Below are 98,241 nucleotides of genomic sequence, written 5' to 3'. Positions count from 1 at the left end.
AGAAGCTTCATATAAAGTAGTACATGATACGGTGCGTTATCAAATGAAAGCGAAGCTGAAAGTGCCGCGTGCAGTAGGTATAAAACACCAGCCCGAAGCGGAAGAGGAGTTAAAAAAAAAACTCCCACAATACCTAGAAGTAATTAAGAAATATGTCATACCACCAATAGATAGACAAAGAAAAATTAGATATTGGTGTGAGGATGAAAGCCGTGTGGGGTTGAAAACTGAAGCTGGTAGATTAATTACAACAAAAGGTACAAAGCCTATCGGTATCATGCAATGGCAACGAGAGAATTTTTATTTATATGGATTAGTAGAACCGTTAACGGGTGAGTATTTTATCTGGGAATTCTCTGATTTAAATGCAGCTTGTTTTAGCGTATTTCTAGAAAAATTTTCTGCCACTTATGCCCAAGATATCTATATTATTCAATTAGACAATGGTGCTTTTCATTTTAGTCAGCATCTTCAAATACCAGAGAATGTCATTTGATTATTTCAACCTCCACACACACGTGAAGTCTGCCGGGTAGAGTATCTACCCGGCGAGCTTCACCGCAAGTTAATCCAATTGAGCGATTATGGCAGGAAGTTAAAAGACATTTAACTTGGGAAAGCTTTGGAACTTTGGATGAGTTAAGACAATTTATCTGGAAGCGTTTGGAGAAATTAAACACATCAATCGTTGCCTCTATTACAGGTTGGGATTTTATTCTTGATGCTTTATTTAAATCAGATTTTTCGTGAATTGGTATGAGTAACTAGGCACAAATAAATTAAAGTTTGTAGTCGGGATTTTAGTCCTGATAATCCTTGTTTTGAGCGATAAATCACTCACTACGAACTAGGATTTTATTTTATGTTTAATTATTAATTGCACCCCTAACCAAAATTACTGTACTATCCACGCCAGAGGCGATCGCTTCAGGAATATTACCTTGAATCGCATGTTGTAATAATCCCTCACGAGAAGCTCCTAAAACTACAACATCGTAACCTTCTGTTTTCACTAGGCGAATCACACCTTCGGTAACTGAATCAGCTTGGACTGGAACAGCAACTACAGTATTGGACAAATTGCGACGACGCATTAACTGACGAATGGCTTGTTCTAAAACTGTCATGTCTGGCTTTAACTCAGATGGTTTAAACACCTGTGTCAAACGAATCTGTGGATTATTTCCCAATGTCACCAAAGCAGGTAACAATTTAATCGCCACCCGTGCATTGGGGCCACCAGCCATCGGTACTAGCCAGCGGTTAAAGGAGTGCTGAGTCCTAAGTGCTGAGTGGGGAGTGCTGTTAGCGGTAGCGGGGCCTTCAGCCCGTACTGTTAGCGGTAGCGGGGCGTTTAGCCCGTGCTGAGTGAGGATTGAGGAAGATGAGGGAGAATTTTCCCCCTTCTCCCCTTGTCCCAACTTCACCAATACGACATCACAAGTGGCTTGGCGAATTATGGTGTCTACAACATTGCCAAAAATCCGCCCAGGAGTGGAAGTATTGCCTTTCCACCCCATTAAAATCAAGTCGATGTGTTGTTCGTTGATTGTCTCTAAAATTGCCTGCGCGACATCGTGAGTCACTCGAATCTGCGTATGTAAGGGAATTCGCCATTTTTTCGCTAAAACTTCGGCTTGTCGTAGCAAACGGCGACTTTTAGCAGTCCTTACCTGTGTTTCGGATGGGGAACTGTGGCGCGACACCAGCATTACTTGCACGCACTCTATTTCATAATGGCGATCGCGGGCAATAGCTGCTGCCATTTGTAAAAGGATACCTGCTGTTTCTGGATTAGCTACTGGTACTAATAATCTGCCTCTGCCAATGCTAGGCGATCGCGTTTGGTAAACTACATAAGAAGGTTCTGGCCGCGGTCCAGGAATCCCGTTTTCACCATTGAGATGGTCTGCTTCCGCTCGAATAATATCGCCACGGGTAATAATCCCAATGAGTTTCCGCCCTTGGAGCACTGGTAAACGACTGACTTGATAACGATCTAGTAAATACAGTACATTACTCAAGGTATGGATTGGTGTTACCGTCATCGGAGCAGGCGTCATGATTTCCTTTAAGGGAATATCATTAGCTAAGTTGCGATCGCGTATTTTCATTAAATCTGATTGGGTAACAATTCCTACCAGCTTACTATCCTCTACTACCGGGAAACCACGATGGTGAGAACGGGCAAACGCCTGCATTGCTTCTTCTAAAGTCATATCTGCATCTAGAGTTTCTACCCGTTCCTGCATCACATCTCTTGCTGTTAACTTTGTCAATGTCCCTTCTATGGGAGCCTCTTTGACGAGAGTAATGCCGTTCAACTCTAAAAGTTTCTCGTAAAGCGAACCAGGCACTACCTTTTCCGCAACCAGGTAAGCCGTTACAGAAACAATCATCAAAGGTAGCACCAGATTGAAATCTGTAGTCATCTCAAACACAATCACAATTGCTGTGATTGGCACTTTAGAAACGGCGCTAAAAAATCCACCCATACCCGCTAGAGCGTAGGTAGTAAGGGAACCTGCTCCCAAAAGGTAAAACTCGGACACACCGACTAAGTGCCCTAAACAAGAACCTAAAATCAGACTAGGAGCGAATAAACCCCCAGGCGCTCCTGAACCAAATGCTACCAGGGTAAGGATGAACTGAGCCGCAAAAGCGATCGCCGCAAAGGAAGGATTAGCACTACCAGTAATCACATACTCTCGTAATCCAGTATTATCCCGGAAATAACTGGGTAGCATTGCCACAACCACACCAGAAATAAATCCAGCTAAAGCCACCCGCAACGGTAAGCTAATGTGTAAATTTCGATATAATTTAATACTAAATACTAGCCCACGATTAAATAATGCACCCAGCAACCCTGCCAAGATGCCCAATAGTATGAAAAAGGGAATCTCTGGAATGGAGAATTGGCTGGAGGATTGGGTTAATTGCAGATTCAGATCCAAACTACCCCCACCCAATAGCCGAGAGATTACCCCACCAATGAACGAGGCGATAATCGCGGTTCCTAGGGTGATTCCTGATAAATCCTGAAGTAACTCCTCGACAATAAATAACACGCCCGCAATTGGCGCATTGAAAGCAGCTGCCAAACCCGCACCTGCACCAGCAGCAATCATTTGCCGTCGATGTTCTGGGGAAGTGGGAACCCAGCGACTCATACCCCCTGCCAAACCTGCTCCGACTTGCACAGTGGGGCCTTGCCGTCCTAGGGTTATCCCAGAGCCTATGGCGATCATGGCACTGAGTAACTTTACCCCTGCCACACGCCAAGATAAATTAACTGGCACATTGGCAAGCGAGGCTTTAACTTGCGGGATACCGCTACCCGCAGCCTCCGGTGCTAATCTCTGCACCAAAAAACCAGCCAGAAAACCAAAGCCAAGACCAATTGCTGGTAGGGCAAGCCAGGCTGGTAAAATGTGAGCACTATAAACTCGCCATGTTCCTAGCCATCCCGATCCGACTTTCAAGAACACCGCAGATAGAGCAGCAACTAGACCGATAACAGAAGCTTCTGCGATCGCTAAACCTCTTCTAGGCTGCCACCAAGTGCGAAAGCGCTGAGTCAGAACAGGAAGCGACATAGGGGATTGGGGATTGGGGATTGGGGCATTAATAAAAAGGAAAGGGGGAAGGGGGAAAGGGAAAAACCAACCCCTTACCCTTTAACCTTTTACCTTTCCCCCTCTTAAGAGTTCCCATCACTAACAGTTAAATTTCTAATTGCTTCTCCCAGTCGTGGATAGTCCTTCTACTATCAAAGATGGAGTATAACAAGAACCATTCCAATCGGCATCACTGCCTAGTGTAACCACTTGTTTAAGGGCTGTATAGACGTTGCCAGCAACCATCGTATCTTTAACGCGCCCAATTACTTGACCATTTTGAACACGGTAGCCTAAATCAATATTGATTGAAAAGTCTCCAGAAATACCGCTGCCACTACCCAGCATTTGATCCACAATCAAGCCATCATCCATTTGTTGAATCAAGTCTTGGAGGGATGCAGAACCGGGCTGGATAAGAAAATTAAATAAACCAGGGGTAGGGTAGCTACCTAAACCAGGACGAAAACCGTTCCCAGTCGTGCCAATGCCCAGTTGATTTCCGGTAGTGCGATCGCCATAGAAATGCTGTAAAATCCCGTTTTGAATAAACACTAAAGACTGAGTGGGAGTACCTTCATCATCAAAAGGACAACTATAAGGGCCTGCTTCTGGATCTTGGTAGAGAGTGAGACTGGACGCAATTACTGGTTTTCCTAGGCGTTCTGCCCAAGGGGAAGCTACCTCTAGAACTCGTTTGCCGTTCAAAGCCGCTTGCACAGTACCCCATAACATATCAGCAGCTTTAGAAGTAAACAAAACTGGGATGCGGCCAGTAGGCGGGGGAACATTTTCTCTAGCCCAAATTAGCCGCTGTAAAATTTGGTTAGCTAATTTTTCGGGTTGCAGTTCACCCCGCTGGGTTTGCCCATCAGAAACACTCAAAAAATCATCACCACGTACCCATTCTGCTGACATATAACAGCTGAGGGTAGTATCGGTGTAGTGACAATCTAAACCTTTGGTATTGACAAGTCTGGTAGTTTCAACATCACATTCCCAGTCGCTATTGCATACCACCTCTGGATAGGCGTCGCGGATGAGTGCGATCGCTTCTTTGCCCCAGTTTACCAAAACCTCTATAGGCACATTTTCCCCTAAGTCTGGGTAAGATGGCTGAAAATTACTGCCTAATTCCACTGGTTCCGGTTGATTTAGTTGACTCAAGGCAAGAGCTCGTTCTACCATTACTTGCGCTTGGACATAACCGTAAGCCACGGTGAGTCCTGGACACCCATTTCGCCAAAGCCTTAGTGCTGTGCCTTCAGATTGGTTAGTTTCTAGCTGCTTGAGTCGGTTTGCCTCAAAAAAAACTGGTCGAGAAAGCGATCGCGACTGATACACTTCAGCAGCTTCTGCTCCAGATTTTATAGCTAGTTCCAGCAGATGTTCTGCTAGTGTATCTTCTTGTGACAAATTTTCAGAACCCATGACCCTTTGTGAATTGTGGATTGTGGATTTTGAATCGCAGATGTAGACTCCCTGAGAACGGTGAGTCCAGCGCTGTACCCCTACGAGAAGGCAGCTAGCTACTAGCTACGCACAGTCTCCTTTAGTTTCCCAACCTAGACGACTGGTCTTAGTGACGCTCTTGAGCCTCACTCAAAAGGCTTGCCGCAGGGTAGGCTGATACACACTAAATAATTGCTAAAAATTATCGGTGTATTTCAGCAGTTGCGATTTGGAACCACACTCTGGGAAAGTTCTGATGGTCGCCTGAAGTTTCGATGATCGAAAACCAACCTTCGGACTTTTCGGATCAGATCAGACCTTCCGCAAATCAACGCTGTTTTTATTTTGGAAAGTTATGTTCATCGAATCGGCTTTCGGCGCTCAAACTTTCCGCTAATGGACGCAGATAATTATCCCAAATCATTGGCACGTCTAAACCTATTTCAGCGGTTTTAATTTGGAACCACACTCTTAGAAAGTTCTGATCACCGCCCGTTCGCGTTTTATCCCTTACCCTAAAGACCAGGGGATGAAAGGCTTTAGCTAAGTTTTTGGTAATTATTCCAAATCATTGCTATATCTCAACCTATCTTGGCTGATACTATTTTGGATTATTAGTCAATAGGCACTCATAAACTTTTGTTCATGACGGAGGATAAAATTTTTACTTTCTTCTTCCCAATGCCATACTTTTATAGGATATTGACCTCTTGTAACAGCCAAAAGCCAGTAAAAGATTGGGCTTTGGGATCAGACTGTACACCTATAAAATGTACTCCATTAGCTTTTTGCTTGGCTTCTTCAAAACCTTTGGCTTCTGCTAAAGTTTGAGCATTTTTAATATTTGCCACAATCCAGCTTTCTGTAACACCAGTCTCTAAAAGCAATCTTGCCCCTTCACTTGTGTCAAATCTCATGAAAGCCAACTCTAAACCAGACATCCAGGCAGCCAAGGGCAACGCTCTAGATGAGAAAATCAAAATGCCAGGAACGCGAGTTTCGGGTGGTATTTGGGCCAACTCTAAAGGGAAAGCTTCACCAAAGCCGATTTCCCACTCTGGCATCTCTCCAAGATCCGCAGCTGGTAAGCTAACAAATATCCATTGCTGTCCTTCCAAAGCATCTGGTAAACGTTGAGGTAAGGGTTTTTCTAAGCGTACTGAAGGATTAGTTCCTGCTTGATACCCTGGCTCTTGAGGATACACTTGCTCCATCCGCTGTTCTAGCCACTGATTAAGAACCAAAGTACGGCGACTAGGCTGGGCGGGAATACCCAAGTCTTGGCAAGCTTTAGTAATCATGTTGTTCATTTGGCGGCGGAAGAAGCGAATTTTAATCGGCGTTTCTCCTGCTTTAGTAATTGCCTCTTGTAGCGCTGTCCGCAACCAGCCAGAATTTACCTGGGTATTGGGGCAATATTGAGCATAGCGAAACAAAGAATCTGTTTTTGTACTGATATCCGCAGGACTCTCGCAGACTAAAACTTCCCAAATTTTTTTCTGATTTGCGTCCAGAAGTGGACGAGAGTAAAAATCGATTTCCCAAATATTGCCCATATTTTGCGGTAAAAATCTGGCTATTATATTTTCCTGATATCTTGATCATACGAGTGTTAGGGCAGCATGAAGAAATGGAGTAGATAGGAGGGAGGAAGAGAGCGATCGCTCTTGAAGAGGTCTGTTGTCTCCATAATATAAATACAAGTGAGAATCAGAGGTTTTATGTCCCTGACGCTTCAAGACTTAGAAAAAATACAGCAGCAGTACCCCGACTATCGTCTGGAACTAGTCAAGGGTAATATTATTGTCATGAGTCCATCAGGATACGAATCAGATGAAGTTGCGGCTGAAATGGTAGCCCAGTTACGTAACTGGGTTAAACCTCGCAAGCTAGGACGAATAACAGCTTCCAGCGCTGGTTTCAGGTTGCCCAACTCAGATTTACGCGCACCGGATGCCTCATTTGTCTTAGCCGAACGCTTGCGTCGCAGTCCCAAATCTTTTGCTCAATTGGCTCCTGATTTGACTGTAGAAGTGAAGTCCCCTAGCGATAATTTAGAGGATCTCAGAGCTAAGATTCAAGAATTTTTGACTTTGGGAACTAAAGTAGGAATTTTGCTCAATCCCGACGAGCGGATCGTGGAAGTTTACAATTTTGGACAAGATGCAATAATACTTCACGATGAAGATGTTCTAACTGTTCCCGAATTGCTTCCTGGGTGGGAAGTGCCAGTTGCAGATTTGTGGCCTTTAGAGTTTGACTAAGATAGTCGTAAAAGGCTCTACAGAGGTATATACATGCAACTAGAAAATTATTTTGAGTTTTTAGCTCCAGATGACATCCGTATCAAAGGGCATCGTATTGGTATTCGCTATCTGGAATTATCTCAACGACTACTAGTTACAGACAATCGCAAAAGTATGCCTGGACATCTGAAAGAACACTGGGAAAATGGAGGACATATTTGGGGACTAGTTTGGTTGCGTTCCAGTGGTAATCTCAGTAGTTGTTTGCCAGTAGGAGATTAGAGCTTAATCACTTGTTCATTTTTATAAAAAGTTCATTTATTTTATAAGTGTTTTACTAAAAACGAATTTGCTATTTGCGATTTGCGAATATAGAATAAGTCTATATTCGCCGTTCACGAATAAGAGTGATGTTGCAATGTTAAAACCTCAAGATATTGTTGTTGTGCTTAAAGTGCATAACTTACGGGATTTGGAGTGGACTTACAATGAACTTGCCAACAGCTTACACATGAGTCCTTCTGAGGTTCACGCCGCTCTAAGAAGATGTGATGCTAGTGGTCTGTATGATTGTTCTTCTAGAAAGGTTAAAAAGCGTTGTTTGCTCGAATTTCTCATACATGGGATTAAATACGTGTTTCCTGAGAAACCTGGTGCTTTGAGTCGGGGTATTCCAACCGGACACTCTGCCGAGCCTTTAAGAAATTTACTTAACGTTGATCCTGCTGATGCTTACGTATGGAGTGACCCAAGTGGAACTGTTAGAGGGCAAAGTATTACTCCGTTATATCGATCCGTTCCAGAAGCCGTTAAAGATGACCCAAAACTTCATGAATTGCTTAGTTTGATTGACGCAATTCGAGTTGGTCGTGTGCGTGAACAAAATCTTGCTAGTCAAGAGCTTGAACAGAGACTAACAGTTTAATGAATGAGCAAGTACAAATGCTGGAAAAGGCTGCAAGTAACTTTGCAGCCTTAGACGAAAAAATAGTTTTTATAGGTGGTGCAACAATCTTTCATTTACGGCTAAAAATGCTGGACGGGAGCAATTACTTTTCTCCTTAATTGAAAGGTTAGCTCAATAAGTATGACTATTAAAAGTAAGAAAATTTGATGTTTGAAAATAAAGATGAATAAAATTAGGCTTTTAAAAAAATCACTTGTTATAAATCGCTGATCTTACTCAGCAGTTTCAATGCTTTAACAATCATATCTTCAGCATTTTCATATTTACATATAGCAATTCAGGCTCATATTAATTGCTCGTATTCCGCTTGAAGTCGGATGAATATTCCGGGTGCGGAATGTAGAATCTAGCTGAATTGAGACAGTGAATTCCCAATAGCGATCGCAAATCCGAAAGCACGATAAACTATCAATATTTGGCAATTGCCGTAATTATTTAGGCTCTGCATCAACAGAGGGACGGTAAAATAGTCCTTACTTTCGTAGCTTCAAAAGACGAACCATGACAATGCATCCTACTCTCCAACGTGCATTTACTAGCCGCCGCGTTCTAAAAGTGATCAGCGGTTTGAATAACTTTGATGGCGATCGCGTCGCTGCTATTATCAAAGCTGCTGAACTTGGCGGTGCTACTTTTGTCGATATTGCCGCCGATCCTGCCTTAGTTCAACTAGCTAAGAACTTGATAAATTTACCAATTTGTGTATCAGCAGTAGAACCAGAAAAATTTGTCCAAGCTGTAGCCGCTGGCGCTGATTTGCTCGAAATTGGGAATTTCGATACTTTCTATGCTCAAGGACGCCGCTTTGAGGCAGAGGAAGTATTAGCGCTAACTCGCCAAACTCGTGCTCTGCTTCCAGAAATCACCCTATCTGTCACCGTTCCCCACATCCTGGAACTAGACAAACAAGTACAGCTAGCCGAGGAACTAGTAAAAGCTGGAGCAGATATTATCCAAACCGAAGGCGGAACCAGCAGCAACCCATCTCACCCCGGTACTTTGGGATTAATCGAAAAAGCTGCCCCCACCTTGGCAGCAGCTTATGAAATATCCCGTGCAGTGTCAGTACCAGTATTGTGTGCTTCAGGCATTTCTAACGTCACAGCATCGCTAGCGATCGCCTCTGGTGCTGCTGGTGTTGGTGTTGGTTCTGCCATCAACCAACTCAATAGCGAAGTGGCAATGATTGCAGCTGTACGTGGCTTAGTAGAAGCCTTAGAGACTGCTAGCAGCCGCGCGATCGCCTAAAAGAGGCAGAGGGGCAGGGGGCAGAGGGAGTAGGGGAGCAAGAGAATAATTCTTTCCCTTTTCCCTTTTCCCCATTCCCTCTTACCCCAAACAATCCTTCAACGCATAAATCACCTGGTCTTGCTGTTGATCTGTTAGTTCTGGGAACATGGGCAAAGACATGACCTCATGGCACGCTTGCTCTGCTACTGGTAATTCACCTGGTTGATAGCCCAAACTTTGATAAACTGGCTGCAAGTGTAAAGGGTGGGGGTAATAAACCATTGAACTTACGCCCTGCTCTTGCAATTGATTACGCACCCAATCCCGATATTTGGCGCTTGAACCATTCCGCCCCTCGCCTGATATCCGAATGGTGTATTGATTCCATACCCCAACACCGCCAGCTAATTCTTGAGGGGTGATGATACCGGGAACTTGATTGAGAAATTGGTGGTAATAAGCAGCGATCGCTCGCCGTCGTTCATTCCATATATCTAAATAACGTAGCTTAATCTGCAAAATAGCCGCTTGGAGAGCATCCAAGCGGCTATTTACACCTACTTCCTCGTGGATATATTTAACTTTACTACCATGATCCCGTAGTATCCGCAGCTTAGTAGCGATCGCTGGGTCGTTAGTCGTGATTGCTCCGCCATCACCGCAACCACCAAGATTTTTAGTGGGGTAAAAACTAAAGCAACCAATATGTCCAATACTACCGACTTTTTGCTCGCCCCAAATTGCTCCGGTAGACTGAGCGCAATCTTCAATGACTGACAAATTGTGAGACTGAGCGATCGCCATTAGCGCTGTCATATCCACAGGCTGTCCAAACAAATGTACTGGGATAATTGCTTTGGTTTTAGGTGTAATCGCCGCTGCTATTTGCTCTAAATCTAAATTAAACGTAGTAGCGTCAATATCAACGAAAACTGGCTTTGCACCCACGGCGCTGATCACTTCAGATGTAGCAATAAAAGTGAAAGGCGTTGTAATTACTTCATCGCCTGCACCAATTTCCAAGACTCGTAGTGCTAAGTAGAGTGCATCAGTCCCAGAGTTACAAGCCACACATTCAGTTACACCATGATAAGCGGCAAACTGTTGCTCAAAGCCTTCGACTAGGGGGCCGCCGATATAACGGCCAGAAGCCAGAACCTCTAAGACAGCTGCACTGACTTCTGCTTCGATGGTGGTGTATTGTTGCTTGATATCAAAGGCAGGGATGGGATTTACGCTTTGGATCATGAGTTCTCATTTTATCGGAAGATACAAAGGATGCACTTCGACAGTCAATTGTTGCTGATTGATATTATTAATCAAAGAAAGCTACTAAAAGACCGTCGCCCAGGATACGCATCAATAAAGGGTTTTGCTGAGATTTTATAACTGTAAGGCTACCATTTACTGGCAAAAAAGGTGATATATATCAACCAAGATCTAACACCTCAAATCAAAGTTCCAGATGTTTAGGTTGTTTTAAGAAAAAAATACCAGGAGATAAAGAACCCATGCAGGATCTAATCAAGCTGGATGTAGTAGATTTGGCTATTGCTGTAGGATTGATGGCGATCGCCATTGGTTTATCTGCGTGGGAAAAAATTGGACTAGAGTTGAACTTAGCCCTCGCTACTGGCAGAACTATCCTACAACTACTTGTATTGGGATACATTTTAGATTTCATTTTTGCTTTGGACAATGCTTGGGCAGTTTTGGCAATTTTAGTAGTAATGCTGACGATTACGGCGATTGTCGCACGAAATCGGATCAGCCAAAAAATTCCTCATGTGTTGCCTTTAGTATGGGGTGCAATTCTAGTCAGTACCGCTTTGACGCTGCTTTACACCAACTTCTTGATCATTCAACCAGACAGATGGTATGAACCACAATATGTGATTCCCCTAGCAGGGATAATCTTAGGTAATGCTATGAACGCAGCTGCGATCGCTGGGGAACGTCTTGTCAGCACTATTAACGCCTTTACAGTAGAAATAGAAACCCATTTAAGCTTAGGCGCAACACCTCAGCAAGCAGTTAGCCAGTACCGCAAAGAAGCAATTAGAGCCGGATTGATTCCCACTCTCAATCAAATGATACTCATAGGTATGGTCGCATTACCAGGAATTACCACCGGACAGCTGTTGGCTGGAGTCAAACCCTTGGATGCTGTATCTTACGAAATTTTGATTATATTCATGGTTGCTTTCGCTAACTTGCTGACAACACTTTTAATTACTAAAGGGCTGTGTCGTCAATTTTTTAATTCCGCCGCGCAGTTGGTGAGGTGAGTGGGAGATTGGGGACTGGGGATTGGATTTGAGGACACTAACTGTTAATTCATGTCGTCATTCAGCTTACGAATCAGACGGGATAACTCACGAATAATATTCACAGCAATTTCGGGAGTTTCTTCAATGGCATCATAAAGTTGCTCTTGCGTCAGTTCTAGACATTCACAAGGTTCCAAAGTCGTGGCGGTAGCGGAACGAGGTTGAGTATCAAATACAGCCATCTCACCAAAGTATTTTCCTTGCTCTACCTCTGCCAGTGATTTATCCCCAATGTGAACTTTAACTCGACCTGACACAATAATATAGAGCGATCGCCCTTCTTCTCCCTGTCGAAAAATGGTGTAATTAGCTGGAAATGACAGCTCGTTCATCACTGAGGTGAGCCGCACAATAAAATCATCCCGCAATTCCTTAAATATCGGAACTCGCCGGACGAATAGTAAACGGTCAACACTGGTTAGCATAATTACAAATTAAACAATACTGAAAGTCTCAAAACTGAAGTTAGGGCGCGATTAGCCATATTATCCGATGTTTATCGCTAGTCGCCAAGAATACTCCAGGTTTAAGGGAGTGGGAGAGTCAGTTTTAACCGACAAGAGTATGAAGTTAGGGGTCAAAGAATGTTTTGGAAATGGTGCTTTAGACTACTAATAGTATTCCTGGGACTTTGGCTACTCTTGACTCTGGGTTCCCGCATAGGAGCGGAGATTTTTTGGTTTCAGGAAGTCGGCTACCTCCAAGTATTTCTGCTGAGGCTAGTAACTAGGGGTGCTTTATGGGTATTCGTAGCTGGCGTCAGTGCTACCTATTTATTGGGAAACTTTGTCATCGCACAACGGCTGAAGTATCCCCAGTCTTTGAAGATTGAGCAAGTTAGGCGCGAAGAAGCAAAATTCAGTAGTGAGCTAAAAAACTTTCTCAGTCCTCAGTATCCAAGACGTGATCAAATTCGGACGCCTGATACACGAAGCTTTAAACCATTAAGATTACGCTGGCTGTTGCCTCTAGCCTTGGTATTAAGCTTTTTGCTAGGGTTAATGCTAGCTCACTATGGTCAAATAGCTCTTTCATACTGGCATTCTCCCATTAACAGGGCTAATTTACCAGTACCCGTCTTATTCCGGCCAGAGATAATCTGGCAACTGGTAAGGCAAATTCTATCCCAAGTTTGGTATCTTGGCTTAGTTGCGGGAGTAGTGATCGCTATTTTAATTTATCCCCGATTGTTGTTCTGGGCGATCGCAATCATCTTCAGTATTGGCTTAGGGTGGATGCTGTCCCAACATTGGGCAAAAGTCCTGCAATACTTCCACCCGACTGCTTTCAATGGCACTGAGCCTTTATTTAATCGAGATATCAGCTTCTATATATTTTCTCTGCCTGTCGGTGAACTGCTGGAATTCTGGCTGATGGGATTATTTTTATATGGCTTCGTCGCCGTTACCCTCACTTATCTCTTGTCAGCAGATAGTCTGAGTCAGGGAATTTTTCCCGGTTTTTCACCACAGCAGCAGCGTCACTTATATGGTATGGGTGGCTTGTTAATGCTGGTGGTTGCCTTGAGTTATTGGCTAAGTCGTTATGAACTTGTATATTCCAGCCGTGGGGTGAGTTATGGCGCTAGCTATACCGATGTTACAGCCCAGTTGCCAGCCTACACTGTTTTGTTTGTCTTGGCAGTGGCGATCGCAATTTATCTACTTTGGCAAACGTTTTTCTGGCGACCAAAATCCAAATATCGCCCATTGGTTTTTTCCGGCTTGGGGATTTATCTAGCAATGGTTGTAGTGGGCGGTTTTATCCTGCCTAGTGCTGTGCAGTATTTAGTTGTCGAGCCTAATGAATTGCAACGTGAGCAACCCTATATTCAGCGTACTATCGCCTTGACTCGGCAGGCATTTGACCTTGAGGCGATCGATGCTAGAACCTTCAACCCGCAAGGAGAACTGACTGAAGCTGATATTAAAGCTAATGCCCTAACGATTCGCAATATTCGCCTTTGGGATGAGCGACCACTATTAGAAACCAACCGCCAACTGCAACAAATTCGTCCCTACTATCGGTTTCCTGACGCTGATATTGATCGGTACACCCTACAAACAAATGTAACTACACGCCGACCAGCTGCCCCTCAAAAGCCATCAGTACTTGAGCAGGAACTAGTTGAAGCAACAGAACGGCGTCAGGTGCTAATTTCGGCACGAGAATTAGATTACAATGCCGTCCCGCAACAGGCCCAGACATGGGTTAACCGCAATCTAATTTATACTCATGGTTTTGGATTTACTCTTAGCCCGGTTAATACAGTTGGGCCGGGTGGGCTACCAGAATATTTTGTTAAAGATATTAGCGGTGATAGTAATGCCCTCAGTACTTCCAGCGAGGGTATTCGTGACAGTGTTCCGATTGGGCAACCCCGAATTTATTACGGTGAGATTACTAATACTTATGTCATGACTGGCACAAGAGTTAGAGAGCTAGACTATCCGAGTGGCAGTGAGAATATTTACAACAAATACGATGGGCAAGGTGGTATTAAAATCGGTTCGGCGTGGCGACGGTGGCTATTTGCCATGTATTTGAAGGACTGGCAAATGGTATTGACACGGGACTTTTTGCCTGAGACGAAGGTATTATTTCGGCGAAATATTAACCAAAGAATTCGAGCGATCGCACCTTTTTTAAAATTTGATAGTGACCCCTATTTAGTCGCTGCTGATGCCAATCTTGAGAAGAATAATCAAGATTTCCCAACCAATCAAAGTTATCTTTATTGGATGATTGATGCCTACACGACAAGCGATCGCTATCCTTACTCAGATATAGATAAAGATGGTATCAGTTACATTCGTAACTCGGTCAAAGTAGTGATTGATGCCTATCATGGCACTGTTAACTTTTATATTGCCGATACCAGCGATCCGATAATTGCTACTTGGTCAGCGATATTCCCCAACCTATTCAAACCGCTCAATGCAATGCCAGTCAGCCTCCGCAGCCATATCCGCTATCCAGTGGATTTCTTCAAAATTCAATCTGAGCGGTTGTTGACGTACCACATGACCGATCCCCAAGTATTTTACAACAGAGAAGACCAGTGGCAAATTCCTAACGAAATTTACGGCAGCGAAGCCCGTCCAGTAGAACCGTATTATTTAATTACCAATCTACCCACCGTACCCTTTGTTGGCGCAGCCTCTCGTAGAGAAGAATTTATCTTGCTTCTGCCCTACACTCCTAGACAGCGGACTAATTTGATTGCTTGGTTAGCAGCGCGATCGGATGGGGAAAACTACGGTAAATTGCTTTTGTATGTCTTTCCCAAAGAACGTTTAGTCTACGGGACAGAACAAATCGAGGCGCGGATTAATCAAGACCCAGTAATTTCTCAGCAAATTTCTTTGTGGAATCGGCAAGGTTCGAGAGCAATTCAAGGTAATTTGTTAGTAATTCCGATTGAGCAATCCCTACTGTACGTTGAGCCAATCTATCTAGAAGCGACACAAAATAGCTTACCAACTCTGGTGCGGGTAGTGGTAGCTTACGAAAACCGGATTGTCATGGCACAAACCCTAGAACAGGCATTGCAGGCAATCTTTCAACCAGAAGTTACACCAGCCCCGGCGATTATCCGTCCTGTTGAGGAAGCAGCCCCGTCTAGTTAGCAATCATACACTACGGCGACAAAGAGGAGTTTCTACCTTGTCTTCCCAATCCCCAGCCCCCAATCCCTTTTACCATTTCTGGATGTAAACGACTGATGAACCCTGATGAACGTCGATATGAAGATAGACAAGCTTTTACAATATTAGAAGTTCAAAAGCTTAATGTTAATTATGGCGGTATTCAAGCTCTCAAAAATATTAATTTAACTATTCAAAAAGGTGAAGTAGTTACTCTAATTGGTGCTAATGGTGCTGGCAAAACTACTACACTTCGCGCTATATCAAAAATAGTGAATCCTAAGAGTGGTGAAATTATTTATAGTGGACGTAACATTACACATCGCCAAGCTCATGAAGTTGTCAAACTTGGTATTGCCCATTGTCCAGAAGGACGTAGAGTATTAGCACGGCAAACAGTTTTAGATAATTTATTATTGGGTGCTTATATTCGCACCAATCAAATAGAAGTAAAAGCAGATATTCAACGCCAGTTTGATTTATTTCCGCGATTGGCACAAAGACGTAATCAACTAGCAGGAACTCTCAGCGGTGGTGAGCAACAAATGTTAGCGATCGCTCGTGCTGTAATGAGTAAACCAAAACTATTACTCTTAGACGAACCTAGTCTAGGTTTAGCACCTGCGATCGTCCGAGAAATCTTCTCTATTATTCAAAATCTTCGAGCTACAGGCGTTACTATTTTGTTAGTTGAACAAAACGCCAACCTAGCTTTACAAATTGCCGATCGCGGCTACGTTCTTGATGCTGGTTCTATTACTTTAACAGGTGCAGCGTCAGAATTAATGAGTGATGAACGAGTTAGAAAAGCTTATTTGGGGTAATTAATTAAACGAAAACTTGGGAGGTGTAAGCACATGGTAAAGTCACCAACTAAACCCTTAACTTTAGAGGAGTTTTTAAAACTACCAGAAACAAAGCCTAGTTCAGAGTACATCAATGGTCAAATTATTCAAAAGCCCATGCCTCAAGGAAAACATAGTATCACTCAAGGTGAGCTAGTCAGCGCTATCAATGCTGTGGTAAAGCCTCAAAAAATTGCCCTTGCTTTTCCAGAATTACGATGTACTTTTGGCGGGCGTTCAATTGTACCAGATATAGCTGTGTTTGCTTGGGAGCGAATTCCCATAGATGAACGTGGAGATGTAGCAAATGTCTTTAAAGCCCATCCAGACTGGACAATTGAAATTCTCTCACCAGACCAAAGCCAAATGAAAGTAACCGGAAATATCTTACACTGCTTAAAACATGGTACTCGTTTAGGTTGGCTAATTGATCCAGAGGAGCGATCAGTTTTGGTTTACCCACCAAAGCAGCAGCCAGAACTTTTACAAGAGGAAGAGGAAATAATCCCAGTTCCCGATTTAGTTAGTGAACTTCAGTTGACTGTAGGACAACTATTTGGATGGTTGAAGTTATAGAGGCATATTATTAATGGGTTTTAAACTTGAAAACGTCATTCCTTGGGGACGTTCGATGCAGGAATACATCAAGATGTTTAACTTAACTTTTGATGAATATAAGTTAAATATTCTCGATTGTGCTGGTGGCCCTGCTAGTTTCAACGCAGAAATGACACGTCAAGGCTACAAAGTTGTCTCTTGCGATCCAGTTTATCAATTCACAGTAGATGAAATTTCCCAGAGAATTCAAGACACTTATGAAACAGTAATACAAGGTGTCAAAGCTAATCAAGAGTTTTACGTTTGGCAAAATATTCAGTCACCTGAACAAATGGGTGAAATTCGGATGGCGGCGATGCGTCAGTTTTTGGCAGATTTCCCTTTGGGAATTACAGAAGGGCGTTATCTCACAAATGAGTTACCTGCCTTACCGTTTGAAACAAATCAGTTTGATTTGGCTTTGTGTTCTCACTTATTATTTACTTATTCTGATCAGCTTTCAGAAGAATTTCATATCTCATCAATTTTAGAAATGTGTCGAGTTGCCAAAGAAGTACGGATTTTTCCACTATTAAAAATATCTGGTGAACCATCTCCCTGGTTGCAACCAATTATAGATGAACTACAACAACAGAGACATTCAGTGGAAATTAAACAAGTAGCTTATGAATTTCAAAAGAATGGCAACCAAATCTTGGTTGTGTGCGGCGGATTGAAGATTTTATGAGAGAAAACGATGTTTTATGTTTAATTAATACCGATTCAATTAATGATTGCAACAAATTCTTTGGTAGAGACCAGGACTTACGCACTCAGATCCCCCAACCCCCTTAAAAAGGGGGGAACTTCTAAAGCCCCCTTTTTAAGAGGAGCCAGCGCGGTCTTCTCCCTTCGCGTAGCGTCTCGTAGAGAAGGGGAGACGCAATCATGCGATGGGGTCTCCCCAAGTGGAGCGACTGGCGTGGGCTAGGGGGGAGCTAGGTTTCAGGCTTCAGTGCGTAAGTCCTAGAGACGTTGCAATGCAACGTCTCTACATGGTCTATATGTCACATTCTTTTTTTAAATTGGTATAAGTTGACCGTTGACAATTTTAGATTTTGGATTATTTTTCGGTTCAAGCCCCGCCCCGCTTCGATTTTAGGTTTTGCATTAAGTGGGAAAAGGAGAAAAACCGAGCCTTAAAAAGTATTTTAATCTAAAATTGCAAATCTAAAATCCAAAATTGTTTGACCTACTTAACTCAGTTAATCATGTTGAGAAATCCTTCAGTCCAAATTCAACAAGTCGCCAATATTTTGACCGAATCTTTTCTTGATGACCCTAGTTTCTCTTTTGTTTTTGGCGAGAATTCCTATCAAGTGAGTGCTTTAAATGCTTTCTTTGAGATATTTGTCACTGATGCGATGCAGCGAGGTGAAATCATGATAGCACCAGATGAACAAGGTGCTTGTATTTGGTATCCGGCAGAAGTCGAAATTTTTAATGAGCAATTTGAAGATACCGTGGGCAAAATCATTTATGCCATCTCAGAAATAGCTGGTAAAGAATCAGGTAAACGCTTTGAACAGCTAATTGAAAAAGTCGGTCAAAATGAACCAACACAGAAACATTGCGAAGTATTTTTTATTGGTTTGAAACCATCCGCACGGAGAAAAGGAATAGGTAAGAGTTTGTTAAAACCTGTTCTCGATTACGCTGATACAAATCAAGTTGGTTGTTACCTTGTTTCTTCCAATCCACGCAATATCTCATTTTACGAGCGACATGGCTTTCAAAAATATTGCCCAATTGAAATTAGTAATTCCTATTCGATGACTGGAATGTGGCGCAATTTCGTTAATTAGTGAATATCTTCTCCAAAAAAAGCTCTCAAATTTTTGGAGAAACTGCATAACTAGTTCTGATTTATACAGGATTTTTCTTCTGAATAGGTTTTTGCAACACAACCATCTGTCATATATTGGATTTCAGCCCACTTTGTGGGTGTTTGTCGTAGATGCGAACTCTAATCGCCTGAATATTTAAACCAATGAGTCAAATAGTCTGGATTGCAAGACATGCCAACCGCTTAGACTTTGTTAACCCCGATTGGTTTCTCACCGCAGAACGACGCTACGATCCACCTTTGTCTGATGATGGTGTCGTGCAGGCCCAGCAGTTGGCTAATCGTTTGAAAGGCGAAGATATTGCTCATATTTTTGCTTCTCCTTTCTTGCGAACTGTACAAACAGCCAACCAAGTTGCAGAAGTTCTCAATCTGTCTATTAAATTAGAAACAGGCTTGAGCGAATGGCTAAATCCCGCTTGGATGACAGAAGAACCAGAAAAACTCTCAACTACAACTTTAGTAGAATTATTTCCCAGAATTGACATTGGTTACACTTCGCGCATTGCAGCAAAGTATCCTGAAACTCATGAAAAAGTGCGGGAACGTTCAGGGCAAACTGCTAGATGTCTGGCTAACGAATTTTTTCCAAAAAATATCTTGCTGGTAGCGCATGGCGCTTCTGTACTGGGGGGAGCAATGGGGCTAGTGGGGGAAATTGCCAAAACGGAGGTTAAAGCTTCCTTATGTTCTTTAGTGAAAGTTGTACGTCAAGATTCACAATGGTTATTAGAACTAAAAGGCGATATCTCTCATTTAAGCTTGGTAGAGAAAGTAATTCGATTTAACTGAATGTAACTAATATGACACTATTATTAGCAGGAGACATTGGCGGCACAAAAACTATTTTGCAAGTGGTTGAGGTATCAGAGTCGCTGGAGTTACGTACTATTGCTCAGGAAAGCTATCGCAGTAGTGATTTTCCTGATTTAGTACCGATAGTGCAACAGTTTTTGGTTAAAGCTGACACGCCAATCCCACAAAAGGCTTGTTTTGCGATCGCAGGCCCAGTAATCAAAAATACTGCCAAGCTGACTAATCTAGTGTGGTTCCTCGAAACCGAACGACTAGAACAAGAATTAGGCATCACGCACATTTCCTTAATCAACGACTTCGCCGCAGTTGGTTACGGTGTTTTAGGTTTACAAAAACAAGACTTGCTGACTTTGCAAGCTGGTAAGTTCCAAGCTGAAGCCCCCATTGGGATTATTGGTGCTGGTACTGGCTTAGGACAAGGATTTTTAATTAAGCAAGGGCCCTACTATCAAGTTTTTCCCTCAGAAGGTGGACACGCTGACTTTGCCCCCCGTAATGAGTTAGAGTTTCAACTGTTGAAATACTTGCTAGATAAACATGATATCCAGCGTGTTTCTGTGGAACGAGTGGTTTCTGGCCAGGGAATTGTCGCAATTTACCAATTCTTGCGCGATCGCAAAATTGCCCCGGAATCACCAGATGTCGCTCAAATCGTCCGAACCTGGGAACAAGAAGCGGGACAGCCGGAGAAAAGTGTTGATCCTGGTGCTGCTATTGGTATAGCTGCATTACAAAGACGCGATCGCCTTTCGGAACAAACCTTACAACTATTTATAGAAGCTTACGGTGCAGAAGCCGGCAATCTTGCTCTCAAACTCCTACCTCACGGCGGCTTATACATTGCGGGTGGTATTGCTCCGAAAATACTCCCCTTAATGCAAAACAGTAATTTCCTCTTAAGTTTCACCCAAAAAGGCAGGATGCGCTCCATCCTCGAAGAAATACCTGTATACATTATTCTCAATCAACAAGTAGGGCTACTTGGTGCTGCTTTGTGTGCTGCTAGGTTATAACAACTAACATCCTCAGTGATGTCAGCACTACCAAAGCAAAAACTATGACAATCAGATGTTTGTTGCCATTCATCGCAGCTACTTTTTTATGCAGTGGCTCTGTGTCAGTAGCGCGTCAACCCAAACGTCCAGTTTCTCAACCTAAACCGACTGCTACCCAACCAGTACAGCCACAATGGAAGTTATTTACTGCTCCAGATGGGCGCTTTACTATTTTGATGCCCGGAATGCCTCAAAGGGAAACTCAAACCCAAAAAACCTACATGGGGGTAATTAACTTAGAAATATTTGTCGCTCAGCCACCAAAGCAACAAGTAGCATATTTAGTGACTTACAATGACTTTCCTCACAGTTATGGTCAAATGGCTAACCCCCAAGAAATACTGAATAAAGCACAGCTTATGGCTTTAAAAACTACGAAAAGTAATTTAGTCCGTCAACGCAATATTCGTAGTTCAAATGGTCATCCGGGGAAAGAAATTGAGTACGTTAACTCTGGAGGCAAAATCACTAAAAATAGGATGTATGTTGCTGAGGGACGGTTGTATCAGGTAATGGCTATAACTACGAGAAAGCAACACAAGACTTTAGCTAGAACTATTACAGGTTATTTAAATTCTTTTACTGTAGTTTTGAAAAAGTGAAATAATTTACTAGCCTTGGACTTAAATCCAAGGCTAATAGCCTGAATGTTCCCTTTTATGGTGGATATTGCGATTATTCTAGCAAACACGTATTATGAATCACGCTGGGAGTTATATGCAACATTCCTAGTCCTTAGTATTGATGGGTACAACGCCCAAAGCCTACAGAAAGATAAGTGAAAATCTAGTGAGCAAATATTCATGAGATATAAACTGTTGGGCAAAAGCGGGTTAAGAGTCTCAGAACTCAGTTTGGGAACCATGACCTTTGGTGAAGACTGGGGTTGGGGTGCATCTAAAGACGAAAGTCATAAAATATTTGATACGTATGTGGAAGCTGGGGGCAATTTCATCGATACCGCCAACGGTTACACTGATGGCAGCAGTGAAAAAATTGTTGGTGAATTAATCGCTAAAGACCGAGAACGCTTTGTAGTTGCCACTAAATATTCTTTTCCCTTGAAGATGAACGACAAGCAAGGCAATCATCCTAATGGCAGTGGTAATCATCGCAAGAATTTAATCCAATCTTTAGAAGGTAGTCTGAAACGGCTAAATACTGATTACATTGACTTATTTTGGTTGCACGCTTGGGATTTCACAACGCCCATTGAAGAAGTATTGCGATCGCTTGATGATGTCATCCGTCAAGGTAAAGTACTCTACATTGGTATTTCTGATACACCCGCTTGGATCATTTCTCAAGCAAACACTATTGCCCATTATCAAGGATGGACACAGTTTGTTGCTCTGCAAATTGAGTATAGTTTAATTCAGCGGACACCAGAACGAGACTTGATTCCGATGGCTAAAGCCTTCGATTTAGCAATAACCCCGTGGTCACCCTTGGGTGGTGGTGTATTAACAGGTAAGTACAACAAGCCTAGTCAAGAAGGCGGCGAACAGGGACGCTTAGCAAGTTTTGGAGGAATTGCTGAGAATAATTTAGCAGTTGCCGATGCTGTCAGCCAAGTCGCCTCAGAAATCGGTCATACAGCCTCACAGGTAGCACTAGCTTGGTTACGCGCTCAAAGCAACTCAATTATCCCCATCATTGGCGCACGTAAACTGACTCAGTTTCAAGATAATTTAGCTTGCCTTGATCTGCGCTTATCACCAGAACATCTGCAACGCTTAAATGAAGTTAGTCAAATTGAACTGGGTTTCCCCCATGACTTCTTAGAAAATGATCTAATTCGCGATCGCCTTTTCGGTGGCACATTTAGCACCATAGACAACCATCGCAGTTAACCCAATAGTCATTTACAGTAACACATTCAGCCGTTAATTCAATCTATCGTCAGAGAGTTTCGCATAGCTAACAACTATCTGTAAAGTTAGATGTAAAAGGCATTAACGTATAACCATGAGCGACAACACCCTTTCATCACGTTTGTATCCCACCCGCATCGATCTTCCCGCAGCAGCAAGAGTGCAAATTGTGGTGATTCTCAACCAAACTTTAGCGGCTACTTTAGATCTGAAAACCCAGGCAAAACAAGCGCACTGGAACGTTAAAGGCACTGACTTCTACCAGCTGCACGAATTGTTTGACGAACTGGCTGGTGAATTAGAAGAGTACGTCGATATGGTTGCTGAACGTGTTACAGCTTTAGGCGGATACGCTTTAGGAACAGCTCGCGCCGCAGCTAGTAATTCGATTTTGCCAGAATATCCCTTTGATATTTTGGATGGCAAAGAGCATGTGACAGCATTGGCAGATCGCTTTGCACCCTATGCTAAACATATTCGGGAAGCGATCGACAAAACCAATGAATTAGGCGATGCTGATACCGCTGACCTTTACACTGAAATTTCTCGCACCATTGACAAGCGACTCTGGTTCTTGGAAGCTCATCTGCAAGTATCAGAAATCAAGGGAGATAATGGCACAGCAGGTGCTACTACAAAAATTCCCCAAAAAGCTGGTGTAAGATAAACACTTTCCTAAATCCAGTAGTATCTTTTTGGTAAGTACGTTACTTTTTAGTGCGTACTTTTCTTTTTATATGTATATACTTTATTATTTAAATAGTTCAAAAGTAGGTATAGAAAGTTCAAAAAACTCTTGGAATTGTAGCAAAGCGATGCAGCCGAGTTTTATAGAAGATCATTACTAAAGGTACTCAATACTTCTTTGAATCAGCATTCTTCACCTCTGACGCGGACTAAGCAAAGGTTAAGAACAAAAGTAATGAATTTAAACCCTTATGTTTCACCGAAAAGTATTGCAAAGATACTTTATTTATTGACCTTAAAAACTCATTAACAGCGAGGTATTATGTCTCAAAATACTATTAACCACTTAATTCATGATCGGAACGCACGCGGTCGTGCTCAGATGGGTTGGCTCGATAGTTACCACACATTTTCATTCGGGAGTTTTTACGATCCGAATCGGATGGGATTCCGCTCTCTAAGAGTGATTAATGATGATCGCATCGCCCCTGGTGCAGGATTTCCTACCCACAGCCATCGAGATATGGAAATCCTCACTTATGTTTTAGAAGGTGCAGTAGAGCATAAAGACAGTTTGGGTACAGGGTCGGTAATTCGTCCCGGTGACGCCCAAATCATGAGTGCTGGTACTGGTATCGCCCACAGCGAATTTAATCCCTCACCAACTGAACCACTCCACTTGCTACAAATCTGGATTCTTCCTGATCGGCAAGGCTTAGCACCAAGATATGAACAAAAAGCTTTTTCTCTAGAAGAAAAGCGCGGCAAACTACGTTTAATTGCTGCTAAAGATGGGCGCGATGGTGCTGTCACAATTCACCAAGATGTTGATTTATACACATCCGTTTTGGAGGAAGGTGATGTTATTAATTATCATGTCCAACCCCACCGTTATGCTTGGTTACAAATGGCTAAAGGGATAGCAAACTTAAATGGTGAAGAACTCAGAGCAGGCGATGGTGTGCAAATTAACGGTGAAGAACAGCTAGAAATTAGCACCAACATTGGTGCAGAAATATTACTTTTTGATTTGGGGTGATATCTAGTTCTACCAAACTGAGATTTTACACCAATCTTAATTAATAGCCTTACCAGCCCAGAATTCAATTTCTGGGCTAATAGCCCAACTTCATGCTTAGTGGACTAAAATTCAGTACAGTTCAGTTAAGCCTAAAAAATTCAATCCAATCTCTCTGTGTTTCCTTTGAGCACTCTCCATACAAGGCGTCTAGCATTACACCTGAGTTAGCTCTCCGGGCAAAAAAAGGCAATACATGCTAGAATTGTATCAAAATATAGCAATTATTCAAGAGAAAATTAGAGTAATTTTGCGCTTTGTCGAGTATAAAGGCTAAAATCTGAGATTTTTGGAGATTTTTAGGTTATGACATTCTCACAGGAGAGGATTATCCCGACAGACTTGCGGAACGAAATGTCGCAGTCTTATCTGGAATACGCCATGAGCGTGATAGTGGGTCGGGCGCTGCCAGATGCCAGGGATGGTCTAAAACCTGTGCATCGTCGCATTCTTTATGCAATGCACGAGCTAGGTCTGCTCCACGATCGCCCTTTCAAGAAATGCGCTCGTGTGGTGGGGGAAGTACTTGGTAAATATCACCCCCACGGTGACACAGCAGTATATGATGCCTTGGTGCGGATGGCGCAAGATTTTTCCATGCGATCGCCCTTAGTTAACGGGCATGGTAACTTTGGTTCGGTAGACAACGATCCGCCAGCGGCAATGCGATACACAGAATGCCGCTTGCAAGCTCTGACTAGTGCTGGTCTACTGCACGACATTGAATCAGAAACCGTAGACTTTGCCGATAACTTCGACGGTTCCCAGCAAGAACCGACAGTTTTACCCGCACGAATCCCCCAGTTGCTACTCAATGGTTCTTCTGGGATTGCCGTGGGTATGGCAACCAACATTCCGCCCCATAACTTGGGCGAATTGATTGATGGCTTGGTGGCGCTAATTCACGATCCAGAAATCACCGATCTCCAGTTAATGCAATATATCCACGGCCCAGACTTTCCAACTGGGGCGCAGATTTTGGGGACTGCGGCGATTCGGGAAGCTTACACCACAGGGCGTGGTTCCATCACCATGCGTGGTGTCGCTAACATTGAAACCGTCGAACAGCGGGGGCGTCCAGACAGGGAAGCAATTATCATCACCGAATTGCCCTACCAAACCAACAAAGCGGCGCTGATTGAAAAAATCGCCGAAATGGTGAACGAAAAGCGTCTGGAGGGGATTGCAGATATCCGGGATGAAAGCGATCGCGACGGGATGCGGATTGTCATCGAACTCAAGCGTGATGCCTATCCCCGCGTTGTCCTCAACAACCTCTACAAGCAAACGCCACTCCAAGCCAACTTTGGCGCAAATATGCTGGCGTTAGTAAATAGCGAACCCCAGATCCTCACCCTCAAGGAGTTTTTAAGCGTCTTTTTGGATTTCCGCATTGAATCCATTGCGAGACGCACCCGCTACGAACTGCGAAAAGCTGAAGAACGCGACCATATCTTACAAGGGTTATTGATTGCTTTATCCCAATTAGATGCAATTATTAACTTGATTCGCCATGCTCCTGATGCGCCCACAGCCAAAGGTGAGTTAATCACAACCTACGGTCTTTCGGAAATGCAAGCAGATGCAATTTTGCAGATGCAATTGCGGCGTTTGACTGCCTTAGAAGCAGATAAAATTCGCCAAGAACACGAGGATTTACAAGCGCAGATTACCGACTTGCAGGATATCTTGGCTCGGCGGGAAAGAGTCCTGGAAATCATTGAAACTGAAGTTATACAACTAAAAACCAGCTTCGCCACACCTCGCCGTACGGTGATTTTACCAGGTGAAGGAGAATTAGATGATCGTGACCTCATTGCCAATGAAAAAGCAATAATTTTAGTCACCGAGCAAGGTTACATTAAACGGATGCCGGTCAACACCTTTGAGGCGCAAAGCCGCGCGACTAGAGGCAAAGCCGCAGCCAAAGTCAAAGATGATGATACCGTTGAGCATTTCTTGACTTGCTGCGATCACGACAGTATTTTATTCTTTAGCGAGCGTGGTGTCGTTTACTGCCTGAGAGCGTATCAAATACCAGTAGGTTCGCGCACGAGTCGCGGTACACCAATTGTCCAAATGCTCCCCATTCCCCGCGAGGAGAAAATCACCTCGATTGTACCCGTTGACGAGTTTACCAGCGAAGAATATCTGGTAATGCTCACCAAAGGCGGCAATATCAAGAAAACTGAATTGGCGGCGTTTAGCCATATTCGAGCCAATGGACTGATTGCCATTTCTTTAGAGGAAGGTGATCAACTACGCTGGGTACGACGCGCTAAAGTAGAAGACAGCATCATCATTGGTTCTCGTCAGGGTATGGCGATTCACTTCCGATGCACCCATGAGCAATTGCGTCCTCTTAGTAGGGCAACTCGTGGAGTGAAAGCGATGAAACTGAAGAATAATAACGATGAACTGGTGGGAATGGATATTCTTCCTGCGGCAATTCTGGAAACTTTGAATACAGATGTCGCCGACGTAGTTGAAGATATCGAAACTATCGAAACTGAAGATATCGAAATTAATGAAGAATCCGCAGAAGTACCTAGCAACGGCAGTATCGGCCCTTGGGTGTTGGTAATCACAATGGGAGGATATGGCAAGCGTGTACCAGTTGCCCAATTCCGCCTGCAAAATCGTGCCGGTCAGGGTTTAATGGCAACCAAATTTAAAAACCGCAAAACCAAAGACAAATTGGCAACTCTCCGCATTGTCAACAATGACGATGATGAAATTATGATGGTCACTAATCGCGGTATTATTATTCGTCAGGCAGTGAATGCGATTTCTATACAATCGCGATCGGCAACCGGGGTAAGAGTGCAGCGCCTAGATGAAGACGATGCCATTACCGGAGTGGCAATAGTTCCTCCCGATACAGGTGATGCGGAAGAAGCAGAATAAAAAACAGGGGGAGCAGGGGAAGAGGTTAACCTCTTCACTCCCTTACTTGATTGCCTTAACTAGCGGCATTTTAATGGGGCTAACCGTCGCCCCTGTCGGCGCATGGTTCCTAGCCTGGGTTGCCTTAGCCCCCCTCTGGGTCTTGGTTGTTACTTCTGCACAACGGAAAAACCAATTTCCCCCTGCTTTGCTCTGGGGTATCGCTTATCACGGTATCGCCCTATCTTGGATTACGGGAATTCATCCCATGACATGGCTGGGTGTTCCGTGGTTGCCAAGTTTGGCAATCACTCTTTTTTGTTGGGGATTCATCAGTGTCTTAGGTGGAGTATTTGTCACTATTTGGGCGGCTGTACTGGTTCGCCTGGGCGATCGCAAATCGTGGCTACGTGTACTGATTGGTACAGCGGTCTGGTGCGGTTTAGAGAGTTTGTGGAGTGCCGGGCCGCTGTGGTGGAGTTCTCTTGCTTACACACAAAGTCCGTACAATCTCGTAATTTTGCATTTAGGTCAACTCTCTGGGCCGAATACTGTGACAGCGGCGATAGTTGCTATTAATGGTTTGATTGCTGAGGGATGGACGAACCGCCAAAACGCCTTCTCTGCGAGAGGCTCCGCCAACGCGAAGCGTCTCGAAGAGAAGGACGCCAAGATTTCTGCTGCGCCTTGGTGGTTTGTTAATCAATACTTAGCGATTGCTACGGGACTATTAATTACCTTACATCTCATTGGTTTAATCTTATACATCCGTCCTATCGCCCAAGTGCCAGAAGCAGCATTGAAGATAGGGATTATTCAGGGTAATATCCCTAACCGACTTTTGCTTGGTTCTGAAGGGTTTCGTCGCGCCCAAGAAAACTACACTAATGGGTATATTACTTTAGCAGATCAAGGTGTAGATGGAGTTCTGACACCAGAGGGGGCTTTACCTATTTTCCAGCGTAACTTGATGGGAACTGCTTTAGTCTCAGCAGTGCGGGAAAAAGGCGTAGTTGCTTGGATTGGGGCTTTTGGAGAACGGGGACGCAGTTACACAATTAGCTTGTTTACTTTTAATGGTAATGGTGAAATTGTCAGCCGTTACGACAAAGCCAAATTAGTACCTTTGGGGGAGTATATTCCCTTTGAAGGGATTTTAGGCGGGATAATTCAGCGCTTATCGCCTTTGCATGCACACCAAATTCCCGGTTCAGCAAATCAGCTAGTTGACACCCCTTTTGGTCGGGCTATTGTCGGTATTTGTTACGAATCTGCATTTTCAGAGCAATTTCGCCGTCAAGCTGCTGCGGGTGGGCAATTTATCCTCAGTTCTTCTAACGATGCTCATTACAGCGCTCACATGCCATTCCAGCACCATGCACAAGATATCATGCGGGCAATTGAAACTGATAGATGGGCTGTGCGGGCAACTAATACCGGATATTCAGCTTTTGTAGATCCTCACGGCAAAACTTTGTGGATATCTGGATATAATACCTACGAAACTCATGCTGCAACGATTTATCGCCGACAGACGCAGACTTTATATGTTCGTTGGGGTGATTGGTTGACACCGTTGTTATTGGGGTTGAGTGTTGTCGGGTGGTTTGTGGAGAAAGGCAATGAAGACCACTATGAGCAAGTTATTAAATAATCGCCTATAGGTGGCATAGATTTTTTTTGAAAAGTAGCAATTGTTGCTAATTCAACTAGACGCTTGCGATAAGATTCCAATAATTTCTAACTCGGATTAGACACCTAAATATTTATTTTTTAGGAAAATTTTCTAGTAGCCATAGTGTAGGCGATCGCATAAGTCGCCTAACAACTGAATATACATATTTTTAACACTTCTTATCCTAGAAAATTTTCAATTCCTGTTAGTAGTACTCTTGATAAATTTCTTGTAGCTATAGCTCGTTTCTTGGTAAAAGTAGCAATAATTCCACTAACGGTATAGACAAAATCATAAAACTGTTTTTAAATTATACGCAAAGAACGAATGACTAATTTAAATAACTTCCAAAAACTAATAGCGCTGGCAAATGAACACGGGATTATTTGCCAACCAGCACAAGAAGAATGCTTGATTGCATGCTTACCTGGATACGATAATTTTTTATTAGCTTTTACTTGGTCTGGTGCTATTGAGGGAGAGCCGCCAGAGCATGAATTAATCGCAATTAGCGTACAGGATATGGCTAAAGAAGTTACGGTTGCAGCTTGGCAGATTCCTGCTTATTTATTTGGCAATGTTTTGAGGCAAGCACAAATGCTTGTAGCTGCCCATAAAGATTTTATTAGTTAACGGACAACAAGCGCGGTTGTATATTCCCTAAATAATTTCACTGCTTGATCGCACAGTGTGATCGTCAGCGCTGCTGCTATTGTCTGAACCTGCTTCCAGAACGTCCAGTTGGTCAGGTATCTAGCTCATAGGTTCGCGTCTTCAATGCTATCCGGTTTGGCGATCGCCAGCGCATTGTTCAGTGGCACATTGAAGGCGATCGTCACCAAAACGCTACCAATGAGATAGTCAATAAAGGAACACTTCTACACTCATTTTTAAGTTAGTACTGAGCGAGATCGCCATGAGGAATTGAGATGTCAGTGCAAAAAGTGCCAGTTATTGATTATCGCCAAGCAAATGCCGCCAATTCACTCTTGCCGAAACCCTCTATCCTCTCAAGTTCTGGCTGGAGTCATCTGCATCTGGAAGTTTATCAACAGCCAAAATTTGAAATCGCCGAGCATCAACATACTATGCATGTCATCGCTTGTGGGCTTCCTGACTCACCCGAAGAAGTAGGGGATAACAAAATTGCATTAGGAGAGCGATGGTTAGATGGAAAGCTGGAGCGGGAAAGGCGGAGAACGGGAGATATTGCAGTAATTCCTGCGGGTATTTCCCATCGCTGTAACTGGACTACCTGCGTTGAGTTCATGGTCTTGGCAATTGAACCTGCATTGCTCCGACAAGTGGGTCAGGATTTTGTCAATCCTGATCGCATTGAACTCATACCTCGGTTTATGAGTCAGCAAGATGTGTTAATTCAAGGGATTTTCTCGACTTTGAGAGAAGAACTAGAATCTGACAAAATTGGCGGTGATTTGCTGATTGACAGCTTCAAAACAACCATAGCGATTCACCTTTTACGAAACTATTGCACTACACAACCGAAGCTTTCTAGTTATTCAGATGGACTATCTCAAGCCATTTTGAAACAAGTGGCAGAGTATATTCATGAGCATCTCCATCAAGACTTGAAGCTAGTTGAGTTGAGTGCGATCGCCCAACTCAGTCCCTACCATTTTCTACGTCTGTTTAAGCAAAGGATGGGAATCACACCCCACCAATACATTCTGCAACGTCGAATTGAAAAGGCAAAACATTTATTAAAGCACACCGACCTAAGCATTGCAGAAATTGCGATGCGAACAGGTTTTTGCGATCAAAGCCATTTGACAAGATGCTTTAAACGCATGGTTGGCATGACTCCAAAACAACTGTTGCAAGACTGACCGCAAGAACTTCCAAAAATTCCGCAACTTTCTTCTAGAGTCCTGAATAGAAACTTTTCTACAGTATCAACAGGTTCTACTCAAGACTATGATTGACACAAACACGAAAATTGAACAAATAGCGGTATTCATTTCTACACCCAATGGACAGATGCCTGCTTTCTTGTTTACCCATCCTGAAGATGGTCAAAAACCAGCCGTTCTCTTGTTAATGGAGGCATTTGGTTTAACGCCCTATATCCAAGACGTAGCAACTCGAATTGCCAGCGAAGGTTATGTTGTTCTCACGCCCGATTTATACTATCGAGAGTTGCCCAACAACAAGTTTGCATACCACGAAGTTGACCAGGCAATGACAATGATGTGGCGTTTGGATTTTGGCAAACCTATTGAGGAAGACATTCAAGCAGCGTTGGCTGATCTAAAGTCTCGATCAGATGTGTATCCCGATCGCGTTGGCGTGACTGGATTTTGTCTGGGAGGTGGATTGACCTTTCTGACTGCCTGCAAGTTCTCGACTGAAATTGCGGCAGCAGCACCCTTTTACGGTATGGTTGCAGATGAATGGATTGAAGCTGTGAAAGACGTTACAGTCCCGGTTTACTTGTTCTTTGGGGGTGTCGATCCCTTCATTGGGCGCGATCGCATTCAACAAATTGAGTCCCGGTTTCAACAACTTGGCAAAGACTACAGGCTAAAGCTTTACCCAGATGCAGGTCATGGTTTTTTCTGTCATGAACGGTCTGACTATAACCACTTGGCGGCAGCGGATGCTTGGCATGAACTGATACGATTCTTTGATAAACATCTGCGAGAAGGAACCTAGACTTCAAATTTTTTGGACACAATGGCTCTATATAACAAATTTTGTGTTTTGGTCCCACTCAACTGCTCAGGTCTTTGAAAGAATAAATACGGTTATCCTATCTCGCAGGTTAAGTTTTAGCTTCAACTTAGCTTTTAATCAGTACAGTTTATACCCCAATGAGTAAGCGATCGCGTTCACAAACAAAATTAAAAACGAGATTTAATTAAGAATAATATCACTGAAGTTAATGGTATAAAAAAACACATTTTTATTATCGTAATCAAGACGATTAGATACACCTCTAAAGGTAGATACTATCTACTTTAAGAAAGGTTACGTTTGTAACAGAATGTAAATTAGTTTTAGGTAGAACACATGGCTGACATTGTTGATACCGCTGTGAATGCTGGGTCTTTCAATACATTAGTTGCTGCAATCAAAGCTGCAAATTTGGTAGATACTCTGAAAGGTGCTGGCCCATTTACTGTATTTGCACCTACTGACGAGGCATTTGCTAAGCTTCCAGCAGGTACAGTAGATGCACTGCTCAAAGATATTCCAAAACTCAAGAAAATCCTGACTTATCATGTTGTTTCAGGTAAGGTACTTTCATCCGATGTAGTTAAGCTGAAGTCAGCTACTACTGTTGAAGGTTCTGATGTGAAAATTGACGCTTCTAATGGAGTCAAAATAAATAATGCCACTGTTGCAACACCAGATGTTGCCGCTGATAACGGTGTCATTCACGTCATCGATACAGTTTTAATTCCTGCATAAGCAAGCAATTACTTAAATTTGTAGCTCAAAGAAAGTTTAAACTTTCTTTGAGCTACAAATTCTATCTAGGTATATTGCTCTAGTTGAAAAGTCCTTTCAGCATGAAATCAGCAAATGCGGACTTAATTTCTTGTAGTCGCAATTTTAATCGTTTTGAGTCATCGAACACTCAACGAAGTGATTGTTACTTACCCCATCAGTCTATACACAATCACTTTTCCTTTCCAATCTTCTTCCACAAACACTAAGTACTCACCATTTGAACGCCGAAAAGCGCGGATACCGTAGGGTATATCAATCCAGCCGCTTTCATTTCCAACTTCTGGGCCAGGTTTTAACTGTTGTACTTGCGTTCCCGTTGCTGCGTTGTAGACATATACCTCTGCGGTTTTTACTGTCACGGCGAATACATATTCTCCAGCCACACTCATCGCAGCAGTGGACACTTCACGCTTGCCAGTGGTGTCGTATGGAATCACAATCCGATAACGAGGAGTGCGATTTCCTCGACTCCAATTGTCAAAACGTGCAATCTCAGAACCAACGACTCCATTATCGTCACCGATCGCAGGATGCTCTCCTGTGAAGCCTGACAAATACATAGTATCTGTTTCTGGGAAATATTCGATCCGCCGCAAATCTGTAAATATCTTCGGAGTGGTTTGCTTTTGCATCAAACTATAGGAATAAATGGGGTTCCCCTTTGCATCTATTCCCTGTAAAGGATAATGCCTAATACCATTACCATCGTGGGAACGCAAGGCTTTCCAAACATCTCCTTTGCTATCTACCCACCATCCGCCGATAAAGGGGTAGTCTTTACTGCTATCATACTCATTCTTTTCAAACGCCCCATTACCGTTACTATCTCGCCATATCCACTCGCCTTTTTCCGGTTGCTGCGGTGGCCAAGTTCCTGAGATGGATTTTTTATCTCCGCCATTACTACCTACAAACATCCCCGCTGGAATAGCAATTTTGCCATCTGTAGCTGGATTGAAACGATATATTTGCAGAAAGCTGCCATACATATTTGTGAGGAACAAGAAAGGCTTACCTTTGATGCGACGAACAAAGGTTCCATCTGGCGATGTATGCAAGCGTGGATCTTGAGGATATTTGACAGCGTTTAAAGTATAGCTTTTATAAGTCCACTGTTTGCCAGCCGGCTGACTGTAATCCATCAAATAGTGTTCGTGCTTGGTAAATACGTCTATACCATTAGTTTTGGGATCAGCATCCGCATTATCGACAAATATCAATCCAAGTAATTGCCACAACTGTTTTCCCGATGGTGAGAATTTGCGTAAATCCGTTCCTGATTTGTTGAAACCATTACTATTAATATAGATATTACCTGCGCTATCTGTACCGACTCCGGTAAGACCATAAAGTTTCAAATCTTGGACTTCCCCCGGAATACCTGCGTAAACACCACCTTTGCAACCGAAACTACTCACCTGTACTGGTTTATCTTTGATGTCATAAGTCAACATTTGCTGACGCGGCCCATTTTCTGCCACTAACAGCCTACCTTGATGATCAATTGCGATCGCTGTTGGTTCGACAACATCTGCAATCTGTTGAGGCAATTGCTTTCCAGTCTGGGAATAATGCAGAATTTTAGCAGGGTTGCTACCATTTTTGCTTTGAATAATCCACAGATTTTCTTGTTTATCAAGGGTTATTGCTCCCGGACGAGCAACGCTAAAGCTGCGAAGTTCTTTCATTGTGTCAGTATTGTAGACACGAATGCGATCGCTAGCAAAATCACTCACATACAACTCGCTTCCCGCAGTTGCTAATCCAGTAACTTCACTTTTGGTGCTGGTGATTAACATACTTTTATCCCAGCCACGTCCTTCAGGAAATGGTGCAGGTTTTCCAGATAAGTCGTAACGTCTGACGCAATACCAAGTTGTTCCTTCTGAGGGATAATCTTCTTTTGCCTTATCCATTGCACCTTGGCTCATGGCAATGTAAATATATTTACTATTTACAGCCACAGCTTTGCCACCGCTACGACTCCAGCCGTGAGTATCACCAATAGCACTAATTACTTTGCCATCTTTGTATATTTGTGCTTCTGCTCCAGCTTCATCCCAATGGCTGTTAGTATAAACTTTGCCATCGGCAGCAACATACATGGCCTCTATATTGTTTTGTACCCGCAGGTTTCCACTGCCGAAAGTATTACCTATCCAAGATGTTTTGTATGTCAGTGCAGGCGTTCCAGTTGTAGCCCAATCTGTTGTAATTCCAACGGAAGTAACAATTACTCCGACAGTTAGACTGAGTAAAAAGTTGAAAGTTTTATTTTTGTGCCAACGTCTAGTTTGAGATAGCTTCTTGATACGCTGATGGAGATGTTGACAGAATTTTTCTAACTTTAGTAGTAATTTGTTTTTCATAAAATTCCTAAGCTTGTAATTCCTTTTAAATGCTCATTTTTTCTGGAATTCCAAAAAAAACATAGTTACACTTGACTGTATATACATCACAGCATACAGACCAGTAATTAACAGCTAAATATCACAACTTGAATACATCGTATTCTGCTATACCTGCATTTTGAGATGTATACAGACTGACTATGTAGATTATTAAGTATACTGCTGCAAATAAATATTAATTGTTAACATCCAAAACCCTGATAATATCGACGTTTAGGTATAGAATATTGACTATTTTGTGCAGTTGTATTTATTTGCGTTTGTTTACTTAAAACTATCTAAGCCCAGAAAATAATTGATACTTAATTGCTGAGATTGCGTTTAGCAGTACATATATATAAATAACAAAGAATTGATATTAATGATTTAGCATTTACTAAAGCTTTATGAAAATAATATCAATATTTCAAATTTAAATTAATAGTTTTAACCGGAATCATTCAAAGTATTAATATTTACTTTTAAACAATATATTAAGTAAATATTAATACAAAATTATTGATGATCTAATTACTTTTATTCATATAAAATTGTTGCTTTTGATAGAATGAGCACTGATCAACATGATGAAAAAATTAGATATACAATTATTATGCAAGTATCATATCTATCATAGATAGTGTTATTTATTTAACAGAATATGTGTTTCATTTTTATTGTTGACATAAAGATATAAATAGTTTATAAATTAGTGTCCTTACAAAAAATAAACTCTTATTTATAATGTGTATGCAGTTGTTGACTTTAATAACTTAGGTTTTTAAATAATCCCAAATTAAAATCAGATTTGTATGCAAAGCTACTTGAAAAGTGCGGATAATGCATAGAATGGCAGGATATAAGTACTAGCATCAGCAATTGGCTGCTGAATTCAAAATAGGCGGTTGAGCTTGGTGTAATTAATAAACTCATGCTCAATACATTATGGGAGACACATTTTTGAAAAGTCACAAAGAAAATTTTGATTCAACATCTGCGTCAATTCTCACTCTAGGATTAGGATGGTTTCCCAAAACACCCGGAGGTTTAGAAAGATATATTTATGAACTAACTCATAAATTAGCAGCAAATCAAGACCAGGTTGAATTATGTGGAGTTGGTCTACCAGAAGGTAAACAAAATTTGCCAATTAAGCTAACTAACTTGGCTTCTCCAGATAGTGCCATTTGGCAAAGACTATGGTCAATTCGCATGAACTTTAAGAAAACTAGAGTTAGCAAACCAGATGCAATTAATCTGCATTTTGCATTATACAGTTTTCCTATTTTAGATATTTTACCGAAGGGAGTACCAATTACTTTTAACTTTCATGGCCCTTGGGCTTCGGAGAGTCAGCAGGAAGTTGTTAATAAAAAACTGAGTATTTTTCTTAAGCATTGGCTGATAGAACAAAGTACTTATAACCGCTGCGATCGCTTTATTGTTCTTAGCAAAGCATTTGGCAATATTCTACATCAAAAATATCAAATTCCCTGGAGTAAAATTCATGTTATCCCCGGTGGAGTGGATATTACCAAATTTCAAACAAATTTATCACCTCAAGAGGCTCGAACAAAGTTAGGCTGGCCCACTAATCGCCGTATTTTATTTACATCCCGTCGTTTAGTACATCGAGTAGGGCTTGATAAATTATTGCAAGCTGTGGCGACAATTAAACCGAAAATTCCAGATATTTGGCTGGCGATCGCAGGTCGTGGACACATACAAGCTACACTACAACAACAAGCAACAGAATTGGGGCTAGATGACAATGTTAAGTTTTTAGGTTTTATACCTGATGAACAGTTACCTATAGCTTACCAAGCTGCTGATTTAACCGTCATGCCTAGTCAATCTTTTGAAGGATTTGGATTAGCGATAGTCGAATCTTTAGCCTGTGGTACTCCAGTTATGTGTACTCCAGTTGGTGGAATGCCGGAAATTTTAGAGAACTTTTCACCCAATTTAATTACTACTTCTATTGAAGCTTCTAGTATTACTGAAAAACTAGAAAATGTGTTTTTGGAAAACATATCTATGCCTTCACGAGAAGCCTGTCGTCAGTACGCCACTACACACTACGACTGGAGTAAAATTGCTCAGCAAGTACGCAATATTCTATTAGCTTAAAGAAATTTAATTTAACTACTCTTTATAGACAGAAATTCGAGGATGGGGTATTACAAGGAGATTATATGAAAATTCTTTTTTTAGACCAAAGTGGTAAACCAGGTGGTGCAGAATTATGTTTAATAGATATTGCTAAACCATATCGCGATCGCGCTCTTGTAGGACTATTTGCAGATGGATCATTTAAAAATTTACTACAGCAAAATAGTATCCCGGTAGAAGTTCTCGCTACGCAAACAATTCAAGTTCGCAAAGAAAGCAGTTTGACTCAAGGATTAAAAAGTCTGGGACAAATTATCCCGCTGATTACTAAAGTAGTCAAAAGAGCTAGTGAATACGATTTAATTTATGCAAACACCCAAAAAGCATTAGTTGTTGGGGCATTAGCTAGTTTATTCAGCCGTCGCCCTCTGGTCTATCATTTGCACGATATTCTTTCTCAAGAACATTTCAGCCAAACAAACCTTCGTATTGCGATAAACCTTGCTAATCGTTTGGCATCATTAGTAATTGCCAATTCTCAAGCTAGTAAAACAGCCTTTGTGCAAGCGGGAGGTAACCCAGATATTATCAAAGTTGTTTATAACGGCTTTGAACCAAAAATCTATCAAACTAGCGAATCTGATATTAAGCAATTAAAACAAAAGTTAGGACTAGAAGGGCAATTTGTAGTCGGACACTTTAGCCGTCTTGCACCTTGGAAAGGGCAGCATATTTTAATTACTGCGCTTGCTGAGTGTCCGCCACAGGTGACAGCACTTTTAGTTGGTGATGCACTATTTGGCGAACAAGATTATGTGCAACAGTTACATCAACAAGTTGCTGAAATGGGGTTAGAAAACCGTGTTAAATTTTTAGGATTTCGTTCAGATATTCCCCAGTTAATGGCTGCTTGTGAAGTGGTAGCACATACCTCCACTTCCCCAGAACCATTTGGTAGAGTGATTGTTGAGGCAATGCTATGCGGACGCCCTGTGGTAGCAGCAAAAGCTGGGGGTGCAATAGAGTTAGTAGAACATGGGATCAATGGTTTTCTAGTGACGCCAGGAAAACCCCAGGAACTTGCACAAGTGATTACCACCTGTCTTCAGGAGGCACAAACAACTGCAACTATAGCTCATAATGCTCAGGCGATCGCTAGTCAGCGTTTTGATGTGACAACTATTAATCAGCAAATTGCTCAACTGTTGTCCCAATACGCTTCAGATCAGCCTACAGGCTAAATCCCTTGTTATTTTCACATCACCAGCCCTGCAAGGTATAGCGTTCAACTTTTAATATTCTTTGTGCCCTAGTGCCTCTGTGGTGATAATTAATTAACCACTCTCCGGGTTCACCAGTAGCCTAGGTTGGGAAACCCGCCGGAGAGCGCTGGTTCACAAAGACACAAAGTTTAATCGTACAGATAAAGTTTTAGTGAGCTTACCAGTTGCGCCACCCGCCCTTGGGTGAGATTTCATCTGTATACTTTGTTCCTTGACCTTGCAATAAAGATTGATACTCTGTGCTACTTGCCCAGCGGTCAATTTCTCGTGCTCGCAGTACTGGTACTGGATGGGTTAATTGGGCTGTGCGGGCGGCTTTGACCATTTCACCTAGTTCAGTCTTACTGATATCATCGTAAGCACGAGCTTGGTCAACAAAAGCATCGAGATTAAGCTGTGGAGCCAAGATTGGGGAACCACCAGCCAACTTCATCAATACTGACATGACAACTTTAGGGTCTTGGGTTGCTAACAAAGCGGCGCGATCGCAGGTAAACTCAGCACAGCGTACCCATTCTAAAAGTTGTGCCTGTATCGCTTGAGCCAAGAAGGTTCCGACATTGGGGACAACTGCTGCCGCTAATATTAATAAATTTACAGGCGTCAAGTAAACGCTGTGGTCACATTTGAGATGCCCCAATTCATGGGCAATTACTGCCTGTATTTCTTCTGGTGTCAGAATATCAATCAACGAGGTGTGCAGCACAATAAAAGGTTGCTTACCCCTAACAGCAAAAGTATAGGCGTTGGGAGCCGGATGTTGCCGAACGTATAACTGGGGAGGCTCTATATCCAGGATTTTACAGGCGTCTAACAACAGCTTGTGTAAATCCGGCAGTTGTTTTTCACCTACCAAAATGCTAGAGGCAATATTTTCCACATAAAAAACCTGCTCTGCCATTGGCCCAAGCCAGTTTCGTACCATCATGTCTATGCCTGGTATCTGCTTGAGAGTTTTGGTAGCTTCCAGATCTAATGGGTGACGAAATGAGTCAGCTTTTAAACCAATCAGCGGAGTTTTAAAAAAGGACATGGTGCAGCAAGCTATAAAAAACGCAACTGTGGAATCTGGCTGTTTATCTAAACAGCTTCCCACAGCTAGTATAGCGATTTAAGTAGGGTGGGCATTGCCCACCTAACTACTAAGTCGAAATCGATGCTGGGGGAGTACTGCTACTGGCAGCTAATTCTGCATCAGCTGGTACATCTCCCACGCGTAAGATTCTAGCTCCCAAGTGCTGCAACTTCATATCGAATCGATCATAGCCGCGATCAAGGTGGTGCAATCCCTGAATTGTGGTTTGTCCTTCGGCTGCTAGTCCTGCTAAGACTAACGCTGCTGATGCCCGTAAGTCTGTGCCTAATACTGGCGCACCAGATAACATCGGCACTCCTCGAACAAAGGCCGCATTGCCTTTGACGCGAATATCTGCCCCTAAACGATTTAACTCTGAGGCATGACGCAAGCGGTTTTCAAATACAGATTCGTTAATTAGGCTGTCACCTTCCGCTAATGTCAGCAAAGCCATAAATGGCGCTTGCATATCTGTGGGAAAGCCTGGATGGGGCAAGGTTTCAATGTCGGTTGCCTTGAAAGTTTCCGCAGGTAAAATGCGTAAACAGTTAGGCGATTCCTCAAGTATTGTCACTCCAATTTCCCGCAGCTTGGCAATTACGGGAATCAAATGATCTGGTAGCACTGGCGAAAGGGTAAGTTCTGAGCGAGTGATAGCACCAGCAACCAAAAAGGTTCCGATTTCAATGCGATCAGGAATAATTGTGTACTCTACAGAATGCAACTTGGGGACGCCAACAATTGTAATCGTACTTGTCCCTGCACCCTGAATCTTCGCTCCCATCGCATTACAGAAATTCGCCAGATCTACTACCTCTGGTTCCCGTGCGGCATTTTCGATGATCGTTTCGCCATCTGCTAAAGTAGCCGCCATCATCAAAGTCTCTGTAGCTCCCACGCTGGGAGTGTCCAGATAAATCTTGGCTCCTTTTAACCTGCCACTGCTACCAGGAACATAGGCATTACAAATACCATGTTCAATCTGGACTTCGGCTCCCATTGCTTGCAGCCCCCGGACATGCAAATCAACTGGTCTGGCCCCAATTGCACAACCGCCTGGTAAAGGCATCTGCGCTACTCCTAATCGTGCAAGAATCGGCCCAATGGCGAAAAAACTTGCCCGCAATTGGGTGACTAGTTCGTAGGGAGCTTTTGATGTTGTAATTTCGCTGGCATTAATATCTAAGATATCGCCGTGTCGTGTTAAGCGAATACCCAAAGCTGATAAAACCTGCCCCATCCGATCTACATCAGCTAATAAGGGAACATTGCGGATGCGACAATCTCCTGAACATAGCAAAGTTCCAGCCATGATCACCAGTGCTGAATTTTTTGCTCCACTAATTTTTACGTGACCTCGCAAAGGATGCCCACCCCAAATTTGCAAGACTGAGGAGTCTGCTTCTGGAGTAAATTTGGCATCTGGTAAGCTGCTAGAAGGATTAATAAACCTACCTCCAAAAAAATAAATACATAATTGTCAAGGTTTGAAGTTGGTTTTGATTCTACAGTAAAGATTCAATTTGTCCACTATTTTGAAACCACATCTTGTATTGCTCAATAGTGTCTTAAGTGTAAACTGACGGCTGAAAACACGTAGCATTCAGTCTTATGGGCATTCAAAAATTCCACGTCAACTGAGTGTATAACCTTTTGTTTGAGCAAAATTAAATACTCAGTAAAAAGAACGCAATCTTATCTTTGGTAGTCTGGCAATTAATGTGATAAAAACACCTCTTACTAAGACACAAAACTACTTTCTCCCAGTCTTCCCTATTTTTTCCCGATTACTTGCTAGAAAATAAAGATATAGCAGATCTTTTGAATCAAACTACTCTAACTTGATGATTATGGGCGATAGAAAAATAAAATGCCAATAAAGAAAAATTTGATGTTTAAGATTATCTACGTTGGCTTCAATGTTTCTGAGAGCTACAGTAAGTAATTCCTGAGTACTAGAAATATTCTTTACTCAAAAGCAATTCCCTTTTTTGATTTCATCTGGATAAATAGGTGAATTTGACAAGTAGATATACTTATTCCTCATCAGATGCATCTTGCGGAAGTTCCTCAAATATCAAGATCCATAGGAGACTAAAGAAAGAAGAACGGCCGTTACTGAATTGGGGTGTGAAATGAAATTTGTCATGCTAAGTGCAACGTTGGCGCAGCCTCTCGTAGAGAAGCGGAACGGAGCATCTGATGAGATTCTTTCCTGCGGAACGCAACGCGAACTGTTCACTTTGTTAAGCACCCTGTGGGAACGCTGCGCGAACAGAAAGACAAATCATACTTTGATTCAGTAACGCCGAACAAAGAAACGTGTCTTACGGGTCTTGACGCAGGGAATGCTGCAAATAGTTAAGGAGGATTTATGCGTGCAGTACTGATGGCAGGCGGTTCGGGAACGCGGCTTCGCCCGTTAACTTGCGACCTGCCTAAACCGATGGTGCCTATCTTAAATCGACCAATTGCCGAACACATTATCAATCTTCTCAAACGACATCAAATTACAGAAGTAATTGCGACATTACATTATTTACCTGATGTCCTGCGAGACTACTTCCAAGATGGTGGTGATTTTGGCGTACAGATGACCTACGCTGTAGAAGAAGACCAGCCCCTTGGTACAGCAGGCTGTGTGAAGAATATTGCCGAACTTCTTGATGAAACCTTTTTAGTGATTAGCGGCGATAGTATAACAGATTTTGACCTCACAGCGGCAATTGAATTTCACAAACAAAAGCAGTCAAAAGCAACTTTGATTTTAACTAGAGTTCCTAACCCAATTGAGTTTGGGGTGGTGATTACCGATGAGCAAAGCCGAATTCGCCGATTTTTAGAAAAACCCTCTACTAGTGAAATTTTTTCCGATACAGTCAACACTGGCACTTATATTCTTGAACCAGAAGTTTTGGAATATCTGCCAGCAAACACTGAATCTGACTTTTCTAAAGACTTATTTCCCTTGCTTCTTGCCAAAGATGAGCCAATGTATGGTTACATTGCTGAAGGTTACTGGTGCGATGTTGGTCATTTAGATGCTTATCGTGAAGCTCAGTATGATGCATTAGCTCGTAAGGTACAACTTGATTTTGCCTACAAAGAAGTTTCAGCCGGGTTGTGGGTGGGTCAAAATACCTTTATTGATCCAACGGCAATTATTGAAACTCCAGCAGTGATTGGCGACAATTGCCGCATCGGAGCAAGAGTACAGATTGAAGACGGAACTATCATTGGCGATAATGTCACCATTGGCGCTGATGCCAATCTTAAGCGTCCAATTGTGTGGAATGGGGCAATTATTGGAGATGAAGCACAACTGAGCGCCTGTGTGATTTCTCGTGGGACTCGTGTAGACCGTCGCGCTCAGGTATTAGAAGCTGCTGTAGTAGGTTCGCTTTCTACGGTGGGAGAAGAAGCCCAAATTAGCCCTGGTGTGCGTGTTTGGCCTAGTAAGAAAATCGAGTCAGGTGCGATTTTAAACATTAACTTGATTTGGGGTAACATCGCTCAACGAAATTTATTTGGGCAACGTGGTGTGCAAGGATTAGCTAATATCGACATCACCCCAGAATTTGCCGTCAAGTTGGGAGCTGCTTACGGTTCGACTTTAAAACCTGGCTCTAAAGTAACGGTTTCCCGTGATCAGCGTAATATTTCTCGCATGGTGACGCGATCGCTAATTGCTGGTTTGATGTCAGTAGGTGTTGACATTCAAAACCTCGATGCTACAGCCATCCCCATAGCTCGTACAGTTATACCCACAATGTCGGTTAATGGCGGTATCCATGTACGGGTACACCCCGATCGCCCTGACTACATTCTCGTTGAATTTATGGATGCCAAGGGTATTAATATCTCCAAAGCTCTAGAAAAGAAAATTGAGGGGGCTTACTTTAAGGAAGATATGCGGCGGGCGCTAATTCATGAAATTGGCGATGTATCATACCCTAGCCAAGTCATTGACCGTTACTGTACTGCGTTTGAGAAGCTGTTGCATGTTGCCACTCTTTGTAATAGTCGGGCAAAAGTGGTAATTGACTATGTTTATGCCGTATCTGGCGCAGTGTTACCCCAAATGTTAGATAAATTTGGCGCTGATGCGGTGGTGCTAAATGCCAGCCTTAATAAAAATGCTGTAACCACAACCGACCGCGAAACACTGCTGACTCAGTTGGGTCATGTGGTCGAGGCGTTGAAAGCTAACTTCGGCGTTCAGGTAACGGCGAATGGGGAACAACTGATTTTAGTTGATGAATCGGGAAGCCTGATTCGTGGGGAAATGTTAACAGCGCTAATGGTGGACATGATGTTAACAGCTCACCCCAGAGGCACAGTAGTTGTGCCAGTTCATGCTTCTAGTGGCGTGGAACAAGTCGCCCGTCGCCACGATGGTAAGGTGATTCGTACTAAGGCTAATCCCGCAGCATTGATGGAAGCTTGTCAGAAAAATCCGAATGTGGTGGTAGGAGGTAGTGGAGATGTTGGTTTTATTTTCCCGCAACTGCATCCGGGATTTGATTCCATGTTCTGCATTGCTAAACTGATTGAGATGCTGACCATTCAAGAGCGCTCGCTCGCTACTGTCCGCTCAGAATTGCCTCGTGTAATTCACAAAAGTTATACAGTACGTTGCCCCTGGACAGCTAAAGGCGCACTCATGCGTTACTTAGTCGAAACTCACCCAGCCCAAAACCTAGAATTAATCGATGGGGTGAAAATTTGCCAGCCCTACGATGACAGTTGGTTGTTAGTTCTACCAGATGCCAGCGAACCACTGGTACACTTGTATGCAAATAGCAACGATCGCGATTGGGTAGATGATACCGTCAGAGATTACCGCGCCCGTGTTCAAACATTTGTGGAGAGGCAACAAGAATATCTCCCCGCTGAAGTGTAATTTCAAACAGTTATTAGTTATCAGTGAACGCAGATAACTAATAACTATTCACTAGAACTGTTTTGAAAATCGGACTTATGGCATGGGGTAAGTAGGCGATCGCTTAACATAGTTTTTAATTAATGCCCATCAAGTAATACTCATTAAATTACTTATGGAATTGAGTGCAAGTAAGAAGAAAAAGTAAGCAATAAAATTTCTGACTTGCAAGGAAGCAACATACTTATAAAGGTTATAGCAAGGTGCGACCTCTCAACTTACTTGCACCGCATTGGCTTTCTTACTTAAAAAACAAGCATGATGCGGTACAGTTCGTATTATTGTAAACTGCAATAACAGGTGATATTTAGACTTACCCCTATTTTTTACATAAGATTAATATTTATAGTATATGAATGATTCAACAAGCGTCTCGCTAGAGCTTTCCGGTTACTCAGTAAAGCATTTAGTGAGAGAAAATGCAGCAATACTTCAGATCCTTTATGAGCAATGTAAAGAGTTTGCTCTCCTCACCGATGGCGAACCCCCTTCACCAACTGCTGCCCGCGATGAATTTGACGCTGTTCCGGAGAATAAAACTACACAAGACAAGTACATCTTTGGTTTATTTGACTCACGCAATGTTTTATTAGGCATGATTGAATCGATCCGTCACTATCCTGATAATAAAACTTGGTGGCTAGGGCTGATGATGCTTGCTCCTGAACAGCGAGGTAAAGGCTTAGGTTCACAGTTTTATAAAGGATTTGAGCGTTGGGTATCGACACACGGAGTGAAGCAAGTATCTTTGTCTGTGATTGAAGCAAATGAGCAAGGATTATGGTTTTGGGAAAAAATGGGATTTGAAGTGATCCGCAAAACACCACCGAGACAATTTGGAGTTAAAACGCATGAGCTTTATGTCATGAGCCGTACCATAGATTGAATCGGTTAAGCCGCCGTATAACAAATGCCTGCACAGCCATATCTGCCCCCACTTGGCGAATATGCCTTTTTAGAAAAAGTGTAGCCAAGAATCTGGCGAGCCGCGACATCGCAAGAAAGGTACGCAGCATTGGCTGCTGCAAAACTTTATCAAATAAGGCTATCTGTGTTACGGGTTCCCCTTACACCCCACACGCAGCCCTAACAAAATCACCTTAACTTCGTGCTATTCGATAAGATATTGGTTCATAGATTTTGACATCAATTCTTTGTCTGGGAACCAAAGTGTATTTTTATTTGGACTGTTTAACAAAATTATTGGTAAGTCTGGGTTAAAAATGGATGCCCATGCTGACAAGAATGAACTTGTCCTGATTAATACGTTGCATCGAGACAGTAACAGAGCATTTATCAGCGCTTCTTCACCTTTTTTAAAATTATCTTTACCTAAATTGATGTGATGAAAAGCTTCATTGTTAATTGCTTTTAGCTGATCTTCATGATTAAAAACTGGTATAAATTGAAATTCATTTTTTATATAATCAATAAAATCACCTTCATCACTGGCTACAAAAAGACAATCTACTTTAGGATGTTTATTGAGATAATTATTGACTACTTTCTTAACATATTCCCAAGAAACTCTCGGAGACTCAACTATTTTATCAGTACCCCTGTAGTGTATCCCCAGTACAAACTTACCCTGAAAATATTTTTGGAAGTATGTATCTACTTTTGTCTGCATATATTGGTTAATATGCATGTATTTTTGCATAAGATTTGATGCATACAATACAGTCATTTTATCGAAGTGTTCACTTGGCAAAAGTAGTTGTAAAATATGTGTAATCGTGATATTACTTATCGATTTGCTATGTGAAGTCTTATAAAGATTGCCTCCACTCAATTCAGGAACTTCAAAAAAGTATCGAAACCAATTTTCGCCTAATTCAGGAGCTAAATAGTTTTCTCCAGTCAAGTAAATATCGGGAATTAAACCTTTGTCTTCACAAAAAGATAAAATATAAAGACACCAATTTAGTTGAGCAAAAAAACCGCTATAATTGTTGTGTATTGTTACAGTAAATCTTTTAGAATTAAATATTGAAAAATAGGATGGACGCACTTTGTCATAAACATTTCTCAGCACTTCCTTTACGATATCTTTAGTTGATTTTGGTATTGTCACTATTGTCATTCTATTTGCTGTTTATTTGATTTCTAATGATAGTTAATCTAAAAATTAGGTAATAAACAAGCCTAAATAAGAACTTTTTACAAAAGCTTTAATTCTTTAGTTAAAAAATATACTTCGGCACGGAATTACTACTTAAATTTTAAGTTCCAGTTAAGATTGGTATAAATTAATATATAAAATTATCTAATAGTATTTCTGTAAAAATTTTAAGTGCTAGAGCGTTGATACATTCTAACACTGGTTATTTTGCAAAAATCAGGTAGAGTTTTGGTAACAGTATAAATGATACTTATAAGCTTGGCCGTTGATATTGTGTTCATGAACCCCAAGCAACCATTCAAATGGTATCAGTTCACGGCTTCAAACCTTTGACGAGTCAAATATTTAATCGACGAGTCAGCAGTAAGGCGTTGGAAGATTCTTGCTGAAAATTGGCGCATTTTTACAAACAGCGCGATCGCTCAGCTTAGAGGGGCCACCTGACTGGTCTACCAACATTAATAAATACTTGTACGAGCAGTAAACGCATATCTTTTATTGTGATGGAATATAGTGGAATTACTGAAGCCTTAACTACTAATGAACATTTTCAACAGGCAGGCTTTCGGGCATTACTGCGGGAAAATTTGCCTTAGTGCGTTTGGGAGTGCTGAGTCAAGGGTCAAGAGTCAAGGTTAAGAGTTAATAATTTTCTCATTGGCCCCCTGCCCCTCTGCACCCCCTTAAGGCGAGATTTAAAATAAACCCTTATTATTTCGTTACAATCAGCTTGTGCGTTAGGCATTCAAGAGTCATTTGCCATGAAATTGATTTCTGATCCACCAATTCCCGTGAAAATTCAAAAGATGAAAGAACGGGTACGGTGGATGCATCCGAGTATTGTGCAACGAGGAATTGACCAAACCTGTATGGTTGTGGACGATCGCAGGGAAGATAGTCCAGAATTTTCGTTTATAGTTATTGGTGATTCTGGTACTAAGTCCCATTACGGACATCATCCTCAACGAAAGGTTGCTGAAATGATGCTTCCGCACCGCGAGGATTGCCGTTTTGTATTACACACAGGCGATGTAATTTATGTGGTGGGTTCTCAGGAGTATTACCGGACAAACTTTATCGAACCTTACCGGGAATTTATAGTAGGTGGCGAGAACCCTAAAAGCATTCCCTACGATCGCATGGTGTTTAATTTGCCGTTTCTACCAGTGCTTGGGAATCATGATTATTATGATGTGCCACTGATGTATCGATGGGTGGCTGGAACTACGTTACCACTGCGCCGCTTGTTACGCTACAAAGACATCGAGATTGGTTGGCATGGATCATATCAAGGTGATGCTTATGCACGGGCGTTTCTGGACTATAAGGGAGAAGATTTAGAGCGTCACCTAGATGAGCATTATACTGCTAAGACCGATACGGGGCGCTGTTTACGTTACGAACCGGGACATTTCACCCGCTTACCCAATCGTTATTACACCTTTCGTTACGGCGGGATTGACTTTTTCGCTTTGGATTCCAATACCTTTAATACACCATCACCTCTACCTGCAACTCAAGAGGGGGAAATTTATCGGCGGGAATTGGAAAAGCGTCGCCAGGAGATAGATCAAGAAGAATTGCAGATTTTGGGAATATGCGATCGCCTCAATCCAGATAAGCCTAGCGAAGCTGAGCAACTCGATGATCTTAGTGCCAAACTCGACCAAATCAACGAGATTAAAATCGACATTGAAAAACAATTAGCATCTCACAAAATGCCTGCGATCGACTTTGAACAACTTGACTGGTTGCGAAGCAGGCTGATCGAATCTTGGAATACTTCCGAAGTGCGCGGACGCGTCATCTTTTTCCACCATCCCCCCTACGTCACAGAAGCAACCAAGTGGGATCAGGCGCAAACTTTAGCGGTACGCCATCGCCTGCGCTGGGTGTTTGAACAGGTAGCTGAAACTCTTGGTTCCCTAGTTAAAGAGCGTTCAATAGTCGATTTGATTTTAAACGGTCACGCGCACTGTTTGGAATATCTCCGCACAGTTAATACTGGATTTGCTGACTCTAACATCAACTGTATTATCTCTGGTGGGAGTGGTCATCGTCCCCGCTATCAAAGAAAAGAGGGGACTGAATTGCTAGAAACTTTTACGGAAATTGCCAGTAAATCCACTCGTAAAGTCGCTGATTCAATGCTTTTTGTCGGTCGTCATGACTACAACTTCCAGAAGCGACTACCTTACTCCTGTGTGCGGATTGATGTTTTAGATGGTCGTCCACCCAAGTTTGTGATTAGACCTTTAGTAGCTGAGCGTATTGGGGAACAGTGGCATAACCGCGAACTTGAACCATTCGTGATTTAATAAACAAATAAAATTAAACCTCTGCGTTTCTCAATACCCTACAGTTATATGCAAAGCTGCATTTCAGACTGAATATGATACATGATCACAAGTCTAATTTTTTATCTTCAATACTAATTATCTTGGTGATGCTGGGAGTCTTAATACTTAACCCAGCTAATATTGCAATTGCTGCTTCGTCAACCCCCACCGCTTATAAACAACGGGTAATCCACAGTCCAGATGGTATCGGTAAATACTACATGGAGCGAGAAATTGCTCAAGTTATGGGACACATAGGCGCAGGTTGGCTAGAACGTCTCAATCGAGAGGCGGAGGAACAACCAAGTAAGATAGTCGGTATGCTTAACCTAAAACCTAACGATGTAGTCGCAGATATTGGCGCTGGTACAGGTTATATGAGCTTTCGCCTCGCGCCGTTGTTAACAGAAGGAAAAGTGTTTGCTGTAGATATTCAGCCAGAAATGCTGGATATCATCGAGTTTTTCAAACAGGAGAAAAATATCACCAATGTTGAGCCTGTTTTGGCAACTCTTACTAACCCCAACCTCCCATTTGCAAGTATTGATTTAGCCTTAATGGTGGATGCATACCACGAACTTGAGTATCCCCAAGAAGTCATGCAAGGGATTGTGAAAGCACTTAAACCAGGGGGTAGGGTGGCGCTGGTCGAGTACCGGGGCGAAAATCCTTTTATTATGATTAAGCGTCTGCATAAGATGACTCAAAAGCAAGTACGCAAAGAGATGCAAGCTGCTGGTTTAGTTTGGCGCGAAACCAAAAATTTGTTACCTCAGCAGCATTTAATGATATTTGAAAAGCAGGCTTAAGATTTTTGTGGAATAAGGCTGGCGCTTTTAGTTGTACTATCCCAAACTATCCAGTTAATAGTATTGTCTAAATCATCAGCATTATTTGAAACTTTAAAATACAGCTTTTCCCCGCCTTTAATTTCAATAGCAAAGTCAGCGTTTTGAGCGTAAACGACTTTAAAACCTTTGTCTCGCAGACAATACATCGCCCAAGCTTTCAATGATTGCTTATATGGTTCGTGCGGAATTGGCGGTTTTGTGATTGTCTCTTCGATTACTTTAAATATCTGCATTGATTTCTCGCTCAAAGTAGACACTTTTGTTATTACTCCTAAATTAAGTAGTTTCTGGATCGCAACGAATTTCAATCATAAAGCCATCAGGATCGTAAAAGTACACACCTCTACCAGTAGGACGGGTAACTGGGCCGTGTGCGATCGGTATTTGATTCTCTCTGATTACTGCCACCGCTTGCTCAAATAACTGCGGATCTATATCAAAGGCAAGGTGATATGCTCTGGTGAAACTCCGTTCTGGATTTGGATCTGGTGGTGTCAAATCGGGTGTACCAAATAAATCCAGAATTGTACCATCAGGTGTAACAAAATTGGCTACTTTCCCCGCTGCAACAAGTTCAAGCAGAGTTGCGGGTACTTCATCGCCAACAAGTTCATGCAAACCCAGGATACTGCCATAAAAGTACCGGGAAGCTTGCATATCTTTAACGTTGAGAGCAATGTGATGCACTTTACGCAGATTACCCGGAGCTAGGACACTGTTAACAGACTTGGGGCTAGATAGCATAGTAGAACCAAATTTCTGTACTGAGATAGAAGTTAAACTTTTTTCTTAAAGTTTATTATTTATCATAAACAGTTCCCATGCCATTTGATTATTCTTTAGACTTTCCAAATATCGATTTTCGGCAACATCCTGAACTCTATCGTGTTGGCAAAGGTGAGCAGGGTGTACTTTTGGTAGAACCTTATAAATCAGAAATTCTTCCTTACTGGCGGTTCAAAACTCCTGATATTGCCAAAGAGTCGAGCGAGAAAATTTACGAGCTTTTTCTTGCTTATTTAGAACAAGATGATTTTGTCGGTGCAGATATGGCAAGAAAGTTTATTCAAATGGGTTATACCCGCTCTCGCCGTTATGCTAATCATAAAAGCGGCAGAAAATATAAACAAGATTCGCAAAATACAAGCTCTAAAAAAGAGATTTTACCCTACGAAGTAGATCCAGTTAAAGCGGAATCAGCGGCAATATTTAAAGCCAAGTGGGTAGAAGCAAAGACAAATGAGAAATATCTCCAGCTTTTAGCCAAGCATAAACAGATGTATGAGGTAGGGTAAGACACCAATACAGTTCGGTTAACATGTTTGTCTCTCGAAGATCCCCCCAACCCCCCTTAAAAAGGGGGGCTTTTTCTGATCTTTACCCCCTTAAAAAGGGGGGCTTTTTCTGATCTTTACCCCCTTAAAAAGGGGGTCGCCGCAGGCGGGGGGATCTTATGCGAACCGTATTGAGTAAGACACTATTAACTTTCAATTGAGCGACTTTCGGAGAGTGCGTTACGCAGACAAGGCTTTGGGCTTCGTGAATGAACCTTTGAGCTTCGTCGATGAACCTTTGAGCTTCGTGAATGAACCTTTGAGCTTCGTGAATGAACCTTTGAGCTTCGTCGATGAACCTTTGAGCTTCGTGAATGAACCTTTGAGTTTCGTGAATGAACCTTTGAGCTTCGTCGATGAACCTTTGAGCTTCGCAAATGAACCTTTGAGCTTCGCAAATGAACCTCTGAGCTTTGTGAATGAATCTTGAGGCTAATTAATTTAAAAGTAACGCGATGGCATCAAGGTGTGTTTGGTGGCAATGACTGTGAAAACGCTTGTTCAGCTAGAATTTTATCGTGATTTACCGAAGTATCTTTAAATCCACTTCCCTTTGGCGCAGGAGTAAGGGATAAACCTTACTTTCGTGGAGGTAAATAGCCACGTTGGTAGAGAAACTCTTCGAGGGCAGTTTCTACAATGGCATTAGCAGGTAAAGAAACTTCCTGATCGCCAATATAAGCATTGAGAGCATTAGCGATCGCATCTGGCAATGTAATATTTAGGGATTGCATAAGCTGGTTATATTGTCGCCAATTAATTTAAGAGTAACGCGGCGATCGCATCTCCCCTTCACTAAGCCGACAAAAATCATATTGTGCAACAATAGCTGTAGCTTAGTCGGAGTAAAAACTATGGACTGGCGACAGTATATTCATTCAGATCCCAAAATTCTCCTAGGTAAGCCGACTGTGAAAGGAACTCGTTTATCTGTAGAGTTCTTGTTGGGTTTGTTTGCTACGGGATAGACACAACAACAAGTGCTAGAAAACTATCCGACTCTTACCTCAGAAGTGTTAAGGGCGGTATTTGCTTTTACAGCAGAGTGAATTTTTGACTTTACGGTGTAATACTAACCACATCACCTGCTTGATTGAGAAATGCTGTTGCCTGTGCGCGGCTCACAGTGGGAAAATCTTCTAGAAAGTCGTCGAGGCGATCGCCTGCTTCTAGATAATCAATTAATGTTTGTAATGGTACGCGAGTTCCATAGAAAACGGGTGTACCAGAAAGAATGTCGGGAGAAGTTTATATTAGTTGAGATTCCATATCGCATCTGGCAATGTAATATTTAGGGATTGCATAAGCTGGTTATATTGTCGCCAATTAATTTAAGAGTAACGCGGCGATCGCATCTCCTCTTATCCGCCTGTTGAAACTTGACTGCGGTGAAATAACCACCCATCCTCAACTATCTCCTCTAGGCGTTGATTGAGTCGGGGAAGGAAATATTCTGGCTCATTTAACTGTTGCTGAGCAAACCAAGCATCAAACGCTTCCTGTGTCTCAATTCGTTGGGCACTCGCCGCCCCTAATATAATCTCGAAACTACGTTCTTGAAGTTCTTCTAATTGGGGATGACCTTCACCTCTGAGTTGGCAAAAGAACATTGCCGTTGCTCCTAGCAAAGCTTTGAGTTCATCACCTTGAGGAATTCTATTATATAAAACATTAATTAACTCAATGGTATCTGCTAAGGGGACTTCAATCCTCAGTGTCAGCCAGATTGCTTGAGCTAAGTAAACTAATCCATTGCTTTCATCTGTTACGCCTAAGTTATTCAGAACTCTCACTAAAACAACATAAGCACGAACCTGTCCTAGTGCCGAAGCAGCTTGCAGATTTAGCAATTGTCTAGCTTCATCTCTTTCACTCACCCAATAAGCCATGTTTGCCAGAGTATTGGCTTTGTTTTTAACATCGCCAATCTGCTCAAATATTTTCAAGGATTGCTCCCAGAGTACGATCGCTATAGCTATGCCCCCTTGTTGGGCAATTACCATAGCCATGTTGTTGAAAGTAATGGCTTTACCTTTGACATCGCCAATCTGCTCTTTTATTTCCAAGGATCGCTCCCAGAGTTTGATTGCTCTAGCAATGTCCCCTTGGTCGGCGATTACCTGAGCCATATTGTTGAGGGTAGTGGCTTCACCTTTGATATCGCCAATCTGTCTGAATATTCTCAAGCATTCCTCCCAGAGTGTGATCGCCCTAGCAACGTCCCCTTGGTCGGCGATTATTCGTGCCATGTTGTTGCGGGTAGTAGCTTCACCTTTGATATCGCCAATCTGTCTGAATATCCTCAAGCATTCCTCCCAGAGTGTGATCGCCCTAGCGATTTCCCCTTGGTCGGCAATTACCTGAGCCATGTTGTTACGGGTAGTGGCTTCACCTTTGATATCGCCAATCTGTCTGAATATCCTCAAGCATTTCTCCCAGAGTGCGATCGCCCTAGCAACGTCCCCTTGGTCGGCGATTATTCGTGCCATGTTGTTGCGGGTAGTGGCTTCACCTTTGACATCGCTAATCTGGTTATATATTTCCAAAGATTGCTCGTAGAGTATGATCGCTCCAGCAATTTCTCCTTGTTGGGCAATTACGCCTGCCATGTTGTTAAGGGTAGTGGCTTTTCTTGTTAAGTCATCTTCAGGGCACAGGTCTAAGGCTTGCTGAAAATGAACAACAGCCTTTTGCACAAAACCCAAAACCTCTTCCGCACGGGCGATGGTTCCCAAGATACGGTGGTCTTGAAAAACTACCAGAATTTGCTCACATAGCTCTAAAGCTTCCACAAACCGGGAATTGTTCACCCAATGGGCTGCAATACTATCCCCAACGCTAACAGCAATTTCTTGCTCTCTTGCCAGTAGTCCCAAACGCACAATTTCCAGTCCATTTGCTTCTAGTTTTTTGTTAACCTCCTCCCACCAAACTTGATGGATTTTCCTCACCGCTTGCTGTCGGCTTGCTTGCCACTCTTCTTCACTCAATACTGGTTCTAGTAACGGTTCTAAAATAGTCGTCACCCGGTAATTAGCTGGCTGGTTTGGGTAAGTGGTGGCGGACTCGACTAGGCTAAGGCTGACAAGCTTTTGAAGAGGAGAGCAAAAGAGGGAAATAGCGTTGATGATTTCAAAAGTAACAGGCAGATGAAACACACTCAACCGCGCGAGAAACTTTTGTTCTTCTGGTTCCAAAGCATCCAGCAAAGTTTGTGCCAAAATATTTTCACGAAACTTCTGCTCAGTCGCCTCTAGCCGATTCAGTAATTCATCCGCCGCCAATCCTGGTTGCTGAATCACCTCCAATAGCCACCTCAGCAAGCGGGGATTACCATCGGCAATCTTAATAATCCGCCGAGTTCTTAACTGTTGCCTAACTTCTTTATCTAAGGGAAAGCAGATTTTATCAATATCACTGCTGCTCATCTCTGCTAAAGATTCCAAATGCAGACGATGAGGTGGCAAAATGTCTTCTTTCAAATAGCGACAGGTGACAATCAGCCGACTTTCTGCCCCGGTTTCTGCCAATGCTGCACAAATCGCCTTTAAAATTTCATAAGCTTCTGCCGTCATCCGCAGTGAGCCATCTTCAATATTAGCTATGGGGATGTTCTGCTCAAAGTCATCCAGCACCAACAGTAAGGGTTGGTTGTGTTCTTTTTCTATTGCTTCAAAAAAGTTTTGCAACCGTCCTTTAAGAGACACCTTTGGTTCATTCAAAAGTGCAGGCACATCTGCAAACCGCTCATATTTATTAGAAAGCTTATTCAGCAAACCTATCTCATCCAGAGGGCCAATCAACACGACTCGCGCAAAGTTAGAACGCTGCACTTCCACCCGTGTACATAACCGCGCTGCCAAGCTACTTTTACCCAGTCCCCCCATTCCGGCAATAAATACGCCGATTTGGTCGCTGGTTTCCCGCAATGCCTTGAGACACCGTTGCAAAGGTCGTCTGCGTCCGACAAACTCAAATTGACTAGCAACTTTGATTTGATTATTCTCATCCAGAAATTCTTGCTCTGGCGCTGCGAACTTCAGCTTTTCACGATTTCTTGTTCTCAGCGGTGTCACCAGTTCTGCAATGGGGCGTGTATCTTGATACATCCGCAACAGATGCCAGTCGGTGCATTCTTGGTTAATCATCTCCTGCTGCGCCGCTTTGACTGCTGCTTCAACAGTTGCCCCCGTCGCTAAAGCTTGATAAAGTGCCTGTGCTGCTACAATACCCGTGCGGTCATACACTGGACGCGCCCAGCCTAAAACTATACCTGCCCCTGCCTTCACCAATGCCTGCGCCATTGAGGGTACTGTCCCTTTGTTAGGAACCTGTCCCGTATGACAACCAGAGAGAAAAGTTACACGGGGCCAGCGTCCGCGAAAGGCTCTAGCTAAGTCATTGACGGTAGTAAGTTGGATATTCCCCACCTCATCCTCAGTGATGAAGCAAGGGGTATTATCTGGCAGTATTGCACCTTTTACCAGCAAAGAACCGTAATCTTTTTTGGTATAAATTATCCCGTGTCCCGTGAGGTGAAAGACATCAAAATAGTCTTCTGGATAGGATTTCACCAAATTGGCTAACTCTGCAACCGAGCCGCTTTCCTCGACAATCAAAGCCAAAGGTTGATCCTTGGTTGCTTGCAAAATGTTCGCTTCTTCACGCTCAAAACCTAAAGGCGGAACTCTGGGATCTTCGGGTGAAGTCGCCATGAACAGCAACCGCAATGGGCGATTTTGTACGCCAATTACTTGGGTTTGACGCCGCTGCACACAACGTACTGGTAAGACGGAAAGATTCCGGCGTCCTATTAAAAACCCACTGCCATCATGTAGCAATTCCCACGGCAAATGTGCCAATCCCAAAGCTACCCGTTGTGTCTCTGGGTTCAACCCCTGTGCTTCGCTGGTTTGAATCAAATCCAGATAAATCGTTTGCTCATCTGCTTCATTGAGCGACTTTCTTAACCATCCTTCTTTACCATCTAGCCATTGATAAAGTTGGCGTCCCAACTGGATGAGATCAGGTAGACTGTCTTTTTGTTGAGCATAGTAATTTTGCTCACACGAATTAATCAGCGCTACCAACTCTGCTTTATCCAAGCGACGTGAGCCATAGTTACAGCGCAGTTCAAAAGTTTGCTGTTGACTGAGGGCGAAAGCAAAGTTAAGGGACATGGCTTGCAGCAATGGTTTGCACAATAACCTTCACCTTAATTATCATCCTATTCCTCAAGCCTTAATTGTCATCGCCGATACTCGTCGCCACAATCGCCGATAAGCTGGTACAAATCTCGTGATTGGCGAGATACTGCATTGATGCGATCGCGATCGTCATCATCTAGACTAAAACTAAATACTTTGGCGTTATCTTCGATATGTTCAGAGATACCAAGTCTTGCACCAACTATCACACCTCCAACACTTGGCTGATCTAAGATGTAACGCACTGCCACATTAGAAATGCTAACTTTATGCTTATCAGCAATTTCTTTGAGAATAGCAACCAACTCTTGAAATAATTGCCAACCACCCCAAGCATCGACCATATTCTTATATTTTCGCAAGCTAACGGTAGCTAATTCAGAACCACGCGGTTCAGGTTTTTCCAAATACTTTTCTGATAGCAAACCACCGCAAACTGTGCCGTAAGTAAAAAGTTTTATATCCTGCTGTTTACAAAACTGAATCATATTCACTTCAGGACGGCGGTCAACTAATGAAAATTGCACTTGGTTAGAAACAATTTTGATACCTGCTTCTGTAATAATTTTGAGGCGTTCAGTATCAAAGTTAGTCAAAGCTAAATGCTTAATTTTGCCTTCAGTTTGCAGTTCTGCCATATATTTGAGCGCATCCAGGTAGTTTTTATCCTGATATTCCCACCAGTGGAATTGCATCAAATCTAGGGATTCTACATCCATCCTTCTTAAGGAAATATCAATATTTTCCTCAACCAGTTTTTTCGTCATTTTTCCAGGACGAGGAACCCACTTAGTGAAAGCTTGTAAGTTAGATAAAGCCTCTTTTCCACGTGTAGCAATTAGTTGACGCCGGAATTCACCAATCAAGTCTTCGGCTGGCCCATAATGGTCTGCTAAATCCCAAGTTGTAAAGCCTGCATCCAGATATTTAAACATAGCTTGAATGGCGGCTTTTTGGTCAATACGTCCATGTCCACCAGACACTTGCCACATTCCATTTAAAATCCGGCAAATGTTTAAATCGGGGGTAAATTGAAGACGGCTTGCTATTGGTAAGTTCATATTTTAATTATTAATTGTTTAACGCCAGTTTTTTTCAGCTTGTTCTAGAACGTAAGCCGCAACATCTTGAATTTCCTGTTCAGAGAGGCGGTCTTTATAGGCTGACATATTATTTTTACCATTAGTCACAATGAATGTAACTGCTTCTATTGAATCCATATCATATTTCTTCAGCGCTTGCTTTTTGAGATTCTTACCGCGCCTGATAATATTACCGCCATTAATATGACAACCAGCACAATGAATGCTAAAAATTTGTGCGCCGTTAGCTATATCTGCTGCACTAGCAGGTAAAGCGAAAGTACTTGTCAATAACCAAAATGTTACTAATACTAATTTTAGTAATTTATTCACCAAGCCTCTCCCAATTTTGTACTAGTTTTTTATATAAGTTAAAGGTGATAAATAATACTACAAAGATTCAAAGTCGGCTGTAAATCCATCAAATTTTGCACAATCTTCCTGAAACGCTTCCGCATCACTAACATCCTCAATTTTATATGCCATAATCCTTGTACCATCGGGCATTTTTTTAGAACTAATCAATTCGCCTTGATATTTCTCTGCCATTGTCTTAAAGTCAATGGCATAACGCTTCCAGGCATCGCCGGAGCAAGTAATATTTACTAGCCACATATCTTACTCTCGCTTACTAGTAGTAAATATTAATCATCTCACAAATAAGCAACATGGTATCACCTGAGATTCCCGATTTCTTAGAGGAGTCAGGAATCTTGTTGTTTATAGTTTTCTATCTAAAGGAAGTACCTGGTCAAAAGAGCCTACGCCATAATATGTATATAGCATCATGTCTAGAAATTTTTATCCCAATTAGTTAAATCCAAAGAGTTGAAGATGGCTAACAATATCAAACAACAAATTCAAGCAGACCTACAACAAGCCAAAGAAACCGGACAGTTAAGAACTGAGAGAGTTCGAGAAATTGTCAAAGCCGCAGTTTCTCAGGTAGCTTCTGAGTTTAAAGAAGGTTCAAGTGAACTTCGTGGACTTGTTAAAGATGCTGTATCTACTGTAATTGAGAACTTTCAAGGAAAAGGTACTGAACTCAAAGAAGAAGTGACAGCTTCTATTGAAGGTGCGTTAGAAGGGATTAATAGTAAAAGACACGAAGCTATTGTTAAAACGCAGACAGATTTGAAGAGATTACAAGCTCAATTAGATGGCGAAGAGGAACAACTCCAGCAAGAGGTTGATGTAATTTTGGCAGAGATTGAAGAAACGGGTAAGGAAAGAACTGATGGGACAAAAACTGCAATTGATTCTGCTGTCAATTCCATCAAAAATAGTGAAGAAGTAAGCTTGTTAAGGAAACGCTACGCTCAACTGCAAGCGCAACTAGCGATTGTCCGAGCTAACTTAGCTGCACGTTATGGTGGACGTTCTTTGGAGGTTCAAGATTATCTAGACGAGGCTAAACACTGGTATGATCAAGCTCGTCCGCAGGCTGAAACTATGGCTGCACAGGTAGAACAAAAGCGATCGCAGCTAGAAGATAAACTTGGTGAAGCTGGTACATCTATAGCAAAAAAAGAACGCCAGATCAAACAAACGTTGAGAGAGTTACTCCTCACTGCTGCTGACTTGTTCAAAGAAAAAGAACCTGCTGATAAAGAGCACGATATTGTTCGCAAGTAGACTGCATCTAAAAAAAGTAACCCGACATGGTATTTGTCAAGACGAATGCACACAAGGTTCACAAAGTTAACTTATCAGATAGCATAAAAAAATAGGATGGGCAACCCTCATCCTATTTTTTTTGAGAATGAGAAGAGATTTTGAACTAAATTTAAAGGCTTATACTGTAAACCTAAAAATCATAAATGGGTAATGGTTTTAGCAAAAGTACCCATTACCCAAATTACGTTGGTTATTAGTAAGTCCCAGGCTGTCTATCAAGTTGTTCTTCATGCTTGGCAATCACCCAAACTGCATGAATACTACCAGGAAGCCAACCCAAAAGGGTGAGTAAAACGTTAATAATTAACGTTGGGCCAACTCCAACTGTGAGAAAAACGCCTAAAGGAGGCACTACCAAACCTAGAAGAAAGCGAACTAATTTCATGATGTTACAACTTTGTGATTTTGTTTAATTACATTCTCTAGAAGATACCGAATTAGAAAATCCATCTAATGAATTACCTTGATTCGGAGATTTTACCTTGATTCGGAGATTTTATTTGGAGTAGAGACATAACGATATAGAAATATTTAGTGTTTCTACTCCCATTGATATTTATCTTGAGGGTAATTCACCTTGGGTTTTTACATCACTACCGCTGCTTAACAGATTTTTTTCAACAAAGTAGTTGTTAATGAATGTGTTAGCAAAAGTTAGGATTACTGGCCCGAGAAGAAAACCGATAATTCCATGAACTGAGAACCCAGGAACTAACACTGCTGCTAACCAAAAACATAAACCGTTGATGACGAGCGAAAATGCTCCAAACGATAGAAAATTCAGTGGTAGAGACAACGCAGAAAGAACCGGCTTAACGGAACCGTTAATCAAACCAACCACTAAAGCAGCAATCATAGCTGCTGGAAAGTTAGCAATGTTAACGCCCGGAACAACTAAATCAACAATCAACAGGCTCAAGGCTGTAGCTAGCGCGGTTAAAAATGGTGTCAACATCCTTTTTACCTAATAACTAAAGAGATTTACTTTGTAAGGTGCTTATATCATCTTCAGCTATGTGCTAGGTTTTAACCTCTCTTGGAAGGTAGAATTTGCTTCTACCATTTGGCCGATTATTAATAGAACGCAGTCTTTAAACTCAGATCTTGTACTAATGTCATGATTGCGATTTTTGTGAGGTGGGTATTATCTACTTTTAACTTAAAGGTTGATTCTACCGTCGGTAGTAATTACCACCCTATGCTTGTTGATAATGGCACAAGAGTGCATTACATTTGTTGAACGCACCAAGCAAATTTTAAGATTAATTTAATAAAATAGTGCGTAACTTACTCAGATTTTCCAGCTTCAGGTTTATAATAAAGGGCTGATTTATACAGCACTTGTTCTTGATGAGTTTCTAAAGTGCAATCAGATAAGGGGTAGGTTACACAACTAACAACATAACCAGCCTGTATTTCATTTGAGCGCAGAAATTTTTGCTCACTTTGATCAACTTCACCATTAATGAGTTTAGCAACACAAGCAGAGCATTCACCTTGCTTACACCCAGATGGTAGACGGATACCAGCTTCTTCCGCTATGTCAAGAATATATTGATCGTCTGGTATTTGAATGGTGCGATCCAATCCAAGTGCAGAATTGATGAGTCGGACTTGATAAACTGCCATTAACTGTTTCTAGGTAAGTCAATATCATTAGCCTAAAGATATTTTACGGCTTGTAGTTAGCGCTGTCTTCGCTAAAGCACTAACTACAAACTTTATAAACTTATTGTTTAACTGCTTTCATCGATAAACTAATCCGCTTAAGTTTCTCGTTAATTTCTAACACCTGTACTTTGACAACTTGTCCAACTTTGACAATTTTTTTGGGATCATCTACGAATCTGTCTGCTAGTTGAGAGATATGCACCAAACCATCTTGATGCACACCGATATCAACAAACGCGCCGAAGTTGGCGACATTCGTGATGATTCCCTCTAGTTCCATTCCCACCTGCAAATCGGTAATTTCCTTAATTCCTTCTTTGAAGGTGGCATACTTAAATTCTGCACGAGGATCTCTACCTGGTTTTTCCAGTTCGCTAAGAATGTCGCGCAATGTAGGTTCGCCAACGGTATCGGTAACGTATTTCTTCAGGTTAGTTTTTTTAAGTTTTTCGGCAATTTGTGTGACTTGATTTAATGGCACACTCAAATCTGATGCGATTGCCTCTACTACAGAATAACTCTCTGGATGCACTGCTGTATTATCCAACGGATTATCACCGCCACGAATTCGCAAAAAACCCGCCGCTTGTTCAAAGGCTTTTGGCCCCAACTTCGCAACCTTCAAAAGTTGTCGGCGATTTTTAAAGGCTCCATGCTGGTTACGATAGGCGACAATATTATTAGCAACTGTTCCTGTAATCCCAGAGACGGAAGTCAAAAGTTCCTTAGAAGCAGTGTTCAAATCCACACCAACGTAGTTGACACAACTTTCTACAGTTTCTTCCAACTTCTTCTTCAATAACTTCTGATCAACATCGTGCTGGTATTGTCCCACGCCAATCGATTTGGGATCGATTTTCACCAGTTCCGCCAAGGGATCTTGCAATCGGCGACCGATACTAATAGCGCCGCGCACGGTAACATCCAAATCGGGAAACTCTTCTAGTGCTACTTTACTAGCAGAATATATAGATGCGCCAGATTCATTCACCATCACCTTAATGGGTTTACGTTCTGTAGTTTGCAGCAGTTGGGTAACAAATTCCTCTGTCTCACGGGATGCTGTACCATTACCTATAGCAATTAATTCAATCTTGTACTTCTCAATCAAATTTTTGATGGTTTGTGCAGCTTTCAATCTTTGTTCAGCCGCTTGGTGAGGAAACACCGCCTGGTATTCCAAGAATTTTCCTGTTTGGTCGAGTACTGCAACTTTACACCCAGTTCTAAAGCCAGGATCTATCGCTAGTGTTGGTTTCATCCCTGCTGGTGCAGATAGCAGCAACTCTCGCAGATTTGCTTCAAATGTCTTGATTGATTCAATATCTGCATAGGTTTTCTTCTCAGAAATCACTTCTCCCATCAAGGAAGCCTTCATTAGTCGGTTGAATGCATCTTTCAGCATCGCTTGATAAAAATCCCGAACTGTACGGACTTTCGTTTTTATCTCTTGCGTTTCCAGATACGAAAGTACTACATCCTCATTAAAGGTAATTTCAAAGTTTAATACTTTCTCAGTTTCACCTCGACACAACGCCAGCATATTGTGAGGAGCAATATTTTTTACCTTAATTTGATAGTTACGGTACATCTCGAATTTGGTTGTACCTTCGGGATAATCATTTTTGATCCGGGAGACAAATACACCTTCATCTAAAAGGTACTCGCGGATATATGCGCGTAAATCGGCTTTTTCTGCTACTTCTTCCGCTAAGATGTCAGCAGCACCTTTAAGTGCTTCATCTGCTGTTTTAACTCCCTGCGTTTCCGAAATATACTTGGCTGCTTCTTCCGTCAATGACGCCGACACAGCATTTTTTGTATTCAGTGACTTGATCAACTCCGCCAGAGGTTCGAGTCCTTTTTCTCTAGCAATGGTGGCGCGGGTGCGTCGCTTCGGTCGATAGGGTAAGTATAAATCCTCAAGTTCAGTTTTTTGTAAACAGGATGTGATTTTCGCTTTGAGTTCATCTGTGAGTTTACCTTGTTCGGCGATCGCATTTAAAATCACCGACTTCCGTTCTTCTATTTCTGTTAAGTAAGTATACCTGTCGGCTAAGTCACGCAGTTGCACTTCATTCATTTCATTGGTGCGCTCTTTGCGGTAACGTGCAATGAAGGGAATTGTTGCACCCTCCGCCAAAAGTTCTAGCGCGTTTTGCACCTGATGGAGTTTGAGATTTAGTTCAGTTGCGAGTAATTGAGGAATGTTCAGCATCGGGTGTCTAAATATAAATTGAAAATGTTATTCCTAAAGGTAATATGCTAGATCATCCTTTTGGCGCAAGCCTAAAGTTTTAAGCTAATCTACCAGATGATTGCGTAATCTCGAATAATTACACTGTTATTTCAAATGGAGTATTGTACCTAAAACCTTCTTGGAGGTAAAATAAACCACGATTCTCCAAACAGTATCAATCTGTTTGATAAACCCTTCGGACTTTAGTTCAGAGGTTATTATAAATGCCTTTGTTTTTTTTGATTCCACTGTGTACTGCTTTAGTAACGGGCTATTTATTTAAAAAGTGTAATGATGAAATCGCTTACCTTGCAGATGTGTTTGCAGTTATCAGCTTGATTTTGAGTTTAGTTTTAGCACCTTGGCAAATCCAGCTTGTGCTGTTGATTGTTGTACTCATCAGCACTAACAGACTCTTGCAGAAGAATGAGTATAAACAAACTGAAGCTACAGGAAAACCACCAAGACCAACTAAATAATACTGCCTACTACAACCTAATTTTATCTCGAACCTAAAATCCTGGGATTAAATTACACATAACTAAAAGGTTTAACATAGGAAGTTGAATTTCTTGGGGCATAAATTGCAGTGATTAAATAGTAGCCACCACATTTCTAATAGTAATGGGTACACAGTGATCATGGGCGCAATTAAGTAGCACAAGATACTGTATCTACCAAAAATCACTCATGTACTGACAAAGCAAGGCGATCGCCTTTCTCTTTGTATAGTTTTTATAGCCGTTGATACTGCTTTTGTGACCGTTACTAACCATACTAGTACTTTCATTTGAGAAGTTTTTAGGCTATCTAAAGCTTGCCCTAGCACAGAGTAGTTTGTTTGATCAATTCTCACCACCACTAAGCTACTGTACAATACCCAAAAATGCTTTATTGAAGCTAATATCAACAAAGCTTTGATTAAAAGTTCAATTATTTATAATATTAACTACCAATAAACGTACAAATTTTCACATATAAAAATTTATATATAATAAAATATCTATTTTATGAAGATTTGGTTTAAGGATATTATCAGCAGATAAATTTTTGATGAAGTATAACAGTCAATTTGAAACATTGTTTTCTCATGGTAATCTAGTAGATAATTACATGTAACAATAAATTTTAAACATATATTCTCTAGTCAAAAAGTTACATGTAATGAGAACAAATCAATAAAGAAAGCAGTTGACTATCAAATTAAGCCATTTACTTAATATGCCAGTATTAGATTATACTTGTTTTTCGTGGTATTTCCGTATCTAAAAAGATAGCGTATATAAACTCAAACGAGTATAAATTATTAATTAATCAGCCCTGCTACTAGCATAGTTTGCAGATAAGTCTGTGAGCCTGTTGAAACTTTTTTAAGTCTACTATCAAATATATGAATATTGGCATTATCGGCGGCGGAATGATGGGGTTAGCTTTAGCCTACCGTCTTTCACAACAAGGTCATAAAATAACTGTCTTTGAGAGCAACAAGCAACTCGGTGGACTTACCACTCATTATGATTACGGCCCCTTTGTCTGGGATCGTTTTTATCATGTCATCTTACCGTCAGATAGAGACTTAATCAATTTTATTAAAGAGATCGGACTTGGGGATAAGCTACGTTGGCGTCCAACTCTCACAGGATGCTATATAGATCAGAAGTTGTATTCGATCAGTAACACCATAGAATTTCTGCGCTTTCCGCCGCTGACTTTTATCGGAAAGATGCGCTTGGCAATCACTCTATTGTATGGTTCACGAATCAAAAACTGGCTTAAACTTGAGAAAATTCCTGTTGAAGATTGGCTTTTGAAACTTTCAGGCAGGAATACATACGAAAAGCTTTGGAAACCTTTACTGTTAGCCAAAGTTGGGGAAAACTATAAGCGTGTCTCAGCTGTTTTTATTTGGGCTTATATTAAACGTTTGTTTTCAGCCCGTGATTCATCTTTGCATAAAGAACAACTTGGTTATGTTGAGGGCGGTTACAAGACTGTTTTTGACCAGTTAGAAAAATTAATTAGTGCTGCTGGCGGTAATATCTGCACAGGTGCGACAGTTGAATACATTGCACCTTGTCCAGGGGGTGGGATGTGGATTGAACACAATGGTGTAAAAGAGCATTTTGACAAAGCAATTTTTACTGGCCCAGTCAATCTTCTGCAACATATTACAGCTCCAGATTTGGTAAATGTTGCAGGTACAAGCGACCAAGTGGAATATTTAGGTGTCATTTGCATGGCACTTATTACCCGTAAACCATTAGTTCCTTATTACGTAGTGAATCTTGCAGACCAACGTATTCCTTTTACAGGAGTAATTGGTATGAGTAACTTAGTTGCGTTAAAGGAAACAGCAGGACTACACATCACCTATTTTCCTAAATACATACATTTCAAAGACCCTCTTTTTCAAAAATCGGATGATGAGTTACTGAAGATGTTTTTCCAAGGACTACGTTTGATATTCCCAGATATCAATACAGATGACATCGTAGTAGCACACATTAATCGCGCTACAAAAATCCAACCGTTGCAGGTTTTAAACTACTCAAAATTGGTTCCCAAAATAGCCACTGAACACGAAGACTTTTTGATTCTCAACAACTCACAGTTTGTAAGTGACACACTGAATAACAATACTGTTGTCAATCATGTGAACGAATTTATGAAAAAATCGTTTTTATGATTTGGAGAATTTTAGACAAATAATCTCAGTTTTGGGCAGGCGATCGCCGTTTAATTTGGTTAATTAGCTGACTCATATCTACTGGACTTGCGATCGCTTCCAGCGGGGCGCAGCCCATCGCCAAGGCTCTTGATCATTACCTGAGCAACTCTCAAGCAGCTGATTCAAAATGTCTATCCTATGAAGAACTATCTTATCATTGTTGATATACATAGCATCCCCAGTAAATATTTTTAACGAAACTAGTAATTAAAAAATTAACTATGCATCAACAACCAATACAAGTAATTGGAGGTGGACTAGCTGGAACAGAAGCAGCTTGGCAAATCGCTCAAGCTGGAGTGTCGGTGATTCTGCATGAAATGCGTCCAAAACGCTTCAGCCCTGCTCATCATACAGAGCATCTGGCAGAATTAGTGTGTAGTAATTCCTTTGGGGCAATAGCAAGCGATCGCGCCGCTGGATTATTGCACGAAGAATTGCGCCAACTTGGTTCTATAGTTATTTCTAAAGCTGATGAACATGCCGTTCCTGCTGGTGGAGCGCTAGCCGTAGACAGGGGACAATTTGGCCAAGACTTGACCCAAACTTTGTCTAGTCATCCTTTAATTGAATTTCGTAGGGGTGAAGTGCAGGCCATTCCTGAAGGAATTGTAGTGTTGGCAACTGGGCCGTTAACCAGTCCCGACTTAGCAGAAGATTTGCGCCGCTTTACGGGGATGGAGTACCTCAGCTTTTTCGATGCAGCTAGTCCAATTATCGTGGGAGAATCGATTAACCGTGATATTGCCTTTATGGCATCCCGTTATGACAAAGGTGAAGCCGCTTATCTCAATTGCCCGATGAATAAAGAACAGTACTTGCGGTTTCGGGAAGAATTATGTAAAGCCGAACAAACAGAACTCAAAGATTTTGAACGGGAAACGGCGAAATTTTTTGAAGCGTGTCTACCTATAGAAGAACTGGCACAACGGGGAGAAGACACAATGCGCTACGGCCCCTTGAAACCAGTGGGGTTATCTGATAGTCGAACTGGGGAGCGTCCTTATGCTGTAGTGCAGCTGCGACAAGAAGACAAAGCAGGTCAACTTTGGAATATGGTAGGATTTCAAACTAATCTGCGTTGGGGTGAGCAAAAGCGAATATTCCAGCTCATTCCAGGTTTGGAAAATGCTGAGTTTGTACGGTTGGGCGTGATGCACCGCAATACCTTTATCAATGCTCCTCAGTTAATGCATCCTACCCTGCAATTTAAGCAGCGCCCAACTCTGTTAGCTGCTGGGCAATTGATTGGGACTGAAGGCTACACCGCAGCGGCAGCGGGTGGTTGTTTAGCTGGCAGAAATGCAGCAAGATTAGCTTTAGGTAAAGAACCGTTGGTTTTACCATCAACAACAATGATGGGGGCGTTATTTGAATTTATTAGTTCTGCTTCACCCAAGCATTTCCAACCAATGCCGCCCAACTTTGGGGTTTTTCCAGAACTCGGTGCGAAAATCAAAAGTAAACAGGAGCGTTACGGACGTTATCGCGATCGCTCTTTGGCTGATTTAGCAACCTGGAAAGCAAATCAGTAAACCTGTTTTGAAGATAGAAACTGAAACACCCAGCCTTCAAGATCTAAACTAACGCTGTGTTGAACCAGGCTGCTTGATTGCTAACCTACGTTTATTCGTTCGCAGTAGGAAGACTCCTATTACAATCAGCCAGACTTCCCATATCATGAACCCAATTGGCATAACTTCCAATTTGGGGATTGTCGGGATTACCGTAGCTAACAATTCGCTTTGCCCTAAAATCCAAAATGGTAAAGTTGCCAATCCCAGCCAACCTACCCACGGCTTAAACAAAGGCGATCGCAACATTGCCAAACTAATTCCAAACGTCCAGCCAATCAGCAACGTCTGTCCCAACTGCTCACCAATGACCACACCACCATATTGATGAACCACCTGGTAGACTACTGCTACTGCTGCACGGGTTGCATCGCTAGTTGTGGCATTGATATGCATTGTTGCTAACACCGGAATCACAAAAGCCCAGCGCATTAATCCAACAGCTTGTAAAATGCTGGAAAGCACTCCCATGAAGGTAAAAGAAGCCAGATAGGGCGTATCTTCCCGTCCAATCACCTTTCCCAGCAAAATTACCGCAGGGATAAACAGTAATGTTAAAAGACCAAAGCAAAACCAGGTGAAGATTAACCCATCTCCCCCAGCGTGAAACTCAGTTAAAACATAATCGGTGGGTTTTCGTAAGATATCGTCATACTCAAAATTCTGAACCAGCAACCAGTAGGGAATATTGATTAAAACGGCAAAAGTAGTTAACAATAAACCCGTTATTTTTAGCAGTTGTAATCGATTCAAAGCTCGCACCTTCTATTTTCAGTGGTGTTGTACACAGCTTTTGCTTGCACTTCAACTTTATGGGTTCTGCTAAAGTTTGAATTGACTGAGTACGCCAAAGAATTAACTGATCACGCCGCTGAAGAAAACTATGCTGACATAGCTAGAATCTTTGTGTTACAACTTGGCAGACTAATTTGATAGATAGCGCGTTGGAGTGAATGGGATTTTGGGAACAATCCTCATAGTATTTAGAAGCAATAGACATCTTGCATTCATACATGATTACAAAATACTGGGTAAGGGTTAAAGGGGAATGGGAAAAGAAAAATTCAACGCCTTTAAACTTTTACCTCTACCCTTTCCTCGACTTCTGCAAGAAGTCTAATATTTTGGTCAGGCTCACACTATGAGAGCGAGATTTCAAGAAAAAAATAAAATATATTGCATCTGTATTGCATTTTGCTGCGTTTTGTGGTTTTTTTTGGCGTTAATGCCAGTACGTGCAGCATCAATTGACACTTTACGCCAACAGCAACAGCAAATGAACCAGCAGCGTCAGAGTGTAGTTGAAGAACGCGATCGCTTAACCAATCTGCAACATGACGCCCAAAATCATCTCACTGGTTTAAAGCAAAATGTGCAAACTACAAACACCTATATTCAAGACAGCGAATTGCGATTACGACTCGCTAACCAACGCCTTCAGCAGTTGGAAACCGATTTAGTTGCGGCGGAGAGTTCATATCAGGCACGTCAGATAGCTACAGTAGCACGATTGCGATATCTCCAGCGATCGCCTGCTTCTGTAGGATGGGCAGTTTTGCTCCAAAGTCAAACTGTCAGTGACTTTATCAGCCGCCGTCATCAGTTGAAATTAGTTTATCAGGCAGACCAGCAAATTTTGGCAAAACTCAACAAGCAGGCAAAGCTGATCAACAAACAAAAAACGGACGTAGAACACCAAAAAAACGAAATTGCCTTGATTCGGGAGCAATTATTAGCACAAAAAGCCGATTATCAAATGCAGGCACAGTCACAATCAGAATTGATACAACGGCTAAATAGCGATCGCCTCGCCTTGGAAGCAGCACAGAACCAGTTAGATAAAGATTCACAAAATTTGGAAGTCTTGATTCAACAAAAGGTAGCAGCAGCACAAGCAAAAACAAACAGTCGTACAAGTGTAATCATTCGCGGAACTGGTGTAATGGCATATCCTAGCAACGCATCAACTAGCAGTCCCTTCGGTTGGCGGATGCACCCAGTTCTCGGCTATCGCCGCTTTCATTCAGGACTAGATTTTGCCGCTAGCTATGGTAGTACAATTCGGGCAGCCGATTCAGGAACAGTGATTTTTGCTGGGTGGTATGGTGGCTATGGCAGAGCGATAATTATCAATCACGGTGAAGGCATTACTACACTGTACGGGCATTCTAGCGAGTTGTATGTTTCCGAAGGGCAAACAGTTGAACGAGGACAAGCGATCGCTGCTGTCGGTTCTACAGGTTTATCGACTGGCCCCCACCTCCACTTTGAAGTCCGCCGTAATGGCACACCTGTAAACCCTGCCAATTATCTTTAGCGCAAAAAAGTGTGTTATGATCAAGCAGTGTAAGGGCGCGTAGCTCAGTGGATAGAGCAACAGATTCCGGTTCTGTGGGTCGGGGGTTCAAATCCCTCCGCGCTCGTTTTGTATATTAACTAATTATTTGTCACTGTTAACAGATTAATGTCACTTTTAACTAATTGGTGTTACTGTTAACAGATTATGTGTCATAACTAAAGACCTACAGGATAGTAGCGCTATCCCTTTGCAGAGTAACTAATTACTAAATAATTAGTGAATAACGCCTAATGTGAATTAGAAAAAAAGGCGGGAGAAGTAAGAAGATGAAAGTTACCAGCTTTTCAACTCAGACTTCCCCTATGAGCAGCATAGACTTTGGAACGCTATTAACAACAATCTTTGTAGTGGTAGATGATTGGTATGACAAGCAAGTCAAAAAGACAACACTCTCCAAACCAGGGGTGAAAGCAAGCATGAGCGTGGGACTTAAACGTGACAAGCGATATAGTGATTTTGCCTCAAATGCTACCCCTGGTTGGTGTGCTGCCAGACAAATGCGTTATTTTGGCTACAAACAAACTAGTTATGCTCTCAACGTGGAATGGAATTCCCATTGCTTATGACATAGTGCCTGCTAATACGGATGAAACAATTGCTGCTGAGTCTGTTTTAGAAACAGTTCAATCTCGCAATATTTACGCAGACAAAGGCTTTATTTCTGCCGATTGGCAGGCCACTATTACTCGTCGCACTGGTAATCGCATCTGGACGCTAACCCGTAATAACCAGCATCTTCAACATTCTAATGATTTGAAGCCTTTTATCAGTCGTGTTCGTCAGCGCGTCGAAGGTGTTTTTCACGAAATTCAAAACACCGGACGTAATCCCGATAGCGCAGCGATAGCCGGTACTCCGGCGTCACGCTTACTCAATAAAACTGTTGATGGCTTTTGTGTCCATATTGCTGCCAAAGTTGCATCTCACACATTACGTTTATTGCTTCGTCGCCGTTTTGGTATTGATGTTCTAACTTTCCAATCTCAACCTATTTAATTCACATTAGGCGTAACTGCTAAATCAACAGCGACAGCAAAAGCACTTTTTATCCCATCAACGCCAAATAGCTCAAACGCTTGCTGCACCAAATCAGTTTGGAGAATCGGAGTTAGGTCAGTATATAACGACTTGGGTTAGTAGGAGAAGACCCACAAGCGATCGCTAACTCTCTTTTAACTGCCCTACAAGCAGGTTATACTGAAGAATAATTAGCTAGTGTAGTAACTTACACAGCAGCCCTCCGCGTTGCTCGCTTCCATACTAACAACGACTTTGGAGACTGGAATTCAGCACACCATCGGTTTACCTTCGCCAATGCAGTGCATCAAGGAATCCGACGAGTTCCTTCATTGGAACTACTGCGGGGTGTGTTTGATGCCGCCATGAGCGTTTATCTCAACCGTTTTTTAAATGTTCCACCAGCACGACTCACAGAACCAAAAGACCCCGCTGAAAATCCCGAAGAATTACTTAAGCAACTACCAGATTTGTTGGATCGTCAGCAGCAAGTGAATGAGACAGGTAGATTAGTAGCTCGTTATTTGTACAGTGGCGGTTCTTCGGAAAAGTTGATGGCAATGTTGGGTAAGTTGATGTTGCGGGAAAATCGAGACTTTCATGTGATTCAGGAAATGGAAGCAGCTTTCCGGCAATATTCCTTACTGGGTGAAACTATTGCTGGTATTCACGTACTAGTTGCAGCTTCTCAGTATTTGGCAGCACACGCGCCGACAATGCGATCGCAAGGGCAAACCTATCAAATCGCGCATCGATTGCACAAAGGCGATCGCTTATTTGAGGAATCTTAAACTACTAAGGGTGCGTTAGTGTAAACTTCAGACGGGCAATGAGTTGAATTATCAGGGAGTTATGAAATCATCAGCTAACGCACCACTGACCTGGAAAACGACATTTTCATTTGTTGCCCTTGCTACCCTACTCGTTTTACTCATTGGCTGGCTAACTTCGGCTGGAGTATTGCCAATAAAGCGGGTAATTGATTATAGCGATACTGAGGTCAAATTCATCCAAGTTTGGATATGGCTGGCGATCGCAATTGGGCTACTTCTTCCGGGAATTGCATTCTTTGTTTGGATTAATCGCCCTGAACCTCGAAACATCCTAGGTTTCTACTTGTTGGTTCTGATTATTCAGATTGTGAGTGAGCAAGTTGTTAGTAGTATTTGGTTAGCTAGTTTAGTTGTGCCGATTGGAATACTCTACACCGCATTTCGGCTTTGGCAACTCTGGCAAGGTCAAAAACTGATCAGGACAAACACTCAATTGAGCCGCTTGAATCATACGATGATGAGTGGTTTACTATGGCTATCGATCCTGTTCTGGGCAAGTAACTTAATTATGCTGCTGGTTCTGCCGTTACCTAGTATTTTGTAAATCATTGCAACTGCCGGAACATTGATATGCGATCGCAACTTAATTACGAATTACTATGCTATTTAATGTTTTCAAAACTCCTAATCCCCTCTCATCTATCGATATAGCCCCTAGTTGGCGTGTAGTTTGGGGAACATTAGATACCCTCACAGCAGATGTAGTGTGGCGAGATAACCAGTTTGCGATTATTTCTTCACTCGCCACAGAGCAATTTGCACTCAGTCCTACAAAGCAATTCGTTGTAGTTGGGGATGTGTGGTTAAGTAATCGGGTGGAGTTGCTGCAAAGATTAGAAGTCGAACCGAGTAGCTTTTTGGGAAATGATCGCCAGCTGATTGCTCAACTTTGGGAAAAATGGGGTTTTGAATGCTTGAAGCTGTTGGTAGGGATGTTTGGGTTAGTGGTTTGGGATCGTCAACAGCAAATATTGTGGTTAGGACGCGATCGCACTGGTAGCCGTACGCTGTACTACACTACCACGGGTTCAATTCGCTCAATTGCGCCGAAACTGCGATCGCTCACGCATTATCGCTCAGCTGATTTAGATTTGGTGGCGCTGCGAGATTATCTCTGTTGCGCCTTTGTACCGGGAGAAAGGACGCTTTGGCGACAGGTGCGAGAAGTGCGTCCGGGAACAGTTGTAGAAATGCCTTCCGAGAAAATTTATACTTATTGGCAACTACAACAGCAGATTACAGATGCAGATCAACCTCTAGTGTGGCATGGCGATCGCCTCCGCTCTCTACTTGATCAAGTTGTTCAGGAATATTTACCACAAAATCAAGCCGTTGGTGTTTTGTTATCAGGGGGTTTAGACTCTAGCAGTATCACCGCTTTAGCTGCAAAGTTTCATCATGCACCAATCCACACTTACTCAATTCATTTTGGTTCGGAATCCCCCAATGAGTTAGAATTTTCCAGCTTAGTTGCAGAACATTGCCAAACTCAACACCACATTCTCGAAATTACCTTTAAAGATATGTGGGAACGCCTACCAGAGACAATGGCATATCTCGATGATCCCATAGGTGATCCGCTAACAGTGCCAAACCTGCTGGTGGGAAGAATGGCGCGAGAAGATGTCCAGGTTATTCTCAATGGTGAAGGTGGTGATCCATGTTTTGGTGGCCCCAAGAATCAACCGATGTTGATTAATAATTTATATGGCTCTGTGATCAATCAAGATTCACTGCAAGCATATCTGATTGCTTTTCAGAAGTGTACATTAGATTTGCCGCAACTTTTAAAACCGGAAGTTTGGACATCTGTAAAAACAGAACCATCGATATTTTCTGCTGATTTAAATTCTGATGCTAGTTATTTAAATCGGTTAATGGCGCTGAATATCAAGTTTAAAGGAGCCGACCAAATCCTCACTAAAGTTAATAACTTAACTCAAGCAGTAGGTTTACATGGGCGATCGCCTCTTTTCGATCAGCGAGTGGTTGACTTAAGTATGCAAATTCCCCCAGAATACAAACTTTCTGGAGTAGAAGAAAAAGCAGTACTCAAACAAGCGGTTTTGGATATCTTACCAGATGCCATTATTCATCGTCCTAAAAGTGGCATGATGGTTCCTGTGCAATTGGGATTTCGCAAATATTGGCAGCGAGAAGCTAGGAATTTGTTGTTAAATAAAAAGAGTGCGATCGCGCCATATATTAATCAGTCATTGCTACGCGATTGGTTAGACTATCGAGGCGATATTTGGGGTCGATATGGCGTTAAACTTTGGTTATTAGTAAGTTTAGAAATTTGGTTGCAGGCTAATAAGAACTAACCAAAACTTTGAACAACATACATATCATTACCTGTATCACCAACTAAAATCAAGCTGCTGTCATCACCTTGTAAATTGCTACTACCAGCAATACCCCGTTGCAGAACTTGAATCAGTTTTTGCGGAGGAAATGATTCTAATTCGACAAACTTTCCCGATTCTAAAAACTCTATTTCTTTAGTAGATAAACTCTGACGAATTTTCCCAAGCAATTGTTTAGCTGCTTGCGCCGAATCTGGAGAGGATTGAATGAACATCCCGCGTTTAGTAGCAATAATCTGACGTGGTGTTAATCCTACATCAATAACAACGACATCACTATCTTGAAACCATTTAGGGCTAGTGCGAAGCCGGTGAACTAAACCAATTCCTTGGGGACTGCAATCATGCAAAGCATAGACTTTCAAATCGGGATTGCGGCGCAGCATTTGCATTGTGATGTCGAAAATGTTTTGAGGATATCCATCAATGCTCAGAATTGCACAGTTATTTTCAAAGTGAAAATTGTTAGCAATTAATAATTGAGCAATGACAGCACTATCACAAACAATTAATCTATCAAAACTATAAGCACTAACATCAGGATTAACTGGGGTTGGCTTATTTTCCTCACGCGGAGAAGGTAGGATTTTTAGAATTGAACCGTTGATTTGCTGCCAGCGGTTTAGCCAACCTTGAAAATCATTTTGAGAAAATAAAAACTCTTGTTCTAATAATCCACTTCTACCTAGCTGTCGAGTTCCTAAGTATATCGATAGCATTCCCATAATAATGACGATGACAAATAGACTGAATGAGTTAAAAATGAACAAACTATTATAAATTCCAATAGCAAGAATTATACATCCGATTATTTGTAAGCTTCTAGCATATTGGCGGCGATATTTTATGTTAATTTTAATTGATTTAGCTTGACTATAAAAATAATATATGAAACACAAATTAACTATAAGTGATATGATCAATGGTGAATAAGATCCAAAGAATGGCGAGGTAAACTCACCTAGCAATATTGATATAAAAATATTAAAAAACATATAGACAAATATATAACCAAATATTGAGCCAGTTTTGAATTTTATTCGATTATCTAATAAATAATAAAATTGCTTTTGAGTGAAAGATAGAGTGTTATTTGCGGAAATATCAGCGATCGCCTTCGCAAACATAGGATCAGTAATCTTAATATTACCCATGCTGGTGGGTTCAAATACAAACGGATGTTGGCATTTTGTACAGCGACCTTGGTTAGCCGTCCGGTCTTTTAGATTATTATCAGTTCCGCAGTTAATACACTTCATAATGGTTGTTAAATTTTCAGTTATCAAGCACTTGATTTGTTAGTAAAACACTGAAATCCTCACGCTGACGAATTAGACGATGTGTGCCATTTTCTAGCAAGACTTCTGCGGGTTTGGGACGATGTAAAAAATGAGACGACATGGCATAACCATAAGCACCCACATCTAGAATGGCAATGATGTCACCAACTTCTAGAGATGGTAGTTGACAATTTTTCCCTAGATAATCTCGTGAATAGGTAGTATTACCACAGATATCAGTTGTGTAAATTTTATCTGTTTTCTTCCAACAGACGATTTCTCGATAGCCACCATGCACCGAAGGAACCGAGAGATTTGCAACCGTGGTATCAACTCCGATAATTTGCTTTTCTGCTTGCCATTTTACAGAAACAACTTGAGCAAGCAAAGTAGCACATCCAGCGATCGCAGCTCGTCCCGGTTCAATCACTAAGTCAATTTCCCTTCTCAAACGAGTAATTTTATCAGTCAACTCAGCCCCAAACAGTTTCCAATCAAAAGCTGCACCACCATGATGATACGGATAGCCAAAACCACCACCAAAATCCAAAAATTCCCAATCTGGTAACTTTTGTGCTGTAGCCAGCACCGTATCAATCACCTGAGTAAAAGCTGCTGTAGCATTAGTTCCAGTACCGCGATAGAAATGCAAACCACCCACCTTCAACCCAACTTCACCAGCCAAAGCGATCGCATCAGCAAACTCCTCTGGACGCACACCAATTCGACTATCTCCCGTAATTTCCGGCAAATTAACCCGTAAACCAAGGCGAGGAGCCGAGGAGGGAGGAAAAGAAAAAATATTTTCTTTCTCTCTGCGCCTCCGCGTCTCTGTCTTGGAAAGTTCTGAGCGCCGGGAGCCGGCGCTCAGACTTTCCGCTGCGTGATCCAAAAAAACCTCACAAAACAACTGCAACTGAGCAAGACTATCAAAATTGAGAGTTGTAACCCCCCAATCAAGAACTTGCACCATCTCAACCCGATTCAAATTACTCCCGCTATAAACAATCTCACTAGCATCAAAACCCGCTTTTAGCCCCAAATAAATATCTCCTGGTGTATTAGCGTGAAGTCCCCACCCAGATGAGCGAAAAATTTTTAATAGCGCAATATTGCCATTAGTAACACTAGCAAAACGAAATTGAGTGCGAGGATAGCTTACAGCCTTCGTAATGCCCTCAATAGTTTGACGTAAGCGATCGCCCTCATAAACATAAAGCGGAGAACCGTAAGTAATCAATAACTCCTGAGCAAGTTCCCAACAGAATGGAGTAGATAAACTGTGAGTTAAATCATTTAAATTAGTTACTCTGCCCATCAATTACAAATTATTCTGTAATTTTTCCATAACCAACTAGGCAACCAAAACGGATGATCCCAGGATTTTTTGCCTACTTCTTCACCTAAGACATACGATCGCCAAAGTTGCCACATAATAAGTAACCAGAGAATCTCACCAATACGACGACCTTGGATAGCTCCTCCCAATTTACCTTCGACGATTTGCGCTGCTATGTGGGGAGAAAAACGATTTTCCGCACTAAGTATACCCGGATTTAGCCAGATGCCAACTTGATGCCACAACTCATTTAAACACCACAAGGTTAAGGGAACTCCCATACCGCGTTTTTGCCGCCAAACAATTTCAGGCGGTAGCCAATTTTCCACCGCTCGCTTGAGGATATATTTCTCACAAGCTCCTTGTAGGCAGAGTTCTCCAGATAAACTGAACGTCCACTCGGCTAGAGGTAGGTAACAAAAAGGCGATCGCACCAACAACCCATGAGCAAACCCTAAAGAAGTAGCACGGGGATGGATATTCTGTGCTCCTTTAAGCATCAGACTTGCACGGCGGAGACGATGCAGCAAATATTTACACAAAGTTGGATCAAGAGCCTCCAAAAGCCAATCTTGAGGATGCAAATTTTTTATCTGTGCGTATATCTCTGGCTGAAAAACTTCAGCTTCATATCCCCAAAGCCGATGAAAGGTGCGTAAATATTGCTGGATAAAATTTTCTTCTTTAAGTTCCCCCTGATAGACACCTGCGGCAATTAAAGGTTTATTCGTCCAACCACCAAACAACTGATCGCCACCTTCGCCATTAAAAATCACCTGAGTTTCTTGACTAGCTCTCTGCGCTAAAAGATACAATGGAACACTTACCCCGTCTCCAAATGGCATATCTAGCGATCGCACAGTCGGAATTAAGGCATTCTTGATAGAGCGTGGAGTCACCTCGACTTTGACTAGAGGAATTTTGAGAAACTGAGCAACTTGTTCAGCATAAGGATATTCTGGAAGTCCTACTGAACCAAAATCTAGAGTGTAAGCGCGAACTTTTACCTCAGCTTGCACCAGCAGCGCCGCCACCACTGAAGAATCAAGTCCACCTGAGAGAAACACCCCAACAGGCTCATCTTTTAAATCGGCAATTTGTTGCTGAATCGAGTCTTGGAGGAGGGTTTGCAGCTGGGTTACTGCGGCTTCGTCTGTTAACTGTTCTGAGGCTTCCCCCCACGAGTGGATTTTCCTAGATTGAGGTTTTGGAAGCACACTTGATTGCTCATTGTGCCAAACCAGTTCAGTCCCCGCCGGAACTGCAAAAACCTGAGTAACTGGGGTTAAGGGAGTTGGGACATAAGAAAAACAACTATAGCCGTACAAGCCAGGAATACTGACCTCTGGCTGTTTTAAAATCTGTAAGATTAACTGTAGTTGAGATGCAAACCAAATAACCTGTTCTTGCTGAGTCCAATACAAAGGCACTTTTCCGAAAGGTTCTCTTCCCAAAATTAGGCAGTTGTTTGCTTGTAAATTCACCCAAGCATCGGGTGCAGTAAATATTCCTGATGCCGAGATAGCAGCAATTTGATTTTGTAATGGTAAAGAATTTTTACCAAGTCCAACATAAGCAACATTCCAAATAGGGCGAAAACAATTTTCCAACTGGTTTCTCGGCGTAGTTGCATGTATTTCTACACTAGTTAGCAGCGCTTCCAACTCACTTTGAGCGCCGTAACCCCAATACCCAATAAAGTGATGTGGGATATTATTATCCATTTTCCCTTTCCCCTTTCCCCCTTCCCCCTTCCCCTTTATTAAGTCCTTCTACTTAACTTCAAACGTTTCATCACTAATTTGACGACCTTCTAAAAACATCTGCACCCGCCAATTACCAACGTTTGCAGTAGAACTAATCGGATAGCGACAGTAAGTATCCCAGACGGACGTATTAATCTCGCTGGTTTGATAGCGGTTTTGCTTGACAATTTGACCGTTGGGGTCAATCCAATTACAGGAGAGAGCTAGCTTTTTACCCAAGGGTGCATCCTTCAAGGTGACACGGTAAAAAACTTCTGGATTATTTTGGCGAGAGATAGTATTTATGCCGCTGCTATTATCTGCGAGGGTGAGGCGGTCTTGTTGAGCAGAAACACGGGAGAGTAGAGAGTTTTGCTGCTGGATGAAGAAGATTATACAGGCGATCGCCACCAATAAAGATCCAACCACTCCAGAAAGAATCCATCGATTCTTTCGTTGCTGCACCTCTAATGCTTGCCGACGACGTAATTGGATGAGCGCTTCATCAAGTAACTCTGGCGGTAAATTCAACTCTTGTAAAATTTCCCTAACCTGCTGTAGATCAAGTTCCGCATCCTGACGTATTTGCAGCCCTTCTACTTCAGTAACTATTTGTGTTAATTGCTCTTGAGTTAGTCGCTGTGTCATAGCTAATAATAACCCCTGTTAAAAAAGCTTTATTTCTATTACTTTGAATTTTTCCAACAAACAATACTCTAACTTTCAAATAAACTCTAATATTTTTGCAAACATTTTATTACACTTGTTCACTTGGCGTTGCATATTTGGAGGATAATTTATCGGGCTACGCCCCGCTACGCTAACACGCAGAGACGCGGAGGCGCAGAGAGTATAAAGAGTTTTAGAGCTTAATACATCAATTTCATCCCCTGCTTGTGCAATGTCGTTCACTTCGTAACTAGTTATAGCAATCTTAAATCAAACCTCTCTTTATTCTTCTCTCTGTGCCCTATGTCTTGAAAAGTTTCCTAGGTCGGGAAACCCTCCTTCTCCTGACGGAGACGCTACGCGAACAGAACTTTTCGCTGCGTCTCTGCGGTTCGTTAAAAAAAACAATTTTATAAGTGAAAAATTCTAACTCAAAACTCAGCACCCATTATGACTACAATTGAAGGTATCTATGAAGTATGTATTGGCATCCCAGAGCCAATTTCTGCAATTCAGTATTGGGAACAATTTGGCTATCGCATTGGTCAAGTGGGTGAATTAACCGCAGATGTGGCCAATCAATTATATGGTGTGAATTCGTCTTTACGCTCAATTCGCCTTTATCACCAAAATGCAGATCATGGTTTGATTCGACTGATGGTTTGGCAAAACCCCACGCATCAAGGGTTGGGAATAGAGTCGATGAAAGTTAAAGGAAATCGCTGGGCAACTACTTTAACTGCTGATGTGTTAAATATCTTAAATCATGCAGAAAATGCGAAAGCCGCAGGTTGGCCTATCAGATATACCAACTCTTACTGGGAAGTCATCTACAACAAAGAAAGGAAAAGCCGTCCTTTTGTTGAGCAGGCGGTTGGGGTACGAGAAATGTTATTATTGCAACCCTTAGCTCGACAAGTTTTATTTCAAAGATTTGGCTACACACTACCGCACTACGGACAAATCAATCTCAATGCGGCTTTCAAGACTAGTCAGTTTACCCATATAGGAATAATTACTCAGGATGACAGCAAAGAAACCTTGAAATTTTACGAAGAAGTTTTAGGTTTGCTGCGTGTGCGTGATGATGTCGAAACTAGCTATGAATCTTCAGCAGCAGGTCGAGATATTTTTGACCTCAATCCTGGTGAAAAGTTTATTGTCACTACCTTTGATGACCCGCGTTCTTCCAAATCTGACCTGATGGCTGCACGCAGTGGCAGACTTTATGTAATTCGGTTCCCAGATTATATTAATTTAGAATCGCGCTTTGAGGCAGCCCAACCAGGTAGTTTGGGAATGTGCTTGTATACTTATCGTGTCCGAGGATTACAGGAATATTGCGATCGCATCCAAGCAAGTCCCATTCAAAAGCTTACAACCATTGTTAGCAATGAGTTTGGCGAGATGAGTTTCTCTTTTGTTGCACCGGATGGCTATTTCTGGACTTTGCTAGAAGGTAATTATTAACTAAATAGTCGAATTTAATAAGCAAAAAGGGATATTACTTTCTCAAACTCCAGTTTGCTTTCTCATTTTGCCTAAATGCTTTCTCATTTCAGTAGATTCAGCAAGCAAAAAGACATATTGCTTTCTCATTTTGCCTAAATGCTTTCTCATTTCAGTAGATTCAGCAAGCAAAAAGACATATTGCTTTCTAAAACCCCAGTTTACTTTCTCATTTCAGTAGATCGCGCACTCATTTTAGTATATTCCGCAAGTTCAAAGATAAATCGGCGGTTAGAAACCGCATGTACACAGGCAAAACTCCAAAGTTATACTGAAATTTCTTTGATTTCAGTTGGATTTTCTTTTCATCGCAATCAACAATCCAAGCGCCGTCAGACTACCCAGAATTTCAGAGGGTTCTGGAACTTCGACAGGAGCAACTTTCGTAAAAGTGGCGTAATTTAAACTAATTTCCGACATAATTGGCTGGGGAAAACCAGCTTGTGATCGTTCATCTAAATCCCATCTACCTAGACTATAAAATGAACCAAATTCTGCGATCGCACCTGAATCATAAGGGCCAATGGGTACGAAAAAGGCATTTTTTCCCCCAACAAGAAGAGGTACTGAAGCTTGGCTATTCAATAAAGTAGTGATTGCATTCGTTGCTGTTAAGGCTTCGGGATCATCCAACAAGGTTGTACTGGTGGATTTTGCTGGGTCAAACAAATTTATAGCTGAATCGTAAATAAAACTTACATTGTATAATTTTTCGCCAACCTGCAAGTCTTCAATACTTTTAGCACTATTGCCCTCAAAGTTTACTCTAGCAGCATCAGCCCTCACCTCTAAACCAAGAGAGGCGATCATGGAAACTGTAATAGCACCTAGTTGAATTGCTTTTTTCATCAATTTTTTAGGCTCCTATAAAAACATTACAAGATTGAGTACGTTTTTTGTTTTAGGTCAAATTTGTTACTATTTAGATTCAGTGCATAATGTTTTCATGACTTTGATAAGTTGACATAAACGCAGGAAATAATCAAGTAGAGACGTTGCAATGCAACGTCTCTACAATGGTTTATATTTGATTATTTGGCAGATTCTTATTCAGCAATGCCCAATTACAAACTTCAAAAACGATCGTTAGTTCTGGTTTCATTGGCTTTGATGTCTGCTCTGCTGTTGGCGTTTATATCTACAGGATTGAGTATTTATTTGTACAGCAGCAATAGTAATAATAAAGCAGAAGCGGCAATTGTTTTAGGAGCAGCAGTATGGGGAAAAGAACCATCTCCGGTTTTTAAAGAACGAATTAATCATGCCATTAATCTATATCAAAACGGTGATGTTAGTACGATCATTTTTACAGGGGGAGTTGGCGATCGCAATGAACCAGCCGAAGCTATAGTTGGTAAAAATTATGCGATCGCTCAACGAGTTAAAGCAGCTGATATTCTGATCGAAACTCAATCTCGAACAACTTCCCAGAACCTTATAAACGCTTTAAAAGTAGCGTCTGATAACCAATTAACAAAGTTTCTTATTGTTAGTGACCCATTGCATATGAAGCGAGCCGTATTGATAGCGCGAGATTTAGGAATGGATGCATTTCCATCCGCCACACCTACTACCCGCTACCGCAGTTTTCGCAGTCAAATGGAGTTTCTCATGCGAGAAACTTATTTTTATCTTGTCTACCTTGTGTTAAAAATTTAACTTCTAGCTTGAGGTTTTCCGAATCTTCAAGTAGAGACAATTTCATCTCCGTCCAATCGTAAGTGATCTTGACCCGGAAAACGTGTCAAATTACTTGAATAAGTACCAAATGTTGATAGGAAAATTATACTAATGAAAATTTGGGCTGTTATATTTGTGCTGGCTTCTTCTTGTCTAATATCTGAAGTCAAAGCTGCTGAGTCGATTAATCCTACTTCTGTTTTAGCAAAAAAAACCACAATATTTTCTCAGTCAACAAATGGGAAACAGATTGCTGTCAGCAAAGCTGAATTTGGGTTAAAGAAAGTTGACCCCAGTGGTAAAGCTAACTTTATCCCTACAAATAGAGTGCTACTTCAGGAGGGAAACACCTATGGGTGGCGAATTGAACTTAAAGACTATCAAAGTGAAGTGAGTTGGCGCGAAGTCCTGCGTTTACCAAAACCCCCAGAAACATGGGGTACAGATGATGGTGAAAATTTCTCAATCTCAAAAGACGGGACTACAGCGGTAACGAAACGCATACAATCAGTCACGGATGGTGTGATTGAAAACTTTTGGACGATCGCACCAGGCGATCCGCTTGGTAAATATAAGATAGAGGTTTATATTGATAACCGTTTAGTAGGTTCTTTTGAGTTTGAACTTGTTGCAGCTTTAGAGAATCGGCGCTGATTTTAGAGTTATCCCGTCTTGAAATTCATTTCAAGGCAAATAGCGAAACGTTGACTGTAGAGACGTTGCAATGCAACGTCTCTACGAAATAATCAGTTTTTCTCGCCCCTATCTTGAATACTGAATCGGTGTTCTAGGAAGGGGATAGGGGGTAGCCCTTTTTTCATAGGTGGTGCTGTACTACAACTTCATAAACCACTAAACTCCAGTTATAACAGTAGCTAAGAAGATAATTCATGTCAGTACTTCATATCCTTCATTTAGTTGGGTCTGCACACAACGATTTTTACTGTGATTTATCACGCCTTTACGCCCAAGACTGTTTAGCAGCAACAGCAGATCGATCGCGTTATGACTTTCAGATTGCATACATCACACCTGATCGACAGTGGCGATTTCCTGACTCCCTCAGTCGAGAAGATATTGCTCTGGCAAAACCGATTCCTCTGTTTGATGCCATACAGTTTCTAACAGTGCAAAACATTGACATCGTGTTACCACAAATGTTTTGTATTCCTGGAATGACTCAGTACCGTGCCCTATTCGATCTGCTCAAGATCCCTTATATAGGCAATACTCCCGATATCATGGCAATAACGGCCCACAAAGCCAGAACTAAAGCAATTGTTGAAGCAGCAGGGGTGAAAGTGCCTCGTGGCGAACTGCTTTGCCAAGGAAACGTTCCGACAATTACACCTCCAGCAATTATCAAACCCGTAAGTTCGGACAATTCTTTAGGTGTTACCTTAGTCAAAGAGGCTACTGACTATGATGCTGCTCTGAAGAAAGCATTTGAATACGCAGATGAAATCATTGTAGAAGAATTCATCGAACTCGGTCGAGAAGTCAGATGCGGCATCATTGTTAAAGACGGGGAGTTGATCGGTTTACCCCTGGAAGAGTATCTAGTAGACCCCCACGATAAACCCATCCGCAACCATGCTGATAAACTCCAACAAACGGAAGATGGCGACTTACGTTTCGCCGCTAAAGATAATATTAAGTCTTGGATTGTAGACCCTAACGACCCAATCACCCAAAAGGTTCAGCAAGTGGCTAAAAAGTGTCATCAGGCTTTAGGTTGTCGCTACTACAGTTTATTTGACTTCCGCATCGACCCAAACGGACAACCCTGGTTCTTAGAAGCCGGATTGTATTGTTCTTTTGCCCCTAAAAGCGTGATTTCCTCTATGGCAAAAGCAGCAGGAATCCCTCTAAATGATTTGTTAATAACCGCTATCAATGAAACGTTAGGCAGTAATCAACTGCCGTTGCAAAATTGATGTAAATTTGTTAGAAAAATCAAGTGCCAGAGGCGATTCTCCTACGTAGACGTTACGCGATCGCAGAAAAAATCAAGAGCATGAACAAGCTTTTCGCTATTCATGCTCAACAATTACGAATTACGCCAATTGCCCAAAACAGATGGAAACCTCAAAACCCAGATTAAATATGACTTTCATAATTATGAATTATGAATTCAGGACTTACGCATTCAGATCCCCCAACCCCCTTAAAAAGGGGGCTTTAGAAGTTCCTCCCTTTTTAAGGGGAGCCAGCGCGGTTTTCTCCCTTCGCGTAGCGTCTCGTAGAGAAGGGGAGACGCAATCATGCGATGGGGTCTCCCCAAGTGGAGCGACTGGCGTGGGCTAGGGGGGATCTAGGTTTCAGGCTTCAGTGCGTAAGTCCTAGAATTATAAATTATGAATTACTTAATCACCGCCTAATTCCACTAGTTTGCCGATATTAAAGTCAATCTTTACCCAGCCTTTGAGCTTTTGCAGATTTTGTAGCAAAAGTAAAGTAATCTGCCAATGGTGCAAAGTTAAAAATGGTATAGGATCATCCATGCGATAGATGGCATCTGTACCTCGCACTAAGTTTTTAAACCATGTTTGCAATTGTTTCCACGAACGAATACCAGTCAGTCGCCAAATTTCGTGATATAGCCAGTAAGTAGGCTTGCTATCAGCCAAGGGTTCTAGAGGTGCAGCTAAGGGAGTTTTACCCAAATAGGCTTCTGCGACACCAGGGTGATTGTAGAACATTGTGATTGCCGAATGTGTGCGGGGATTACATTCAATGGCGTAGACTGTACCGTCTTCAGCTTGGATAAAGTCAAAAGATACTTGTCCAGTCAGTCTCAGACTTTTGACGAAGTGTTGTACCCATTGCCGGATTTGAGGATTTTCCACATTTTCATAGTTGATTTGAAATGCAGAAGAGTTTGAGCAGCAATGTAATCTTAACTCTCCATCTCGCACGGTACTATGGGTGCATAATTCTTTACCAGGAATAAACTCTTGCATAATCCAAGGTTTTTCTGGACTAATAGGTAAACTCCTCACAAACGCTGCTGTTTCTTCTGGAGTATCACAAGGAAGTTTGGTTAAGTTCAAGCGGCGAACTGAGTCGTAAGAAATACTTTTAACTATATATTTGCGGGTTTCTTGACTAAAATCGAAGTTAATAATTTGTTCTGGATCTGTAATTTTAAAAGATTTAGGGACAGATAAACCAAGCGATCGCGCCTGATCAGTAAAGGCAAATTTGTCATCCAGCATTGCAGTTATATCTGCATCGAAGTGGAAAACCTCACAGTATTCTGATAGTACAGGCTTTGCCAACGAATCGTAGTAACTGGCTACAGGGCTGCATACAGGTACATAAACATCAATTTTCTCCTTTTTGACGATTTCCAATAAAGCCTTGGTGTAGCCTTCTGGGTCGTCTTGTGGTGCTGGTACTGTATAAAAACGACTCACCGCATTTGAGAATCTATGCCCAGATAACCAGTATTTATGACCTTCAATCAGAATAACTCTGTGAGCTGCTGCGTGAAAAGAGCGAGCAAGTTGTAATGCTTTGGTCATTTTAGCGCCACTCACTAAGATATTCTGAGAGTGAGCAGCTACGGTAATTTTTTTTGCGAACGGCTTACGCACAATTCCCCACAGCAAAGATACCAACACGACAAAAGCATTGAGCGGCAAGGCTAAGAGTAATAGTGCTAAAGTACCGAGAGTTTTGAATAAAGCTACTATTTTTGCCTTCACAATCATTGATGGCGTTGTAGGTTGAGGCAAAGATAAGGGAATCGATTGTGCCATAAGTTTTTCCTTCGCGCAAAATACGAATCTTTCGTAGGGACACAACATTGTTGTGTCCCTACCGCGTGTTGCTAGTTCTCAGTCACTACGCCACGCGTCTAATCAGGGTTATACCATCTCGTATGGGTAAGAGAACTTGCTCTACACGGGTATCTGTGGCGACAACGCGGTTAAATTGAGCGATCGCCTCGCCGTTGGCAGTGCGTTGTTCAGACGGTAGGTAAACTTCTCCTTGTAATAAAGTATTATCTACGCAGATTAACCCATCAGGAGCTAGTAACTGAGTATCCAATATGATCTGGAAGTACTCTACATACTCCTTTTTATCGGCATCAATGAAGATCAGATCAAATGATTCTTTTTGGGCCGCCAGCTGATGGAGTGTCTGTAGGGCAGGTGCTACCTCTACAACAATCTTATTGCCGTGGGGAGACTCACTAAAGCAAGCTTGAGCAAATTCGGCAACATAAGAGTCTACTTCGCAAGCAATGAGTTTTCCATCGCTTGGTAATGCCTCCGCCATCGCTAAAGCTGAGTATCCTGTGAACATTCCCACTTCTAAGATGCGCTTAGCCTTGGTGATATGCACAAACATCTTTAATGTCTGTCCCTCAAGATGTCCTGAGAGCATTTCCTGCTCTAGTTGACGCACTGTTTCACCATCGCTGAAGCGTTTGCTCCAGTCTTCTTTGCTAGTCTTTTGCGCTAGTGCTGTCAATGCATCTGATTCGGGGGTGGTGCAATCATCTAAGTATGGATCTAAACCTGCCGCTAATTGCAACCCCTGCCTTAGAGAAGTCAATATCTCTAAGGAAACATTGCCTTGCTCTGCCATTCGGAGGGTATTTTGTAGCTGCGCCACAAGGATGCTATGTGGTGTTATGGGTCTAGCGGTGTCTGGTCTTAAAATGCTAGTCATGTCTTCAGACTCCCAAGAGTTTGGATTCTTCTTGGGTTTCAATGTAAGCATCAATCCCATCACCACCACGGGGATATGTAGCACACAGACGTTTGTGCTCAGCTAAGGCTGCATCTAGTTCTTCACGGGTGAGATCGTTGACAAAGAAGCATTCACCAATTGGTCGCGGCATGGCTGCGCGTAGTTTGCCATCTCGTGTCAAGCTTATAGACTGGGTGGCATACCATAGCAAATCGCCATCTAGTAAAGGATGATCGATTGATAAACCTATACGACTCATCAAACTGAGGATGCGATCGCGTTCTCCAGTTGTGATATAACCACGTTTAGCAGCAATGGTTGCAGAGAAAGCCATGTCTATATTGACAGCATGACCATGATACAGGGGCACCATCGGAGCTAATTCTAAGGTAGGACTCCAGGTGTGACCGTAAGCAATGACGCGATCAAGGTCTAATTCATGCAAGTTCGGAGTTTCTAACTCCAACATCGTCTTGATTGCTTCGTAGTTGACTTTATGAGCGATCGCTTTGAGTTCGTTAGTGCTATTCACATGCCCAAAGTGAGTATACAGCAGTTCTTCGCCATATTCATCCAGCAGGTCAAAGACTTCAGAATTAGAGACTACAGCAATTTTGACTAACTCCGCCATCCCGTTGCGAACTTGAGCCGTTGGTAAGGTTTTCAAGAAGGAGAAATCTAGGATAACTTTCAAAGGAGCATGATACGCTCCCAAGCGATTTTTCAACTTGCGATGATTAACTGCTACCTTAATCGCCACACCTGCGTCAATTAAGCCAATCAATGTAGTCGGAACGCGAATGTAATTGCTCTTACGACGGTAAGCCGCGCAAGCAAACCCAGCTACATCAGTGATTAAACCACCACCCACAACTAAAACTGGTTCCTTACGAATTAAGCCAAAGTCAGAAAAAGCATCAACAATTTTCTCAAAGGTTGCAAGAGTTTTAGCTGGCTCAGTAATGGTGATAGGCAATACAGTCAGATCAATGCCATAGTGTCTAAAATATGACTTGATTTGCGTTCCATATAGTCTATTTACATTGGCATCAATCACAGTGAGACAGCGCCCGAATTTCTCGTAGCTGTCGGCAATTTCCCTGTTATCGATATCAAATGCACCGTTCACATAGACAAGACTAAACTCAATTTTTTCGTAACCTTCTACGTGAAATGAAGATTCCGTTGCTTCAAACGACGCTTGGACATTATTCATTGCTGTTGACCTTGATACAACTGAAAAACTTATGAGAATTCAAGACAATATTTCAGATTTACCATAATGCAGCCCAATAACGAAGGATGCTCTTTATTGCTCTAGACTCAAAGCATCTTAAAATGAGCTTTGACTAAAAAAGCTCACTCATATTACTGGCAGGTAATGTTACTTAACATCACTTACTTTAGGTAAATTCTTTAAGTTAACCGCTGATTCGCGATCGCCTCATAATCCAGTCTACTAATCCCATTAGCAATATCTTGCTATAGATACTTGCAACCTTCCAGGATTATCGACCTTAAGAAATTAACCTGAATTTAGATTAATTTCACTATTTAATCTACAATGGCTCCGCCACTGTTCGACTCTTTAAAATTTGTATCATAAAAAACTGTTCAGATTGTTGATTTACACCAGGCTTCCATTTAAGATTACAGCCCTGATTCACCTTCAGTTCGCTGTTTTTTAGCATTAGTCTCGAACCTTATATCGTTAAACTTGCTACAGTCTGTTTGACTCCGAATAACAGTACAATTTCAGTTTTTTCAGTCAAGTTACTGCTCAGTATTAAAAATACTAACGTCAGGAACTTATGAAAACTCAGAATTTATATTTATTCAGAGTTGCTAATGGTAAAACTTGGTACAACTCCATTTTAAGGAGAGATTGCATGGAAAAATATTTAAAGAACGGTCGTATTGGCTTTGTTGTTCTAAATTCAGGCTATTTAAGCTTGAACTAGTAGATAATTTACTGGCCAGTAAATTAGAACAACAATACAAATCATAACATAAAACAATACGAATCATAACATTATGTACTCAGATTCGAGTAAATGCGTACATCGATAATGAGGCATCATTAAGATTGATGATGTGTCTAACGCTGTAAATTCTTATGCAACAGCCATTTCCCGGTGAAGTATTTGCCAACACTGCTGATTTTGATATTGGTATTCGCCAACTATTACCTCAATATGACGAGATGCTGGAGGTAATTACGCGGTGTCTGCATACCACAAATAGTCGCATTTTAGAATTAGGCTGCGGTACAGGTGAACTCAGTTTGAAGATACTCAACCGTTGGCCAGATGCTCAAATAATTGCTTTAGATTATTCACCCCGAATGCTGGAATTTGCTCAAAACAAAATCACAGCAGCAGGATATCAAAAACAGTGGACTGGAATCCAAGTAGACTTTGGCGAGTGGGCAAATAATCCAGAAGGATTGCAGATTGATAGCGAATTTGATGCCTGTGTATCATCTTTAGCAATTCACCATCTCCAAGACGAGATGAAGTTAAAGTTATTTCAACGAATTGCTACTAGCCTTAGTCAAAGTGGTTGTTTTTGGAATGCAGATCCTATCTTGCCAGAATCACCTCTCTTAACAGAAATTTACAAAGCAGCGCGAGAGGATTGGGCAAAGCAACAGGGAACTAATTTGGCAGAGATTAATGCTAAACGTGGTACTAGCGTCACACAAGGTTATTCAAGTCAAGATCAGCTAGCTACCTTGGATGCTCATTTGCAAATGTTGAGCAAATCTGGCTTTAAGACAATAGCAGTACCTTGGAAGTATTACGGTTTGGCTGTATTTGGGGGTTGGCTGTGAAAACTTGAGATACATACCCACATTTTCAACCGAAGTCAGAAGGAAGAGGGAAGGAGGAATTCCCCAAGCGCTGATAGTTTTCAGCAATAAAATGTAACAATTTACACAATTTTTCTAGACAAGAACTATTATATAAACCCATTGGGTCTGTGAAAGAGGTCTTGCTAGCTAACGCAAGGATTTTGACTAAAACTTGCGTTATTTAAGCTTGGCTAATGTTTTTATGCAATGTTTCCAGATCTAAAGTAACCCGTGAGGGTACTGTCCATTCTCTAGAGCACTGTCGGAAAATACAAAGTAGAAAAAAGCTGCAACAAGACAAAGCAAGGATATGCCATTGATATCTTGATACTTTCCCTTGAAGCTTTCCCCTTTAACCAAAAAGTATTGGTTAGTATTCATTTTTCTACTTTGTTCAACAATATTGTTGAATTTACTTGCTATCACTTAGTTTTAAAAGGAGAATATCTTGGATGACTCGAAAAAAGAAATCAGCTAAGTCTAACTGTGAGCATCCACTCTACACTAGATGCCCCATATGTTGTATCGTCCCGCCGCACATGCTGGAGAATGTCGCCGTCAATGGCACTCCTCAGCAGCGTAGTTGGGCTTTTCAAACATTAAATGTATCGGCACAGGTTCGCGGACGACGAAATATAGTAGGTAATATATCGTTTGCGCCCTCTACCGGTGAAAAACGTCGCACCATCTACGATGCTAAAAATGGTCAGGAACTCCCTGGTATTCTAGTGCGTGGCGAGGGAGATCCTCCTAGCACTGATGAAGCAGTAAATGAAGCTTACGACGCTGCTGGTGCTACTTATGACATGTTTTATGAGTTATTTGAGCGTAATTCTATTGATGATAAGGGTCTGCGTTTAGATTCTACTGTGCATTATGGTGTCAATTATGACAACGCCTTTTGGAATGGCGACCAGATGGTTTATGGTGATGGAGACCAAGAACTGTTCCAACGCTTCACTAAATGCATTGATGTGATTGGGCATGAGTTAGCTCATGGTATAACTCAGCATGAAGCAGGTCTACTGTATTATGGTGAACCGGGAGCATTGAATGAGTCGTTTTCTGATGTCTTTGGTTCCCTGGTAAAGCAGAAAGCAAAACATCAGACAGCACAAGAAGCAGACTGGGTGATCGGTGAGAATCTTTTAATGCCAGATGTCAAAGGTATTGGCATCCGGTCACTGAAAGCACCTGGAACAGCGTATGATGATGCTGTGCTAGGCAAAGATCCCCAACCTGCATATATGAAAGACAAGTACACTGGTGAGGAAGATAACGCTGGGGTACATATCAACTCAGGTATTCCCAACTATGCCTTTTATTTAGCAGCTATCGAGATTGGCGGTTACGCTTGGGAAAAAGCTGGCACAATATGGTATATAAGTTTACGCGATCGCCTGCGTGCCAAAGCAGATTTTAAAAAAGCTGCCAACACAACTATCAAAGTTGCTGGAGAACTCTACGGTAATGGCTGTATTGAGCAGAAAGCTGTGGAAAATGCTTGGAAACAGGTAGGAGTTTTGTAGGGTAGGAAGTAGGAGGAATAGGGGAGAGTATAGATACTAGACTTCTTGCAAAAGTCCGAAAATTATTAGTGTCATTCTGACCAGAACGTAGTGGAGGGAGGAATCTCCGAGATGTTTCGCTCCGCTCAACATGACAATTTAAGCATTTATGCAAGAGGTCTACTCATTTCGGTGGTCTCAAAAACTGATTCATCTAGCTCAGAACCTCAAACTACCTCCTCCACTCTCCCACTCATACCAGTTCACGAAATTATTGATACAAATTACTCCTCCAGCTTGCTCATGTGTATCAACCTTAAAGTAAAACGGTATCAGCACAGGCTAAACGCTCCGCTACCGCACTTCAGCACTCATAAATGTGGTTAATACACAATTTTTTGGATGAACTACAAATTAGTTGCCCATGTTATCAGTGCTTGGGTTAACCCATCTAAGGTATATTCTTCAGCTTCTACATCCACGCGGCCGAATAAGGTATGACAAGTTTTAGAGGTTTGCGGGCCGATAGAGGCAATACAAACTCCATCTAAATAATTTTTCACCACAGATGAATGATTGCCATCAGAGTTTTGTGATAATTTATTTGCTGTTAGTTGACAGAAAAATTGTACAGTTTTGGAACTAGCAAAAGTAATTACATCGACTGTGTGATTTTGAATAGCTAACTCAGCCGCAGGTGGCATATTACTAGGACAGCGCGATTCATATGCGGCAATTTCTATTACCTCTGCGCCCTTAGCAGTTAATTCCTTAACTAAAATTTCTCGTCCACCACTTTCAACTCTGGGAAATAAAACTTTTTTACCAAGTAATTGCTCTGGGAAGTTTTCTACTAAAGAATCGGCGACAAAGTTGGAGGGAATAAAATCTGCTTGGATACAGTGTTGCTTGAGGCGTTGGGCTGTTTTCTCACCAACAACGGCAATTTTGACACCAGTCAAAGCACGAGCATCTTTACCCTGTGTAGTTAGCCTTTCAAAAAAGTAGTCTACGCCATTGGTAGAAGTGAGAATTAGCCAGTTGAAGGCAGATAAATGAGCGATCGCATCATCCAACGCTTCCCAACTAGAAGGCGGGCCAATTTCTAAAGTAGGCATTTCAATGACTTTTGCGCCTGATGCGATGAGGCGATCGCTAAATTGACTCGATTGTCCGACTGAACGTGTCACCAGAATAGTTTTGCCAGCAAGGGGAGGAGAAGGGGAGGGGGGGAGATTAGTTGACATAGCTGGGGGTGTGGGAGTACTTTCATTCCCAGGTTCTACCTGAGAATTCCTTTCACTAGGTTCCTGCCTAGTAATTTCGTTTAAATATATTTTCTCAGGTTGTAAGTACTTGCGTAACCCAACAACTTCGCCAATCACAATTACTACTGGGGAGAGTGATAATCCGGTGGTTTGTTCCAGAATATTATTTAGTTGAGCTGTCCAAATTTGTTGATTAGGAGTTCCTGCCCAACGGATGATAGCAATGGGTGTATCAGGCGATCGCCCATGCCGCACCAGTTGATTTATAATCTCCGGCAGATGTCGCCCTCCCATCAAAATTACCAATGTCTCTAACCGTGACAACGCCTCCCAATCTAAAGTATCTGGTTCATGGGCTGTAAACACTGCAAAACAGCGACTTAAAACCGGATCTGTGAGGGGAATTCCTGCAAGCAACGGTGCTGCAAGGACTGAAGAAATTCCTGGTACTACTTCAAAATCACAACCAGAAGCTTTCAACGCCTCTATTTCGGAAGTACAGCGCCCAAAAATGAACGGATCGCCTGACTTGAGCCGTATAACTTGTTTTCCTTGCTGACAATACTCTACTAGTAACTTGTTAATCTCAACTTGCGGTGTGCTGGGTTTTCCCCCGCGTTTGCCAACATCCAATTTCAGACAATCAGGCGGTACGCACTGTAATAATTGGGCATCTACTAGGGCATCGTAGACCAATACCTGAGCAATAGCTAAGAGTTCATTAGCCTTTACTGTCAGGTACGCTACATCTCCAAGTCCAGCACCAACAAGGTAAACTTTGCCCCTTTCTTGAGTCATGATTGAAATATGTTAGGAGTCAAGGGTCAAGAGTCAAGAGTCAGTATTCATTCCGCTTGTACTCCCCAGTCCCCACTTAATTAGTTTGGTTGTTAATTTTTGGGAATAGCTCATCAACTTGCTCAACCATTTCCTTGTTTCCCTGAGCTTGGAATAATTGCCTAGCTTTTTTGAGGTTGACGATCGCTTCATCTACTTGTTGTTCTCTTCCCAGAGTGATGCCCAAATTATAGTAAGCGAGTGCAAAGTCGGGTGCAAGGCTGATGGCTTTTTTGTAATGTGCGATCGCTTCTTGTGGTTTGCCTTGATCATCGATAGCATTTCCTAAGCCTGTATAAGCTTCTGCATGTCTTGGCTTGAGGCGAATCACTTCTGTATACTCGGCGATTGTCTCTGTCAGCTTGCCTTGTGCGTAGAAAACGCTGGCTAAATTATAACGAGCGTCTACATAGTTGGGATCGAAGCTAATAGCTTTTTGATATTGGGCGATCGCTTCTTGTAACTTGCCTTGAGCGTAAAAAGCGTTTCCCAAGGCGTTATAACCTACTGGATTTTTCGGTTCCAGGCGAATGGCTTCTGTATATTCGGCCATTGCTTCTGCTTGCTTACCTTGTGCATACAAAGCGTTTCCTAAGTTGTAGTGAGCGCTTGCATACTTGGGATCGAGGCTAATGGATTTTTTGTACTGAGCGATCGCTTCTTGTAATTTGCCTTGATCGTACAGAGCATTTCCTAAACGTGTGTAAGTCGGGACATAATTGGGTTCGAGACGTAAAACTTCTGTATATGCGGCAATCGCTTCTGTTAACTTTCCTTGATCGTAGAGAGCGTTACCCAAGTTATAGTGAGCTTTTGCATATTTAGGATCAAGACTCAGGGTTTTTTTATACGCAGCGATCGCTGGTTCTAATTGATTCAGCCTTGCCAAAGTCAAACCCAAATTAAAATATGCTCCAGGGGCTTTGGGATTGAGTTCAATGGCTTTTTTGTAAATAGCGATCGCTTCTTGTGGCTTGCCTTGATCATCGACAGTATTTCCTAAAGCAGTATAAGCTTCTGAAAAGTTGGGTTCTAGTTCAATTGCTTTCCTAAAAGCCGCCTCTGCTCCTTTTAAATCTCCTTGTTTGTAGAGATTGATTCCTTGCTCGAAATTAGCAATTGCGTTTTTGTTGTCATAGGCGATCGCCTGAGACAAGTCTTGGACTTTTGATAACCCAACGCTAACATCTCTACCGAAGGCAGTATTCGCCTCTATCAAACATAAGCCGATAATAGCCGCAGTCAGCAGATTTTTTGTTTTTAGCATTTTTACTAAAACACCTACATTTGGTTTACATGCTTAGTTTTTCTAAGCTTGCTTTCATCTAATCTTCAATTTCTCCAAACGCGATTTCGTAACTAGATACTAAGAATATCACACTGATTTTTTTAAGTAGCTAGGCATAAATAAATTAGAGTTTGTAGTAAGGACTTTAGTCCTAATAATCCTTATAGAGAGCGATTTATCGCTCACTACGAACTTGACGCCTTTATTAACGGCTAATTCTTTATTCCTAGAAATCGGGCTTCCATAAAATCCGATTTCTAGAAGGTAGGATTGTTTAACTAGAATGTTGATCAGTAACCAGATTAGTGGGACACACTTTACAATTCACTTGACTTAGCACTGATTCTATCTAACAGATTACTAATTCTCTCAGCTTTTTCAGGTTGACGCTGTTTTTGCAATAAATCTTTAGCTTGTAGCAGATTAATTTTAGCTTCTTCTTTTTGTTCTTGCTGCATTAGAACATTCGCTAGACGCAAATAAGCATCAGCATTTTTAGGACTGCGGCGAATCACTTCTCGCAATAATTCTGTTGCTTCCTGTACTTGACCTTGCTGATTTAAAACATCTCCCAAAAGCAAACGAACCACATCATTGGTAGAGTTGAGCGAAATAACTTTGCGAAAAGCTGCTTCTGCGCCTTGATAATCTTCTGCTTGATAAAGATTGACTCCTTTTTGAAAAAAGTCAGAAATAATTAAGGTTTTCCAAGCGAAATATCCTAGGATTGTTAGACTAAAAATAACGACGATCGCAGCAATAGCAGAAGTGGTTGAAAAGTTTTCTAGCATTGTCTTAAGCCAAAAGACAGGCAATAGGGAAAATCAGATATTCGATAAAAAAGAGTTTCCAAATGAATTGATAGAATTGCGCGATCGCACCTTTATCTTGCAAGTCTACACCCATACTCCGTAACCACATCAAAACTAGCAACACTAAATGAGTAATTACCAAGAATATTGGATTAACCGCAGGAACATTTAACACACCAACCAAAATCATCCCCAAATAGCAGACAGTTATCACCCAAAGAGCGAGATTAAACACAGCTTGGGAACCGAGTTGAATAGTAAAAGTAGAGATATTGTAGAGGCGATCGCCTTCCATATCTGGGATATCTTTAAAGATAGCGATCGCAAACGTAAACACCAAAATAAAAAGCGTCAGCACCCACACCACAAGTGGAATTGATTGGCATTGTTTTAACACCCAGCTATAGTGCAAATACAACCCTAAATTAACAATCGTTCCGCGCACAGAAAAAATACATAACGCCGCCCAAAAAGGAAACTGTTTCAAACGAATTGGTGGCAAAGAATAAGCAGTACCAATCGCCAAACTAATAGCCACCATTCCCAACAAAAAAGGCCCAGTAAGCCACGCCACAATGAGCGCTAAAATACCAGCAGAAGCAACAATTAATTGCCCAGTCCGGCGCGAAAACTCTCCAGATGCTAGTGGTAAATGAGGCTTATTAATCTTGTCAATTTCAACATCTTCTAATTGATTCAGCCCCACAATGTAGACATTGCCACACAAACAAGCAATCCACGCGCCCAAAACTCGACTTAGTGGAATCCCAGAAAACCCAGTCGAGGATACAGCAATGGCAATTAAATATAAACCCAATACACTCAGACTTGTACCAATAATCGTGTGTGGGCGAGAAAACTTCCAAAAAGCATAAAGCCAATGGAAAGATGATTGAACAGGTTTAGGTAGGAGAAGGCTGTTTTTAGAACTCTGGCTCATGAGTAGCTTGGATTCACAGTATTCCGGCTGACTGTTAATCATTGTCACAGAATTTTGTCATTAATCAGAGTAGAGATCTTGCATTGCAACGTCTCTACATGTTCTGTCACTTGTGCGATCGCCTTTACCAGTGGGAATCATAACAAACAGATTTACCAGAGTAAATATCCAATGGCTTACCAAAATATCACTGCCTCCCTTTCTCCAGCAGATATCCAAGAAATCAAAGCAGCCTTTGCGACTATCCAAGCAAAGATGCCTTTTCTCGTTACCCTGAGTGCAGAAGAACGACGTAACTTATTTAAGATGGGCGATAAAAGACTAGCTTTTGTCAACACTAGCCTGATTGCTGCCCAATCTAACCGAGACATTTTACCAGCCAGCTTTGATTTAGATGAGTTTGTCCGGGATTATCAACTAGCCGCTAACCTCACCGAACTGTTGATTGGACTGCGACAACTTACAGAACAAGTAGATGATACCTTAATGGCAGTCGGTAGCGAAGCAATGGGCAGCAGTCTAACAGTTTATGATTACGTCAAGACAGCTGCTAAGAAAACTCCAGGGTTAAAAACTATTGCTGAACAATTAGGCGAACGTTTTAAAGCTATTAAAAGTAAACCTGCTAAAGCTGCTGTCGATTCTTAAAGGATTTTTTAAAAGCCTTTAGTGATGTAGCAAATACTTTGAGATCCCCCTAAATCCCCCTTAAAAAGGGGGACTTTGATTTTAGTTCCCCCCTTAAAAAAGCTGACTTTGACTCCGGTTCCCCCCTTTTTAAGGGGGGTTAGGGAGGATCTCCAATGACTATGCACCAAAACCCACGCAGTATTGGGTAGGGGGCATAACTACCAGAAACTATGACAAACAAACTCAATAGCAGCAATCTCTATCTACCTTACAATCCAAAGCTTGTAGAAAGAGCAAAAGAACTTCGTAAAAATATGACCCCAGCAGAAAAAAAGCTGTGGCATGAATATTTGAGAAATTTCCAATATCGGGTTTTAAGACAACGACCGATTAATCATTTCATAGTTGATTTCTACTGTCCTACTTTAAAAACAGTGATTGAAGTTGATGGGGATAGCCATTTTACAGATGAAGGTCAAGATTATGATCTAGAGAGAACAAACATTTTGGAAGGCTATGGTTTAAAGATTATTAGGTTTACAAATAGTCAAGTTTTAAATCACTTTGATAGTGTGTGTGAGCAGATACAGCGTTTGATCCCCCCTAACCCCCCTTAAAAAAGGGGGGAACCGGAATTGAAGTCCTCCTTCTTAAGGGGTATTTAGGGGGATCTCAAAAAACGAACGGGTAAAACTTCTTAAAGTCCCCCTTCTTAAGGGGGATTTAGGGGGATCTCAAAAAACGAACGGGTAAAACTTCTTAAAGTCCCCCTTCTTAAGGGGGATTTAGGGGGATCTCCAATGACTATGCACCTTAACCGAATCATATTGAGAGTCTCCCGATTTGCAAAACGAGATGTATATTTTGGTCAATGAACCTCAAAGCTTCGCCGATGAACCTCAAAGCATCATCGCTGAACGTCAGAGCTTCGCCGATGAACCTCAGAACTTCGTCGATGAATATCAGAGCTTCGTGAATGAACCTCAGAACTTCGTCAATGAATATCAGAGCTTCGTGAATGAACCTCAGAACTTCGTCAATGAATATCAGAGCTTTGTCGATGAATATCAGAGATTCGTCAATGAATATCAGAGCTTTGTCGATGAATATCAGAATTTCATTAATGAGTCTTTAATACTCGCCCACCAGTATTAAAGACTCTCAATCAGGAATTAGGAATTGCAAGGTTGTTATTATACCCATAACCGCGTGTAATCTGCCGTCTTGCCCCGAATTATGCTCACCATACCCCGCCACACCAGCAAGCTTTCGCTCTTTTTCCTTTTCTGTTTCACCCTACTCCTGACCTTCCTCCTCTCTCTAACATGGGTAAGCGCCAAAGAAACTCCCAAACCCAAACTCCAAGCTTGGCAGATTAACGGTATATCAGCAGCTCTTGATGATGGACACGACCAAGTTAAGGGATATGCTCTCAAGCAATTAGTTGAATCTGATCTGAAAGATTTAAAAGCCGTGGGCAAAAAACCAGAGGATATTGCTCAAAAAGCTGCCAAAATCCTCAAGGATGAAAAGGTGGACGCCAACGTTCGTGGCAGTGCGGCAGTGGCATTGGGCAACCTGGGACAAGCGGCGGCTAACTACATCCCTGACATCCTCAATTTCCTCAAGGATGAAAAGGTGGACGCCAACGT

87 protein-coding genes, 1 tRNA gene and 2 pseudogenes are annotated in these 98,241 nt (G+C 41.9%); 56 read left to right on the top strand and 34 right to left on the bottom strand.

What is annotated here, in order from left to right:
- The coding region (locus HCR01_RS25555; protein WP_226889618.1) for a transposase at positions 1-496 on the top strand (496 nt) is incomplete at its 5' end.
- 370 nt (positions 497-866) lie between these two features.
- Here the strand turns inward: HCR01_RS25555 and HCR01_RS25550 are convergent.
- From HCR01_RS25550 to HCR01_RS25540, 3 genes are all read right to left on the bottom strand, one after another.
- On the bottom strand, positions 867-3,599 hold the full coding sequence (locus HCR01_RS25550) for a chloride channel protein (RefSeq protein WP_193198879.1): 2,733 nt from the start codon (positions 3,597-3,599) through the stop codon (positions 867-869).
- A gap of 135 nt (positions 3,600-3,734) precedes the next feature.
- A complete protein-coding gene (locus tag HCR01_RS25545) occupies positions 3,735-5,051 on the bottom strand; it encodes a TldD/PmbA family protein (protein WP_193198878.1) in 1,317 nt (438 codons plus the stop codon).
- Positions 5,052-5,764: 713 nt separating this feature from the next.
- Positions 5,765-6,628, bottom strand: coding sequence for a Tab2/Atab2 family RNA-binding protein (locus HCR01_RS25540; RefSeq protein WP_193198877.1), 864 nt, complete (start codon positions 6,626-6,628; stop codon positions 5,765-5,767).
- Positions 6,629-6,793: 165 nt separating this feature from the next.
- On the opposite strand from HCR01_RS25540, the gene HCR01_RS25535 reads away from it, so the two are divergent.
- From HCR01_RS25535 to HCR01_RS25515, 5 genes are all read left to right on the top strand, one after another.
- On the top strand, positions 6,794-7,336 hold the full coding sequence (locus HCR01_RS25535; RefSeq protein ID WP_193198876.1) for a Uma2 family endonuclease: 543 nt from the start codon (positions 6,794-6,796) through the stop codon (positions 7,334-7,336).
- Between the two features lie 33 nt (positions 7,337-7,369).
- Complete coding sequence (locus HCR01_RS25530) at positions 7,370-7,600, top strand: hypothetical protein (protein ID WP_193198885.1); 231 nt, start codon at positions 7,370-7,372, stop codon at positions 7,598-7,600.
- A 136-nt stretch (positions 7,601-7,736) separates the two neighbouring features.
- Positions 7,737-8,243: a hypothetical protein gene (locus HCR01_RS25525; RefSeq protein ID WP_193198875.1), complete on the top strand. Its 507-nt coding sequence runs from the start codon at positions 7,737-7,739 to the stop codon at positions 8,241-8,243.
- Positions 8,243-8,383: a hypothetical protein gene (locus tag HCR01_RS25520; RefSeq protein WP_193198874.1), complete on the top strand. Its 141-nt coding sequence runs from the start codon at positions 8,243-8,245 to the stop codon at positions 8,381-8,383. Before HCR01_RS25525 ends, HCR01_RS25520 begins: the two co-directional genes overlap by 1 nt.
- Before the next feature lie 403 nt (positions 8,384-8,786).
- On the top strand, positions 8,787-9,533 hold the full coding sequence (locus tag HCR01_RS25515) for a DUF561 domain-containing protein (protein ID WP_193198873.1): 747 nt from the start codon (positions 8,787-8,789) through the stop codon (positions 9,531-9,533).
- Positions 9,534-9,614: 81 nt separating this feature from the next.
- On the opposite strand, the gene HCR01_RS25510 is transcribed toward HCR01_RS25515, so the two are convergent.
- Positions 9,615-10,763 (bottom strand): DegT/DnrJ/EryC1/StrS family aminotransferase, encoded by a 1,149-nt coding sequence (locus HCR01_RS25510; RefSeq protein ID WP_193198872.1) that lies wholly within the window; start codon positions 10,761-10,763, stop codon positions 9,615-9,617.
- Positions 10,764-11,026: 263 nt separating this feature from the next.
- Here HCR01_RS25510 and HCR01_RS25505 point away from each other — a divergent pair, with 263 nt between their 5' ends.
- Positions 11,027-11,803 (top strand): ABC transporter permease, encoded by a 777-nt coding sequence (locus HCR01_RS25505; RefSeq protein WP_193198871.1) that lies wholly within the window; start codon positions 11,027-11,029, stop codon positions 11,801-11,803.
- 44 nt (positions 11,804-11,847) lie between these two features.
- Here the strand turns inward: HCR01_RS25505 and HCR01_RS25500 are convergent, their stop codons facing one another.
- Positions 11,848-12,270 (bottom strand): cyclic nucleotide-binding domain-containing protein, encoded by a 423-nt coding sequence (locus tag HCR01_RS25500; RefSeq protein ID WP_193198870.1) that lies wholly within the window; start codon positions 12,268-12,270, stop codon positions 11,848-11,850.
- Between the two features lie 159 nt (positions 12,271-12,429).
- On the opposite strand from HCR01_RS25500, the gene HCR01_RS25495 reads away from it, so the two are divergent.
- The 17 genes from HCR01_RS25495 (at position 12,430) to HCR01_RS25415 (ending at position 32,283) form a co-directional block, all read left to right on the top strand.
- A complete protein-coding gene (locus HCR01_RS25495) occupies positions 12,430-15,474 on the top strand; it encodes a UPF0182 family protein (protein ID WP_193198869.1) in 3,045 nt (1,014 codons plus the stop codon).
- A gap of 95 nt (positions 15,475-15,569) precedes the next feature.
- Entirely contained in the window at positions 15,570-16,316 is a 747-nt protein-coding gene (locus tag HCR01_RS25490; protein ID WP_193198868.1) for an ABC transporter ATP-binding protein, read from the top strand.
- Between the two features lie 33 nt (positions 16,317-16,349).
- Entirely contained in the window at positions 16,350-16,913 is a 564-nt protein-coding gene (locus HCR01_RS25485; protein ID WP_193198867.1) for a Uma2 family endonuclease, read from the top strand.
- Between the two features lie 13 nt (positions 16,914-16,926).
- The gene (locus tag HCR01_RS25480; RefSeq protein ID WP_193198866.1) at positions 16,927-17,622 is read left to right on the top strand and encodes an SAM-dependent methyltransferase; all 696 of its coding nucleotides are present in this window, start codon (positions 16,927-16,929) and stop codon (positions 17,620-17,622) included.
- 523 nt (positions 17,623-18,145) lie between these two features.
- Positions 18,146-18,739 (top strand): GNAT family N-acetyltransferase, encoded by a 594-nt coding sequence (locus HCR01_RS25475; protein ID WP_193198865.1) that lies wholly within the window; start codon positions 18,146-18,148, stop codon positions 18,737-18,739.
- A 185-nt stretch (positions 18,740-18,924) separates the two neighbouring features.
- Positions 18,925-19,572, top strand: coding sequence for a histidine phosphatase family protein (locus HCR01_RS25470; protein ID WP_193198864.1), 648 nt, complete (start codon positions 18,925-18,927; stop codon positions 19,570-19,572).
- A gap of 11 nt (positions 19,573-19,583) precedes the next feature.
- Positions 19,584-20,609, top strand: a complete 1,026-nt coding sequence (locus HCR01_RS25465) for a glucokinase (RefSeq protein ID WP_193198863.1) — start codon at positions 19,584-19,586, stop codon at positions 20,607-20,609.
- 44 nt (positions 20,610-20,653) lie between these two features.
- Positions 20,654-21,253, top strand: coding sequence for a hypothetical protein (locus tag HCR01_RS25460; RefSeq protein ID WP_193198862.1), 600 nt, complete (start codon positions 20,654-20,656; stop codon positions 21,251-21,253).
- A 201-nt stretch (positions 21,254-21,454) separates the two neighbouring features.
- A complete protein-coding gene (locus HCR01_RS25455) occupies positions 21,455-22,504 on the top strand; it encodes an aldo/keto reductase (protein ID WP_193198861.1) in 1,050 nt (349 codons plus the stop codon).
- Between the two features lie 115 nt (positions 22,505-22,619).
- On the top strand, positions 22,620-23,192 hold the full coding sequence (gene dps, locus HCR01_RS25450) for a DNA starvation/stationary phase protection protein Dps (protein ID WP_193198860.1): 573 nt from the start codon (positions 22,620-22,622) through the stop codon (positions 23,190-23,192).
- A gap of 342 nt (positions 23,193-23,534) precedes the next feature.
- The gene (locus HCR01_RS25445) at positions 23,535-24,251 is read left to right on the top strand and encodes a pirin family protein (RefSeq protein ID WP_193198859.1); all 717 of its coding nucleotides are present in this window, start codon (positions 23,535-23,537) and stop codon (positions 24,249-24,251) included.
- 345 nt (positions 24,252-24,596) lie between these two features.
- Positions 24,597-27,197, top strand: a complete 2,601-nt coding sequence (gene gyrA / locus HCR01_RS25440) for a DNA topoisomerase (ATP-hydrolyzing) subunit A (RefSeq protein ID WP_193198858.1) — start codon at positions 24,597-24,599, stop codon at positions 27,195-27,197.
- Positions 27,178-28,830: an apolipoprotein N-acyltransferase gene (gene lnt, locus HCR01_RS25435; protein WP_193198857.1), complete on the top strand. Its 1,653-nt coding sequence runs from the start codon at positions 27,178-27,180 to the stop codon at positions 28,828-28,830. Before gyrA ends, lnt begins: the two co-directional genes overlap by 20 nt.
- A gap of 348 nt (positions 28,831-29,178) precedes the next feature.
- Complete coding sequence (locus tag HCR01_RS25430) at positions 29,179-29,484, top strand: hypothetical protein (RefSeq protein ID WP_193198856.1); 306 nt, start codon at positions 29,179-29,181, stop codon at positions 29,482-29,484.
- A 296-nt stretch (positions 29,485-29,780) separates the two neighbouring features.
- Entirely contained in the window at positions 29,781-30,698 is a 918-nt protein-coding gene (locus tag HCR01_RS25425; RefSeq protein WP_193198855.1) for a helix-turn-helix domain-containing protein, read from the top strand.
- A gap of 88 nt (positions 30,699-30,786) precedes the next feature.
- A complete protein-coding gene (locus tag HCR01_RS25420; protein WP_193198854.1) occupies positions 30,787-31,524 on the top strand; it encodes a dienelactone hydrolase family protein in 738 nt (245 codons plus the stop codon).
- 357 nt (positions 31,525-31,881) lie between these two features.
- Positions 31,882-32,283 carry a fasciclin domain-containing protein gene (locus HCR01_RS25415; RefSeq protein ID WP_193198853.1) on the top strand — a complete coding sequence of 134 codons (402 nt, stop codon included), beginning with the start codon at positions 31,882-31,884 and terminating at the stop codon, positions 32,281-32,283.
- A 188-nt stretch (positions 32,284-32,471) separates the two neighbouring features.
- Here the strand turns inward: HCR01_RS25415 and HCR01_RS25410 are convergent, their stop codons facing one another.
- Positions 32,472-34,694 (bottom strand): hypothetical protein, encoded by a 2,223-nt coding sequence (locus tag HCR01_RS25410; RefSeq protein WP_193198852.1) that lies wholly within the window; start codon positions 34,692-34,694, stop codon positions 32,472-32,474.
- 981 nt (positions 34,695-35,675) lie between these two features.
- Here HCR01_RS25410 and HCR01_RS25405 point away from each other — a divergent pair.
- Positions 35,676-36,845 (top strand): glycosyltransferase family 4 protein, encoded by a 1,170-nt coding sequence (locus HCR01_RS25405; protein ID WP_193198851.1) that lies wholly within the window; start codon positions 35,676-35,678, stop codon positions 36,843-36,845.
- Between the two features lie 65 nt (positions 36,846-36,910).
- Positions 36,911-38,068 carry a glycosyltransferase family 4 protein gene (locus HCR01_RS25400; protein ID WP_193198850.1) on the top strand — a complete coding sequence of 386 codons (1,158 nt, stop codon included), beginning with the start codon at positions 36,911-36,913 and terminating at the stop codon, positions 38,066-38,068.
- 199 nt (positions 38,069-38,267) lie between these two features.
- Here the strand turns inward: HCR01_RS25400 and HCR01_RS25395 are convergent, their stop codons facing one another.
- Together HCR01_RS25395 and murA are read right to left on the bottom strand one after the other, a co-directional pair.
- A complete protein-coding gene (locus HCR01_RS25395) occupies positions 38,268-39,143 on the bottom strand; it encodes a M48 family metallopeptidase (protein WP_193198849.1) in 876 nt (291 codons plus the stop codon).
- Positions 39,144-39,252: 109 nt separating this feature from the next.
- Complete coding sequence (gene murA / locus HCR01_RS25390) at positions 39,253-40,632, bottom strand: UDP-N-acetylglucosamine 1-carboxyvinyltransferase (RefSeq protein WP_193198884.1); 1,380 nt, start codon at positions 40,630-40,632, stop codon at positions 39,253-39,255.
- A gap of 927 nt (positions 40,633-41,559) precedes the next feature.
- Between murA and HCR01_RS25385 the strand changes: the two genes are divergently transcribed.
- Positions 41,560-44,088, top strand: coding sequence for a mannose-1-phosphate guanyltransferase (locus HCR01_RS25385; RefSeq protein WP_193198848.1), 2,529 nt, complete (start codon positions 41,560-41,562; stop codon positions 44,086-44,088).
- Between the two features lie 391 nt (positions 44,089-44,479).
- Positions 44,480-45,013, top strand: a complete 534-nt coding sequence (locus tag HCR01_RS25380) for a GNAT family N-acetyltransferase (protein WP_193198847.1) — start codon at positions 44,480-44,482, stop codon at positions 45,011-45,013.
- Between the two features lie 225 nt (positions 45,014-45,238).
- Here HCR01_RS25380 and HCR01_RS25375 read toward each other — a convergent pair whose 3' ends face one another.
- Entirely contained in the window at positions 45,239-46,210 is a 972-nt protein-coding gene (locus tag HCR01_RS25375; protein ID WP_193198846.1) for a nodulation protein NodZ, read from the bottom strand.
- A gap of 527 nt (positions 46,211-46,737) precedes the next feature.
- On the opposite strand from HCR01_RS25375, the pseudogene HCR01_RS25370 reads away from it, so the two are divergent.
- From HCR01_RS25370 to HCR01_RS25360, 3 genes and pseudogenes are all read left to right on the top strand, one after another.
- Positions 46,738-46,845 (top strand): annotated as a pseudogene (locus HCR01_RS25370) (PIN domain-containing protein); the annotation flags it as partial.
- A 165-nt stretch (positions 46,846-47,010) separates the two neighbouring features.
- The gene (locus tag HCR01_RS25365; protein WP_193198845.1) at positions 47,011-48,567 is read left to right on the top strand and encodes a metallophosphoesterase family protein; all 1,557 of its coding nucleotides are present in this window, start codon (positions 47,011-47,013) and stop codon (positions 48,565-48,567) included.
- A gap of 74 nt (positions 48,568-48,641) precedes the next feature.
- A complete protein-coding gene (locus HCR01_RS25360; protein WP_193198844.1) occupies positions 48,642-49,397 on the top strand; it encodes a class I SAM-dependent methyltransferase in 756 nt (251 codons plus the stop codon).
- On the opposite strand, the gene HCR01_RS25355 is transcribed toward HCR01_RS25360, so the two are convergent.
- Together HCR01_RS25355 and HCR01_RS25350 are read right to left on the bottom strand one after the other, a co-directional pair.
- The gene (locus tag HCR01_RS25355) at positions 49,394-49,672 is read right to left on the bottom strand and encodes a hypothetical protein (RefSeq protein ID WP_193198883.1); all 279 of its coding nucleotides are present in this window, start codon (positions 49,670-49,672) and stop codon (positions 49,394-49,396) included. The genes HCR01_RS25360 and HCR01_RS25355 overlap by 4 nt on opposite strands.
- A 43-nt stretch (positions 49,673-49,715) precedes the next feature.
- Entirely contained in the window at positions 49,716-50,183 is a 468-nt protein-coding gene (locus HCR01_RS25350; RefSeq protein ID WP_193198843.1) for a VOC family protein, read from the bottom strand.
- A 77-nt stretch (positions 50,184-50,260) separates the two neighbouring features.
- Between HCR01_RS25350 and HCR01_RS25345 the strand changes: the two genes are divergently transcribed.
- Positions 50,261-50,734 carry a DUF4385 domain-containing protein gene (locus HCR01_RS25345; RefSeq protein ID WP_193198842.1) on the top strand — a complete coding sequence of 158 codons (474 nt, stop codon included), beginning with the start codon at positions 50,261-50,263 and terminating at the stop codon, positions 50,732-50,734.
- 214 nt (positions 50,735-50,948) lie between these two features.
- Complete coding sequence (locus HCR01_RS25340; protein ID WP_193198841.1) at positions 50,949-51,203, top strand: hypothetical protein; 255 nt, start codon at positions 50,949-50,951, stop codon at positions 51,201-51,203.
- Between the two features lie 148 nt (positions 51,204-51,351).
- On the opposite strand, the gene HCR01_RS39030 is transcribed toward HCR01_RS25340, so the two are convergent.
- Positions 51,352-51,507, bottom strand: coding sequence for a hypothetical protein (locus tag HCR01_RS39030; RefSeq protein WP_226889616.1), 156 nt, complete (start codon positions 51,505-51,507; stop codon positions 51,352-51,354).
- 120 nt (positions 51,508-51,627) lie between these two features.
- Between HCR01_RS39030 and HCR01_RS39025 the strand changes: the two genes are divergently transcribed.
- On the top strand, positions 51,628-51,741 hold the full coding sequence (locus HCR01_RS39025) for a DUF433 domain-containing protein (protein ID WP_226889615.1): 114 nt from the start codon (positions 51,628-51,630) through the stop codon (positions 51,739-51,741).
- Positions 51,742-51,832: 91 nt separating this feature from the next.
- Here the strand turns inward: HCR01_RS39025 and HCR01_RS25325 are convergent, their stop codons facing one another.
- From HCR01_RS25325 to HCR01_RS25305, 5 genes are all read right to left on the bottom strand, one after another.
- Positions 51,833-52,009: a DUF433 domain-containing protein gene (locus HCR01_RS25325; protein WP_320073174.1), complete on the bottom strand. Its 177-nt coding sequence runs from the start codon at positions 52,007-52,009 to the stop codon at positions 51,833-51,835.
- Between the two features lie 125 nt (positions 52,010-52,134).
- A complete protein-coding gene (locus HCR01_RS25320) occupies positions 52,135-55,953 on the bottom strand; it encodes a tetratricopeptide repeat protein (RefSeq protein WP_193198840.1) in 3,819 nt (1,272 codons plus the stop codon).
- A gap of 68 nt (positions 55,954-56,021) precedes the next feature.
- The gene (locus HCR01_RS25315; RefSeq protein ID WP_193198839.1) at positions 56,022-57,041 is read right to left on the bottom strand and encodes an aldo/keto reductase; all 1,020 of its coding nucleotides are present in this window, start codon (positions 57,039-57,041) and stop codon (positions 56,022-56,024) included.
- An 18-nt stretch (positions 57,042-57,059) separates the two neighbouring features.
- On the bottom strand, positions 57,060-57,395 hold the full coding sequence (gene petJ / locus HCR01_RS25310; RefSeq protein WP_193198838.1) for a cytochrome c6 PetJ: 336 nt from the start codon (positions 57,393-57,395) through the stop codon (positions 57,060-57,062).
- Positions 57,396-57,452: 57 nt separating this feature from the next.
- Positions 57,453-57,677 carry a hypothetical protein gene (locus HCR01_RS25305; RefSeq protein ID WP_193198837.1) on the bottom strand — a complete coding sequence of 75 codons (225 nt, stop codon included), beginning with the start codon at positions 57,675-57,677 and terminating at the stop codon, positions 57,453-57,455.
- A 219-nt stretch (positions 57,678-57,896) separates the two neighbouring features.
- Between HCR01_RS25305 and HCR01_RS25300 the strand changes: the two genes are divergently transcribed.
- Positions 57,897-58,697: a histidine kinase gene (locus tag HCR01_RS25300; RefSeq protein ID WP_193198836.1), complete on the top strand. Its 801-nt coding sequence runs from the start codon at positions 57,897-57,899 to the stop codon at positions 58,695-58,697.
- Positions 58,698-58,932: 235 nt separating this feature from the next.
- On the opposite strand, the gene HCR01_RS25295 is transcribed toward HCR01_RS25300, so the two are convergent.
- The 4 genes from HCR01_RS25295 to HCR01_RS25280 form a co-directional block, all read right to left on the bottom strand.
- A complete protein-coding gene (locus tag HCR01_RS25295) occupies positions 58,933-59,124 on the bottom strand; it encodes a YqaE/Pmp3 family membrane protein (protein WP_162397657.1) in 192 nt (63 codons plus the stop codon).
- Between the two features lie 171 nt (positions 59,125-59,295).
- Complete coding sequence (locus HCR01_RS25290) at positions 59,296-59,694, bottom strand: phage holin family protein (RefSeq protein WP_193198835.1); 399 nt, start codon at positions 59,692-59,694, stop codon at positions 59,296-59,298.
- A 332-nt stretch (positions 59,695-60,026) separates the two neighbouring features.
- Positions 60,027-60,368, bottom strand: a complete 342-nt coding sequence (locus HCR01_RS25285; RefSeq protein WP_193198834.1) for a 2Fe-2S iron-sulfur cluster-binding protein — start codon at positions 60,366-60,368, stop codon at positions 60,027-60,029.
- 100 nt (positions 60,369-60,468) lie between these two features.
- Positions 60,469-62,628 carry a Tex family protein gene (locus HCR01_RS25280; RefSeq protein ID WP_193198833.1) on the bottom strand — a complete coding sequence of 720 codons (2,160 nt, stop codon included), beginning with the start codon at positions 62,626-62,628 and terminating at the stop codon, positions 60,469-60,471.
- A gap of 245 nt (positions 62,629-62,873) precedes the next feature.
- Between HCR01_RS25280 and HCR01_RS25275 the strand changes: the two genes are divergently transcribed.
- From HCR01_RS25275 to trmFO, 3 genes are all read left to right on the top strand, one after another.
- Positions 62,874-63,128 carry a hypothetical protein gene (locus tag HCR01_RS25275; RefSeq protein ID WP_193198832.1) on the top strand — a complete coding sequence of 85 codons (255 nt, stop codon included), beginning with the start codon at positions 62,874-62,876 and terminating at the stop codon, positions 63,126-63,128.
- 911 nt (positions 63,129-64,039) lie between these two features.
- Positions 64,040-65,335: an NAD(P)/FAD-dependent oxidoreductase gene (locus tag HCR01_RS25270; RefSeq protein WP_193198831.1), complete on the top strand. Its 1,296-nt coding sequence runs from the start codon at positions 64,040-64,042 to the stop codon at positions 65,333-65,335.
- 263 nt (positions 65,336-65,598) lie between these two features.
- Complete coding sequence (trmFO, locus tag HCR01_RS25265; RefSeq protein WP_193198830.1) at positions 65,599-66,912, top strand: FADH(2)-oxidizing methylenetetrahydrofolate--tRNA-(uracil(54)-C(5))-methyltransferase TrmFO; 1,314 nt, start codon at positions 65,599-65,601, stop codon at positions 66,910-66,912.
- 48 nt (positions 66,913-66,960) lie between these two features.
- Here the strand turns inward: trmFO and HCR01_RS25260 are convergent, their stop codons facing one another.
- Positions 66,961-67,713 (bottom strand): DUF4386 domain-containing protein, encoded by a 753-nt coding sequence (locus HCR01_RS25260; RefSeq protein ID WP_320073173.1) that lies wholly within the window; start codon positions 67,711-67,713, stop codon positions 66,961-66,963.
- Positions 67,714-68,092: 379 nt separating this feature from the next.
- Here HCR01_RS25260 and HCR01_RS25255 point away from each other — a divergent pair, with 379 nt between their 5' ends.
- The 7 genes from HCR01_RS25255 to HCR01_RS25225 all read left to right on the top strand — a co-directional run bounded on the left by HCR01_RS25255 (position 68,093) and on the right by HCR01_RS25225 (position 73,484).
- Positions 68,093-69,268, top strand: a complete 1,176-nt coding sequence (locus HCR01_RS25255) for a murein hydrolase activator EnvC family protein (protein ID WP_193198828.1) — start codon at positions 68,093-68,095, stop codon at positions 69,266-69,268.
- 33 nt (positions 69,269-69,301) lie between these two features.
- Positions 69,302-69,374: transfer RNA gene (locus HCR01_RS25250), tRNA-Arg, on the top strand.
- A gap of 202 nt (positions 69,375-69,576) precedes the next feature.
- The gene (locus HCR01_RS25245; RefSeq protein ID WP_193198827.1) at positions 69,577-69,876 is read left to right on the top strand and encodes a hypothetical protein; all 300 of its coding nucleotides are present in this window, start codon (positions 69,577-69,579) and stop codon (positions 69,874-69,876) included.
- Complete coding sequence (locus HCR01_RS25240; RefSeq protein ID WP_193198826.1) at positions 69,839-70,306, top strand: transposase; 468 nt, start codon at positions 69,839-69,841, stop codon at positions 70,304-70,306. Before HCR01_RS25245 ends, HCR01_RS25240 begins: the two co-directional genes overlap by 38 nt.
- Positions 70,307-70,629: 323 nt before the next feature.
- The gene (locus HCR01_RS25235; protein ID WP_226889613.1) at positions 70,630-71,118 is read left to right on the top strand and encodes a hypothetical protein; all 489 of its coding nucleotides are present in this window, start codon (positions 70,630-70,632) and stop codon (positions 71,116-71,118) included.
- A gap of 61 nt (positions 71,119-71,179) precedes the next feature.
- Positions 71,180-71,704: a hypothetical protein gene (locus HCR01_RS25230; RefSeq protein WP_193198825.1), complete on the top strand. Its 525-nt coding sequence runs from the start codon at positions 71,180-71,182 to the stop codon at positions 71,702-71,704.
- 55 nt (positions 71,705-71,759) lie between these two features.
- The gene (locus HCR01_RS25225) at positions 71,760-73,484 is read left to right on the top strand and encodes an asparagine synthetase B family protein (protein ID WP_193198824.1); all 1,725 of its coding nucleotides are present in this window, start codon (positions 71,760-71,762) and stop codon (positions 73,482-73,484) included.
- Here the strand turns inward: HCR01_RS25225 and HCR01_RS39020 are convergent.
- From HCR01_RS39020 to HCR01_RS25205, 4 genes are all read right to left on the bottom strand, one after another.
- The gene (locus HCR01_RS39020) at positions 73,481-74,245 is read right to left on the bottom strand and encodes a hypothetical protein (protein WP_226889612.1); all 765 of its coding nucleotides are present in this window, start codon (positions 74,243-74,245) and stop codon (positions 73,481-73,483) included. The two genes, HCR01_RS25225 and HCR01_RS39020, sit on opposite strands and share 4 nt — an antisense overlap.
- Positions 74,246-74,801: 556 nt before the next feature.
- Entirely contained in the window at positions 74,802-76,124 is a 1,323-nt protein-coding gene (locus tag HCR01_RS25215; RefSeq protein ID WP_193198823.1) for a diaminopimelate decarboxylase family protein, read from the bottom strand.
- Positions 76,124-77,869 carry an asparagine synthetase B family protein gene (locus HCR01_RS25210; RefSeq protein ID WP_193198822.1) on the bottom strand — a complete coding sequence of 582 codons (1,746 nt, stop codon included), beginning with the start codon at positions 77,867-77,869 and terminating at the stop codon, positions 76,124-76,126. Before HCR01_RS25210 ends, HCR01_RS25215 begins: the two co-directional genes overlap by 1 nt.
- A 48-nt stretch (positions 77,870-77,917) precedes the next feature.
- On the bottom strand, positions 77,918-78,538 hold the full coding sequence (locus HCR01_RS25205) for a DUF3859 domain-containing protein (protein WP_193198821.1): 621 nt from the start codon (positions 78,536-78,538) through the stop codon (positions 77,918-77,920).
- 471 nt (positions 78,539-79,009) lie between these two features.
- Between HCR01_RS25205 and HCR01_RS25200 the strand changes: the two genes are divergently transcribed.
- Positions 79,010-80,029: a VOC family protein gene (locus tag HCR01_RS25200; RefSeq protein WP_193198820.1), complete on the top strand. Its 1,020-nt coding sequence runs from the start codon at positions 79,010-79,012 to the stop codon at positions 80,027-80,029.
- 327 nt (positions 80,030-80,356) lie between these two features.
- Here the strand turns inward: HCR01_RS25200 and HCR01_RS25195 are convergent, their stop codons facing one another.
- Positions 80,357-80,917 carry a PEP-CTERM sorting domain-containing protein gene (locus tag HCR01_RS25195; RefSeq protein WP_193198819.1) on the bottom strand — a complete coding sequence of 187 codons (561 nt, stop codon included), beginning with the start codon at positions 80,915-80,917 and terminating at the stop codon, positions 80,357-80,359.
- Positions 80,918-81,124: 207 nt separating this feature from the next.
- Here HCR01_RS25195 and HCR01_RS25190 point away from each other — a divergent pair, with 207 nt between their 5' ends.
- From HCR01_RS25190 to HCR01_RS25175, 4 genes are all read left to right on the top strand, one after another.
- Positions 81,125-81,727 (top strand): YdcF family protein, encoded by a 603-nt coding sequence (locus HCR01_RS25190; RefSeq protein ID WP_193198818.1) that lies wholly within the window; start codon positions 81,125-81,127, stop codon positions 81,725-81,727.
- A gap of 132 nt (positions 81,728-81,859) precedes the next feature.
- A complete protein-coding gene (locus HCR01_RS25185; RefSeq protein WP_193198817.1) occupies positions 81,860-82,402 on the top strand; it encodes a hypothetical protein in 543 nt (180 codons plus the stop codon).
- A 236-nt stretch (positions 82,403-82,638) separates the two neighbouring features.
- Positions 82,639-83,685: a D-alanine--D-alanine ligase gene (locus HCR01_RS25180; RefSeq protein ID WP_193198816.1), complete on the top strand. Its 1,047-nt coding sequence runs from the start codon at positions 82,639-82,641 to the stop codon at positions 83,683-83,685.
- Between the two features lie 23 nt (positions 83,686-83,708).
- On the top strand, positions 83,709-83,852 hold the full coding sequence (locus HCR01_RS25175; RefSeq protein WP_193198815.1) for a hypothetical protein: 144 nt from the start codon (positions 83,709-83,711) through the stop codon (positions 83,850-83,852).
- Positions 83,853-84,114: 262 nt separating this feature from the next.
- On the opposite strand, the gene HCR01_RS25170 is transcribed toward HCR01_RS25175, so the two are convergent.
- The 3 genes from HCR01_RS25170 to HCR01_RS25160 all read right to left on the bottom strand — a co-directional run bounded on the left by HCR01_RS25170 (position 84,115) and on the right by HCR01_RS25160 (position 87,668).
- Complete coding sequence (locus HCR01_RS25170) at positions 84,115-85,512, bottom strand: ATP-grasp domain-containing protein (RefSeq protein WP_193198814.1); 1,398 nt, start codon at positions 85,510-85,512, stop codon at positions 84,115-84,117.
- A gap of 85 nt (positions 85,513-85,597) precedes the next feature.
- Positions 85,598-86,431 carry an O-methyltransferase gene (locus HCR01_RS25165; protein ID WP_193198813.1) on the bottom strand — a complete coding sequence of 278 codons (834 nt, stop codon included), beginning with the start codon at positions 86,429-86,431 and terminating at the stop codon, positions 85,598-85,600.
- 4 nt (positions 86,432-86,435) lie between these two features.
- Positions 86,436-87,668, bottom strand: a complete 1,233-nt coding sequence (locus tag HCR01_RS25160) for a sedoheptulose 7-phosphate cyclase (protein WP_193198812.1) — start codon at positions 87,666-87,668, stop codon at positions 86,436-86,438.
- A gap of 900 nt (positions 87,669-88,568) precedes the next feature.
- On the opposite strand from HCR01_RS25160, the gene HCR01_RS25155 reads away from it, so the two are divergent.
- Together HCR01_RS25155 and HCR01_RS25150 are read left to right on the top strand one after the other, a co-directional pair.
- Positions 88,569-89,285, top strand: a complete 717-nt coding sequence (locus HCR01_RS25155; protein WP_193198811.1) for a class I SAM-dependent methyltransferase — start codon at positions 88,569-88,571, stop codon at positions 89,283-89,285.
- A 473-nt stretch (positions 89,286-89,758) separates the two neighbouring features.
- Positions 89,759-90,835, top strand: coding sequence for a M4 family metallopeptidase (locus HCR01_RS25150; protein ID WP_193198810.1), 1,077 nt, complete (start codon positions 89,759-89,761; stop codon positions 90,833-90,835).
- A gap of 386 nt (positions 90,836-91,221) precedes the next feature.
- Here the strand turns inward: HCR01_RS25150 and cobA are convergent, their stop codons facing one another.
- The 4 genes from cobA to HCR01_RS25130 all read right to left on the bottom strand — a co-directional run bounded on the left by cobA (position 91,222) and on the right by HCR01_RS25130 (position 95,959).
- The gene (cobA, locus tag HCR01_RS25145; protein WP_193198809.1) at positions 91,222-92,880 is read right to left on the bottom strand and encodes a uroporphyrinogen-III C-methyltransferase; all 1,659 of its coding nucleotides are present in this window, start codon (positions 92,878-92,880) and stop codon (positions 91,222-91,224) included.
- A 76-nt stretch (positions 92,881-92,956) separates the two neighbouring features.
- A complete protein-coding gene (locus HCR01_RS25140; protein ID WP_193198808.1) occupies positions 92,957-94,186 on the bottom strand; it encodes a tetratricopeptide repeat protein in 1,230 nt (409 codons plus the stop codon).
- A gap of 338 nt (positions 94,187-94,524) precedes the next feature.
- On the bottom strand, positions 94,525-94,998 hold the full coding sequence (locus HCR01_RS25135; protein WP_193198807.1) for a tetratricopeptide repeat protein: 474 nt from the start codon (positions 94,996-94,998) through the stop codon (positions 94,525-94,527).
- Between the two features lie 4 nt (positions 94,999-95,002).
- Positions 95,003-95,959 carry a homogentisate phytyltransferase gene (locus tag HCR01_RS25130; RefSeq protein WP_193198806.1) on the bottom strand — a complete coding sequence of 319 codons (957 nt, stop codon included), beginning with the start codon at positions 95,957-95,959 and terminating at the stop codon, positions 95,003-95,005.
- Between the two features lie 171 nt (positions 95,960-96,130).
- Here HCR01_RS25130 and HCR01_RS25125 point away from each other — a divergent pair, with 171 nt between their 5' ends.
- From HCR01_RS25125 to HCR01_RS25110, 4 genes and pseudogenes are all read left to right on the top strand, one after another.
- Entirely contained in the window at positions 96,131-96,607 is a 477-nt protein-coding gene (locus HCR01_RS25125) for a hypothetical protein (protein ID WP_193198881.1), read from the top strand.
- Positions 96,608-96,819: 212 nt separating this feature from the next.
- Entirely contained in the window at positions 96,820-97,206 is a 387-nt protein-coding gene (locus tag HCR01_RS25120) for an endonuclease domain-containing protein (protein WP_193198805.1), read from the top strand.
- Between the two features lie 247 nt (positions 97,207-97,453).
- Positions 97,454-97,744, top strand: a complete 291-nt coding sequence (locus HCR01_RS25115) for a hypothetical protein (RefSeq protein WP_193198804.1) — start codon at positions 97,454-97,456, stop codon at positions 97,742-97,744.
- Between the two features lie 81 nt (positions 97,745-97,825).
- A pseudogene (locus HCR01_RS25110) lies at positions 97,826-98,241 on the top strand (PBS lyase); the annotation flags it as partial.

Source organism: Nostoc sp. MG11, assembly GCF_014904695.1.
GTDB lineage: Bacteria > Cyanobacteriota > Cyanobacteriia > Cyanobacteriales > Nostocaceae > Komarekiella.
This window is presented reverse-complemented; position numbering and strand designations above follow the sequence as displayed.

What these genes read in the sequence shown, in the direction of transcription:
- HCR01_RS25465 (WP_193198863.1), top strand. Translation starts at nt 19,584, where the DNA reads ATGACACTATTATTAGCAGGAGACATTGGCGGCACAAAAACTATTTTG.
- HCR01_RS25225 (WP_193198824.1), top strand. Translation starts at nt 71,760, where the DNA reads ATGCTATTTAATGTTTTCAAAACTCCTAATCCCCTCTCATCTATCGAT.
- HCR01_RS25395 (WP_193198849.1), bottom strand. Translation starts at nt 39,143, where the DNA reads ATGTCCTTTTTTAAAACTCCGCTGATTGGTTTAAAAGCTGACTCATTT.
- HCR01_RS25120 (WP_193198805.1), top strand. Translation starts at nt 96,820, where the DNA reads ATGACAAACAAACTCAATAGCAGCAATCTCTATCTACCTTACAATCCA.
- HCR01_RS25200 (WP_193198820.1), top strand. Translation starts at nt 79,010, where the DNA reads ATGACTACAATTGAAGGTATCTATGAAGTATGTATTGGCATCCCAGAG.
- HCR01_RS25210 (WP_193198822.1), bottom strand. Translation starts at nt 77,869, where the DNA reads ATGGATAATAATATCCCACATCACTTTATTGGGTATTGGGGTTACGGC.
- HCR01_RS25295 (WP_162397657.1), bottom strand. Translation starts at nt 59,124, where the DNA reads ATGAAATTAGTTCGCTTTCTTCTAGGTTTGGTAGTGCCTCCTTTAGGC.
- HCR01_RS25345 (WP_193198842.1), top strand. Translation starts at nt 50,261, where the DNA reads ATGCCATTTGATTATTCTTTAGACTTTCCAAATATCGATTTTCGGCAA.
- HCR01_RS25270 (WP_193198831.1), top strand. Translation starts at nt 64,040, where the DNA reads ATGAATATTGGCATTATCGGCGGCGGAATGATGGGGTTAGCTTTAGCC.
- HCR01_RS25245 (WP_193198827.1), top strand. Translation starts at nt 69,577, where the DNA reads ATGAAAGTTACCAGCTTTTCAACTCAGACTTCCCCTATGAGCAGCATA.
- HCR01_RS25205 (WP_193198821.1), bottom strand. Translation starts at nt 78,538, where the DNA reads ATGACACAGCGACTAACTCAAGAGCAATTAACACAAATAGTTACTGAA.
- HCR01_RS25300 (WP_193198836.1), top strand. Translation starts at nt 57,897, where the DNA reads ATGGCTAACAATATCAAACAACAAATTCAAGCAGACCTACAACAAGCC.
- gyrA (WP_193198858.1), top strand. Translation starts at nt 24,597, where the DNA reads ATGACATTCTCACAGGAGAGGATTATCCCGACAGACTTGCGGAACGAA.
- HCR01_RS25525 (WP_193198875.1), top strand. Translation starts at nt 7,737, where the DNA reads ATGTTAAAACCTCAAGATATTGTTGTTGTGCTTAAAGTGCATAACTTA.
- HCR01_RS25410 (WP_193198852.1), bottom strand. Translation starts at nt 34,694, where the DNA reads ATGAAAAACAAATTACTACTAAAGTTAGAAAAATTCTGTCAACATCTC.
- HCR01_RS25540 (WP_193198877.1), bottom strand. Translation starts at nt 6,628, where the DNA reads ATGGGCAATATTTGGGAAATCGATTTTTACTCTCGTCCACTTCTGGAC.
- HCR01_RS25520 (WP_193198874.1), top strand. Translation starts at nt 8,243, where the DNA reads ATGAATGAGCAAGTACAAATGCTGGAAAAGGCTGCAAGTAACTTTGCA.
- HCR01_RS39025 (WP_226889615.1), top strand. Translation starts at nt 51,628, where the DNA reads ATGGACTGGCGACAGTATATTCATTCAGATCCCAAAATTCTCCTAGGT.
- HCR01_RS25380 (WP_193198847.1), top strand. Translation starts at nt 44,480, where the DNA reads ATGAATGATTCAACAAGCGTCTCGCTAGAGCTTTCCGGTTACTCAGTA.
- HCR01_RS25275 (WP_193198832.1), top strand. Translation starts at nt 62,874, where the DNA reads ATGCCTTTGTTTTTTTTGATTCCACTGTGTACTGCTTTAGTAACGGGC.
- HCR01_RS25485 (WP_193198867.1), top strand. Translation starts at nt 16,350, where the DNA reads ATGGTAAAGTCACCAACTAAACCCTTAACTTTAGAGGAGTTTTTAAAA.
- HCR01_RS25420 (WP_193198854.1), top strand. Translation starts at nt 30,787, where the DNA reads ATGATTGACACAAACACGAAAATTGAACAAATAGCGGTATTCATTTCT.
- HCR01_RS25305 (WP_193198837.1), bottom strand. Translation starts at nt 57,677, where the DNA reads ATGTGGCTAGTAAATATTACTTGCTCCGGCGATGCCTGGAAGCGTTAT.
- HCR01_RS25350 (WP_193198843.1), bottom strand. Translation starts at nt 50,183, where the DNA reads ATGCTATCTAGCCCCAAGTCTGTTAACAGTGTCCTAGCTCCGGGTAAT.
- HCR01_RS25375 (WP_193198846.1), bottom strand. Translation starts at nt 46,210, where the DNA reads ATGACAATAGTGACAATACCAAAATCAACTAAAGATATCGTAAAGGAA.
- HCR01_RS25140 (WP_193198808.1), bottom strand. Translation starts at nt 94,186, where the DNA reads ATGCTAAAAACAAAAAATCTGCTGACTGCGGCTATTATCGGCTTATGT.
- HCR01_RS25415 (WP_193198853.1), top strand. Translation starts at nt 31,882, where the DNA reads ATGGCTGACATTGTTGATACCGCTGTGAATGCTGGGTCTTTCAATACA.
- HCR01_RS25160 (WP_193198812.1), bottom strand. Translation starts at nt 87,668, where the DNA reads ATGAATAATGTCCAAGCGTCGTTTGAAGCAACGGAATCTTCATTTCAC.
- HCR01_RS25495 (WP_193198869.1), top strand. Translation starts at nt 12,430, where the DNA reads ATGTTTTGGAAATGGTGCTTTAGACTACTAATAGTATTCCTGGGACTT.
- HCR01_RS25545 (WP_193198878.1), bottom strand. Translation starts at nt 5,051, where the DNA reads ATGGGTTCTGAAAATTTGTCACAAGAAGATACACTAGCAGAACATCTG.
- HCR01_RS25360 (WP_193198844.1), top strand. Translation starts at nt 48,642, where the DNA reads ATGATACATGATCACAAGTCTAATTTTTTATCTTCAATACTAATTATC.
- HCR01_RS25185 (WP_193198817.1), top strand. Translation starts at nt 81,860, where the DNA reads ATGAAAATTTGGGCTGTTATATTTGTGCTGGCTTCTTCTTGTCTAATA.
- trmFO (WP_193198830.1), top strand. Translation starts at nt 65,599, where the DNA reads ATGCATCAACAACCAATACAAGTAATTGGAGGTGGACTAGCTGGAACA.
- HCR01_RS25195 (WP_193198819.1), bottom strand. Translation starts at nt 80,917, where the DNA reads ATGAAAAAAGCAATTCAACTAGGTGCTATTACAGTTTCCATGATCGCC.
- HCR01_RS39020 (WP_226889612.1), bottom strand. Translation starts at nt 74,245, where the DNA reads ATGCTATCGATATACTTAGGAACTCGACAGCTAGGTAGAAGTGGATTA.
- HCR01_RS25130 (WP_193198806.1), bottom strand. Translation starts at nt 95,959, where the DNA reads ATGAGCCAGAGTTCTAAAAACAGCCTTCTCCTACCTAAACCTGTTCAA.
- HCR01_RS25385 (WP_193198848.1), top strand. Translation starts at nt 41,560, where the DNA reads ATGCGTGCAGTACTGATGGCAGGCGGTTCGGGAACGCGGCTTCGCCCG.
- HCR01_RS25470 (WP_193198864.1), top strand. Translation starts at nt 18,925, where the DNA reads ATGAGTCAAATAGTCTGGATTGCAAGACATGCCAACCGCTTAGACTTT.
- HCR01_RS25290 (WP_193198835.1), bottom strand. Translation starts at nt 59,694, where the DNA reads ATGTTGACACCATTTTTAACCGCGCTAGCTACAGCCTTGAGCCTGTTG.
- HCR01_RS25535 (WP_193198876.1), top strand. Translation starts at nt 6,794, where the DNA reads ATGTCCCTGACGCTTCAAGACTTAGAAAAAATACAGCAGCAGTACCCC.
- HCR01_RS25400 (WP_193198850.1), top strand. Translation starts at nt 36,911, where the DNA reads ATGAAAATTCTTTTTTTAGACCAAAGTGGTAAACCAGGTGGTGCAGAA.
- HCR01_RS25460 (WP_193198862.1), top strand. Translation starts at nt 20,654, where the DNA reads ATGACAATCAGATGTTTGTTGCCATTCATCGCAGCTACTTTTTTATGC.
- HCR01_RS25550 (WP_193198879.1), bottom strand. Translation starts at nt 3,599, where the DNA reads ATGTCGCTTCCTGTTCTGACTCAGCGCTTTCGCACTTGGTGGCAGCCT.
- HCR01_RS25215 (WP_193198823.1), bottom strand. Translation starts at nt 76,124, where the DNA reads ATGGGCAGAGTAACTAATTTAAATGATTTAACTCACAGTTTATCTACT.
- HCR01_RS25475 (WP_193198865.1), top strand. Translation starts at nt 18,146, where the DNA reads ATGTTGAGAAATCCTTCAGTCCAAATTCAACAAGTCGCCAATATTTTG.
- HCR01_RS25490 (WP_193198868.1), top strand. Translation starts at nt 15,570, where the DNA reads ATGAACCCTGATGAACGTCGATATGAAGATAGACAAGCTTTTACAATA.
- HCR01_RS25280 (WP_193198833.1), bottom strand. Translation starts at nt 62,628, where the DNA reads ATGCTGAACATTCCTCAATTACTCGCAACTGAACTAAATCTCAAACTC.
- HCR01_RS25430 (WP_193198856.1), top strand. Translation starts at nt 29,179, where the DNA reads ATGACTAATTTAAATAACTTCCAAAAACTAATAGCGCTGGCAAATGAA.
- lnt (WP_193198857.1), top strand. Translation starts at nt 27,178, where the DNA reads ATGCGGAAGAAGCAGAATAAAAAACAGGGGGAGCAGGGGAAGAGGTTA.
- HCR01_RS25170 (WP_193198814.1), bottom strand. Translation starts at nt 85,512, where the DNA reads ATGGCACAATCGATTCCCTTATCTTTGCCTCAACCTACAACGCCATCA.
- HCR01_RS25510 (WP_193198872.1), bottom strand. Translation starts at nt 10,763, where the DNA reads ATGATCCAAAGCGTAAATCCCATCCCTGCCTTTGATATCAAGCAACAA.
- HCR01_RS25230 (WP_193198825.1), top strand. Translation starts at nt 71,180, where the DNA reads ATGAAATCATCAGCTAACGCACCACTGACCTGGAAAACGACATTTTCA.
- HCR01_RS25445 (WP_193198859.1), top strand. Translation starts at nt 23,535, where the DNA reads ATGTCTCAAAATACTATTAACCACTTAATTCATGATCGGAACGCACGC.
- HCR01_RS25365 (WP_193198845.1), top strand. Translation starts at nt 47,011, where the DNA reads ATGAAATTGATTTCTGATCCACCAATTCCCGTGAAAATTCAAAAGATG.
- HCR01_RS25165 (WP_193198813.1), bottom strand. Translation starts at nt 86,431, where the DNA reads ATGACTAGCATTTTAAGACCAGACACCGCTAGACCCATAACACCACAT.
- HCR01_RS25155 (WP_193198811.1), top strand. Translation starts at nt 88,569, where the DNA reads ATGCAACAGCCATTTCCCGGTGAAGTATTTGCCAACACTGCTGATTTT.
- HCR01_RS25425 (WP_193198855.1), top strand. Translation starts at nt 29,781, where the DNA reads ATGTCAGTGCAAAAAGTGCCAGTTATTGATTATCGCCAAGCAAATGCC.
- HCR01_RS25190 (WP_193198818.1), top strand. Translation starts at nt 81,125, where the DNA reads ATGCCCAATTACAAACTTCAAAAACGATCGTTAGTTCTGGTTTCATTG.
- HCR01_RS25255 (WP_193198828.1), top strand. Translation starts at nt 68,093, where the DNA reads ATGAGAGCGAGATTTCAAGAAAAAAATAAAATATATTGCATCTGTATT.
- HCR01_RS39030 (WP_226889616.1), bottom strand. Translation starts at nt 51,507, where the DNA reads ATGCAATCCCTAAATATTACATTGCCAGATGCGATCGCTAATGCTCTC.
- cobA (WP_193198809.1), bottom strand. Translation starts at nt 92,880, where the DNA reads ATGACTCAAGAAAGGGGCAAAGTTTACCTTGTTGGTGCTGGACTTGGA.
- HCR01_RS25455 (WP_193198861.1), top strand. Translation starts at nt 21,455, where the DNA reads ATGAGATATAAACTGTTGGGCAAAAGCGGGTTAAGAGTCTCAGAACTC.
- HCR01_RS25500 (WP_193198870.1), bottom strand. Translation starts at nt 12,270, where the DNA reads ATGCTAACCAGTGTTGACCGTTTACTATTCGTCCGGCGAGTTCCGATA.
- HCR01_RS25240 (WP_193198826.1), top strand. Translation starts at nt 69,839, where the DNA reads ATGCTCTCAACGTGGAATGGAATTCCCATTGCTTATGACATAGTGCCT.
- HCR01_RS25530 (WP_193198885.1), top strand. Translation starts at nt 7,370, where the DNA reads ATGCAACTAGAAAATTATTTTGAGTTTTTAGCTCCAGATGACATCCGT.
- HCR01_RS25505 (WP_193198871.1), top strand. Translation starts at nt 11,027, where the DNA reads ATGCAGGATCTAATCAAGCTGGATGTAGTAGATTTGGCTATTGCTGTA.
- HCR01_RS25320 (WP_193198840.1), bottom strand. Translation starts at nt 55,953, where the DNA reads ATGTCCCTTAACTTTGCTTTCGCCCTCAGTCAACAGCAAACTTTTGAA.
- HCR01_RS25150 (WP_193198810.1), top strand. Translation starts at nt 89,759, where the DNA reads ATGACTCGAAAAAAGAAATCAGCTAAGTCTAACTGTGAGCATCCACTC.
- HCR01_RS25315 (WP_193198839.1), bottom strand. Translation starts at nt 57,041, where the DNA reads ATGAACTTACCAATAGCAAGCCGTCTTCAATTTACCCCCGATTTAAAC.
- HCR01_RS25355 (WP_193198883.1), bottom strand. Translation starts at nt 49,672, where the DNA reads ATGCAGATATTTAAAGTAATCGAAGAGACAATCACAAAACCGCCAATT.
- HCR01_RS25125 (WP_193198881.1), top strand. Translation starts at nt 96,131, where the DNA reads ATGGCTTACCAAAATATCACTGCCTCCCTTTCTCCAGCAGATATCCAA.
- HCR01_RS25515 (WP_193198873.1), top strand. Translation starts at nt 8,787, where the DNA reads ATGACAATGCATCCTACTCTCCAACGTGCATTTACTAGCCGCCGCGTT.
- HCR01_RS25480 (WP_193198866.1), top strand. Translation starts at nt 16,927, where the DNA reads ATGGGTTTTAAACTTGAAAACGTCATTCCTTGGGGACGTTCGATGCAG.
- HCR01_RS25135 (WP_193198807.1), bottom strand. Translation starts at nt 94,998, where the DNA reads ATGCTAGAAAACTTTTCAACCACTTCTGCTATTGCTGCGATCGTCGTT.
- dps (WP_193198860.1), top strand. Translation starts at nt 22,620, where the DNA reads ATGAGCGACAACACCCTTTCATCACGTTTGTATCCCACCCGCATCGAT.
- HCR01_RS25285 (WP_193198834.1), bottom strand. Translation starts at nt 60,368, where the DNA reads ATGGCAGTTTATCAAGTCCGACTCATCAATTCTGCACTTGGATTGGAT.
- HCR01_RS25180 (WP_193198816.1), top strand. Translation starts at nt 82,639, where the DNA reads ATGTCAGTACTTCATATCCTTCATTTAGTTGGGTCTGCACACAACGAT.